At 69.0% G+C, this 112,376-nt stretch carries 103 protein-coding genes, 1 tRNA gene and 5 pseudogenes (1 of these 109 running past the window's edge); 39 read left to right on the forward strand and 70 right to left on the reverse strand.

The window, feature by feature from the left end:
* Positions 1 to 6 precede the first annotated feature (6 nt).
* Positions 7 to 105, forward strand: a pseudogene (locus AB0J95_RS12255) (IS630 family transposase); the annotation flags it as partial.
* A gap of 207 nt (positions 106 to 312) precedes the next feature.
* On the opposite strand, the gene AB0J95_RS12260 reads toward AB0J95_RS12255, so the two are convergent.
* From AB0J95_RS12260 to AB0J95_RS12270, 3 genes are all read right to left on the reverse strand, one after another.
* A complete protein-coding gene (locus tag AB0J95_RS12260) occupies positions 313 to 867 on the reverse strand; it encodes a hypothetical protein (RefSeq protein WP_364757204.1) in 555 nt (184 codons plus the stop codon).
* A gap of 179 nt (positions 868 to 1,046) precedes the next feature.
* Positions 1,047 to 1,850: a hypothetical protein gene (locus tag AB0J95_RS12265; protein ID WP_364756203.1), complete on the reverse strand. Its 804-nt coding sequence runs from the start codon at positions 1,848 to 1,850 to the stop codon at positions 1,047 to 1,049.
* Between the two features lie 132 nt (positions 1,851 to 1,982).
* Positions 1,983 to 2,366 (reverse strand): helix-turn-helix transcriptional regulator, encoded by a 384-nt coding sequence (locus AB0J95_RS12270; protein ID WP_364756206.1) that lies wholly within the window; start codon positions 2,364 to 2,366, stop codon positions 1,983 to 1,985.
* Positions 2,367 to 2,720: 354 nt separating this feature from the next.
* Between AB0J95_RS12270 and AB0J95_RS12275 the strand changes: the two genes are divergently transcribed.
* The 5 genes from AB0J95_RS12275 to AB0J95_RS12295 all read left to right on the forward strand — a co-directional run bounded on the left by AB0J95_RS12275 (position 2,721) and on the right by AB0J95_RS12295 (position 7,963).
* Entirely contained in the window at positions 2,721 to 3,062 is a 342-nt protein-coding gene (locus AB0J95_RS12275; RefSeq protein WP_364756209.1) for a WhiB family transcriptional regulator, read from the forward strand.
* Positions 3,059 to 3,394, forward strand: coding sequence for a hypothetical protein (locus AB0J95_RS12280; RefSeq protein ID WP_364756212.1), 336 nt, complete (start codon positions 3,059 to 3,061; stop codon positions 3,392 to 3,394). The genes AB0J95_RS12275 and AB0J95_RS12280 overlap by 4 nt, the downstream gene beginning before the upstream one ends.
* Positions 3,372 to 3,989, forward strand: coding sequence for a hypothetical protein (locus AB0J95_RS12285; RefSeq protein ID WP_364756214.1), 618 nt, complete (start codon positions 3,372 to 3,374; stop codon positions 3,987 to 3,989). Before AB0J95_RS12280 ends, AB0J95_RS12285 begins: the two co-directional genes overlap by 23 nt.
* A complete protein-coding gene (locus AB0J95_RS12290) occupies positions 3,986 to 6,067 on the forward strand; it encodes a cell division protein FtsK (protein ID WP_364757187.1) in 2,082 nt (693 codons plus the stop codon). The genes AB0J95_RS12285 and AB0J95_RS12290 overlap by 4 nt, the downstream gene beginning before the upstream one ends.
* Positions 6,068 to 6,208: 141 nt before the next feature.
* Positions 6,209 to 7,963 (forward strand): recombinase family protein, encoded by a 1,755-nt coding sequence (locus AB0J95_RS12295; RefSeq protein ID WP_364756217.1) that lies wholly within the window; start codon positions 6,209 to 6,211, stop codon positions 7,961 to 7,963.
* Here the strand turns inward: AB0J95_RS12295 and AB0J95_RS12300 are convergent.
* The 4 genes from AB0J95_RS12300 to AB0J95_RS12315 all read right to left on the reverse strand — a co-directional run bounded on the left by AB0J95_RS12300 (position 7,945) and on the right by AB0J95_RS12315 (position 10,134).
* A tRNA-Leu gene (locus tag AB0J95_RS12300) sits at positions 7,945 to 8,028 on the reverse strand. The genes AB0J95_RS12295 and AB0J95_RS12300 overlap by 19 nt on opposite strands.
* An 86-nt stretch (positions 8,029 to 8,114) precedes the next feature.
* Entirely contained in the window at positions 8,115 to 9,524 is a 1,410-nt protein-coding gene (locus AB0J95_RS12305) for an NAD(P)/FAD-dependent oxidoreductase (RefSeq protein WP_364756219.1), read from the reverse strand.
* Entirely contained in the window at positions 9,524 to 9,694 is a 171-nt protein-coding gene (locus AB0J95_RS12310) for a hypothetical protein (RefSeq protein ID WP_364756220.1), read from the reverse strand. The genes AB0J95_RS12305 and AB0J95_RS12310 overlap by 1 nt, the downstream gene beginning before the upstream one ends.
* A complete protein-coding gene (locus AB0J95_RS12315; RefSeq protein ID WP_364756222.1) occupies positions 9,691 to 10,134 on the reverse strand; it encodes a VOC family protein in 444 nt (147 codons plus the stop codon). The genes AB0J95_RS12310 and AB0J95_RS12315 overlap by 4 nt, the downstream gene beginning before the upstream one ends.
* Before the next feature lie 102 nt (positions 10,135 to 10,236).
* On the opposite strand from AB0J95_RS12315, the gene AB0J95_RS12320 reads away from it, so the two are divergent.
* The gene (locus AB0J95_RS12320) at positions 10,237 to 10,446 is read left to right on the forward strand and encodes a hypothetical protein (RefSeq protein ID WP_364756225.1); all 210 of its coding nucleotides are present in this window, start codon (positions 10,237 to 10,239) and stop codon (positions 10,444 to 10,446) included.
* Between the two features lie 405 nt (positions 10,447 to 10,851).
* On the opposite strand, the gene AB0J95_RS12325 is transcribed toward AB0J95_RS12320, so the two are convergent.
* On the reverse strand, positions 10,852 to 11,244 hold the full coding sequence (locus AB0J95_RS12325) for a hypothetical protein (protein ID WP_364756226.1): 393 nt from the start codon (positions 11,242 to 11,244) through the stop codon (positions 10,852 to 10,854).
* 750 nt (positions 11,245 to 11,994) lie between these two features.
* Between AB0J95_RS12325 and AB0J95_RS12330 the strand changes: the two genes are divergently transcribed.
* Entirely contained in the window at positions 11,995 to 12,291 is a 297-nt protein-coding gene (locus tag AB0J95_RS12330) for a hypothetical protein (protein ID WP_364756228.1), read from the forward strand.
* A gap of 88 nt (positions 12,292 to 12,379) precedes the next feature.
* On the opposite strand, the gene AB0J95_RS12335 is transcribed toward AB0J95_RS12330, so the two are convergent.
* Positions 12,380 to 12,853, reverse strand: coding sequence for a nitroreductase family deazaflavin-dependent oxidoreductase (locus tag AB0J95_RS12335; RefSeq protein ID WP_364756231.1), 474 nt, complete (start codon positions 12,851 to 12,853; stop codon positions 12,380 to 12,382).
* A gap of 670 nt (positions 12,854 to 13,523) precedes the next feature.
* On the opposite strand from AB0J95_RS12335, the gene AB0J95_RS12340 reads away from it, so the two are divergent.
* Positions 13,524 to 13,910: a hypothetical protein gene (locus tag AB0J95_RS12340; RefSeq protein WP_364756234.1), complete on the forward strand. Its 387-nt coding sequence runs from the start codon at positions 13,524 to 13,526 to the stop codon at positions 13,908 to 13,910.
* Positions 13,911 to 14,154: 244 nt separating this feature from the next.
* Here AB0J95_RS12340 and AB0J95_RS12345 read toward each other — a convergent pair whose 3' ends face one another.
* Positions 14,155 to 15,210 carry a glycoside hydrolase family 172 protein gene (locus AB0J95_RS12345; protein WP_364756236.1) on the reverse strand — a complete coding sequence of 352 codons (1,056 nt, stop codon included), beginning with the start codon at positions 15,208 to 15,210 and terminating at the stop codon, positions 14,155 to 14,157.
* 257 nt (positions 15,211 to 15,467) lie between these two features.
* Here AB0J95_RS12345 and AB0J95_RS12350 point away from each other — a divergent pair, with 257 nt between their 5' ends.
* Entirely contained in the window at positions 15,468 to 17,756 is a 2,289-nt protein-coding gene (locus AB0J95_RS12350; RefSeq protein WP_364756238.1) for an Asp23/Gls24 family envelope stress response protein, read from the forward strand.
* Positions 17,757 to 17,849: 93 nt separating this feature from the next.
* On the opposite strand, the gene AB0J95_RS12355 is transcribed toward AB0J95_RS12350, so the two are convergent.
* Complete coding sequence (locus AB0J95_RS12355; RefSeq protein ID WP_364756241.1) at positions 17,850 to 19,037, reverse strand: FAD-dependent monooxygenase; 1,188 nt, start codon at positions 19,035 to 19,037, stop codon at positions 17,850 to 17,852.
* A gap of 95 nt (positions 19,038 to 19,132) precedes the next feature.
* On the opposite strand from AB0J95_RS12355, the gene AB0J95_RS12360 reads away from it, so the two are divergent.
* Positions 19,133 to 20,035 (forward strand): TetR/AcrR family transcriptional regulator C-terminal domain-containing protein, encoded by a 903-nt coding sequence (locus AB0J95_RS12360; protein WP_364756244.1) that lies wholly within the window; start codon positions 19,133 to 19,135, stop codon positions 20,033 to 20,035.
* Here AB0J95_RS12360 and AB0J95_RS12365 read toward each other — a convergent pair.
* Both AB0J95_RS12365 and AB0J95_RS12370 read right to left on the reverse strand, forming a co-directional pair.
* Positions 20,028 to 20,486 carry an alpha/beta hydrolase-fold protein gene (locus tag AB0J95_RS12365; protein WP_364756246.1) on the reverse strand — a complete coding sequence of 153 codons (459 nt, stop codon included), beginning with the start codon at positions 20,484 to 20,486 and terminating at the stop codon, positions 20,028 to 20,030. The two genes, AB0J95_RS12360 and AB0J95_RS12365, sit on opposite strands and share 8 nt — an antisense overlap.
* Positions 20,440 to 23,091: a serine/threonine-protein kinase gene (locus AB0J95_RS12370; RefSeq protein WP_364756249.1), complete on the reverse strand. Its 2,652-nt coding sequence runs from the start codon at positions 23,089 to 23,091 to the stop codon at positions 20,440 to 20,442. The genes AB0J95_RS12365 and AB0J95_RS12370 overlap by 47 nt, the downstream gene beginning before the upstream one ends.
* A gap of 105 nt (positions 23,092 to 23,196) precedes the next feature.
* Between AB0J95_RS12370 and AB0J95_RS12375 the strand changes: the two genes are divergently transcribed.
* The 3 genes from AB0J95_RS12375 (at position 23,197) to AB0J95_RS12385 (ending at position 27,423) form a co-directional block, all read left to right on the forward strand.
* On the forward strand, positions 23,197 to 24,417 hold the full coding sequence (locus tag AB0J95_RS12375; RefSeq protein WP_364756251.1) for an ATP-binding protein: 1,221 nt from the start codon (positions 23,197 to 23,199) through the stop codon (positions 24,415 to 24,417).
* Positions 24,414 to 25,025: a response regulator transcription factor gene (locus tag AB0J95_RS12380; RefSeq protein ID WP_364756254.1), complete on the forward strand. Its 612-nt coding sequence runs from the start codon at positions 24,414 to 24,416 to the stop codon at positions 25,023 to 25,025. The genes AB0J95_RS12375 and AB0J95_RS12380 overlap by 4 nt, the downstream gene beginning before the upstream one ends.
* Positions 25,026 to 25,542: 517 nt before the next feature.
* The gene (locus tag AB0J95_RS12385; RefSeq protein WP_364756257.1) at positions 25,543 to 27,423 is read left to right on the forward strand and encodes a Na+/H+ antiporter; all 1,881 of its coding nucleotides are present in this window, start codon (positions 25,543 to 25,545) and stop codon (positions 27,421 to 27,423) included.
* 49 nt (positions 27,424 to 27,472) lie between these two features.
* On the opposite strand, the gene AB0J95_RS12390 is transcribed toward AB0J95_RS12385, so the two are convergent.
* The 7 genes from AB0J95_RS12390 to rox form a co-directional block, all read right to left on the reverse strand.
* Positions 27,473 to 28,321: a hypothetical protein gene (locus tag AB0J95_RS12390; RefSeq protein WP_364756260.1), complete on the reverse strand. Its 849-nt coding sequence runs from the start codon at positions 28,319 to 28,321 to the stop codon at positions 27,473 to 27,475.
* Positions 28,322 to 28,377: 56 nt separating this feature from the next.
* Positions 28,378 to 28,893 (reverse strand): ribbon-helix-helix protein, CopG family, encoded by a 516-nt coding sequence (locus AB0J95_RS12395; RefSeq protein WP_364756262.1) that lies wholly within the window; start codon positions 28,891 to 28,893, stop codon positions 28,378 to 28,380.
* Positions 28,894 to 29,046: 153 nt separating this feature from the next.
* Entirely contained in the window at positions 29,047 to 29,793 is a 747-nt protein-coding gene (locus AB0J95_RS12400; RefSeq protein WP_364756264.1) for an SDR family oxidoreductase, read from the reverse strand.
* Positions 29,794 to 29,965: 172 nt separating this feature from the next.
* Positions 29,966 to 30,112, reverse strand: coding sequence for a hypothetical protein (locus tag AB0J95_RS12405; RefSeq protein WP_364756267.1), 147 nt, complete (start codon positions 30,110 to 30,112; stop codon positions 29,966 to 29,968).
* Positions 30,113 to 30,221: 109 nt separating this feature from the next.
* Positions 30,222 to 31,145 carry an AEC family transporter gene (locus AB0J95_RS12410; RefSeq protein ID WP_364756270.1) on the reverse strand — a complete coding sequence of 308 codons (924 nt, stop codon included), beginning with the start codon at positions 31,143 to 31,145 and terminating at the stop codon, positions 30,222 to 30,224.
* A gap of 141 nt (positions 31,146 to 31,286) precedes the next feature.
* The gene (locus AB0J95_RS12415; protein ID WP_364756272.1) at positions 31,287 to 32,204 is read right to left on the reverse strand and encodes an IucA/IucC family C-terminal-domain containing protein; all 918 of its coding nucleotides are present in this window, start codon (positions 32,202 to 32,204) and stop codon (positions 31,287 to 31,289) included.
* A 97-nt stretch (positions 32,205 to 32,301) separates the two neighbouring features.
* Positions 32,302 to 33,720 carry a rifampin monooxygenase gene (gene rox / locus AB0J95_RS12420; RefSeq protein ID WP_364756275.1) on the reverse strand — a complete coding sequence of 473 codons (1,419 nt, stop codon included), beginning with the start codon at positions 33,718 to 33,720 and terminating at the stop codon, positions 32,302 to 32,304.
* A gap of 217 nt (positions 33,721 to 33,937) precedes the next feature.
* Between rox and AB0J95_RS12425 the strand changes: the two genes are divergently transcribed.
* Positions 33,938 to 34,114 (forward strand): hypothetical protein, encoded by a 177-nt coding sequence (locus AB0J95_RS12425; protein WP_364756278.1) that lies wholly within the window; start codon positions 33,938 to 33,940, stop codon positions 34,112 to 34,114.
* Positions 34,115 to 34,154: 40 nt separating this feature from the next.
* Here AB0J95_RS12425 and AB0J95_RS12430 read toward each other — a convergent pair whose 3' ends face one another.
* Positions 34,155 to 34,865, reverse strand: a complete 711-nt coding sequence (locus tag AB0J95_RS12430; protein ID WP_364756281.1) for a siderophore-interacting protein — start codon at positions 34,863 to 34,865, stop codon at positions 34,155 to 34,157.
* Positions 34,866 to 34,963: 98 nt separating this feature from the next.
* Between AB0J95_RS12430 and AB0J95_RS12435 the strand changes: the two genes are divergently transcribed.
* Positions 34,964 to 35,350: a MerR family transcriptional regulator gene (locus AB0J95_RS12435; RefSeq protein WP_364756284.1), complete on the forward strand. Its 387-nt coding sequence runs from the start codon at positions 34,964 to 34,966 to the stop codon at positions 35,348 to 35,350.
* An 8-nt stretch (positions 35,351 to 35,358) separates the two neighbouring features.
* Here the strand turns inward: AB0J95_RS12435 and AB0J95_RS12440 are convergent.
* Positions 35,359 to 35,664 (reverse strand): annotated as a pseudogene (locus tag AB0J95_RS12440) (transposase); the annotation flags it as partial.
* A gap of 3 nt (positions 35,665 to 35,667) precedes the next feature.
* Between AB0J95_RS12440 and AB0J95_RS12445 the strand changes: the two are divergent.
* Positions 35,668 to 36,558, forward strand: a complete 891-nt coding sequence (locus AB0J95_RS12445; RefSeq protein ID WP_364756286.1) for a transposase — start codon at positions 35,668 to 35,670, stop codon at positions 36,556 to 36,558.
* Between the two features lie 21 nt (positions 36,559 to 36,579).
* On the opposite strand, the pseudogene AB0J95_RS12450 reads toward AB0J95_RS12445, so the two are convergent.
* The 3 genes and pseudogenes from AB0J95_RS12450 to AB0J95_RS12460 all read right to left on the reverse strand — a co-directional run.
* Positions 36,580 to 36,927: pseudogene (locus AB0J95_RS12450) on the reverse strand (transposase); the annotation flags it as partial.
* Between the two features lie 47 nt (positions 36,928 to 36,974).
* Positions 36,975 to 38,129 carry a hypothetical protein gene (locus tag AB0J95_RS12455; protein ID WP_364756289.1) on the reverse strand — a complete coding sequence of 385 codons (1,155 nt, stop codon included), beginning with the start codon at positions 38,127 to 38,129 and terminating at the stop codon, positions 36,975 to 36,977.
* Positions 38,126 to 38,857, reverse strand: coding sequence for a type 1 glutamine amidotransferase (locus tag AB0J95_RS12460; RefSeq protein ID WP_364756291.1), 732 nt, complete (start codon positions 38,855 to 38,857; stop codon positions 38,126 to 38,128). The genes AB0J95_RS12455 and AB0J95_RS12460 overlap by 4 nt, the downstream gene beginning before the upstream one ends.
* A 386-nt stretch (positions 38,858 to 39,243) precedes the next feature.
* On the opposite strand from AB0J95_RS12460, the pseudogene AB0J95_RS12465 reads away from it, so the two are divergent.
* Positions 39,244 to 39,369: pseudogene (locus tag AB0J95_RS12465) on the forward strand (IS5/IS1182 family transposase); the annotation flags it as partial.
* A 9-nt stretch (positions 39,370 to 39,378) separates the two neighbouring features.
* Here AB0J95_RS12465 and AB0J95_RS12470 read toward each other — a convergent pair.
* Positions 39,379 to 39,948, reverse strand: a complete 570-nt coding sequence (locus AB0J95_RS12470; protein WP_364756294.1) for a GNAT family N-acetyltransferase — start codon at positions 39,946 to 39,948, stop codon at positions 39,379 to 39,381.
* 2 nt (positions 39,949 to 39,950) lie between these two features.
* A complete protein-coding gene (locus AB0J95_RS12475; protein WP_364756296.1) occupies positions 39,951 to 40,616 on the reverse strand; it encodes an alpha/beta hydrolase in 666 nt (221 codons plus the stop codon).
* A gap of 71 nt (positions 40,617 to 40,687) precedes the next feature.
* On the opposite strand from AB0J95_RS12475, the gene AB0J95_RS12480 reads away from it, so the two are divergent.
* Together AB0J95_RS12480 and AB0J95_RS12485 are read left to right on the forward strand one after the other, a co-directional pair.
* On the forward strand, positions 40,688 to 41,647 hold the full coding sequence (locus tag AB0J95_RS12480) for a WYL domain-containing protein (protein WP_364756298.1): 960 nt from the start codon (positions 40,688 to 40,690) through the stop codon (positions 41,645 to 41,647).
* Positions 41,640 to 42,224, forward strand: coding sequence for a class I SAM-dependent methyltransferase (locus AB0J95_RS12485; RefSeq protein WP_364756301.1), 585 nt, complete (start codon positions 41,640 to 41,642; stop codon positions 42,222 to 42,224). Before AB0J95_RS12480 ends, AB0J95_RS12485 begins: the two co-directional genes overlap by 8 nt.
* Here AB0J95_RS12485 and AB0J95_RS12490 read toward each other — a convergent pair whose 3' ends face one another.
* The gene (locus tag AB0J95_RS12490) at positions 42,225 to 42,629 is read right to left on the reverse strand and encodes a PGPGW domain-containing protein (RefSeq protein ID WP_364756303.1); all 405 of its coding nucleotides are present in this window, start codon (positions 42,627 to 42,629) and stop codon (positions 42,225 to 42,227) included.
* 56 nt (positions 42,630 to 42,685) lie between these two features.
* On the opposite strand from AB0J95_RS12490, the gene AB0J95_RS12495 reads away from it, so the two are divergent.
* A complete protein-coding gene (locus tag AB0J95_RS12495; protein ID WP_364756306.1) occupies positions 42,686 to 43,399 on the forward strand; it encodes a nucleotidyltransferase domain-containing protein in 714 nt (237 codons plus the stop codon).
* Positions 43,400 to 43,414: 15 nt separating this feature from the next.
* On the opposite strand, the gene AB0J95_RS12500 is transcribed toward AB0J95_RS12495, so the two are convergent.
* Both AB0J95_RS12500 and AB0J95_RS12505 read right to left on the reverse strand, forming a co-directional pair.
* Positions 43,415 to 44,347 carry a hypothetical protein gene (locus AB0J95_RS12500; RefSeq protein WP_364756308.1) on the reverse strand — a complete coding sequence of 311 codons (933 nt, stop codon included), beginning with the start codon at positions 44,345 to 44,347 and terminating at the stop codon, positions 43,415 to 43,417.
* 1 nt (position 44,348) lies between these two features.
* Positions 44,349 to 44,729 (reverse strand): hypothetical protein, encoded by a 381-nt coding sequence (locus tag AB0J95_RS12505; RefSeq protein WP_364756311.1) that lies wholly within the window; start codon positions 44,727 to 44,729, stop codon positions 44,349 to 44,351.
* Between the two features lie 80 nt (positions 44,730 to 44,809).
* On the opposite strand from AB0J95_RS12505, the gene AB0J95_RS12510 reads away from it, so the two are divergent.
* The gene (locus AB0J95_RS12510) at positions 44,810 to 49,387 is read left to right on the forward strand and encodes a CHAT domain-containing protein (protein WP_364756314.1); all 4,578 of its coding nucleotides are present in this window, start codon (positions 44,810 to 44,812) and stop codon (positions 49,385 to 49,387) included.
* A 3-nt stretch (positions 49,388 to 49,390) separates the two neighbouring features.
* Here the strand turns inward: AB0J95_RS12510 and AB0J95_RS12515 are convergent, their stop codons facing one another.
* The 4 genes from AB0J95_RS12515 to AB0J95_RS12530 are packed head-to-tail and all read right to left on the reverse strand — an operon-like array spanning position 49,391 to position 53,597.
* A complete protein-coding gene (locus AB0J95_RS12515; protein WP_364756317.1) occupies positions 49,391 to 51,289 on the reverse strand; it encodes a CocE/NonD family hydrolase in 1,899 nt (632 codons plus the stop codon).
* Positions 51,289 to 52,107, reverse strand: a complete 819-nt coding sequence (locus AB0J95_RS12520; protein ID WP_364756319.1) for a transporter substrate-binding domain-containing protein — start codon at positions 52,105 to 52,107, stop codon at positions 51,289 to 51,291. The genes AB0J95_RS12515 and AB0J95_RS12520 overlap by 1 nt, the downstream gene beginning before the upstream one ends.
* A 21-nt stretch (positions 52,108 to 52,128) precedes the next feature.
* Positions 52,129 to 52,872 (reverse strand): amino acid ABC transporter ATP-binding protein, encoded by a 744-nt coding sequence (locus AB0J95_RS12525; protein ID WP_364756321.1) that lies wholly within the window; start codon positions 52,870 to 52,872, stop codon positions 52,129 to 52,131.
* Positions 52,872 to 53,597 (reverse strand): amino acid ABC transporter permease, encoded by a 726-nt coding sequence (locus AB0J95_RS12530; protein WP_364756323.1) that lies wholly within the window; start codon positions 53,595 to 53,597, stop codon positions 52,872 to 52,874. Before AB0J95_RS12530 ends, AB0J95_RS12525 begins: the two co-directional genes overlap by 1 nt.
* A gap of 114 nt (positions 53,598 to 53,711) precedes the next feature.
* On the opposite strand from AB0J95_RS12530, the gene AB0J95_RS12535 reads away from it, so the two are divergent.
* Positions 53,712 to 54,788 carry a DUF5937 family protein gene (locus AB0J95_RS12535; RefSeq protein ID WP_364756326.1) on the forward strand — a complete coding sequence of 359 codons (1,077 nt, stop codon included), beginning with the start codon at positions 53,712 to 53,714 and terminating at the stop codon, positions 54,786 to 54,788.
* 1 nt (position 54,789) lies between these two features.
* On the opposite strand, the gene AB0J95_RS12540 is transcribed toward AB0J95_RS12535, so the two are convergent.
* The 4 genes from AB0J95_RS12540 to AB0J95_RS12555 all read right to left on the reverse strand — a co-directional run bounded on the left by AB0J95_RS12540 (position 54,790) and on the right by AB0J95_RS12555 (position 58,767).
* Positions 54,790 to 55,131, reverse strand: a complete 342-nt coding sequence (locus AB0J95_RS12540) for an STAS domain-containing protein (RefSeq protein ID WP_364756329.1) — start codon at positions 55,129 to 55,131, stop codon at positions 54,790 to 54,792.
* Positions 55,131 to 56,168, reverse strand: a complete 1,038-nt coding sequence (locus AB0J95_RS12545) for a cobalamin-dependent protein (RefSeq protein WP_364756331.1) — start codon at positions 56,166 to 56,168, stop codon at positions 55,131 to 55,133. The genes AB0J95_RS12540 and AB0J95_RS12545 overlap by 1 nt, the downstream gene beginning before the upstream one ends.
* On the reverse strand, positions 56,165 to 57,748 hold the full coding sequence (locus tag AB0J95_RS12550; protein ID WP_364756334.1) for a PP2C family protein-serine/threonine phosphatase: 1,584 nt from the start codon (positions 57,746 to 57,748) through the stop codon (positions 56,165 to 56,167). The genes AB0J95_RS12545 and AB0J95_RS12550 overlap by 4 nt, the downstream gene beginning before the upstream one ends.
* 113 nt (positions 57,749 to 57,861) lie before the next feature.
* Positions 57,862 to 58,767 carry an LLM class flavin-dependent oxidoreductase gene (locus AB0J95_RS12555; RefSeq protein WP_364756337.1) on the reverse strand — a complete coding sequence of 302 codons (906 nt, stop codon included), beginning with the start codon at positions 58,765 to 58,767 and terminating at the stop codon, positions 57,862 to 57,864.
* Between the two features lie 115 nt (positions 58,768 to 58,882).
* Between AB0J95_RS12555 and AB0J95_RS12560 the strand changes: the two genes are divergently transcribed.
* The gene (locus AB0J95_RS12560) at positions 58,883 to 59,791 is read left to right on the forward strand and encodes a LysR substrate-binding domain-containing protein (RefSeq protein ID WP_364756340.1); all 909 of its coding nucleotides are present in this window, start codon (positions 58,883 to 58,885) and stop codon (positions 59,789 to 59,791) included.
* A 555-nt stretch (positions 59,792 to 60,346) separates the two neighbouring features.
* On the opposite strand, the gene AB0J95_RS12565 is transcribed toward AB0J95_RS12560, so the two are convergent.
* Both AB0J95_RS12565 and AB0J95_RS12570 read right to left on the reverse strand, forming a co-directional pair.
* Entirely contained in the window at positions 60,347 to 60,649 is a 303-nt protein-coding gene (locus AB0J95_RS12565; RefSeq protein WP_364756342.1) for a luciferase family protein, read from the reverse strand.
* A 10-nt stretch (positions 60,650 to 60,659) separates the two neighbouring features.
* Positions 60,660 to 61,541, reverse strand: a complete 882-nt coding sequence (locus AB0J95_RS12570; RefSeq protein WP_364756345.1) for a LysR family transcriptional regulator — start codon at positions 61,539 to 61,541, stop codon at positions 60,660 to 60,662.
* Positions 61,542 to 61,624: 83 nt separating this feature from the next.
* Here AB0J95_RS12570 and AB0J95_RS12575 point away from each other — a divergent pair, with 83 nt between their 5' ends.
* On the forward strand, positions 61,625 to 62,917 hold the full coding sequence (locus AB0J95_RS12575) for an aspartate aminotransferase family protein (RefSeq protein ID WP_364756348.1): 1,293 nt from the start codon (positions 61,625 to 61,627) through the stop codon (positions 62,915 to 62,917).
* 18 nt (positions 62,918 to 62,935) lie between these two features.
* Here AB0J95_RS12575 and AB0J95_RS12580 read toward each other — a convergent pair whose 3' ends face one another.
* Both AB0J95_RS12580 and AB0J95_RS12585 read right to left on the reverse strand, forming a co-directional pair.
* On the reverse strand, positions 62,936 to 63,130 hold the full coding sequence (locus AB0J95_RS12580) for a DUF3072 domain-containing protein (protein ID WP_364756351.1): 195 nt from the start codon (positions 63,128 to 63,130) through the stop codon (positions 62,936 to 62,938).
* Between the two features lie 168 nt (positions 63,131 to 63,298).
* On the reverse strand, positions 63,299 to 63,781 hold the full coding sequence (locus tag AB0J95_RS12585) for a MarR family transcriptional regulator (protein ID WP_364756354.1): 483 nt from the start codon (positions 63,779 to 63,781) through the stop codon (positions 63,299 to 63,301).
* A gap of 261 nt (positions 63,782 to 64,042) precedes the next feature.
* Between AB0J95_RS12585 and AB0J95_RS12590 the strand changes: the two genes are divergently transcribed.
* The 3 genes from AB0J95_RS12590 to AB0J95_RS12600 are packed head-to-tail and all read left to right on the forward strand — an operon-like array spanning position 64,043 to position 66,079.
* Positions 64,043 to 65,506 carry an oligopeptide:H+ symporter gene (locus tag AB0J95_RS12590; RefSeq protein ID WP_364756357.1) on the forward strand — a complete coding sequence of 488 codons (1,464 nt, stop codon included), beginning with the start codon at positions 64,043 to 64,045 and terminating at the stop codon, positions 65,504 to 65,506.
* Positions 65,507 to 65,531: 25 nt separating this feature from the next.
* Positions 65,532 to 65,672, forward strand: coding sequence for a hypothetical protein (locus AB0J95_RS12595; protein ID WP_364756360.1), 141 nt, complete (start codon positions 65,532 to 65,534; stop codon positions 65,670 to 65,672).
* Positions 65,672 to 66,079: a DUF6292 family protein gene (locus tag AB0J95_RS12600; protein WP_364756363.1), complete on the forward strand. Its 408-nt coding sequence runs from the start codon at positions 65,672 to 65,674 to the stop codon at positions 66,077 to 66,079. The genes AB0J95_RS12595 and AB0J95_RS12600 overlap by 1 nt, the downstream gene beginning before the upstream one ends.
* Here the strand turns inward: AB0J95_RS12600 and AB0J95_RS12605 are convergent.
* Positions 66,076 to 66,999 (reverse strand): RNA ligase family protein, encoded by a 924-nt coding sequence (locus AB0J95_RS12605; protein WP_364756366.1) that lies wholly within the window; start codon positions 66,997 to 66,999, stop codon positions 66,076 to 66,078. The genes AB0J95_RS12600 and AB0J95_RS12605 overlap by 4 nt on opposite strands.
* 100 nt (positions 67,000 to 67,099) lie before the next feature.
* Here AB0J95_RS12605 and AB0J95_RS12610 point away from each other — a divergent pair, with 100 nt between their 5' ends.
* Entirely contained in the window at positions 67,100 to 68,116 is a 1,017-nt protein-coding gene (locus AB0J95_RS12610) for a GGDEF domain-containing protein (protein ID WP_364756369.1), read from the forward strand.
* Between the two features lie 12 nt (positions 68,117 to 68,128).
* Here the strand turns inward: AB0J95_RS12610 and AB0J95_RS12615 are convergent, their stop codons facing one another.
* Entirely contained in the window at positions 68,129 to 69,718 is a 1,590-nt protein-coding gene (locus tag AB0J95_RS12615) for a glycosyl hydrolase family 28-related protein (protein ID WP_364756372.1), read from the reverse strand.
* A gap of 131 nt (positions 69,719 to 69,849) precedes the next feature.
* Here AB0J95_RS12615 and AB0J95_RS12620 point away from each other — a divergent pair, with 131 nt between their 5' ends.
* Both AB0J95_RS12620 and AB0J95_RS12625 read left to right on the forward strand, forming a co-directional pair.
* Positions 69,850 to 70,935: a histidine kinase gene (locus tag AB0J95_RS12620; RefSeq protein ID WP_364756375.1), complete on the forward strand. Its 1,086-nt coding sequence runs from the start codon at positions 69,850 to 69,852 to the stop codon at positions 70,933 to 70,935.
* Positions 70,932 to 71,567, forward strand: coding sequence for a response regulator transcription factor (locus AB0J95_RS12625; RefSeq protein WP_364756378.1), 636 nt, complete (start codon positions 70,932 to 70,934; stop codon positions 71,565 to 71,567). Before AB0J95_RS12620 ends, AB0J95_RS12625 begins: the two co-directional genes overlap by 4 nt.
* Positions 71,568 to 71,570: 3 nt before the next feature.
* On the opposite strand, the gene AB0J95_RS12630 is transcribed toward AB0J95_RS12625, so the two are convergent.
* The 5 genes from AB0J95_RS12630 to AB0J95_RS12650 form a co-directional block, all read right to left on the reverse strand.
* Positions 71,571 to 71,885, reverse strand: a complete 315-nt coding sequence (locus AB0J95_RS12630) for a hypothetical protein (protein ID WP_364756380.1) — start codon at positions 71,883 to 71,885, stop codon at positions 71,571 to 71,573.
* A 37-nt stretch (positions 71,886 to 71,922) separates the two neighbouring features.
* Positions 71,923 to 72,471 carry a hypothetical protein gene (locus AB0J95_RS12635; RefSeq protein WP_364756383.1) on the reverse strand — a complete coding sequence of 183 codons (549 nt, stop codon included), beginning with the start codon at positions 72,469 to 72,471 and terminating at the stop codon, positions 71,923 to 71,925.
* A gap of 8 nt (positions 72,472 to 72,479) precedes the next feature.
* Positions 72,480 to 72,674: a DUF5946 family protein gene (locus AB0J95_RS12640; RefSeq protein WP_364756385.1), complete on the reverse strand. Its 195-nt coding sequence runs from the start codon at positions 72,672 to 72,674 to the stop codon at positions 72,480 to 72,482.
* Between the two features lie 16 nt (positions 72,675 to 72,690).
* Positions 72,691 to 75,018 carry a LuxR C-terminal-related transcriptional regulator gene (locus tag AB0J95_RS12645; protein ID WP_364756388.1) on the reverse strand — a complete coding sequence of 776 codons (2,328 nt, stop codon included), beginning with the start codon at positions 75,016 to 75,018 and terminating at the stop codon, positions 72,691 to 72,693.
* Between the two features lie 109 nt (positions 75,019 to 75,127).
* Positions 75,128 to 75,583 (reverse strand): hypothetical protein, encoded by a 456-nt coding sequence (locus AB0J95_RS12650; protein ID WP_364756390.1) that lies wholly within the window; start codon positions 75,581 to 75,583, stop codon positions 75,128 to 75,130.
* Between the two features lie 137 nt (positions 75,584 to 75,720).
* Between AB0J95_RS12650 and AB0J95_RS12655 the strand changes: the two genes are divergently transcribed.
* Positions 75,721 to 76,695, forward strand: a complete 975-nt coding sequence (locus AB0J95_RS12655; protein ID WP_364756393.1) for a hypothetical protein — start codon at positions 75,721 to 75,723, stop codon at positions 76,693 to 76,695.
* 33 nt (positions 76,696 to 76,728) lie between these two features.
* Here AB0J95_RS12655 and AB0J95_RS12660 read toward each other — a convergent pair whose 3' ends face one another.
* From AB0J95_RS12660 to AB0J95_RS12680, 5 genes are all read right to left on the reverse strand, one after another.
* Entirely contained in the window at positions 76,729 to 77,679 is a 951-nt protein-coding gene (locus AB0J95_RS12660; protein ID WP_364756395.1) for an alpha/beta hydrolase, read from the reverse strand.
* A 5-nt stretch (positions 77,680 to 77,684) separates the two neighbouring features.
* Entirely contained in the window at positions 77,685 to 78,692 is a 1,008-nt protein-coding gene (locus tag AB0J95_RS12665) for a helix-turn-helix domain-containing protein (RefSeq protein ID WP_364756398.1), read from the reverse strand.
* Between the two features lie 80 nt (positions 78,693 to 78,772).
* The gene (locus AB0J95_RS12670; RefSeq protein WP_364756400.1) at positions 78,773 to 79,519 is read right to left on the reverse strand and encodes a GntR family transcriptional regulator; all 747 of its coding nucleotides are present in this window, start codon (positions 79,517 to 79,519) and stop codon (positions 78,773 to 78,775) included.
* On the reverse strand, positions 79,516 to 81,033 hold the full coding sequence (locus AB0J95_RS12675) for a beta-N-acetylhexosaminidase (protein ID WP_364756401.1): 1,518 nt from the start codon (positions 81,031 to 81,033) through the stop codon (positions 79,516 to 79,518). The genes AB0J95_RS12670 and AB0J95_RS12675 overlap by 4 nt, the downstream gene beginning before the upstream one ends.
* Before the next feature lie 127 nt (positions 81,034 to 81,160).
* The gene (locus AB0J95_RS12680; protein WP_364756403.1) at positions 81,161 to 82,294 is read right to left on the reverse strand and encodes a carbohydrate-binding protein; all 1,134 of its coding nucleotides are present in this window, start codon (positions 82,292 to 82,294) and stop codon (positions 81,161 to 81,163) included.
* A gap of 183 nt (positions 82,295 to 82,477) precedes the next feature.
* Between AB0J95_RS12680 and AB0J95_RS12685 the strand changes: the two genes are divergently transcribed.
* Positions 82,478 to 83,806 carry a hypothetical protein gene (locus AB0J95_RS12685; RefSeq protein ID WP_364756405.1) on the forward strand — a complete coding sequence of 443 codons (1,329 nt, stop codon included), beginning with the start codon at positions 82,478 to 82,480 and terminating at the stop codon, positions 83,804 to 83,806.
* 176 nt (positions 83,807 to 83,982) lie between these two features.
* Positions 83,983 to 85,554 carry a S8 family serine peptidase gene (locus AB0J95_RS12690; protein ID WP_364756408.1) on the forward strand — a complete coding sequence of 524 codons (1,572 nt, stop codon included), beginning with the start codon at positions 83,983 to 83,985 and terminating at the stop codon, positions 85,552 to 85,554.
* A gap of 41 nt (positions 85,555 to 85,595) precedes the next feature.
* On the opposite strand, the gene AB0J95_RS12695 is transcribed toward AB0J95_RS12690, so the two are convergent.
* From AB0J95_RS12695 to AB0J95_RS12745, 11 genes and pseudogenes are all read right to left on the reverse strand, one after another.
* Positions 85,596 to 87,206, reverse strand: coding sequence for a helix-turn-helix domain-containing protein (locus AB0J95_RS12695; protein WP_364756410.1), 1,611 nt, complete (start codon positions 87,204 to 87,206; stop codon positions 85,596 to 85,598).
* Positions 87,207 to 87,223: 17 nt separating this feature from the next.
* Positions 87,224 to 88,330 (reverse strand): o-succinylbenzoate synthase, encoded by a 1,107-nt coding sequence (menC, locus tag AB0J95_RS12700; protein ID WP_364756412.1) that lies wholly within the window; start codon positions 88,328 to 88,330, stop codon positions 87,224 to 87,226.
* Entirely contained in the window at positions 88,330 to 89,160 is an 831-nt protein-coding gene (locus AB0J95_RS12705) for a GNAT family N-acetyltransferase (RefSeq protein ID WP_364757188.1), read from the reverse strand. The genes menC and AB0J95_RS12705 overlap by 1 nt, the downstream gene beginning before the upstream one ends.
* A 23-nt stretch (positions 89,161 to 89,183) precedes the next feature.
* Positions 89,184 to 90,290 carry a M20 family metallopeptidase gene (locus tag AB0J95_RS12710; RefSeq protein ID WP_364756415.1) on the reverse strand — a complete coding sequence of 369 codons (1,107 nt, stop codon included), beginning with the start codon at positions 90,288 to 90,290 and terminating at the stop codon, positions 89,184 to 89,186.
* Between the two features lies 1 nt (position 90,291).
* The gene (locus tag AB0J95_RS12715; protein WP_364756417.1) at positions 90,292 to 93,600 is read right to left on the reverse strand and encodes a serine hydrolase; all 3,309 of its coding nucleotides are present in this window, start codon (positions 93,598 to 93,600) and stop codon (positions 90,292 to 90,294) included.
* 37 nt (positions 93,601 to 93,637) lie between these two features.
* Positions 93,638 to 94,351, reverse strand: a pseudogene (locus tag AB0J95_RS12720) (ABC transporter ATP-binding protein); the annotation flags it as partial.
* Positions 94,348 to 96,189 (reverse strand): dipeptide/oligopeptide/nickel ABC transporter permease/ATP-binding protein, encoded by a 1,842-nt coding sequence (locus AB0J95_RS12725; RefSeq protein ID WP_364756420.1) that lies wholly within the window; start codon positions 96,187 to 96,189, stop codon positions 94,348 to 94,350. The pseudogene AB0J95_RS12720 and the gene AB0J95_RS12725, both read right to left, overlap by 4 nt.
* A 3-nt stretch (positions 96,190 to 96,192) precedes the next feature.
* Complete coding sequence (locus AB0J95_RS12730; RefSeq protein WP_364756422.1) at positions 96,193 to 97,170, reverse strand: ABC transporter permease; 978 nt, start codon at positions 97,168 to 97,170, stop codon at positions 96,193 to 96,195.
* Positions 97,167 to 98,756, reverse strand: coding sequence for an ABC transporter substrate-binding protein (locus AB0J95_RS12735; RefSeq protein WP_364756424.1), 1,590 nt, complete (start codon positions 98,754 to 98,756; stop codon positions 97,167 to 97,169). The genes AB0J95_RS12730 and AB0J95_RS12735 overlap by 4 nt, the downstream gene beginning before the upstream one ends.
* A gap of 123 nt (positions 98,757 to 98,879) precedes the next feature.
* Entirely contained in the window at positions 98,880 to 100,052 is a 1,173-nt protein-coding gene (locus AB0J95_RS12740) for an MFS transporter (RefSeq protein WP_364756427.1), read from the reverse strand.
* A 186-nt stretch (positions 100,053 to 100,238) separates the two neighbouring features.
* On the reverse strand, positions 100,239 to 100,706 hold the full coding sequence (locus AB0J95_RS12745) for a hypothetical protein (RefSeq protein WP_364756429.1): 468 nt from the start codon (positions 100,704 to 100,706) through the stop codon (positions 100,239 to 100,241).
* Positions 100,707 to 101,081: 375 nt separating this feature from the next.
* Between AB0J95_RS12745 and AB0J95_RS12750 the strand changes: the two genes are divergently transcribed.
* Both AB0J95_RS12750 and AB0J95_RS12755 read left to right on the forward strand, forming a co-directional pair.
* Positions 101,082 to 102,077, forward strand: a complete 996-nt coding sequence (locus tag AB0J95_RS12750; RefSeq protein WP_364756431.1) for a 1-aminocyclopropane-1-carboxylate deaminase — start codon at positions 101,082 to 101,084, stop codon at positions 102,075 to 102,077.
* A gap of 298 nt (positions 102,078 to 102,375) precedes the next feature.
* Complete coding sequence (locus AB0J95_RS12755; RefSeq protein ID WP_364757190.1) at positions 102,376 to 103,053, forward strand: alpha/beta hydrolase; 678 nt, start codon at positions 102,376 to 102,378, stop codon at positions 103,051 to 103,053.
* Between the two features lie 55 nt (positions 103,054 to 103,108).
* On the opposite strand, the gene AB0J95_RS12760 is transcribed toward AB0J95_RS12755, so the two are convergent.
* A complete protein-coding gene (locus tag AB0J95_RS12760; protein ID WP_364756434.1) occupies positions 103,109 to 105,862 on the reverse strand; it encodes an AbfB domain-containing protein in 2,754 nt (917 codons plus the stop codon).
* A gap of 23 nt (positions 105,863 to 105,885) precedes the next feature.
* Positions 105,886 to 107,655 carry a glycoside hydrolase family 76 protein gene (locus AB0J95_RS12765; RefSeq protein ID WP_364756436.1) on the reverse strand — a complete coding sequence of 590 codons (1,770 nt, stop codon included), beginning with the start codon at positions 107,653 to 107,655 and terminating at the stop codon, positions 105,886 to 105,888.
* Between the two features lie 234 nt (positions 107,656 to 107,889).
* Between AB0J95_RS12765 and AB0J95_RS12770 the strand changes: the two genes are divergently transcribed.
* On the forward strand, positions 107,890 to 108,186 hold the full coding sequence (locus tag AB0J95_RS12770; protein WP_364756439.1) for a hypothetical protein: 297 nt from the start codon (positions 107,890 to 107,892) through the stop codon (positions 108,184 to 108,186).
* Positions 108,187 to 108,219: 33 nt separating this feature from the next.
* Positions 108,220 to 109,014 (forward strand): hypothetical protein, encoded by a 795-nt coding sequence (locus AB0J95_RS12775; protein ID WP_364756442.1) that lies wholly within the window; start codon positions 108,220 to 108,222, stop codon positions 109,012 to 109,014.
* Between the two features lie 4 nt (positions 109,015 to 109,018).
* Here the strand turns inward: AB0J95_RS12775 and AB0J95_RS12780 are convergent, their stop codons facing one another.
* The 3 genes from AB0J95_RS12780 to AB0J95_RS12790 all read right to left on the reverse strand — a co-directional run bounded on the left by AB0J95_RS12780 (position 109,019) and on the right by AB0J95_RS12790 (position 111,719).
* Positions 109,019 to 110,362, reverse strand: a complete 1,344-nt coding sequence (locus AB0J95_RS12780) for a HAMP domain-containing sensor histidine kinase (protein ID WP_364756443.1) — start codon at positions 110,360 to 110,362, stop codon at positions 109,019 to 109,021.
* Entirely contained in the window at positions 110,359 to 111,021 is a 663-nt protein-coding gene (locus tag AB0J95_RS12785; RefSeq protein WP_364756445.1) for a response regulator transcription factor, read from the reverse strand. Before AB0J95_RS12785 ends, AB0J95_RS12780 begins: the two co-directional genes overlap by 4 nt.
* 71 nt (positions 111,022 to 111,092) lie before the next feature.
* Entirely contained in the window at positions 111,093 to 111,719 is a 627-nt protein-coding gene (locus AB0J95_RS12790; protein WP_364756446.1) for a hypothetical protein, read from the reverse strand.
* Between the two features lie 188 nt (positions 111,720 to 111,907).
* Here AB0J95_RS12790 and AB0J95_RS12795 point away from each other — a divergent pair, with 188 nt between their 5' ends.
* Positions 111,908 to 112,376, forward strand: partial view of a class I SAM-dependent methyltransferase gene (locus AB0J95_RS12795; RefSeq protein ID WP_364756448.1) — the 5' portion only. The gene runs 284 nt beyond the window's last position; only the first 469 of its 753 coding nucleotides appear in the window; the start codon lies at positions 111,908 to 111,910; its stop codon lies off the right edge, out of view.

Here is a 112,376-nt window from a genome sequence, read left to right on the forward strand (position 1 = left end):
GGGCGGTTGTATCTGATCTGCGACAACTACGGAGCACACCAGAAGGCGGAGGTCAGAGCCTGGTGCGCTGAGCAGAACATGGAGTTGGTGTTCACACCGTCCAACGCCTCGTGGCTGAACGGGATCGAGTGTGAGTTCACCGCGCTGCGCTACTTCACTCTGGACGGCAGCGACTACCCGTCCCACACCGCCCAAGAGACAGCGATCGCTACATCCGCTGGGTCAACAAGCACGCCACCCCGAAACGACACTTCGCGGCCGACTCCAAGATCCGCAGACCCGATTACCTACCCAACGTTGCTTGATGCGGCACTAGTACGTCTCCCATTCGATCGCTGGCAGGTTCACACGGGGTCCGCCGAGTTCGCGGAGTCGGCGGAGACCCTGGAGCAGCGCGAAGAGTCCTTCGTTGCTCCACGCCACATCTTGTACCAGGTCCGCCAGGTGATCGCTGTCCAGGCTGGAGAACTGGCGGAGTGTCGTGGCCTCCCAGTTCGCCTCGATTCGGCCGCCGTAGCGGGTCCAGAATTCGTCGTCATGAATCACGATGAGGCCGGCGAACTCGAAGTTGCCGCTGACCAGGTTCAAGCCGAAGCCCGTGCACTCCATGCGCAGACGGTCTGGGGCAGCCATGAGCCAACTCATGGGCTCGGATAGGCGGCTTGGGTGCATTGGGTCGGCGCTGCGCTGGTCGCTGACCGTGTTGTCGACATCGTTGCGGCCGAACAGTTCCTCTTCCATCTCCCGGCGGAGGGTGGCGCCGATCTGGGTGTCCGCGCGGTAATCGTTGATCGGCTGGTGGAAGCCCTTCGGGATGACGGCAAGGCGGCGCGCGGCGTTGACTACGTGGCCGGAGCGTTCTTGCACCAGGAGAAGGTAGTCCGCGGGGCCTCGGTATGGGGTCGACTGGTCGGGCGATTGCGGTCAGGGCGAGCGTGCCGCCGGCGCAGAGGCGGTCTGAGACGTTGAGGACGGCGGCGACGTCGGGCAGGTAGCGTGCGCGAAGTGGCAGGGCGAGCTGATCAGCGGCCAACGCGTCGACCAGTTCACCCTCCAACAGGTCCATCGTCAACGCGTAGTGCACGAACCGGGTCACGCCGAACGTGCCGGCCAGGGCCGCCAGGGCTGATGTCGACGTCTCGGAGCTGGTAGAGCGGCATGTCCACCATGCGGATGCCGAGGGCGAGTGTCTCGGCGAGGCGCTGAGAAGCAAGTCCGGCAGCGTGTTCGTCCAGGCGAACCGTCCTGTCTTCGGTGCCTGTGAGTGTGAGACGGTCGTGGGCAGGGAGGAGCGGGCAGGCGAGGTCGACCCATTCGGGGCGCGTGAGGATACTGGTCGCGGCCTTGGCGGTGTCGCCGAAGCGCGCGCTGTACAGGCCGTATGGCGCTGGGCGATCGCGGTAGTACTCGCTGAGGGCATCGGCCACGCGGCGTTGATCGACGCGGCCTCGGCGGCTGCCTCGGTTGTGCAGCCCCTGGACGTCGACCTGGCGCAGGCGGGCGGCTACGTCCTGGCCGCTCGCGCCTGGTGGGCGGTCTGCGTGGTGGTCCAGCCAGTCCAGGGCCGCGGTGATGTTCGGGTCGTCGGTTAGACGAGACTCGGGGCCACTGGATGGGCTCCCTGACATGAGGGCGCCGAAGCGCTCTTTGACGGCCGAGGATGCTTGTTCAAGCGACGTGTCCAGGATTTGTTGGATCTCGGATTTAGGGCGCAGGTCTGGCTTTTGGTGCCACGATGCGACTGTTCGGACGGCGATTCCGAGGTGTTGGGCGAACAGCTCGTTGCTCATCCGTAAGGCGGCTTGGAGTGCGCTCGCGCTGCGGCCCGTCCAGCCGTCGACCAGGCTCATTCGTGCTCCGATGTCGTGTCGTGCGTCGGACTTGCACTGGTTCTGCTCTGGTTGTGCACTGGCCATGCATCGTTTCTCCTCCGCTTTCGCAGTGGAATTAGTGGCATGGAAAACAAAGCGAAGCGCACCGGGTCACTTGTTCTTGCGAACATGGTCAGCCACCGTGGCGAGGTCGGATTTCAGGTCGTCCAACCGGTCGGTGATGTCGTCCAGGCGGCGCTCAAGACTGTCCAAACGGGACCACAGCGTCGTCTCGCCACGGGTGACCGGTTCGTCGACGTCCGGTGGTTTCTTGCCGCGCAGCACCGCTTCGAGGTGTTGCGGGTGCAGACCGAGGGCCGTCGACAGGGACTCCAAGGTGCGGGCGCTGCGGCGGCGTTCAACGACGTGGTGCTGGATTTCGCGGACGATCGCTTGGGAGACGTTCGAGCGCTCGGCCAGTTCGCGTTGGCGCCATCCGAGTTCGTTCACCCGCTCGTTGATGACCTTGGCGACTGCCGCCCAATCTTCCGACACCTATTCCTCCGCGCTCCGCCGTCGGCGCTGAGATTAGCGCCTTGGTGTCATTCCGCGGGGTGACACGTCGTTTCTGGGGTTGTCTTTCGTTCTCTGCGCGCTTGTTAGCGCTGAAATCAACATCATGTTGTTGAAATCATCAGACTGTCACGGTTGGGACTTTTTCGATGCGCACTTCTATGTCTTCTTCGTCGTACTCGGTTCGGGCGGCTGCGTGGATTCTTGGGGTTTCGCCGTCCGTGGTGTCGCGTTCGATCAGGGTTGGGTCGCTTCGGACCAGTGGGCGGCGTGGTCGCCGAGTGGTTCCGGCGGCGGCGCTGGTTCGGCTGTTGGGTGAGCCGGTCGGGGGTCATCGTGACTGACCTCTGGCTGGTGGGTGTGGCTTGGCGGCTCGACCGGCTTCGGTGGGTGCCGCGTGGGGCGCTGGCTCGCCTGGTTCGGCGGGACGGCTTGTGCATGTGGGAATGGGAGTCGGGCGAGCCGGTCTGGCAGAGCGAGAGCCTGACGGATCGGAAGCTCGCGGCTCTGCTGTGCTCTGGGTGCCCGGTGCAGGACGAGTGCTTGGAACTGGAGTTGCGGACGGCCGGGGTGGACACGGTCGGCGTGTGGGGCGCGCTGTGTGAGGCCGACCGGCGGGAGCTTTATCCGCTGTGGTTGCAGCGTGGCGAGCGGGCGGACGGAGGTCCGGCGCTATGACCACGATCAGTTTGACGCCGGTACAGGTCATGGCTGGCGTGGGTGTGCTGTTGGTTCTGCTGCTCGTGTGGCGGTCGGGGTCTCGGCGGGCGCGGGCGGCTGCAGATGCGGCGCGGGCGGGTGCTCGGTTGGTGTCGTTGGCTGGCAGGGTGCTGTTCACGGCCGGGCTTATCGTCGGTGCTCAGTGGGTCGCGATTGCTCAGGGCGTTCATGGGTGGGCACTGCTGGCTGTGCTGGGCGCGCCGGCTCTGTTCGCGTCGTATGCGCTGACTCGGGCGTTGACCGTTACTACCGAGGCGCCTCGTCGGGATGGTCGTCATGACCGGCGCTGAGTCGGTGGAGCACGTGGCGGCTCAGGTAGATCGGTTGTGCTGGACGGGGATTCTGCTTGGGCTCGCGTTCACGATGGCCAATGTTCAAGGGTTCGCGGCCGCCGGTTCTCAGGCGTGGTCGTTGCCTTGGTGTGCGGCTTGGTTGCTTGATCCGATGGTTTCGTTGGTGTTGCTGGCGATTCTGCGGGCGGAGCAGGTGACGGCGCGGCACGGGGTGCGGACCGGTGGGTGGGTGCGGGCGGCGAAGTGGTTCACGCTCGCAGCCACCTACGTCATGAACACCTGGGCAGCGTTCGCGGTCGGTTCGCCTGCTTTGGTGGTGTTGCATTCGGTTCCGCCGTTGATCGTGTTCGTTGCCGCGGAGGCTGTGACGGACTTGCGAGACAAGCTCGGTAAGGCGATTGTGGCCGCCGCACCTGTGCCGGAGGCGGTGGCCGAGCCTGTTCGGCGGACGTCGTTCGCGGAATACCTGGCGGTTGCTCGGGCGGCGCGGAAACGGGATGTGGTGGTGACGCCTGCGTGGGTTCGTGAGGTCACGGGGTGTTCGCGGGGGTTGTCGTCGAAGTTGGCTGCTGCGCTCAAGGCGGAGTCATGAGTAGCCGGGATGTCGTGCCGGCTGAGCCGGTCTATGAGGGCGAATTGGTTGACGATGTGCCCGTGATCGCTGGGGCGTCCGGCGGGCGGTTCACGAACTGGTGGATGCGTTCACGGCGGGTGCCGGAGGCGTTCAGGTCGCGGCAGGCGTCTAAGGATGCGGTTACGTGGCTCGTGCGGGCGCCGTTTCGATTCGTGGGTGCCGTGGGGCGTGGGTTGATCGTGGTGGTGCGGGCTTGGCGTCGGTGGGTGCGAGTTGGCGACTACCGGGAGGCCGCGGAGAACGCGGAGAAGCTGGCGGACAAGTTCGTGGAGATTCGGGCGTTGACGTTATTCCGGTGGAAGGTGAGTGGCGTCGTGCTGGGGGCCGCCGTGGTGGCGGTGTTTCTGGCGGATCTCGTGTACGGGTCTGTGGCGTTGTGGATCGTGGGTGCGGTCGGGTCTGTGGCGTTGGCGGTCACGGGTCGGCGTAAGGATGGCTCGCCGGGGCGGAAGGCCGTTCTTGCTGGGCCGCGGACGTTGACCTGGACGATGGACCCTCAGGTGCTCGTGGACGCTTTTCGGGACGCGAAGCTGATTGGCAAGGACGAGTCCCTACGACTGGTTGAGCGCGCGACGCGGGTGGGTGATGGGTGGTCGGTCACGGTCGACCTGCCCGCGACCCGCAAGGCAGATGACGTGATCAAGCATCGGGATGCGTTGGCCTCTGCGCTGGCGGTTGATGAGGTTCAGCTGATCGTGGAGCGGGTGCGGGGCCGGGGCGGGCATGCCGGGCGAGTGTTCTTGTGGGTTGCTGATGAGGATCCGTATGCGGGGCCGCCGTTGCGCACTCCATTGTTGGATGTCGAGGTCTGGGATGCGTGGCGACCGGTGCCTTTCGGGCGGGATGCCCGGAACCGGCGGGTTGATCTTCCGCTGGTGTGGACGTCCTTATTGGTTGGTGCGATTCCGAGGCAGGGCAAGACGTTCGCCACTCGCCTCGCCACTGCGGGCTTGATCCTAGACCCGTACACGCAGCTGTACGTGTTCGATGGGAAGGGCGGTAAGGACTGGGACGCTGCTGAGCAGGTGGCCTACCGGTTCGTGTGCGGGGATGAACTGGAGCATGTCCAGGCGGTTCGAGATCATCTGGTCGAACTGGTGGCAGAGGTCCAAAGTCGGTACGCGCGGATGGCTACTTTGGACGACGAGACGTGTCCGGAGTCGAAGATCACGCCCGCGATCTCACGGGACGCCAGTCTGGGGATGCCGATCACCGCGGTGATCATCGATGAGGTGCAGGTTTTCCTTGAAAACCCTATGCGGCAGGAGGTTGGCGGCAAGAAGACGACCATCGGTGCGTACATCGCGGACCTGTTGGCGTATCTGGTTCGGAAGGGGCCGGCCGCCGGGATCGTGGTTATCCTTGCTACCCAACGGCCAGACTCGAATACCATCCCTTCTCGGCTTCGGGCCGTGCTGGGGTCGCGGTTCGCGTTGCGGGTGATGGACTGGCGGGATTCCAACATCGTGCTGGGCGAACAGATGAACACGCGTGGGTACGACGCGTCCACGTTGCTGCCGAGTCACAAGGGTGTCGGCATTCTTCGGCCGGACGGTGAGACGGACGCTGGAGCGGACGTGTTGGCCGTGACGGTTCGGACGTACTACATGCCTAACCCTGAGTGGCGCGTGATTTGTGCCCGTGGCAGGGCGTTGCGGGAGGCTGCCGGGACGCTCAGTGGGCATGCGGCTGGCGACGATACGACCCGAGCGATCGATCCGGCGGCGGTGGTCAAGGCCTTGGGCGCTGGAGTGGAGCCGGGATTGCCGGAGCCGTTGGCATCGGTGGTGGACTACCTCGGTGACGGCTTGGACGAACGGGAGTTCGTGCCGACGGCCGAGCTTGCCGAGGCGCTGGAGGTCGAGCCAACCGGGTTCGCGCGGGAGATGGCGGAGTCTGGGTGCAAGCCGGTCCGGCAGTACGTGCCGGACGGGAACGGCGGAACACGGCGCGTGCGTGGCTACATGACGGCGGACATCCGGGCGGCGGTTGCTGATTTCGGCTCGCAAGGTGGTGTCGGACGTGAGCTGGAATGAGTGCGGCATCAGGTGGCGAGGAGGAGATCACGATCCATCTTCCGCCGGGACTTCCTGTCCTAACACCGGAGGTGTGTCGCATACTGCTTGCGATACTGGTCGAGCTGACCACGGTGGAAGTGCTGGACGGGGAGGGTCGTCTTGACTGCTGAAATCAGCCAGGACCCATGGTCGACGTTGGACAAGATCCTTGGTGTGGAGGTGTCCAGCGACGAAGTAGACGCCGGTATCGGGCCGATGGCGAGCTACGGCCGTTGCTCCACCGAGGACAACCAGGACCCGGAGACGTCGCATGGTTGGCAGGTGGGCAACGCTCGGAAGTTCGTTGAGCCGCAGGGCGGCGAGATCGTGGCGGACTTCTTCGACGTGGGTCAGTCGAGGTCGGTGCCGTGGGAGCGTCGGCCGGAGGCCGCCCGGTTGCTGGCGGCGTTGAAGGATCCCCGGCGGGGCTGGAACGCCATCGTGGTTGGTGAGGGGACGCGGTGTTGGTTCGGCAACCAGTTCTCCCTGATCGCGCCTCGGTTCGAGGCGTACGGGGTGGACCTGTGGGTGCCGGAGCTGGGCGGGAAGTTCGATTCTCGCAACCCGTCGCACAAGATGTTGATGAGCGTGCTTGGCGGGATGAGTGAGTCGGAGCGTCAGCACGTCCAAGCCCGTGTGCGGGCCGCGATGGATGCGCAGGTGCTGAACGAGGGACGGCACCAGGGCGGCCGGGCGCCGTATGGCTACGTGGTGGTTGACGGTGGACCGCATCCCAATCCGCGGAAAGCGGCTGAGGGCTACCGGTTGCGGGTGTTGGCCGTCGATGAGGCTTCGGCGGCCGTGGTGCGACGGATCTTCGCGGAGTATCTGGAGGGCGTGGGGGACCGGGCGATTGCGAACGGGCTCAACCGGGATGGCATCCCGTGTCCGTCTGCGCGTCGGCCGGACCAGAACCGGCACCGGCAGGCGGACGGTTGGCAGGGAAGTACTGTCCGGGCCATTTTGGACAACCCGCGGTACACCGGTTACGCCATCTTTGGGCGGTGGACCAAACATGAGACATTGATTGATCCGGAAGACGTGGGAGCTGGTCACACGACCCGGTTTCGTCGGGCTGCGCCGGATCGAATCGTGCGGTCGCGGAAGCCTGCGCACCCGGAGATCGTGTCGGTGGAGACGTTCACGGCTGCGCAGTTGCTTCGCCGGTCGAAGTCCGCCGGGGGCTTGGCGACGGCGCGCAAGGCGGAGCGGGGCGGCCGGTCCACTGCGCGGATGTATCTTCTGCGGGGGCTGGTGCGGTGTGGGAAGTGCCAGCGGAAGATGCAGGGTGCCACGATCCGGAGCGGTGCTTACTACCGGTGCACTGCCCGGACGATGGCGCCGGGATCGGCGGCCCTGGCCGATCACCCGAAGACGGTCAATCTGCGTGAGGACGTCGTGGTGGAGCGGGTGAATGGCTGGCTTGGCGGGTTGTTCCATCCGGACAACGTGGATGAGACGGTGGACGCGGTACTGGGCGCGCAGGAGGCGCCAACTACCAGTCCGCGAGACGCAGCGAAACGGCGGTTGGCGGACGCTGAGGCGCGGCTACGGCGGTACCAGGACGCGATCACCGCTGGTGTCGACCCCGCGGCCTTGGTCGAGGTCATGAACCAGGCGCAGGCCGAACGCGCGTCGGCGAAGGTGGAAGTCGACCGGGCGCCGGTCGGCGGGGAGATCTCCAGAGCCGAGGTCTACGCCATGATCGACTCATTGGGTGATGTAGGCGCGGTGATCAAGGACGCGAAGCCCGCTGGGCTTGCGCGGCTGTATCAGAAGGTAGGCTTGGAGCTGGTCTACACAGCAGAAGACCAGGCCGTTTATGCCACAGCCTGGTCTCGTGTAGATAGTGCGTGTGTCCGAGGGGGGACTTGAACCCCCACGCCCGTTAAGGGCACTAGCACCTCAAGCTAGCGCGTCTGCCATTCCGCCACCCGGACTAGGTGTCTGTTTTGTTGATGCGCATAGCGTAGCGGATGGACGATGATCATCCCAAATCGGGGGGTGGGTTGGGGGTTTGTGCTGGTCAGGTGGGGGTGGGGTGGGTGTGGGTGTCGAGGAGGTGCAGCCAGATCTCGTTGGTTGTGGGGTAGGCGGGGACGGCGTGCCGGAGACGGTGGAGGGGGATCTGGGCGGCGATGGCGATGGTGGCGGCGTGCAGCAGTTCGCTGGTGTCTGGGCCGGTGAAGGTCATTCCGAGCAGGACGGATCGGTGTTTGTCGACGATCATTCGCGCCATTCCCTCGTAGTTGTCGGCGTGGAGGGCGGCGCCGGCGACGTTGCCGAGCTGGTGGTCGACGATATCGATGTCGTAACCCGCTGTGATGGCGGTGGCAGCGGTGTGGCCGACGGAGGCGACTTCGGGGTCGGTGAACGTTACTTGTGGGACGACCTCGTGGTCGGCGGTGGCGACGTGGGTGCCCCAGGGTTCGGCGGAGATGGTGGTGCCGTTGGCGCGTGCGGCGATGACGTCACCAGCGGCTCGGGCTTGATATTTCCCCTGGTGGGTGAGCAACGCGCGGTGGTTGACGTCGCCGACGGCATACAACCAGGTGAAACCGGGCACTAACAGGGTGTCATCGGTGGTCAGCCACTCACCAGGAGTGAGGCCGATGGACTCCAGGCCGATGTCCGTGGTTCGCGGCACCCGGCCGGTGGCGACGAGGACCTCGTCCGCGGTCACAATCGACCCTTCGCCGGTTGTAAGGGCCACGCCGGTGGAGGTGCGTGAGACAGAGGCTGTCTCCGTGTCGAGCAACACGGTGACTCCCCGTTGCTGCAACGACTTCGCGACCATCTCACCCGCGAACGGCTCCGTCCCGGTCAGCAATCCAGTGCGCGAGATCAGCGTCACGCGGCACCCGAAACTCGCATACGCGGTGGCCATCTCGGTCGCGACGACACCACCGCCGATGATGGCCAGGCTGGCGGGAACCACCTTCGCGCTGGTGGCCTCGCGGCTCGTCCACGGCTTGGCCGCGCGCAAACCCGGGATATCCGGGATGAACGCGTCCGAACCAGTCGCCACGGCCACCGCGTGACGTGCGGTGATGACCGTCTCCGCGCCGTCCAAGGCGGTCACCGTGACCTCGCGCGGAGCGGTGATCCGGCCGTGTCCGCGCACCACGCTGATGCCCACGTTGACCGCCCACTGCACCTGTCCGGCGTCGGACCAGTTGCTGGTGAACGAGTCCCGGCGGGCAAGCACCGCCTGCACGTGGAGCTCACCCGTCGGCACCCCGGCGACTTGCTGAGCGGCCCGCAGTGCCTGGCCGGACCGCAGCAACGCCTTCGAGGGCATGCACGCCCAGTACGAACACTCGCCGCCGACGAGCTCATGCTCGACCAGGACGGCGGCCAGGCCAGCCCGCACCGCCCGGTCGGCGACGCTCTCGCCCACCGCCCCGGCACCCAGCACGACGAGGTCGTACTCCATCAGCTCTCCCTGGGAACGATCAGATAGCCGCTCTCGGCCAGCGTGCGGGCCATGTGCTGGGCGTACCACTGCGGCCAGTCCTCGTCGTACACGCCGCCGAGCTCGTCGGCCTCGTACTTCCCGTGCGCCGCGGCGGCCTTCTTCAACGCGTCCAGCAGGATCTCGGTCATCGGCCCGGCGCGCGGGTCTTGATCTCCTGCAGCACCCACCCGTTGCCGTCCGGGTCGCTGAACGAGGCGAACGACCCGTACGAGGCGCGGTCGGGGTGCGGACCGCTGACCCGGCCGACCGTGCCCGCGTGGTGGAAGACACCGCCTGCGTCGTGGAAGACCTCGGACACCTCGGCCCCGTGGGAGCTCAGCTCGGCGCGCGCCTTGTCGATGTCGAACACGATCAGGTGCAACCCCTGGGCCGACCCGGGCGGCGCGGTGGTGATCGCGGTGCCGAAGATGATCGAGCACTCCGACCCCGGCGGCGTCACCTGCACGACCCGCAGCCCGTCCGCCGCGGTGAAGTCGGCGTCCAGCCGGAACCCCAGCCCCACGTAGAAGTCCTTGGCCCGGTCCACATCGGACACCGGGATCACCACAACCTCGAGTTTGAAATCCATGCCCGCAAAGACACCACAGCCCTGCAGACGTTCGATTGACGTCCTGTTGGCGCCCGGCCACCGGCGCACCGCATGCATTGGTGCCAGGCACCAGGTGGTCGTGTGCTGCGCTTCGCGGGCAAGATCGAGGTCGCCGAATCGGTTGCCGCCCGGATGTCTACTGGCATGCGAACGTGGCCGGGTCGCGTTCGGGCTGGGGGCGACGAGCCTGCGGTATTCAACGCGCTCGGCGCGGTGGGCAAACTGGGCGAACGGCATGAACCGGAGAGTCACCTGATCCCGCTCGTGCTTCAGGTCGCCGCGATGAGCTGAAGCTGTACGGAAATGACTATTCGACGCCGGATGGCACGTGCGTGTGGGACTAGATCCACGTTGCGGACCTCGCGGCGGCGCATTTGCTTGCGCTGGAGGCGATCCAGCCTGGCAGCATGAGGTGTTCAACCTGGGCAATGGCTACAACAACAAGCAGGTTGTGAACAGCGTGCGGGAGGTTCCGGTCACACTCGCGCCCCGCTGCGGCGGCGACGCGATCATCACCGTGGCCTCGAGTGAGAAGGCCCGCACCCGGCTGGGTCCCAGCGAACCCGATCTGCTCGAGATCTTCGCGGACGCCTGGAACGTCCGTCCACTGACGAGTGGTGCTCCGGGACGGTACGGCTGCACACACCTATGCCCGGCGTGGTGTCAGACTGATCGAGGTCACCGCGGCGTGAGCCGCTAGTCAGCGCCCGAAGCGGGTACGGGCGTTGAGCATCGTTCGGCGTCGTTGTTGATTTCGGGGGCCTGCCGTTGTTCGGGCAGCCGCCGCAGGCTGTCCAGGACTCGTTGCATCAGCTGGACATCGGGTGGGTGGAAGGTCAGCCCGGTGAGCGGCGACTGCTGTTGGGGCAGCGTGCCGTTGGTGGGCAGGTAGACGGTCGGGGCGGTGAGAGAGCGTTGCTGGGAACGTTCCCGGAAGATCCGGCGGCGGATGCTGTGCACCGACCGGCCGCTGACCGGGATCTTGCCGCGCCGCCGTTTGCCGGACGGTCTACGGATTGCGTACAGCCCACCCAGGGCAACCAGGAACAACACGGCAGGCAGGATGATCTGCCAGTGCCCGGGGCCCATCCATGTCTCCCGCCGTCGACCGGTAGCTGCTCATTTGCACACGAAGGGGTGGGACGATCGGTTCATCGGGATCTCACCTGGTGGGCGGACTTTGGGCCAGGCGCGTGTCCACTGTAGATGGGTGCGGATGTGGGTGTTGTTGGCTCCGCGGGGCTGTCGCGGACAGTCTGGCGAACGACTCCGGCGAGACGTTCGGGCTCGCCCCGCCGCAGGGGCGGATCGAACTGCGTCGCGCCTTGGCCGACCACCTGGCCCGCGCTCGCGGTGTGTACGCCGATCCCGGGCAGATGGTGGTCAGCGCGGCCGTCGCGCATGGTCTAACCGTGCTAGCCGCGATGTTGCGGGCCCGGGGGTGGACACCGTCGCTGTCGAGGCTGTTGGTCTGCCGTTGCACCGGTAGTTGTTCGGCCGCGCGGGCTTGCATATCCCGCCATTGGTCCTGGACCGGTCCGATGCTCGGACCGATCGGGGGCGGTGTTGCTGACTCCGGCGCACCAGTTCCCGACCGGCGTGGCCCTACGCCCGGAACGGCGGGCCGCGGCCGTCGACTGGGCACGGTCGACCGGCGGACTGGGTCATCGAGGACGACTACGACGGCGAGTTCCGCTACGACCGCAAACCCATCGGCGCCCTGCAGGGCCTCGGTCACGATCAGGTCGTGTACCTGGGCACCGCGAGCAAGGCGCTCGCGCCGGGGTTGTGGCTCGGCTGGATGGTGGTGTCCGAGTCGCTGCTCGCCGACGTCCACCGGTGCTCGGCGGGATCAGCGTGATCGGCGGCGTGGAGCAGCTCGTGCTGGCCGAACTGCTGGACGCGGGCGGCTACGACCGGCACGTCCGCACCACGCGCAGCACCTACCGGCGGCGCCGGGACGAACTGGTCGCCATGATCGCCGGATCCGACGGCGTTCGTCTGTCCGGTATCGCGGCCGGACTGCACGCCTTGATCGAACTGCCCAGGCCGCCACCGTGTGCAGCGCCGGCGCGCGACGACTGGCCGTGTTCGGTCTGGACAAGTCCGGCATCCGGCCGTGCCCAAGGACCGTGACGCGCTGATCATCGGCTTCGGCACCCCGTCGCCGAGCGGCTGGCCCCGGCGCCCTCAATGCGTTGTCCCGCCTGCTTTCGGCGGGGTTCTAGCCGACGGGTTCGAGGAGGAACAAGCGGATCTCGCGATGGCTGGCCCGCTCGGCGTACGTATCGTAGGCGGGCCAGTAGGACGCGACCGCGCGCCACATCTCGTCCCGCTCGGAACCGGTCAGCAGCCGGCCCTCGACGCGCAGGCTGCGGCCGCCGATGGCCACCACCGCCTTCGGTTCGGCCAGCAGGTTCGCCGACCACGCCGGGTGCTTCTCGCCCCCCCAGTTGGAGCCGATCACGACGTAACCCTTGTCCTGCTTGACATACAGCAACGGCACCTGGCGTTGCAGGCCACTGGACCGGCCGGTGGTGGTCAGCAGCAGGGTCCGCAGGCCGACCGCGGCGCCCACGCCGAACTTGCCGCGGCTGACCCGCAGCAGCAGCCGGTCCATCGGAGCCAGGGACCGGCCCACCGCCGCGTACGCCTTGGTCGAGCCGATTTTGAAGAAGAAACGCCGGAGTTCAGCCACCACACGGACAGTAGTGCATGCGTCCGCAGGCGCTCGAGCCAGTCGCCACGTGATGTTGTGGGCCACTTCGGACATTCAGCGTCTACTTCGGACTGTCCGGCGAGCGCGGTGGTCCGGGCGACCGTCTGAAAGCGTCGAACAGTGAGAGCGTGATCTGGGTGCGCACGACCAACTTGAGCTTGCTGGTGATCAGGCGCAGCCGCGACATGAGTCACCACCCGATCGAGACCGGCCTCGGCGGAGGCCCGGCTCATCAGGTGTGATCCAGGGGCTTTGCTGTGCACCTGACGAGCCGGGAACCATTGGAAGGGAAGAAGATCTCCCTCTGGAACGATATCCCTTGTGGGGGTGGGAACTGTGGTCCAATTCCGTGCCCTTTTAGTGGGCCACAACGTTGTCTGATGTGGACTTCAGCGCCGTCCTCGCCATCGTGGGGGGAGTGCGCTGGGGTGAGAATGACGAGTTCTGGTCACCCGGAACTGTCACGAGGCGCGCATGTGTTCGGGTCACCGGATGGTTCTGGAACCGTGGCCATGGCATCTCTGGTGCGGCCTGGCCGGTTCGTCTGCTGGCGTGCCTATGAGCTGACTGCGGACCTCGGCTGGAAGACGTCACGTTTCCGGGCGCCGTCCGGTCTTTGCTGCCGAGTTCGACGGAAGGGGTGCCGCAGATGTATGAGGCCAAGGTTACTCCGGTTGGTGACCGGGTGCGGTGGGTGGAACTGCCGGGCACCGAGCCGCCTGGGGACTGTGCGGCGGCCGGTTCCCGGGCATCCGGCAACGCCTGGTCCGCTTGCGGATTCCCCGAACCCTACCTGCGGCCGGGCAATTCCGGTCCGCTGCTGGACGCGCAGCACCTTGTCCACAGTGGAGCCAAGCTGATGATGGTGCCCGGGACCGGCCACACGGTGATGTTCGATGACCCCGAGGCTTTCGCCCAGGCGGTCTTCGAGCCGTGTGAGCAGTCGGCTAGCCGCGTATCTCCGCCCTGGTGGGATGGATTCGTTCATGTCGTTATGGTCGAATGCTGGCTGTTCTTATGTGAGTTTTCATCCTGATCGAACGGAACAGTGGGCCACGTGGATCTGTTGGCGCTAGAGAGAAAGACCATCCTCGTTCGAGTTCTGGTCCAATTGTTTGGTCGCCAATTAACTGCTTGGGAAATGCTGATGGCTTGCGGGGAAATATGCCGTGCAAATGCGGCAGTGGCATTCCGTGCGATCGAGCCGCACGCCAATCAGGTCGTCGAATTCTTTTATGATCCACCACGACGACCTGTCCCTTGTCTGAAGTGGACACTGGTCAGGGACTTACCGCCAGGTCGTCCAGCCCGGGCAGCGGTGGCCTCGTGGCGGTGGGTGTGTCGAGGTAGAAGAAGGCGGTCGAGGCGATGTCGTCGTGGAGGGGCTGGTAGCGGCCGCCGGACTGCCAGCCGAGGGCCTGGATGTCGGCGCGCAGGTCGGTGCGGAACCGGATCGGGTCCTGGACGTGCCAGCGGTACATGCCGAAGCGTTGCTGGCTCTGGTAAAGACCGTCCGGGCGCAGGATCTGGTGCAGGCCGAGGTAGGGCGTGGAGTAAGAGGTGTAGCCGGTGCCGGGCACGTCGAAGTTCCACGCGCCGCCGAAGTAGTCCTCGGTGCCGGTGCCGCAGATCGTGGGGTGCTCGTCGTCGCCGTCGAGGTAGAACTTGACCTCGCCTTCGCCCCACCACCCGGGCCGGTTGACGCCCCAGGCGAGGTAGGCGCCGACGTACTGTCCCGCGCCGGACACCCGGTCGATGATCGGGTGAGTCTGGCGGGCGGGTAGCGGGTTGCTGCGGTGGAACTGGGTATGCAGGTATCCGGTGCCGTTGACGTCGGCGTCGATCTCGTAGCTGATCTGGTAGTAGACGGTGGCTGTCGTGGGCGCGAGGTTCTCCAGCGTGAGCCGCGCTTCGGTGGGGAAGGGCATCGGCCAGTAGGAGTTGAAGCCGCCGTGCGGGTTCACCGCGATCGGCTGTGAGGACAGCTGGGCGAACTCGCACCAGCCCTGGCCGAAGAAGTCGCCGAGCGGTGTCTCGATCGCCGGGTGCTCGCTGCCGTCCCAGTGGGCGCGCAGGATCAGGCTGCGCCAGTTCTGGCGGTGGGTGGTGACCCACATGTGGGTGATCACCGCGGGCCCTTGGATGGCGGCGAGTTCGGCGGTGGTGGCCGCCGGGATGTCTATGCTCGGTGATACCTTCCATCCCACACCGAGTTCCCGCGCGGCGGCCGCGCCGGTGCCCTCGGTGGCGCGTGCGCCGCCGCCTTTGGCTCCGTCGAAGTTCTCCGGGCTGATCGACCGCGACTGTCCGCGGCCGAGGAACGCGACCCTGTCCATGCGACTCCCTTTCTCCACGCCTCGGTACAAGTAGACCCGGACATTCCGGCGGGCGCTCGCGCAATGGTCTCGACCACCCGCCGGTCTTCGGAGCGCTCTCCGGGCGGCCGTCTCGTCTCGGGCTGAACATTGTTGGGACACAGGGAAATCTCGATAGTGGGGGAGGTGATCGCGGTCACGTCCGGGCGTCCTATGATGGCGCCGTCTGGTCCCTGCCTTCCCCGAACTCCTCGCTCTCGAAAGGGGAATCCCCACCCATGCCCGAGATCATCAGCGCCCTCTTCGGCCGCTCCAAGAACACCACCACCCCCACCCCCACGGACGACACCCTCACCGTCGCCACCGACGAAACCCTTGCCACCACCCCAATCGAGCCCGCCCTCACGACCGCCTCCGCCTCGGTTGAGGCCCCGGACGCTCTCGAGGCGGACGACCTCACCCCGGCTGCCATCGACACCGCTGACGATCAAGCTGTCGGCGCCGAACCCGTTGCGGAGGCCGCGATCGAGGCCCCTGCTGTTGGGTCCGGCGAGTACGAGGCCGTCGACGAAGATGCGGCATCCGAGGAAGACGCGGCCGGCGAGGACGGCACTGAAGACGTGGCGGCGGATGCAGAGGCCGCTGAGGAAGACGCCGCCGACGAGGACGCGGCAAGCGACGAAGCGTCTGTTGAGGATGCCGCCGTTGAGGATGCGGTCGAGGAGGATGCCTCAGACGAAGCCTTGGCTGAGGACGGTGCTGTCGAGGACGGCGCTGTAGCTGAAGACTCTGGAGATGAAGAGGCCGCTGAAGAAGGCGCGGCCGACGAGGATGCGGCCGACGGCAGTGCTGCCGATGACGGCGCGGACGAAGACGCCGCCAGTGAAGAAGCGATCGTTGAGGACGCTCCTGCCGAAGACGAGGCCGACGAGGACGCGGCCGATGACGGCGCCGCTCTCGAAGGGGCCGCCGATGTAGAAGCAGCAGGGGATGAAGCGGTTGTTGAAGACGCCGCTGACGAAGACGTCGCTGACGAAGATGCCGTTGGCGAGGATGCGGCGAGCAACGATGCCTCCGACGAAGGTGCGGCGGATGAGGACGCCGCTGAAGGAGATGCGGTAGGCGAAGACGCGGTTGTTGAGGATGCCGCTGACGTAGACGCGGCGGAGGGCGACGCGGCGAGCGAGGATGCGGCTGACGAAGCTGCAGCGGACGAGGTTGCCGCCGACGAGGACGCGGCTGGCGAAGCTGCGGCAGACGAGGTTGCCGCCGATGAAGATGCCGCCGACGAGGATGCGGTAGATGGGGATGCCGCTGGGGAAGAGGCGGCAGGCGAAGAGGCGGTTGCTGAGGTTGCCGCTGAAGACGATGGCGCTGAAGGAGATGCGGCAGGCGAGGAAGCGGTTGTTGAGGATGCCGCCGATGCGGATGCCGCTGGCGACGACACGGTTGTTGCGGACGGCGCCGACGAGGACGCAGCTGCCGAGGATGCGGTAGATGAGGGTGCCGCTGGGGAAGGTGCGGCGGAGGAAGAGGCCGTTGCCGAGGTTGCTGCTGAAGATGGTGCCGCTGGCGAGGATGCGGCAGATGAGGGCGCCGTCGAGGAAGTTGCGGCTGGGCAGGACGCGGCGAGTGAGGAAGCCGTCGATGGCGATGCCGCTGATGATGGTGTGGCTGTCGGCGACGAGGTGGCCGAGGAGGTGGCGCCGGAGGCTGTCGCAGAGGTCGTCGATGTCGATGGTGGGGGTGCGGCGGAGGTTGAGCCTGTGGCGGTTGAAGAGGAGCCGGTGGCTGGCGAAGCTGAGGTGGCGGTAGAGGCTGAGCCGGTTGCGGTGGAAGACGAGCCGGTGGCTGCGGAAGTCGCGCCGGTTGCGGTTGAAGAGGTGGCGGCCGACGCTGCGGAGGTGGAGCCGGTTGTGGAGGTGGAGCCGGTGGCCGCTGAGGTTGAACCTGTCGCGGTCGAGGAGGAGCCGGTGGCCGACGAAGCTGAGGTGGCGGTAGAAGCTGAGCCGGTGGCGGCGGAAGTCGCGCCGGTTGCGGCTGATGAGGTGGCGGCCGACGATGCCGAGGTGGCTGCGGAGGTGGAGCCGGTGGTGGCTGAGGTTGAACCTGCTGCGGTTGAAGAGGAGCCAGTGGCTGGCGAAGCTGAGGTGGCGGCAGAGGCTGAGCCGGTTGTTGAGGCTGAGCCGGAGGTCGAGCCGGAGGTGCAGCCGGTCGCAGAGGTCGAGCCGGTTGTTGAGGCTGAGCCGGTTGCGGTTGAGGGACGGGCTGCGGCTGGCTCTCGTGGGAACATCACGGTGGGCGATGGGGTCGTGGTCAAGGTGGTGACCCTTGTGGCCGGCAAGGTTGAGGGTGTGCACAGTCTGGATGAGGGTGGGGTTTCCGTTGTGGTTGATGGTGGGGTCGCGACTGTGGGGGTGTCGTTGGTTGTTGAGTTTGGGCACGCGATCAAGGCTGTGGCTGAGCGGATCCGGGTGGATGTGATCGAGGCCGTTGAGGGGTTCGTCGGGCTGGATGTCGCGGCGGTGGACGTCCACGTCAGTGACATCCACGTGGCGATCGGCTGACCGAAAGGCTCGGTCCTGGGTGCGAGGAGTGCCCAGGACCGAGCCATGCCCAAGACCGAGTCTCGTCCAGCGCGAGTCCGGTGTGGACTGGGGTCAGTAGTCCTTCAGTGTGATCGCGTCCGCCTTGTGGAAGTGCCTGGCGGTGAGCGCCCGCATCGGCCAGCGGGTCATCACGGTCATCGACAGGTTCCGCAGGTGGATCATCAGCGCGCTGGAGGGCGCGAACCCCTTCATGCCGCCGGGTGGCAGCGCCTGACACTGCTTCACGTACGCCAGCATCGCGTCCTGGTACCGGGCGAAAGCCGCCAAGTGATCATCCGGGGCAGCGGCCAGCTCACCGGCGAGCACGTAAGCGGCGACCAGCGCGACCGCGGTCCCCAGCCCGGCCAGCGGCGACCCGCAGTACCCGGCGTCGCCGAGCAACACCGTCCGCCCCCGATACCACTGTCCCATGTGGACCTGGCTGAGCGAGTCGAAGTAGAAGTCCTCGGCGCCGGGCATGGCGGCCAGGACCTCCGGCACCAGCCACCCCACCCCGGCGAACCTGGCCCGCAAGATCTCCTGCTGGGCAGCGACATCGTGCCGCGAACAGTCCAGCGACGGGGACGTGAAGCTCAACATCGCCTTGGCTGTGCCGCCGTTCTCCGGCCGGATCCCGGCGACCAGCCCGCCCGGCGCGCAGTGCATCAGGAACCAGTGATCCAGACTGCCCGGGTCCGGCACCGTGAAGTACGCCATGTACCCGCCGAGATGCCGCACGAACTCCGTCGACGGCCCGAACGCGAGCCGCCGCACCCCGGAATGCAGCCCATCCGCGCCCACCACGAGGTCGAACCGCCGCGCACCGCCATCGGCGAACGTGACCTTGACACCGTCCCCATCCTCAGCGAGCCCGGTGATCCGCGAGGAGAACAGGTACTCGGTGCCATCGCGCGTTGCCTCGTACAGGATCCGGGTCAGGTTCCCGCGCATGATCTCGATCTCCGCCACCAACCCCTCACCCTCGAACAGCGAAGCAGGCATCCGCGCGGACCACCGGCCCCGACCGTCCACATAGGCGAACCCGCGCTCGTCCACCCGTTCCGCCCGCACCGCGTCGAGCAGGCCCATCCGCGAAACCACCTCGCGCCCGGCGCCGCGCAGATCCACCGCGTGCCCGCCCGGCCGCGGCGCGGGCGCGACCTCCACGACCGTCGGCGCGAACCCGTGCCGCCGCAGCCAGAACGCGAGCGCCGGCCCGCCGATCCCGGCGCCCGAGATCAGTACCGTCCGGTTGACCATTGCCATCCCTCCTCGTCGCGTACGCTGTACTCACCTACGCGAACACGGTATGTGTTCTAGTCAACCGGCTAGGTGTACTAGTACAGGGAGGGTTGATGAGCCAGCCGCCGTACCGGCGCATCGCCGACGAGATCCGCGCCCGCATTGCCGACGGCCGGCTACGGCCCGGCGATCCTGTCCCGTCGGCCCGCGGCATCACCCGCGAATGGGGCGTCGCCCTGGCGACCGCCACGAAAGTGCTCGCCACCCTGAACGCCGAAGGCGTGACCCGATCGCTCCCGGGCCGAGGCACGGTGGTCGCGAGCCCGCCCGCACCACCGCAGAAAGCCAAAAGAACCGAAGGCGACCCGGACCTGACCCGCGACCGGATCGTCACAGCGGCCATCCGGGTCGCCGACGCCGAAGGACTGGCGCAGCTGTCCATGCGGCGCATCGCGACCGAGCTGGGCGCCGCCCCGATGTCGCTCTACCGGCACGTCAGCAGCAAGGACGAGCTGCGGGTGTCCATGATGGACAGTGTGCTCGGCGAGGACCCGCTGCCCGCCCGGCCGCCCACCGGCTGGCGGGCCCAGCTGGAACTGTCCTCCCGCATCCAGTGGCAGCTGTTCCGGCGCCACCCCTGGCTCGCGCTGGCGCTGTCGATCACCCGCCCGCAGGCGATCGTCAACGGGATGCGGCACACCGAATGGGCGCTGCGCGCGCTGGACGGGCTCGGCCTGACCATCCAGCAGATGATGCACATCCACACCATGCTGGTCAGCCATGTACGGGGCCTCGCGCTCAACCTCGAGGCCGAGGCCCAGGCCGAGCAGGACTCGGGGCTGACAACCGAAGAGTGGCTGCAAACCCAGGAGGATGGCTACCGCATCCTGGCCGACACCGGCGAGTTCCCGTTGCTGGACCGGGTGGTGGCCGCCGACATGGAGCTCGACCTGGACTACCAGTTCGAGTTCGGCCTGGAACGCCTGCTCGACGGGCTGGAGCGATACCTCAGGTGATGCGGTCGCCGACGAACGCCAGCATCTCCGGCATGACCCGCCGCCAGTAGGCGTCCTCGTGGGCGCCGGACGTGATGGCCGCGCGAGCGGGGTGAGTGCGGCTGATCAAGGTGCGGGCGGCTTCGAGCGTGGGATCCTCGGTGCCGCACCACACTCCCAACGACGACCCAGTGATCGTGTCGGTGTGCCGCAGGGGCTCGTTGTCCGCCCAGAACTGCTCCGACGAGAAGCGGTTGCCGCGGCGGAGCGTGTCCTCCCAGGAAGGGAACAACGACGGGCTCGCAACGGCGACGGCCTTCAGGGAAGGGCGGCGGCGCCCGAAACACAACGCCCCGAACGCACCCATGGAGATTCCGAGAACCGCGTCCACCTGCCCGAGCTCATTGGTCAGCATGCGTTGTGGATCATCGCCGTTCTTCTCCACCCAGTAGCTGTCCTGACCGCCGTCCACCGAGATCACCGCGAATGGTTTTACCCCCGCGCGCACGGCCGCGGTGAGGAACTGCGGCATGCCGAGATCGACCATCCAGTTGGCATCGCCGCCATAGCCGTGCAACGCCACGCATTTCGGCAGGGTCTCGGCTGTGAAACCGTCCGGAGCCATCGTGATGACCGTGACCGTCGTATTGCGTGCTTTCGAGTCCATCCGGGTGGTGATCATCGGCCCGGCTGGGACATCGGGCACCGTGCCTACCGGCCCGGTCATGCCGAGAAAACGCCGTACCCGTTGCCCACCGGGAAGGACATCGGTGAGCACGCCGACGCCGGCCAGCCCGAGCACGCCTGCCCCTGCGCCGCCGAACAACACCGCTCGCCGCGAAACCGCCACGCCCAGACCGTACCGACTGCGCCACCGGCACCGTCAGCAGGCGCATGTGTGCGGGCGCGGACATCACGATTGGACTGGTCGTCTGCCCAAAAAGGAGCAACCCGTTGGCGGCGGCCAACAGGAGGACGACCAGCGCACTCAGCCTACGGATCCGACAGTGGACGGCGATGTGGAGATGAGTGCTCGGGACAACTGGGCTGATCCCACCATCGTCGTCGTTCATCCAGTCACGCAACCGGGCCCAGGAGGCGAGCAGCGCCGCATGGGCCGGTCTCGCCCCGGTCGGGTCGACGATCACCAGCCGAGCCGCGATCAACTGGTCCATCACACCCCAGTGACCGTCGCTGACCGCGGCGAACTCGTCCGGCCCCAGCCCTACCGCGCTGTTCTTGAACAACCGCAGCAGGATTGTGCGCAACGCCCGCTGCCCGGGTGCGTCGAGGCGCGAGTAGATCTGCTCCGCGGTACGAGCCACCGCGCCGTCGATGCCACCTGCCTGCCGGTATGCGGTGAGCGTGAGAGTGCCGTCCTCGCTGTGGTTCCAGGTTTCCCGGAGGGCGTGTGCAAGCCTCGCCAACGCGTCGGGGCCGTGACCGAGGTCGGTGATCAGCTGCTCCGGCAGACCGGGTTCGATCTCGACGCCTGAGTCGAGCGCTGGCGCCATGATCGCCTGCCGCAGTTCGGCGGTGTCCATGGGCTCAAGCAGCACTGGCGGGTCCAACGCTGACAGAAGGGGGAAAAGAGATGTGCATTGCTCGACGAAGTCAGTGCGTATCGCGATGACCACGAGCACCGGACTCGCGTTCGCCAACGCGGTGACGAACGCGAGCCGGTCGGTCTCGGCCGTGTCGTGGGTGACCAGTTCCTCGAACTGGTCGACCACGATCACCGGCCGGACCTGATCGCCGCCCGCCGCCCGGGCCAGCAGATCGCCGAATCTGGCTGGGGTTTCCCGGATCACCCGCGCCCAGTCGGCAGCGACGATTGTGGTGTGCTCGGCCAGCGCGGTGGCCAGGCGGCCGATCGGATCCGGCCCCGGCGTCAGCACGATTCGCGGCCAGAAGCCCGGCGCACTGCTGATCGCCAGTGCGGGCAGCAGACCAGCGCGCAATACCGAGGATTTCCCGGATCCGGACGCGCCGATGAGAACGACCGGCACACCCGTGTCCATTTGTTCGGTCAACTTTGTCCGCAGTTCGTTGACCACGCGATCACGGCCGTGGAACCAGTCGGCGTCGGCACTGTCGAAACACCGCAATCCCGGATAAGGGCAGGTCGGCGGGTTCTCGTGCGACATTCGCCGGGCGCCGGACGGCAGGATCGCGTGCACCACCTGGTCCCGGAGCTTCACGGGTTCCGTTGGAACGGCGGCGCGCACAGTGTTTCCCGCGTATGCGGCAGAACGCGCGGCGGCCATGAAGTCGCCCGCGGTGGCGAACCGGCGCGCCGGATCCTTGGCCATCCCGCGCAGAACCACCTGGTCCAACGCGGGCGTGATCGCAGGGACGAACATGGAAGGCGCGGGCGGCGGCTGCAGCAGATGCGCGGCGAGCTTCGCGGCCGCATCGGGCGCGGGGTGCGGAAGCCGCCCGGTCAGGCACTCGAACAGCACGCACGCCAACGAGTACTGGTCGGCCCGGCCAGCGACCTGCCCGCGGGACAACCGTTCCGGCGCCAGGTAGTCCCACGACCCGACCAGCTCCTCGGACCGGGTCAGCACGGTCGCCTCCGGCGAGACCGCACTGGCGATACCGAAGTCCGCCAAGTAGGCACGCCCGTCTCGGTCGATGAGTATGTTGGAGGGCTTGACATCCCGGTGCACCAAGCCAGCGGCGTGCGCGGCGTCGAGTGCGTCGGCGACCTGGGTCAGCACGTCGATGGCGCGGTCCTGGCCGAGTTCGCCCGTGGCGAGGGCACGGCGCAGATCGGTCCCGTCCACCAGCGTCATGTCCAGGAACAGCTCACCGTCGATCTCGCCGAAGTCGTTGACCGCGATGACGTTCGGATGCCGCAGGTCCGCGACGATCCGCGCCTCGCGCCGGAACCGGGCCCGGAAGTCCCGGTCGGTGACCGACGCGGGCAGCCGCTTCAACGCGACGAACCGTTGGTGCACCGTGTCGTACGCGCGGTGCACCACTCCCATCCCGCCTTGCCCCAGCAGCACGCCGACCCGGTACGGCCCGAACCCGGGTGCCGCATCGACCAGGCCGACAGCCACTTCTGACACCCCTTCCCCTGTGGTGGACCAATCGTGGCGTGATCCGCCGCGGCCGGTCCATGCCGCACCTGTGCGGCATGGACGTATTCGCGGCCGGGTGCCAGGCTGGATTGGGTGCACACCCCGTTCGAACAAGCCGACGAGTCCGGTGTGGTGGGCCTGCATCGGCAAGTGCGGGGCATTGTCGCCGCGGTTGTCGTGCTGGCCCGGCTGGCGAGCCTGGCCATGGTCGTGCTGAGCGTTGTCGGAGCGGTGCAAGTCCATGCCTACACCGAGGTTCCGCTCGCGATCGCGGTGTACGGGGTGCTGGCTGTCTGGAGCGCGGTGCTGATCACGCTGGTGGTTCGCCGGACCGAGGTCGCGGGGTGGGTGTTGGTGGTGGACGTGGCGGTGACCGTGGTCGTGGTGGTCGCGTTGCCGTGGGCGGTGTCCAATGACGAGTTCGTGGTCCTCGCCAACCCGTATCTGGAGCCGATCATGGTGAGCGTCGCCGTGGCTGTGGCGCTGGTCAGCGGTTCGGCGTGGCAGACCACCGCGGGTTGTATGGCGTTGGCGTTGGCGTTCGTCGTCGGGCAGGCGCCGCTGCTGAACTACGGTGCGGACGTCGTGTCGATGGTGAGCACGGTCGGCTGGGAGGTCGGCATCGGCTTCTGCTGCCTGGTGTTCATCCAACGGCTGCGGCGGGTGGCCCGTCAGGTGGACGTCGCGAACGCCCAGGTGATCGCGGCCAGGGAACGGGTCGCCGCGCAACGGGCGCACACCGAGGAACGCACCAGGCACTTCCACGAGGAGGTGCGCCGCTACCGTGCCCTGCACGACGGACCGCTGCGCATCCTCACCGCGATCGCCGGCCCTGGGCCCGCCGGGCATCCCGATCCCGCGGTGCGCCGACAATGTGCGGTCAGCGTGAACTTGTTACGTGGCGCGGCTCCCGACTCGACCGGCGGTACTCTCACCGACCTTTCGCTGGCCCTCATGGAGGCGGGTGGGGACAGCGCCGCGCTCGGTCTGCGGGTGGAGTACCACTTCGCCAACCTGCCTGAGGATCTGCCCGCCGAGGTGGTGGACGCGTTGTGCCGGGCCAGCGCTGAGGCGTTGAGCAACGTCGCCGTGCACGCCGGTACCACTCGTGCCCGGCTCACGGCGATGGCCGCCGACCAGGTGGTGACCGTGGCGATCGTGGACCAGGGCAAGGGATTCGACCCGGGCACAACCGAGTTCGGGTACGGCATCCGGCACTCGGTCATCGACCGGATGACCGAGGTCGGGGGAGTGGCCACTGTGGACAGTCATCCCGGCGAGGGCACCCGGATCGACATGCGGTGGCCGGCATGATCCACATCGCCGTGATCGACAACGACAAGCTCGTGCCCGCCGGGCTGCGTGCCCTGCTGGCCGGTACCGAGGACATCACCATCGTGCACACGGCCACGAGCGTCGGTGATCATCTGGCCGCCGCCGTCAGCGTGGACGTCGTCCTGCTGGACCTCCAACTCGAGGACGACACCAACCCCGCCGACAACGTCGCCGCGCTGCGCGCCACCGGCGCCGCCGTGCTCGTGATCTCCGTGCACGGCGACCGCCGCCACGTCCGCGCCACCATCCGCGCGGGCGCCGACGGTTACCTCATCAAGGACGACGACGCCGACAAGCTCGCCGACGCCATCCGCGCCGTCCATAGTGGACATCGCGCGTTGACGACCGAGCTGATGACCCTGATCAACGACGACCCGCCCGAGCTGTCCCCACAGGAGCTGCAGGTGCTGTACCTCTACGGCACCGGCAGCACCCTCGCCGCCACCGCCCGCCGCCTCGGCCTCGCCATCCCAACCGTCCGCTCCTACCTCGATCGCATCCGCGCCAAATGGGCCGCCACCGCCGAACCCATCGACGACATCCGCACCCTCGTCCACGAGTACCAACCCCGCCCACCCGGTTGCTGATCTGTGAACTTGGCCCTCGCATGTGTGCGGCGAGATGCGAGCTGTCCGGCAATCGTCGAACGGTCCCGCTGACTCACGGATGGCGTCAAACGGGCTGAAGCTGGACACAGGCTCCATCTCAGGTGAGGAGAGGTCCCGGCTCGGCCACATCGGCGCCAGGCTGGCTGTGCGTCGACGGTCGGTATCGCCATGAGGTCAGCGCGTGGTTGGGAAACGTGGCCTCGCTTGCCGGTGGCAGCGCGGAGTGGGCCGGGGCGAGGTGGTCGACGAGAGCGTGGTTGGGCCGGTTCGCGGTCACCGGACACGCTGGATGGGATCGTGGGCGAATTGGTACGGCCGGCCGCGGTTGAGTGACGGGTTGAGCTTCTACCAGGCGTGGGTGCTGCTGGAAGAACCCGTCGGGCGGTACACGCGTGATCTTCCACGAGGCCGCGTGCGGGCCGTCGGCGTTGCTCCGGACGGCGGGCCGGTCCGAGCTGATACGGACCTGGCCGCGGGCATTAGGCATGATCTACGCGTGGAGATAGCAGCGGCATTGGTGGTCCTCGTCGTCACCGTCCTGATCGTGATGGTGGTGGCGCGGCGGCTGGACTGGTCGGCGCCCTTGTGCCTGGTCGTGGTCGGCGTCGTGGCCTCGTACATCCCTGGGGTCCCGGAGTATGAGCTCGACCCCGAGGTGGTGCTCGTCGGGTTGCTGCCGCCGCTGCTGTATTCGGCGTCGGTGCAGACTTCGCTGATCGCGTTCCGCAAGTTGCGCGGGCCGATCATGCTGCTGTCGGTCGGTCTGGTCGTATTCACGGCGCTCGGCGTAGGTCTCGTGGCGTGGGCCGTGATCCCGGGGTTGCCGTTGGCGGCCGGGATCGCCCTCGGTGCCGTGGTCGCGCCGCCGGACGCGGTCGCTGCGAGTGTGGTCGCGCGGCGGGTGGGGATGCCGCGCAAGCTCGTGCGGCTGCTGGAGGGCGAGAGCCTGTTCAACGATGCGGCCGCGCTGGTCGCGTTGCGCACGGCCATCGCCGCACTTTCCGGGGCGATCAGCCTCTGGCAGGTCGGGCTGGACTTCCTGCAGGCCGCCGTCCTCGGTGTGGTCGCCGGGCTGCTCGTCGGCACGGTCACCTCGTTCGTTCGCACCCGGATCGACGAGCCCGTGTTCGACACGGCGTTGTCGTTCGCGGTGCCGTTCGCGGCCTACCTGCTCGCCGAGATCCCGCACGGGTCGGGCGTCCTCGCGGTCGTGGTGGCCGGGCTGATCCACGGGCACACCGCGCCGCGAGTGCAGTCCGGGTCGGCGCGTCTGGCCAGCCGGCTCAACTGGCAGACCGTGCAGTTCCTGCTGGAGAACATCGTCTTCCTGCTGATCGGCCTGCAGCTGCGGCGGATCATCTCGGAGGTCGCCGAGACCGGGCTGTCGGCCTGGACGCTCGTCGGGATCTGCGCCGCCGTGCTGGGGGCGACGATCCTCACGCGGGTGGTGTGGATGGTCGGCATCGGGATGCTGAAACGCCTCCTGCACCGGCTGCACGTGGACAGGCGCAAGAAGGTGTGGCCGTGGCGGTACTCCGCGGTGATCGCGTGGGCGGGGATGCGCGGAGTGGTCACCCTCGCGGCCGCGTTCATCCTGCCGGAGGACACCCCGCAGCGTGCCGTGCTGGTGCTGGCGGCGTTCGTCGTGGTGGCGGGAACCCTTGTGGTGCAAGGCATGTCGCTGCCTCCGTTGATCCGGCGGCTGCGGCTGCCGCGGCCCGACCCCGCGGAGGACGCGCTGCAGGAAGCGGCCGTGCTCAACGACATGACCCGGGTGGCGTTGGCGAAACTCGAAGAGCTGCAGACCGACCAAGACCCACCGGAGATCGTGCAGCGCCTGCGCCAACGCCTGCAGGACCGCGTCAACTCCGCGTGGGAGCAGCTCGGTCGGCAGAGCACGCTCGCCGAGACACCCTCCGACGCGTACCGGCGGCTGCGTATGTTGTTGCTGGACGCCGAACGCGAGGAGTTCCTGAAGGCGCGCGACAACGGCACGGCTGATGACGACGTGCTGCGGCGGGTCCTTGTGCGGCTCGACATGGAGGAGTCCATGCTCGACCGCGACGACGAGGTCCTGGACACCGAAGCGCGCGAGCTGAACACCCCCGCAGCGACCTCCGGCTCGTGCAAACACCTCAAGCACGAGTGGGCGGACGTCGACCCCAGCGCCACCGACGTGTGCCAGGCCTGCGTCGACGAGGGCTCAACGTGGGTCCATCTCCGCCTGTGCCTCAAGTGCGGCAACGTCGCCTGCTGCGACTCCTCCCCGCGCAAGCACGCCACCGAGCACTTCCACGACACCCGTCACCCAGTCATGCGCAGCTTCGAACCAGGCGAATCCTGGAAATGGTGCTTCGTGGACAACCAACTCGGCTGACACCAGTGGCCGGGAGGGTGCGGCGCTGGAGACTGCGCCGGCGATGATCTCAGGAGCGGCGGATGGTGATGTCGCCGTGGCCGGTGTGTGCCCGCACCTCGACGGTCTCGTCGGACGCGGCCGGGTGGGCGGCCTGGTCCAGGTCGTTGCGCACGCGCCCGAACCCGGTGTTCACGTCCAGCCAGGCGGCCGTGCCCTCGGCGATACCGACCTCCAACGAACCCATCCCGGTGGCGAGCGTGACCGTGCCGCGGACCACCTCGCCGACGCGGATGCTGCCGTGGGCGGTCTTCCCGTCGAGGTTCGCGCCCGCCCGGTCGACCGAGATGTCGCCGTTGGAGGAGCGCACCTGGGCGTCGCCCGTGACGGTGCCGATCTCGATGGTGCCGTTGGAGTCCTTGATCATGGCGGTGCCATCGATCCGGCCGACGCTCACCTTGCCGGAGCCGGTCTGGATCTCGGCGTCGCCCGCGATGTGGTCGACGGTGACGTGACCGGCCGCGGTGTTCAGGTGCAGCGAACCGGTCTGCTCGAACTGGACGTTCCCGGTCGAGGTCTTCAGCCGTGTGCCGCCCAGCCGACCGACCCCGTGGAAGTCGCCCAGTTGCGCGTCGCCCTCGACCTGCGAACCGCTGGGCAGGCCAATGGTCACGTCGACCGACCTCGTCTTGCGGGAGAAGTCGAACGCGCGCACCCGCGGCCCACGGACGTGCAGCACGCCGTTCGCGTAGTCGACGCGAACCTGTTGCGCGGCCTTGACGTCCGACTCGTTGGACTCGTCGGTCGGGCGCACCTCGACGACGGTGCCGGTCCGTTCGCTCGCGTCGATCCGCACGACGCCCGCGACGCCGAGGTCGATGGTGACGGAAATCGGTTCGGGAGTTTCGAAAGTAGGCATGGTTGTCCCCTCAAACTGTGTCGGTGAATCGTCTCCGCAGGTCGGAGACGTGGTGGCTAGCGGACCCAGCCGGTGAGCCGCTGCCGCGTTCGTGCGCCGGTGACGCGCGATTCGGCGCGCTGACTGGTGTCCGCGGTTCGCAGCGCCGCTGAGGCCGCCCGGACCAGCCAGGCGTTGACCGAGCGGCCCTCCTTGGCGGCGGCCTCGTCGATCGCGGCCTTGAGCTGTTCGGGCATCCGGACGTTGATCCGCGCGGCCGGGCCGTCCTCGGCGAAGGCGGGCTCGTTGTCCGCGGGTGGTGCGCTGACCTCGGCCGTGTCCTGGCTGGGCTCCGGCATGGTCACGATGAAGTTCGGGTCGCGGCCGCGTAGTCGCAGCTCCACCGATCCGGGCACCAGGTCCTGGGTGATCTCGTCCGCGGCCGCCGACAGCACTTCCAGCATGGTCATCCGGATCGCCGACTCGAGCGAGCCGGTGAGCCGCTCGACCAGCTCGCGTGCGTCGTCGCCACCGGCTTCGGCCAGCGTCGCGAACTCCCGGCCGAGGTTGCCCACATACGAGGTCAGATCCATGGCATCACTATGGCACACACGTGGCTCCATCGCAAATGGAGTGGCATCACTGTGGCTCAGATTGGCGTCATGATGCGGCGGGGCATAGCGAGAACACCCGTCGGCATCGCGATGTCGACGGGTGTTCTCTGTCGGCCGTCAGTCGTTCGGTGGTCAGTTGCCAACTGACAGCCAGTCTTGCAACGTGGTCTTCGCGAGGGTGGCGCCGGCCACGGGCAGGAAGTTGTCCGGGCCGGGCACCCCGCCGTACAGCGGCGCCTTCGGGTCGGTGACCACCTCGCGGCCGTCGGACCGGGCACTGAGGACAGTGCGGATCCACTCGTCGAGACGGAACACCTCCGGCCCGGCGTACTCGACCGTGGCGTTGAGCGGGGCACCCGCGGCGGTCCGGCCGACGGCGCTGGCCACGTCGTCGGCGGCCATCGGCTGGATGCCACCGGGCGCCAGGTGCACCTTCCCGTCCACAGTGGACGAGTCCGCGATGGCGCCGGCGAACTCGAAGAACTGGGTCGCGCGCACGATCGAGTACGGCAGCCCCGACTGCCGGATCAGCTCCTCCTGCGCCACCTTGGCCCGCATGTACCCGAACTCCGGCAACCGGTCGCAGCTGACCACGGACAACGCGACGAAGTGCCCGATCGAGGCCTCCTTCGCGCCGGCCACGAGGTTGCCGGCCGACGTGCGGAAGAAGTTCATCACGTCGTCGTCGGCGAACGAGGGCGAGTTGGACACGTCGATCACGACGTCCGCGCCGGTCAGCACCTCCTTGAGGCCCTCGCCGGTGAGCGTGTCAACGCCGGTGTTGGGCGAGGCGGGCACGGCGGTGTGGCCGTGCTCGGACAGGCGCGTGACGAGCTTCGAGCCGATCAGCCCCGTCCCGCCGATGACGACGATCTTCATGATCGATTCCTTCCGGTCGCAGCCCTCGGGACGCTCCGGGAGGGCTCATTCACCTTGGACAGCGCAGGCGGCCCGGATGTGACAAACCGCCCGCTGTCACAACCGGCGGCCACCGCCTTGTCTTCGCGGCCGGAAGTTCGTCCCAGGAGGCGAAAGTGACCACCGACCACGCTCATGCCCATTCCCTGCCGAACCCGTACGAGTCCGGGTCGCCGCCGCGGATAGATGTGGTCTCGGCCGTGACCGGTGTGCCGCAGATCCACGAGCACGCCGAGGCCACGACGTTGCTCATCACGTTGCCGCCGGGCAGCCCCGGCACGCCGCCGCACCCGCCACTCGGGCCCGGTCTACGCGTACATGATCAAGGGCGAGATCATCTTCGAGCTGGCGGGCGAGTCGGAACGCGTGATCAAGGCCGGTGAGCCTGCTCACACGGCGGCCCACTGCGCCCACAAGGGCAGCAGCGCCAAGGTCACCACCGAACTCTTGACGACGACCGACGCGGCCATGTCGACGTCGATGTCGTAGCGCTGGGCGAAGATGAACAGGTTCTGCGGCGAAGGCATCGCGGCGATCAGCACGAGGTAGCTGAGCCACTCGCCGGTCACGCCGAACACATACCGGCACACCAGCAACGTCACCAGCGGGAACACCACGCATTTGACCGCGATCAGCGCGATCTCCTCGCGGGTCGTGCCGCGGAATGTCAGCCCCGCACCGCCCAGGTAGAGGCCCAGGGCGAACAAGGCCACCGGGGCCGCGCTGTCGCCGACGAACGCGAGCCCGTCAAGCAGCGGGCCGGGGATCTTGACGGCGAGCAGGTTCAGCACGATCGCGGCGTTGCACGACAAGACCAGCGGCGTGTTCAGCGAAGCCCAGATCGCCCTGGCCAGTTTCCTCGCCGTGCTGCCAGGCCCACCGAACTCCATGATCGCGATCACGACCGTCGACAGCAGACACACCTGCAGCAACAGGATCGGGAAGATCGGCGCCGCGTCACCGAACAGCATGACGAACACCGGGACCGCGAAATAAGCGGTGTTGACCTGGACGGCGGCCATGATTCGCAGCGCCACACGTCGAGCGCCGCCACCAGTCACGAGCCCGACCGCGATCATGCACAGCACGGCACCGGTGGCGTACGCGGAGATCGCGCGGACGTCGAACAACCGGCCAAGGTCACTGAGGTAGATCTTGCCGAACAAATACGCCGGAATGGCGAACAGAAAGGCGAAATCGGTGAACACCCCCGCGGCCGCCGCGGGAATCACCTTGCGCCGCGCGAAGATCGCCCCGGTCCCGAACGCCAGCACCACGGGAACCAGCTTGCCCAGCGCGACCAGCGCGTTCATCCGCCCCTCCCCGGGAAACCCGTCCGGGGCGAACGGTAACCCGCTTATGGACGGTTGCCGAAACCGGACAGGATGCGGTCGGCCTGAGTGCCGGTGAGGCGGGGCGTGCCGCTACTCGCTGGGAAGGAGCACGTTGGCAAGTCATCCATCTGGTCGAGACCGTGCCGATTCCCGTGTGATGGCCAGCCGGCGCACGCCGATCTCCATCGACCGGCGCTCCGCGGGTCCGCCCGGTCCGGTCATTCCGACGCCGCGGCGTTCGCGGACCAGCGCCGCCCGGTCCGGCAACGGCAGCAACGGACAGTTCTGGCACAACCGGCCCTGTCGGTCGCTGTGCAAGTACACCAAGCAACACAGGTGCCGCGTCTGGATCTCCTCGCCGTCGAACGGCACCCACTCCACCAACCCGCGCAACGGGTTCGCGTCGAACCCGGGCAAGGTGTCGGCGTTGAGCAGCGCTTGGCACTCCTGCGCGAACACGTCAGCCCGCTCGGGTGGGAGGTATTCGACGGCCGAGTCCAGCACGATCGCCACCCACTCGGCGGCGTTCGTCCACAAGAGACGCTCCGGCACGCGGACCAGGGCTGTGGCCGCGCGGAACAACTCCCGCAGGTTCCTGGCGTAGAGGTTGGTCCACACGTACTCACGCAACTGCGCCCTGGTCTCGATCGCGGGCTCGTCAACCGGCCTTTCCTTGCAGAACAGGGGTTCCGTGTCGACGGTCACCGCGTACGGCACGTTGTACCGGATCAGGGCGCTCACCCGAGTAGGGGAGAGGTCGATTCCCATTCCCTGGGCCAGCCCCGCCAACGCCACACAGGTCAGCGACGCCACGTATTGCCGCGTCATCCGCGAGACGGCCACCCGCACATCCCGGTCTCGCGGGCCGTCCTGAGCGACCGGCCGCGCCCGCCGGATCGCCGCACTCAGGTATCCAGGCTCGATCAGCTGTACTCCGGAGACCCACTCCTGCGCGGGTTCGGGCCGCGGGAGGTACCTTCCCCGCGGCATCGGGCCGATCTCGTCCACCGACCGCGCCAGACACTCCCGCCACCCCATACCGCCCACACTAGGGACGGCCGCCCGCCTGACCGCCACACCGCGTGGCAGTGCACGAGTGCGGCCGGTGCCCGAGAGCACCGGCCGCACCCGGACGTCAGCTAGCCGCGCCGAACCACCTCTGTAGGTGACCGACGAGGTCTTGCTGGTCGTCACCGGCCCACGCAACGTAACCATCCGGCCGCACCAGCACCGCGGGCACGTCCAGCTCCTCGCTGACGTCGACGACGTGGTCGACCCGGTCGGCCCAGCCCTCGATCGACAGCCTGCCGGTCTGGTCGAGCAGCAGGCCGCGGCCGCCGTACATCAGCTCGTAGAGGCGGCCGTGCTTCAGCTCGACGTCCCGCAGCCGCCGTCCGAGCAGCTCATGGCCCTCGCCGAGGTCGTAGCGCACGCCGAGTGCCGTGACCTTCTCGACCAGGTACCGGGTCACCTCCGGGAAGTCCATCAACTCGGACAGGAGTTTCCGGGCCGCCTGCGGACCCGGTTCGAGCAGCATCAGCTCCATCTGCGCGCGGGTGTTGTCCAGCACGGCGGCGGCCACGGGCTGACGCTCGTTCTGGTAGCTGTCCAGCAGGTCCTCCGGTGCCCAGCCCGCGATGGCGGCGGCGAGTTTCCAGCCGAGGTTGAACGCGTCCTGGATGCCCAGGTTGAGGCCCTGCCCGCCGACCGGTGGGTGGATGTGCGCCGCGTCACCGGCCAGCAGCACCCGGCCTTCCCGGTAGCGCTCGGCCAGCCGGGTGGCGTCGCCGAACCTGGACAGCCACCGCGGCGAGTGCACGCCGAAGTCGGTGCCCGCGGTCGCCACCAGCTGTTGTTTGAACTCCTCGAAGGTCGGCGCCGCGCGGTCCTCGGCCACCGTCGCGGCGGGAACGCCGCCGCGGTACACCCCGTCACCGAGGGGCATGAAACCGAACCGGAGCTGGGTCTTGCGGACCTCGGTCATGATGGCCACCAGCTCGTCGTGCGGCATGGCCACCGACATTTCACCCAATAGTGTGTCGTTCCGGCTGGGTTCGCCCGGGAAGGCGATACCCAGCAGCTTGCGCACGGTACTGCGGCCACCGTCGCAGCCCACCAGGTAGCGCGAGCGAAGCTGCGTACCGTCGGACAGCTCAGCGGTCACCCCGTCGTCGTCCTGGCTCAGCTCGACCAGCTCACACCCGTGCCGGATCTCCGCCCCGGCCTCGGCGGCGTGCTCGGCCAGCAGCCGGTCGGTGATGTTCTGCATCACACCGAGGGCATACGGATGCGTGGTGTCCAGCTCGGGCGCGGGCTTGGTGATCCCCGCGAAGAACCCGTTGAGCGGGTACTTCGGGCCGTGCGGGAGGAACCGGTCCAGCAGGCCACGCTGGTCCAGAATCTCGATGCTGCGCACGTGCAGGCCGGTCGCGCGGACCACCGGCGTCGGCTCCAGGTCCCGCTCCACGACGACCACATCCACGCCATGCAGCCGCAACTCGGCCGCCAGCATCATCCCGGTCGGCCCACCGCCGGCAATGACCACGTCAGCCACGAAATCCCCCAACTGTCGATCCAAAGGCACTACAAGTTCCCCATTTCCCCGAAGACTGGCTTCGGCCGACGAAGTGTGCGGCATACCCGGGGTCTTGCCACAAGCCCCCCAGTGCGCTATAAGTTGAAGAAGAGGGCAGGAAACAGCAGTTTCCTGCCTTTCGCGTACCCCGGCAAATCCGTCGACGTCCAGGCAGGATCGCCGCGAGAATCCGGCCGTGCTTCCTGTTCTGTGGCTGTGCGGGCTGCCCGGGGTCGGCAAGTCGACCATTGGGTTCGGGGTCTACCAACGGATTCTGGAGTTCACGCTGTGCCAGATCGGCACCGTCCAGATCGACGCCGACGGTAAAACCGTTGAGCAGACCGCAGATGCCGTCCTCGGCGTGTGGCGTTGAGCCCTCGGGAGGCCGCGGCGAGTCCTGTCCATGATGGACTTCAGTCCATGCCGCGCTTCCCGGGTGCCCAGAACGGCTTGACGATGGCCGTTTTCCTTGGCCAGCCGCGATCGCGGACGAGGTGGCGGCGGACCGCTTGGCAGGTCCGGGCTTCGCCGGCGATGTAGGCGACACCTGGTTCCGCCGGGAGATCGAGCGCCTCCAGAGCAGTGGTCAGCGGTTCGGCGTCGCGGTACACCCACGTCAGCTCGCGGGGGAGCGGCAGGCGGTCGTCGGGGCCGTTGGCTTCGAGGAGCCCGAAAACGCGGGCCGAGGCAGGCAGCGCCCGGAGCATCGCGCCGAACGCCACGGCGGCGGTCTCGTCGCCGACGAAAAGCTGATATGGCGCGTCGTCGTGGATGACGAGCCGTCCCTCGGGGCGCGTGAACGCGACCTCTTGCCCGACAGTGACATCGCGGGCCCACCGGGCGCCGGGGCCGCCCTCGGGGTGGTCCAGGATGCACAGGTCAAGGCGGCCGTCGCCGGCGTAGTCCCACACCGAGTAGGTGCGCAGGGCGTTGCCGAAGTTCGGGAACAGGTCGCCGACCTGGAGCCGCACGTGCTGTCCGGGGACCCAGGCCAGGCCGCGCACGGACTCGCCGGTGATCCGGATCCGGCGCATCCTCGGCGTGAGGTCGTCGACGGCCTCGACCGTGCCGCGGCACAGGAACCGGTCCAGGAGGCGGCGGACGGGGGTCGCGGGGGTGGTCATCGGGCGGCCGCTCCTGGGGTGTCCAACGGTGGTGCGGCAAGTCTGGCAGGCGGCTGATCTTGGTTGCTCATCGCGCCACCGTGCCCGTTAATGTGCACATGAAGTCAAGCACCATCGGCGAGGTCGCCGACCGGTTCGGCCTGGCCACGCATGTGTTGCGGCACTGGGAAAGCATGGGTCTGCTCAACCCGAGGCGGGACGCGGGCGGGCAGCGCCGCTACGACCGGGCCGACCTCGAGCGCGTGGCGATGGTCCTGATGGGCAAGGAAGCCGGCCTCGGCCTACGCCACCTGCGCGAACTGCTGTCCACCCCCAACCCGATGGACCGCGCCGACCTCCTGCGCGACCACATCACCGTGCTGGAACGCCGGATCGCCCAAGCCCAGGCCGCGAAGGATCTCGTCGAGCACGCCCTGTCCTGCCCCGCACCCTTCGACGAATGCCCCCACGCCCGCGCCCAGATCGCCAAACGCATCCCGGCTTAGAGGGTGTCTCATGTGGTGAGTTTGCGGAGTTTCTTGAAGCAGGTGATGGTGGCGGCGAGGGTGAGGAAGGCGCAGTAGAAGTTGGCGTGGCGTTCGTAACGGATGCATAGTCTGCGGTAGCCGAACAGTCAGGCGATCGTGCGTTCGATGATCCAGCGGTGGCGGCCGAGTTTGTGGCTGGATTCGATGCCCTTGCGGGCAATGCGCACTGTGATGCCCTGGTCGCGGACCCAGCGTCGGAGATCGACGTGGTCGTAGGCCTTGTCGCCGTGCAGCTTGCCGGGTCTGCCGCTGCGGACGCGCACACGCTGGCCGATATGGTGCGCACCGACGCTCACCAACTGCGCCCGGTTGCCGGCGACAGTGCCGAGGCCGAGGCGGTCAAGGTTGTCGCCCGCGCGCACAAGACACTGATCTGGGAACGCACGCGACACACTCAGCGGCTGCGTCACCAGCTGCGGGAGTACTTTCCGGCCGCGCTGCAGGCATTCGAGGACCTGGCGGCCACCGACACTCTGTTGTTGCTGGGCAAGGCCCCGGATCCGGCGTCGGCGGCTCGGCTGACGACCGCACAGATCAGCACGGCCCTCAAGCGCGCTCGCCGACGCAACATCGCGGAGAAAGCCGCCGCGATTCAGGCTGCTTTGCGCGGTGAGCACCTGGGCCAGCCCGCGATCGTCACGGCGGCCTACGCCGCGTCAGTCCGTGCCCAGATCGCCGTCCTGACCGCACTCAACGAACAGGTCAAGATCATGCAGGGGCAGGTGGAGACCCATTTTGGGCGGCACCCGGACGCTGAGATCATCCTGTCCCAGCCAGGATTGGGTATGATCCTCGGCGCCCGGGTGCTCGCCGAGTTCGGCGATGATCCCAAGCGCTACGCCTCGGCCAAGGCCCACAAGAACTATGCCGGCACCAGCCCGATCACCCGCCAGTCTGGCAAGAAGAAGACCGTGCTGGCCCGCTACGTACACCAAGACCGGCTCGTGGATGCCCTGAATTGGCAGGCGTTCGCCGCGCTCAGCGTCTCGCCGGGCGCACGGGCCTACTATGACCAGCTCCGTGCCCGCGGCGCCGGACACGCCGGCGCGCTACGCCAGTTAACCAACCGGCTCGTCGGAATCCTGCACGGCTGTCTGTCCTCCCGGACGATCTACGACGAAGCAACAGCCTGGTCACACCATGCTGCAATCACAGCCGCCGCTTGACTTTCAAGCGCATGGGATGTCTTTTTTGGCCCGCACCGACGCTCCGTCCAAGACTGCTCGCGACCAGTCGATCAAGCCTCGGCTGCCCAGTTCGTCCAGCACCGCGCGGTGCAGCCGGCGCCACAGGCCGGCCTTGGTCCACTCGGTGAACCGCCGATGCGCCGTGGGCACGGTGACACCGAACGACGGCGGCAGCAGCCGCCAGGTACAACCACTGGTAAGTACGAATACGATCGCCATGAACACCGCACGATCATCGACCGGTGTCGTCCCGCCACCCTGCGGACGCTGGACGAAGCCGGGGATCAACGGCTCTGTCAATGTCCACAACTCGTTCGGCACCAACCGCCGTGATAACTCGTCAACCACGACGCATGATCATGACAGACCATGATCAACCCACGTGAGACACGCTCTTAGATGTCGACCACACGCCGATAGGGCGCACGCTGCTCCGCAGTCACCGTGACACGGTCGGTGATCAGCAACCGGCCCCGTCCCGTCGGGCACGCGTTGTACTGGTCCAGCGTGCCGATGGCGATGTCCGCAGTCGCGTAGTCGTCCGGCAGGCGGCCCGTGGCGAACCCGTCCAGGTCGGCGAACACGGTCTGGAACATCTTGACGACGGTGTCCACTTCCTGGTCGGGCATGACTATGTGCACGCCCTCGCCGGGCGTGCCCTTGGTCTTGCTGGGCGCGTACACGCTGGCCACCAGGAGCATCGACAGGTACCGGTCCATGCCGCTCAGCAACGGCAGCATGTCGTATTTGCCGTCGCACGTGGCGAACGCGGCCAGCGCTGGCCGGTCTTCCAGCTCGACGCCGAGTCTGTTCTTGATGATCCCCTTCAGCACGCCGAACAAGTCTGCAATGGTGTTCGGGTCGAAGTCGGTGAAGCGCAGCCGCTGCGTCTCCGGCGTGAAGTGCACGCGGGCCATGCCGCTCGCGGCCCAGCCCTTGGCGATCGGCTCGGTCACATCGCGCAGACCGCGGACCGGTCCGCCGTTCAGCGCGGTGGTGACCACGACTGCGATCGTGGCGTAACTGTCGATCGCCTTCATCGTGCGTTCGCCCAATCCGCCGACCGCCCAGGTGAAGGGGAGGCTGGTGCCCACGGGGGTGAAGGTGACGGTCAGGCGTTTGCCGTCCAGGGTCGCGATGAGTGTCTCCGGCGGCATGACCGACGGTACGAGCGTGGCGGACAGGCCGCTGTTCCAGTACATGTCCAGGGAGGTGATTCGCCAGCCGTTTCCCGTCGTTTCGATCTGGACCGTTTCGCATGACGGGTTGACCACGAAGAACACCGGGGACTGCTCTTCGAGCAGCAACGCGCTGCACCGCCACGACTTGTGCAGGCTGGTCTGGAGCGGGCCGTAGCAGCCTGGCTTCAGGCATTTCCGGTGATGCAGGGCCACTGTCGTCAGCTCGCCCTCGCTGTGGACTGCGAGCGTCGGTTCGCGTCCGCGGAACGGTCCGCCGCAGGTTTGGCAGTCCAGTGGGTGGAGATGGTGCTCCAGCTCGGCGAGCAGGTCACGGCCGAGCATTTTCCTGATCCGCGCGTTGGTTTTCATACCAGGGGCAGGGTCGGGCGGGCCTGGTCGGCCAAGACCAGGTCACCGGCGGCGAGCTTGACGAAGCGGTCCGCGAAGGGCTGCCAGGCTTCGGCGATGTCGGCATGGGCGGCGTCCAGCCTGGTCTCGTCGAGTTCACCCGCGATGTCCGGCACCATTCCAGCCCAGTTCTGGACGATCTCGGTTGTGGTCTCGATGTGGAACTGGAGGCCGTAGCCGCAGCCGTTGATGCGGAACGCCTGGTTCGGGTACTTGTGCGACGACGCCATCAGTTCGGCGCCCGACGGGAGGCGGTCGATCGCGTCGTCGTGGAAGTGCATCACGTTCAACACCATCGGCATCTGCCCGGACAACGGGTCCACCCAGGCGACATCCCGCTTCGCCACCAACGCCGGCCCCACCTCGGGCCCTTCCCCGCCCACCACAACCCGCCCACCAGTCGCCGCCGCAAGCAATTGCCCGCCAAGACACACTCCCAAGGTCGGCATCCGGTGGCCCACCGCACTCGCGAGCAGCTGCCGCACGTCCTTGAGCCACGGGTGCTCGGCGTCGTCCAACGCCCCCATCGCACCGCCCAGGCAGACCACTCCTTGGTAGTCGCCGAGTTCCGGGAGGGGTTCAGCGAAGGGGCGGACTACGTGAAGTTCCGCGCCGGCGGTCGTCAGCCAGTCGCCGAGGTTGGCGGCCGGGTCCGAGTCATCCGGCTGGACCACAAACATGCGGGTCATACGTCCACGTTAGGACCCCGGTCAGGCCCGGCTGCAGTGGGCTGGCGTTTCCAGTACGTGGGGGTACCGGCGGATGGAGAGCATCCTGTCCGGCCCGGACACGGGTGCGTCTTCGTGAATGTGTGGTCTTCGGCTGCGTCTGGGGTTGGCCAGTAGAAGCGGTATTCGGCTGGAGTCTTCGATTGGCCATGGCCAACCGGCGGCGCAAAACCCCTGTGGTCTGCACCTCCTGCCACGGCTACAGCCACAGACAGCCAATCGCACCGCTCACGCAGTAATCACTGGAGAGCCGGATGATCGGGAAACCATCATGTCCGGTTCGACGGGAGGCCGCGCGGAAAAGGACGAGCCCAAGACTGGCACCTCGCTGCGCGGCCGACCCATCCGCGTGGCTGTTCGGCTGTCACCGGCTCAGCATCCGCTATGAACGCTACGCCAACCACTTCTGTGCCTTCCTCACCCTCGCCGCCACACTCACCTGCTACCAGAAACTCCGCAAAGCAACCACATGAGACACGCTCTTAGGCCGTCGGATCGAGCACGCGGCTGACGATCCATGCGTGTTTGCCGACCTGCCGCACGCGCGTGAAACCGAGGTCCTCGAACAACTCCACGGTCCCGGTGAACAAGAACCGGCCCTGCGCCTCGCGGCCGCCGGTCACCTCGGAGATCGCCTCGACGAGACCGCCGCCGGCCTCGGCGATCTGGGTGAGCGCGCCTTCGAGGGCGGCGCGGGCGATGCCCTGGCCGCGGTGTCTGGGGTCGACGTAGAAGCAGGTGATCCGCCAGTCCGGGCGGGGCGGGGCGTCTTTGTCGTACTCGCGGCGGTGTTTGATGCGGGTCAGTTCGTCGGGACTGCCGTATTGGCACCAGCCCTGGGCCGCGCCGTTCTCGTCGAGCACGAGCGCGGCGTGGGCTTGGCCGGTGTGGACCCGTTGCTGTTTCCACTCCCGGCGTTTGGAGCTTCGCTGGTTGCCTTCGGGGTGGAAGCCCATGCACCAGCAGCCGCCGAAGATCCCGTTGTTGCGTTCGACCAGTTCCGCGAACGCGGGCCACGTCGAATCGGTGAGCGCCTCGGTTGTGTACGCCATGGTCAGGCCGCCGCGGCGAGGAACTGGGCGAGTTCGGCCGGTTTGGTGTGCATGGGCCAGTGGCCGGAGTCGATGTCGACGAAGTCCACGTGCCTGGCGCGCGCGAGCTCGGGCACCTCACCCTCGTTGATCCACTCCTTGGCCTGGGCGGGACCGAACTCGGGACACACCACCACGACCGGGACGTCGAACCGGCGCTCGTCGGTCAGCCGCACGACCCCCCTCGCCACGCCTTCGGGAACGGGAATCGCGGCCGCGGCGAAGGCGTCCCGGGTCTCCGAGTCGAGGTCAGCGGAGTCCGGCCCTTCGAAAGCGCCCCACCCGGGGAACGGCATGACACCGTTTCGAATCTCGAAGAAGTCGGCGTAGGGCTTCCCGTCGGACGACGGGAAACCGCCGATGAGCACGGTTTTCGAGACCTTCGATGGGCGGGCGTCCGCGGCCAGCCACGCCAGGGTGCAGGCGGCCGAGTGCCCGACCACCATCGGTCGCCCCGAAGCCGCGTCCACCGCGGCGAGCACGGCCGCGACCTGGTCGTCCAGCGTGGTGGAGGGCCCAGCGGGGAGAGTGACCGGGACGGGACGGTGGCCGAGCGAGCGCAGCGAGGCGGCGACGTCGTCCCACGCGGACCCGTCGAGCCACAGGCCGCCGATGAGCAGGATGTCCATGGCCCACCACGCTAGAGCCAATTCCGGACGGTCCGCTTCCGGAACCTCGAAAGATCTCCTAGCCTGCCCTCGTGCCGAACGAGGTCAGCCCCACCGCACGGGCACTGCGCACCCTGGAGATCCTGCAGGCCAGACCGGGGACAACAGCCGACCAGCTCGCCGAAAAACTCGGCGTCACCGAGCGGGCCGCCCGCCGGTATGTCGGGATCCTCCGGGAGGCCGGCATCCAGGTCGAGTCGGCTCGCGGGCCCCATGGCGGATACCGGCTGCGGCGCGGCACCAGGCTGCCGCCGGTCGTGTTCACCCAGACGGAGGCGTTGAACCTGGTCATGGCCGTGCTCGACGGCCAAGCGGGCGACGAGTCGGTCGGCGCGGCGCTCGGCAAGGTCATCCAGGCGCTGCCCGAGAACGTCGGCCGTCAGGCGGCCGCGCTGCGCGACCACGCCTCGGCCGCGCCCGACCGGAACCTGGCCCGCCCCGAACCGGCCACCACCAGCGCACTCGTCAGCGCCGTCGCGGCCCGGCACCGGGTCGTGATCACCTACCGAAGCCAGGCGGACAACCAGTGGGAGGCCGAGGTCGACCCGTGGGCCGTCGTGACCCGCCACGGCCGCTGGTACCTGCTCTGCCACTCCCACCGCGCCAACGGGATCCGCACCTACCGGATCGACCGGGTCCGCGCGGTCCGGCAGACCACGCACGAGTTCGTCCCGCCCGACGACCTCGACCCGGTCGCGGCGCTGGAGCAGAACCTGGGCAGCGGCTGGGAGTTCCCTACCCGCGTGGTGTTCGACGCGCCGCTGGCCAAGGTCGAACCCTGGATCCGACCGCCGATGGGACGGCTGCGGGCAGCGGAGCAGGGCTGCGTGCTCACCGGGAGCACGAGTAACCCGGCGATGTACGCCCAGGAGTGGTTGACGACCGTGCCGTTCCCGTTCCGGGTCGAAGGCGGGGAGGAACTGCGGGCCGCGGTCGCGGAGGTCGCCGCGCGGTTCGCCGCGGCCCTGGAGGAGGATTCCCGTCGTGGATGAGACTGTGCTGGCAGTGATCGACGAGGTGACCGCGGCCGCGGCGCGGCACGACGCCACGCAGGCCGACCGGCTGGACCGGTGGCGGGTGCTGGAGCCGGAGGCCGGGCGGTTCCTGTGGTTCCTGGTGCGGTCCATCCAGGCCAAGTCCATTGTGGAGATCGGCACATCCCGTGGTGTGTCAACGCTTTTCCTGGCGGACGCGGCACGGGCCGTGGGCGGGCGTGTGCTGAGCTTCGATGTTGACGCCGCCGCTCAGGACGACGCGCGCGAAACCGTGCGAAGAGCTGGCTTGGCCGACTACGTCGAGTTCCGGCTGGGGGACGGCGGCGCCGCGCTGGCCGAGATCGGCACGGGCGAAGTCGATCTGCTGTTCCTGGACGCCGAACGTACCGAGTACCCGTCGTGGTGGCCGCATCCGGTCCGGGTACTGCGCCAGGGCGGCGTTCTCGCGGCCGACAACGCCTTGTCCCACGCCGAGGAGATCGCGCCATTGGGCGAGCTCCTGCACCAGGACCCGGAACTGGTGGTCACCACGATCGCCGTGGGCAAAGGGGAACTCGTCGCGCTCCGGCGGTGATCACCGGTCGGCGGCGACCTTGCGGTAGCTCCAGACCAGCAGCCCCAGCAGGATGATCCCGGACAGGATCAGGCTGGAACCGGTGCTCCAGCCCGGGAACGGCAGCCAGTCGAACAGCCGCAACCCCCACGCGATCCCGGCCGCGATCAGGGCGAGGCCGCACAACACCGCCACGGCGATCCGCCACCACGAGGACACGCTCTCCCGCATGGCTTTCATCGCCCGGTCGCGCACCGGGTCCAGGTAGCGTTCGAGCGCGGGGAACTGGAACGCGAGCATCCACAACCCGGCGAGCACGAGCAGCAAACCCGGCCCGGGCAGCACCAGCAGCGCGATGCCTGCCAACAGCACCACGGCCCCGACCACTGCCAACGTTGCGTGCTTCACTCGATTTCCGGACGCCATAGTCCCAATATCGTGCCTTACCCGCGCCGATCCCGCTGTTCGTGTTGAATGGGGGAGTGACCTCGGTACCTGCCGTCGCGGAGTTCGGCAGGCGGCTGACGGAACTCGGCTGGGTCACCGAGCTGTACGTCGGCGGATCCCTGGCGACCGGCGACTACGTGCCCGGCGTCAGCGATCTCGACCTGGTGGCGCTGACCGACGGTCCGGTTGACACGTCCCGGCAGGCGGCTCTCACGGCGCTGCACCAGGAACTGGACGAGGGCGCCGCCTCCGGCCTCGACCTCGGCTGCGTTTACGTTGAGACAGCGAAACTCGCTGACACCGCGATGAAGCACCCCACGTGGACACACGGAAGGCTTGTGCGGCGCATCCTTTCGGGCATCAGCCGCGCCGAGTTGGTACGCCACGGGTACGCCGTCTTCGGCCGCCCGCCGGAGTCCGTCCTGCCCCCGATGACCGGCGATGACATCCGCGCCGCCGCCCGCGCCGAACTCACCGGCTACTGGACGTGGGCCGCCCGCCGCCCCCACCTGTGGCTCGATCCCACCATCGCCGACCTCGGACTCACCTCCATGGCGCGCGGCCGCCACGCCCTGCGGCACGGCGCCCTGCTCACCAAAACCCAAGCCGTCGGCCAGGCACACGCCCCTGCCTGGCTCATCGACCACCTCCGCGCCCGCCGTCAGGGCCGGAACGTCACCTCACCCCGCTTGCGCACCGCCCTGATCGCGTGGTGGGACGCCGTCCGAACCACCTCACGCGCCCGTTAGGACCGTCCACGGTGGTCACTGGTTTCGTAGCAGGGTGGTCAGCGCCCAACCGGTCTCGCGGGTGAGCGGGCCCTCGTGCGGCAGGCCGAGGTCTTGGGCCAGTCCGGCGCTGCGCATCCGGACGGTGGCGTCGATCAGCAGTGCGTAGGTGTCGGTCGCGGCGCGGCCGCGTCGCCAGGCGGTGAGCATCACGACCACGGCGACCAGCAGGCACGGCCACCAGAACGCCCCGACGACGAGGTACAACAGTCCCCAGCCGGCCAGCGTGGTGGCCCGGTCGAGTGATTCGCGCGCGGCGGTGATCTCGGACCGGGTGGTGTCCGGGGCGGCGAGCCAGAGGTATGGCCACACGACCGCGAGGTCCAGGTCCAGCTCGTCGGCCAGCCTCGTGGAGACGCCGTTGAGCCGGTCGCCCATCCAGGTCGGGCGCTCGGGCGCGCCGGCCGAGATGCGGGACACCGGGCGGTAGGCCGCGGCCAGACTGGGTGTCTCGGCCCGCGTGCCGTCCGTCCACGCGAGAGCACGCGCTGCCGCGACCTCCTCGCGGATCCGTTGGTACTCCTCCATTGCGTGGTCCCACCGCACCCGGCGGCGCCGGGTCAACGCACCGGCGGCCTGCCACAGCGGGGGCGGCCAGTTCTGCCAGTCCACAGCGAGCCAAAGGCGTTGCGCCACTGCGCCCAGAGCCTGGGCGGCCAGCCCGCACGCGGCCGCGGCCAGCAGAAACCCGATCAGCAGAACGATAATCAGGCCGGCCGCGGAGGGCGCGTTCGCCGCGGTCGTCGCCTGGCTGAGCCGGTCGGTCAGGCGACGCGGCTCGAAGGGATGACCGTGGCCCAGCACCACCGCGGTGATCATGGCCGCCAGGTAGAGCGCACCCGGCAGGACCAGAACGCTGAGCCAGCGTTCGGCGAGTTTCTTGCCGAGCTCGGTGAGCAGTCCGCCCATGTCAGCGCAGCCGTTCCCGCGCCATCGGCGTGCCGTCGATCCCGCAGACCGGCGTGCCGCCCGCGCCCGGCCAGCGGTACCGGGTGCATCGCCGGTGCGGGCAGAGGAAGACGACCTCGACCGGCGCCGGCCGGGCCACCCCGGCCGGCCGCAGGGCCGAACGCCCCGGATCGCCGTACACGCCGAGCACGTCACCGTTCGCCTGCAGGATCTTGTGCAGCCGGTCGAGGGGCTCGGTGACGTCCTCACCGGCGCGCACGGCCGCCAGCACCCGTTCGACCGGCGAGGTGTCGCCCAGTTCGGCGAGCAGCTCCTGGATGTCGGCCACGTGCTCGCAGACGTAGCCGACCGCGGCCGCCGTCCGTCCGGCCCCTTCGGTCACCGCCCACCTCCCGATCGGCTGGGGGAACTGTACTTCCTCGCCCGGACGGGCATCTGGTCAAATGGGCCGGGAGGGGTGTCATGGCGATGCGGCAGGAACTGATCGCGGCGGTGTGGGCGCGGCTCGAGGCGCTGGATGCCTGGCGGGAGGAGGATCCATCGGCGCGGGGGCTGGCCCCGGTCCTCACCGAGGAGGCAGTGGCCGAAGCGCGGCAGCTCGCCACGATGGCCGACGACGACCTGCGCGCCAGACACGCCCTTGGCTGGTTCCATCTCTACCGGTACACGGTCCTGCCGGAGGGCGAGGACGAGGACGACCTGGACGAGGCCGTCGAGCAGTTCGCCCCGTGCTTCGTCGCCGACCTCGGCGGGCTGCCGGAGTCCCTGCTGGACGTGATCGCGTGGCGGGCGGCCGATACCGGGCTCGCCATGCTGGGCCAGGCCATGCAGTCGCCGGACCCCGCGGTGTCGGCACAGACTTCGGCGCTGTGGCGGCGAATCGTCGAGGCCACCCCGGACGACCAGCCCGACCTGCCGACCTACCGCAACAACCTGGGCGTCGCCCTGCAGAACCAGTTCAAGCGGACCGGCGCCCTGGACGTGTTGGACGAGGCCATCGAGGCGCTGCGGGCCGCGACCGAACCGGACACGCCCGATCGCGGCATGTTCCTGTCCAATCTGGGCAGTGCCCTGCAGCTGAGCTATGTGCACCGCGGCCGTCTGGAGGACCTGAACGCCGCCGTCGAAGCCAACACAGCGGCCGTGGCGGGGGCGTCCGGTGACGCGGTCCCGGCGATGTACCTCAACAACCTCGCCCTCTCGCTGCAGAACCGGTTCGAGCGGCTGGGCGTCGCGGCCGATCTGGACGAAGCGGTCGCCGCCTTCCGCGCGGCCTTGACCGCGCCACCGGCCCCGGAGGCCGAACCCGCCGCGATCATGTCCAATCTCGGCAGTGCGCTGCGGATCAGGTTCGGCAGCGGCGGTGTGCCGGCCGATGCGGACGAAGCCGTCGCAGTGCTGCGGGAAGCGGTGGCAGACACACCACCCGGTCATCCCAGTCTCTGCATGCGCCTCAGCAACTTTTGCACGGCACTGTATGCGCGGTACGGCGGTACCAAGTCCAGCGCGGACCTGGACGAGGCCATCGACGCGGGCCGGGCCGCGGTCGCGGCGACACCGCCCGGCCATCCCAACACCTGGATGCACCTGAGCAACCTCGGAAACGCGCTGCAGCAACGGTTCCGGGTGACCGCGAACCCAGCGGACCTGGATGCGTCCACCGAACTGTTCGACGCGGTCGTCGCCATTCTCCCGCCCGGCCACCCGAACCTGTCCGGCTGCCTGATCAACCATGCCATGACCCACCGGCTCCGGTTCGACCGCACCGGCGACCCCGCCGATCTCGAGGCCGCGGTAACCGCGTTCCGGTCAGTGGCGCCCTTGCTGCCCGTCGAAGACCCCACCCGACCGGACGTCCTGTCCGCGCTCAGCATCGCATTGGTGCAGCTCTTCGAACGATCGGAGGACCGCGCGACGCTGCTGGAGGCGTTGCGGTGCGGGCAGGAAGCGCTCGAATCGGCTCCGGCGGACCATCCGAACCTCGCCGCCGTGCAGTCCAACCTGGGGTTCACGTATCGCGTGCTGTTCGAGCGGACTGGGGACGCCGACCTGCTGACCGAGGCGATGCGGCTGGGCCGTGCCGCCCTGGACGCCGCTGCGGCCGACGACCCCGAACTCGGCGCCTTCCGGTCCTACCGTGGGCTCACCCTGCTCCGGTGGTCTGAGCACACGGGGGACATCGCGGCGCTCAGCGAGGCGGTCCAGACCATGCGGGACGGGGTCGCGGCGTACGCACCGGGGCATCCGGCGCTGTTGTACCTCCTGCCCAACCTGGAGTTGGCCTTGCTGCGGCTGTACGAGCGGACGGCGGACGCCGAGTTGATCGCCGAGGCGATCCGGGCCGGCCGGACCGCGGCCGCCGCGGTCCCGGTCGGGCACCGGAACCGGCCCACGATCCTGACCAACCTGGGCACCGCGCTTCGCATGCAGTACGGCCAGACCGGAGACTCCGGCGCGTTGGCCGAGGCCGTGCAGACCGGGCGGGCGGCGGTCGACGGTGCGTCCGCCGGTCACCCGGACCGGATAGCGGCCTTGTCCGCCCTCAGCTTCACCCTGGTGACCCGGTACCTGGCCACTGGCGACACCGATGCGTTGGGCGAGGCTGTCGGCCTGGCCCGGGAGGCGGTGGCGAGCGCCTCCGCCGACCATCCCGTCCGCGCCGGGTTCCTGTCCAACCTGGGCAACGCCCTGCGGGTCCTGGCCGAACGGACGGGCGACGGAACACACCTCACCGAGGCGGTCGACGCGCTGCGGGAGGCCACCGCGGCCATCCCGGTCGGCCACCCTGACAGCGCCAGTCACTACACGAATCTGACCACCGTGCTGCGGATGTTGTTCGAGCGCACGGGTGATACCGATGTGCTCGCCGAGGCGCTGCACGCCGGCCGGCAGGCTGTCCTGGCCGCTCCGCCGGGCGATTCCCGGCGACCGGCGTCGCTGTCCTGCCTGGGCGCCGCCCTGCAGACCCAGTTCGACCGGACCGGCGATCCGTCCGTGCTGACCGAGGCGGTGCAGGTGTTGCGGGAGGCGCTGCGGATCGCCCCCGCCGAGTTCATGGAACGGGCCCGCTGCATGGCCAACCTCGGGGTCGCGCTGCGCAAACTGGCCACCTGGGCCAAGAACCCCGACCTACTGGCCGAGGCGGTGCAGGTCTCGCGGGACGCGATCGAGGCTGCGGCAGGCGACGACACCGGCCGGCCGTTGTTCCGCTACAACCTCGCGATCTGCCTGGAGGTGCTGTTCGAGGCGACCGGCGACATCACCGCACTGCATGAGGCGATCAGCGTGGGCCGCGAGTCGGTCCGGTCGATCCCGGCCGACGACGCCGCCCGGGCGATGCCGGAGTCGAATCTCGGCTCCTCCCTGCGGATGCTGTTCGACCGGACCGGCGAGCCCGAGGTGCGAGACGAGGCGAGACAGAGTTTCCTGCGGGCAGCACGCAACACTGGGGGCTCGGTCGTCATCCGCGTGTGGGCCTACCAGCAGTTCTGTGCCATGGCTGGGAAGGACGGCGCGCCCGACCTCGATGCGCTGGCCGCGGCGGACGCCGCGATCGCCCTGCTGCCCCAGCTCGCGCCGCGTGCGCTGGCCCGGTCGGATCGCGAACACCGGCTGGCCACGACGCCGTCCCTGGCTGGATCTCTCGCCGGGGCCGCGCTGGCCGCTGGTCGCGCTGATCGGGCCGTGGAACTGCTGGAACAGGCTCGCGGGGTCCTGGTCGCCGACGTCGTCGACGCGCGCAGCAACGACCTCACCCGGCTGCGTGAGGCGGCTCCGCAGCTGGCTGCGGCGTTCGAGGATCTGCGGGCGCGCCGGGAGGTGCTCGACGGCACGAGTTCTGGACCTGAGCTCGCCCAGGGCCGACGGGCGGCGCAGGCCGAGTGGGACGACCTGATCGCGCGGATCCGGGCCGTCGAGGGCTGCGGCGACTTCCTCACGGCCGCAGGCATCGGCACGCTGACCCAGCATGCCGCCGATGGCCCCGTCGTGTTCGTGACCACCGGCAATGCCTTGGTTCTCACCGGCGACGCGAGTTCTCCGGTGTTGGTCGTGCCGCTGCCCGGGCTGACCGAGGCCGAGGCGGTCGCGCGGACGGAGCTCCTGCTCGAAGCGCTGGACGAGGGCGCCGATCCGGAACTCGGCCTGTCCGCGCGCCGGGCGGCTCAGTCCGACGTTCTGGACGTGTTGGCCTGGCTGTGGGACGTCGTCGCCGAGCCGGTCCTGACGGCGCTGGGACACGTCGCCACGCCCGTGGGGGACTGGTCACGCGTGTGGTGGTGCCCGACCGGCGTCCTGACCAGTCTGCCGTTGCACGCGGCCGGGCATCACCGCGATCTGCTCGACGGAGCCGAGCAGCCGCGTACGGTGCTGGACCGCGTTGTGTCCTCGTATACCGCGACGGCCCGAGCGCTCGGCTACGCACGCTCTCAACCGGCCCGTGCCGCGAACAGCACGCTGATCGTGTCCGCCCCCAACCCGCCCGGCGCGGCTCCGTTGCCCGGCGCCGCCGCGGAGGCCGACACCCTCAGCGCGCTGGTTCCCGGTGCCCACCGCCTGCCCGCCCCGACCCGGCAGGCGGTCCTGGCCGCGTTGCCGCAGTACGCGGTGGCCCATTTCGCCTGCCACGGTCATGTGGACCTCGTCGACCCCGCTGCGAGCCGGTTGGTGCTGGACGACCACGACAGCACGCCGCTGACCCTCGCGGACATCAGCGCGTTGCGTCTCAACGGATCCCTGGCATTTCTCTCCGCCTGTGACACGGCCTCCGCCACACCGTGGCTCGCCGACGAGACGATCCACATCACCAGTGCCTTCCAGCTGGCTGGGTTCCCACAAGTCATCGGGACGCTGTGGTCGGTCAGCGACGAAGCCGCCCACCGGATCGCCACCGACTTCTACACCCGCCTCACCTCCAGCGGAACGATTGTGCCGGAGACGTCCCGCTGTGCGGAGGCCCTGCACCACACCATCCGGACGTTGCGCGCCGCACTACCCGCCACCCCGACCCTCTGGGCCGCGCACACCCACACCGGGATCTGACCCTCAGTCCCGCACCGGAAAACGGCCCTCGGCGCGGCCCTGCCCGGTTCGGGCTGATCGCAGCACCGGCAGGATCAACCACGACCGGCCGTCGACGTGGACCCGGTTGGTCGCCACGACCTTCCTGCGGTCGCCCACTTCCCGGGCGCCGGTGTTGGTGTTGACGTCGAACCGGGGGAAGTTGCTGGAGCTGACATCCAGCCGGATCCGGTGGCCGGCAAGGAAAAGGTTCGCGGTGTCCGGCGCTTCGATGGTGATGTCGTAGATCTCGCCGGGCACCAGTGGCGCCGGATCGGCGAACGAGTCGCGGTAACGGCAGCGCAGGATGCCGTCGGTGAGGTTCATCGCGAACCCCTGCGGATAGTCCACTGTGGGCGGATGAACGTCGATCAGCTTCATGGTGAAGTCGGTGTCGGCAGCGCTCGACGACACGGCGAGCCGCACGGAAACGGGGCCGGCGATCGCGATGTCGTGCTCCAGCGGGGGAGTCTGGAACACGAGCACGTCCGGCCGGCTCTCCAATGGCAGAAAAGGCTGTGCCGCACCGAAGAACCGTGAGTCGGGGCGCTGGTCGAACGCGCCGCCGGACATCACCGGCTCGCCGGAGGTGACCTGGCCGCCGATCGTCGGAACGGGGTCGGCCGGATCGAAGTCGTACTCCAGGCAGGCACCCGGCGTCGCGCTCCGCCCCAGGCTTCCGTTCTCGCCCAACAGGAAGATCTGATCCGCCACGGACTCCGGCGGCCACACCGACGTCGTGTGCCACCGGCCGCCATGATCGAGCCGGCCTTCCGCGGTCCGCCGCCCGGAACCACCGCCCATCAAGAAGAACCGCACCGGAGGCGGCGGTTGCACGCCCCGTTCCGGTGTCAGATGCGCGTCGAACCAACGCAGCCGCATCGACACATAGTCGTCGTCAAGGTTCCCGTCGAGCGGCGCGTTCGGTCCGAAGTCCACATCACCCGCGTGCCGTTCGCTGCGGGCACCATGAGTCCACGGTCCAAGCACAAGGTAGGCCGGGCTGTGCTTCTTGCGGCCCAGTTCGCGGAAGTTCTCGGTGGCAGTGCGGATGTACGGGTCATACCAGCTGGAGATGTGCAGGCTCGGCACATCCGGGAACCGGTCGTAGTACCCGCGTGCGAAGATCCCGGGCTGGCGCCAGTAGTCGTCGAAGACGCCGTGTTCCCATTGCTGCAGAAGGTAGTCCTCGTAGTCCGGAACGAACCGCAACGGCGTGGCCCCGCGTCGCCATGGCATCCGGGTGAACCAGGCCCGCAGGTCCTCCGACTCCAACGTGGCACGCAACACCGGGTCGGCCTGGACCGCGGCGCTGGTCCGGGCGCGGTGGAACGCCCAGGTCACCTGCTTCAGCTCGAACGCCCCGCCCATCCGGGTTCCCGCCTCGTAGGCGCTCGCAAACCCGCCAGAGTCAAGGAACATCGCCGCCAGGTGAGGCGCTCCCAACGACGCCAGCGCGGCCTGGGTGTGCGCGGAATAGGACACGCCCATCGTTGCGACGCGCCCATCACACCAGTCCTGCGCGGCGATCCACTCCACCGTGTCGTACCCGTCCTCGGCCTCGTTGAGGTACTTGGTGAACGTGCCGCCCGAGTCGCCGCGGCCCCGGCAATCCTGCCGCACCACCAGGTATCCGCCCGCGACGAACCGTTCCGCCACAACCTCGGGCGCCGGCGGGTCAGCCGAGCCGAGCACGCCGTCGGACTTACGCGGGAGCCGCCTGCCGTAAGGCGTGCGTTCCAGGATCACCGGTCCGGCAACCGGATCAGGCTCTGCCGCGTACAAGTCCGCCACGAGGATGGTGCCGTCGCGCGCCGGGATGTCCACCACGAGACGCCAGCAACTGCGGCCATCGGGCAAGGCCAGCTGTTCCCAGCTGCCCATCACATGCCGCCCGCGAACTGCGGTGTGAGCTCGGGCCACGCGGCCAGCAGTTGGGGGAGGGGAGCGGTGGTGAAGTACTTGCGGTACAGCCGCGCATAGGTGCCGTCGGCGACCATCGCGCCGATCTGCTTGTCCAGAGCGGAAAGCAGCGCGTCGTGATCCTTCGGCACCGCAATCGAGGTGGGGTGCTCGACCGGAGCCGACGCGGCCCGTCGCATGCCGGGATACTGCTTGAGGAACTGTTCCGCATCCGGGCCGCCGACCACGAACGCGTCCAGGGTGCCGTTCAGCAGCTGGCTGACCGCGGCGTTGGCGTTGGGGAAGCCGATCGGCACCGCACCGGGCATTTTGGCTTTGACAAAGGGTTCCTGGGTTGACCCGGTGACCGCACCGACCTTCCGGCCGCCGAAATCGGTGAGCTGCGAGGCCGTGCTCGCCGCCGTGGTCAGCACCGCGGTGGTGCTCCAGAACAACGGCTTGGTGAAGGCGACGCTCTTCTGGCGTTCCTCGGTGACACCGAGTCCAGCCGCGGCCAGGTCGTACTGGTGACTGGTCAGACCGGCCAGCGAGGCCGTCACTGACGTCGACTTGTAGTCGACCGAAAGGCCGAGTCGTCTGGCGGCCTCGTCGGTGATGTCCACGATGAAACCGACCGGTTTGCCGGTGGGGTCGCCGAAGGCGAACGGCGGCTGGCTGGTCTGCGTGGCGGCGTGGATCTTGCCCGGTTCGATCAGGCCGTAGGGGTTGTCGGCCGCTGACGGGCTACCGCAGCCGGTGAGTACTGACATGGCCAGTGCTAAGCAGACAGTTCGACGCATGGCGGTGTCCTTTCCGGACAGTCAGAGCACGCGGGCGAGGAAGTCCCGCAGCCGCGCGGTTTTCGGGTCGTCGAGGGTGGACCGGGCGGGCCCGGCCTCGGCGATGCGGCCTTCGTCCATGAACACCACGCGGTCGGCGACCTCACGCGCGAACGCGATCTCGTGCGTCACCGCGAGCATGGTCATGCCGGACGCGGCCAGCGTGCGCATCACGTCCAGCACGTCCTTGACCAGCTCCGGGTCCAGCGCCGAGGTGGCCTCGTCGAACAGCATCACCTCGGGCTCCATGGCCAGCGCGCGGGCGATCGCCACCCGCTGCTGCTGCCCGCCGGACAACCGGTCCGGCCGCTGCTGGGCCAGCCCAGCGAGGCCGAACCGCTGCAGCTGGGTCATCGCGGCGGCCTCGGCTTCGCCCTTGCCCAGCCGGCGAACGTGCCGCAGCGCGACAGTGACGTTCTTGACCACGCTCATGTGGGGGAACAGGTTGAAGTGCTGGAACACCATGCCGACCCGGGCCCGGACCGCGTCGACGGCCATGCCGGTGATCTGCGTGCCACCGATCCGGATCTCACCGGAGGTCGGCGGTTCCAGCAGGTTGAGGCACTTGAGCAGGGTCGACTTGCCCGACCCGGACCGCCCGATCACACAGACTGTCTCGCCCGCGGCCACGTCCAGGTCGACCGACCGGAGCACCTCCAAAGGACCGTACTGCTTGTGCAGGCCGCGCACGGACACCGCGGGCGGCGCGGCGACGGTCGTGGTCATCAGACCACCGCCTTAGCCGGAACCGCCGCGGGACGGCCGTCGCGCATCCGTTTGTCCAGCCAGTTCACCGCGTAGGTGAGCGGGATCGTCACCAGCAGGTAGCACAACCCCGCGGCGACCAGTGCTGACGAGTTGTACGTCGCCGCCTGCCGTTCCTGCGCGATGAAGTACAGCTCCCGCTGGCCGAAGCCGAGCCCGAGCAGGTACACCAGGGCACTCTCCTTGACGTCGATGATGAACTGCCCGGCCAGCGCCGGCAGGACGTTGCGGATGCCCTGGGGGACAACGACAACGCGCATAGCGGTGAGATAGGGCATGCCGAGGCTGCGGGCGGCGTGCAACTGTCCTGACGGGACGGCTTGAATGCCGGACCGGAAGATCTCGGCCGAGTAGGCCGCCGAGATCAGCGCGATCGCCAGGACCGCGTAGCCCAGCGGTTCCCGGCCGAACGGGCGCAGACCGGCCGCGGGCAGCCCGACGCCGACCAGGCTGACGGTGACGATCGCGGGCAGGCCGCGGAACACGTCGACATACAGCCGGGCGGGCAGCCGCACCAGCCGGTGCCGTGACAGCAGCAGCATCGCCAGCACCACCCCGCCGACCACGCCGGACACGATCGCCAGCACGGCGATCAGCAGGGTGTTGCGCAGCCCTTCGGTGAGCAGCGCGGGCAGGACGCCGAGGATCTCGTCGGGATCGAAGAACGTGTGCAGGAAGTCATCCATCGGCCTGGCCTCTCGTGTCGGCCCCCTGGCGGTGCCGGAAGGCTAGGTCCGCCCGCGCGCGGTTCCCGGGATAGTTACCGCGACCGCGGTAACTATGGGTCTTAAGCTGGGTGCATGCCCGTCGTCCTGACGCTCACCGGGGTGCGGCCAGCCGACCTCGTCGCCGGGGTGTCGCCGCTGGCGGAGTTGCTCGCCTGCCTGCACTCGATCGCCGAGCCCGAGCACCATTTCGAGGCGCGACCATGGCTGTCCCGGGTGCGCGCGGACCTCCCGGCAGACCTGCAGAGCAGGCTGAACACCTACGCCCCGCTTTGGGCGCGGCGCCGGTGCCGGCTGCTGCTGCCGTTCGCGTTGCCGCTCGGGCAGTCGTTCGACGAGGAGCTGCGGCGGATCGCCGAGCTGCCGCTGGACCTGTTCACCGGGACCGTGGCCGAGGCGATCCACGGCGGCATGGTCGAGATCGGCGACCTGCTGGGGTCGGCGGCCGCGCGGGACTCCTATGTCGCTTCGTGCGAACGGCGGTCCTTCGGCCGCGGTGAGCTGGCCAGGCACCTCGTCTCTGACCCATCGGGGTTCCGCGCGGATCTGCTGGACCTGCTGCGGGCGTGCGCCGGCTCGTTCTTCGCCGAGGAATGGGCCCGGGTCGCGCACCGGCTGGAGACCGAGTGCGCGGCGGTGCGGGCACGGGTCGGCGCGTTGCCGGTCGCCGAGGCTTTGGCTTCACTGAGCCAGAACGCGACCGTCCGAGCGGAACCGCCCACCGTCGTGTTCGACAAACTCCAGCCCCTGCACGCCGATCTCCGTGGCCGCCGTTGCCTGCTCGTGCCGTCCGTGCATGCCCGTCCGCACCTCATCGTCAAGGTCGACCCGGCTTTCCCTGTGGTGGTGCACTTCCCGGCCTCAGGACCATCCACGCAGGACACTCTTGCCCAGGTCCGTGAGCGCCTCGCGATCCTCGCCGACCCGGCCCGGCTGTCGCTGTGCCGTCACCTGGTCAACGAGCCGATCACCACCTCCGACCTGGCCGCCCGCACCGGAATGACGCTGCCCCAGGTGTCCCGCCACCTCACCCGGCTGCGGGACGCCGGCCTGCTGGTGTCCGTCCGCGACGGCCGGATGATCCACCACCGCCTCAACCTCCAGCGCCTGATGCACCTCGGCGTGGACGTCCTGACAACCATCATCCGCTGATCTACTGCGGCGGCTCGGGTGTCTCGGTGAGGTAGGCGTGGGTGCCGGTGAGGGTGAGCATGCGGTCGAGGCGCATCGGGCGGTTGTCGAGGTGGAGGTGGGTGTTGGCTTGCTGGGCGCGGCGTTTGGCCATCAGGAGGATGGACAGGCCGGTCGAGTCGATCGTGGCGATGTCCGCGCAGTCGAGGACGAGGTCGCGGATCTCGGGGACGTCCAGGAGTTGCTGGGCGATGGTCGCGTCGAGGTTCTGGGCGGTCTCGAACGTCAGGTCACCGGCGAGGCGGACCTCGACGGTGTGCGGGTCGCGGAGGCTGACCGTCACGGTGAAGCCGGGTGTCGTCATCACAGAACCCCGTCGAGGTCGTCACTGGCTTCCTTGAGCAGCCGGCTCACCCGGGTGAAGTCCTTGAGCCGCAAGGCAAGCACGTCGAGGGTGGGCAGCAGCACCCGGCCGGGAACGCCACGGGCCGCCAGGATGTCCGCGGTCCACCGGAGGAACCCGGTGAACAGGTCCGCCGAGTCCACATACAAGGCGGTGGCCAGGAAGTCGACGATCTGCGCGATGTCCTCGGCGGTGTGCTCGAGCTGCTGGGGTGTGTACTCCGCCATCGCGGGCAACCGCGCGGTGAGGTCCGCCATGGTCTGTTTGACCAGCGACCGCGCGTTCCGCGCGACCGTCGTGTACTCCTGGTCGGCCAGGTGCGGCAGGTCGTCGATCGGCTGGTGCGCCACGGCCGGACGCAGGCCGTCGGCCAGCAGGTCCGCGGCGCGGCGGGCATCAGGCGCCCACGCGTTCGCGCCCAGCAGACGCGCATACCGGCCATCCGGGCCGAAAGCCGCGCCTCCGGCCAGCACGGGCACACCAGCGGCCTGGCACGCGGTGATGGTCGCGTGCGCGGTCGGCAGGCGCGTGGCGATGGAACTCGACAAAGCCACCGCGTCCGGTCCGGTCAGATGCAGGTGCGCGATCAGGTGCTGCGCCGGCACCTTCGCGCCGAGGAACTCCACCTGCCAGCCCCGCAACCGCAGCACCTCGGCGAGCAGGCGCGCGGGCAGCGCGTGCCATTCGCCGTCGATACAGGCGACCACGACGCGGCCGAGCCGGGATTCCACCCGCGTGACCTGGTGGTGCGCCATCGCGGCGATCACCCGGTCGTTGATGGCGGTCGCCGCGTGCTCCTGCGCGACGCTGATCCGGTTCGCCGCCCATTCCCGCCCGACCTTGGCCTGGACCGGCGCGATCACGTCGAGCAGCGCGTCCTCCGCAGCGAGACCGTCGTTGAGCGCGCCGAACACCACTCCCGCGGCGGCATACTCATCGCCGGAGGAGACCGCCGACCACAACCGGTCGACCAGATCGGTGGCCACGGCTTGGGTCATCGCGCTTCCTGGTGCCGCGGCGCGGTAATGGCCACGACCGCGATGTCGTCGTGGTGGTTGTCCCCGATCCATTGCGTGGCAAGCACCTGCACGCGTTCCACGATCGCTTCGCTAGGAATACCAGCACATTCGGTCAGCGCATCGGCCAGCCGCGCCTCGCCGAAGAAGGCGTCACCCAACGGGCCACCACGCGCCTCGGTCACCCCATCCGTGTACAGCACACAGGACTCGCCCGGCTCCAGATGCACAACTGCCGTGTTGGCATGCACTTCCGGCAGCACACCAACGAGACTGCCTTGAGTCCGTGCCTCCTCAACGCTCCCGTCGTTACGCACGATCAACGGCGGCAGATGGCCCGCGTTGGTCAGCCGCAGCCGGACCCGAGGCTCCTCACGCACGGCCGACACCAACACGAGCGTCGCGAACCTGGTGTGGCGCGAGCTGAGCAAGGCGCTGTTGAGCATGGTCAGGATCCGCTGGTGGTTGCTCGCCAACGGCAGCAACGCATGCAGCGTGTTGCGGATCTTGCCGGTCATCGCCGCGGCCTCGAGTCCCTTGCCGCACACGTCACCCAGCACGAGGAACGACTCGCGGCCGGCCGGGTGCAGGTCGTAGAAGTCGCCGCTGACCCGGTCGGCGGCACCGGACGGCAGGTAGCCACCGGCGAACTCGATCCCACCGGCGTGCTCCAGCCGCGGCGGGACCAGGTCCCGCATCAGGACCTCGGTGATGCTCGCCTGCTCGGCGTAGAGCCGAGCCGTGGCGATCGCGGCACCCGCGCGGGCGGCGAACAACCGGGCGACGACCTCCTCGTCCTCGCTGAACACCGCCCGGTTCGACTTGCGCAGCAACACCAGCGCACCGGCGGGCACGCCCTGACCGGGCAACGGGACGACCGCGACCGACCCGATCGGCCCGAACCCGCCCGGGATCACCCAGGCCGCGACGCTGGCAGGGTCGATCCACCGCGACGGAACCGGCGGGAACCCCTTCAGCGCGACGTCCAGGCCCGGCACTGACGCCGGATCGGCGACCAGCACCTCCCGCACCGGCCGTCCGCCGCGCTCGTGCCACACCATGGTCAGCGTGTTCAGCTTCGGCGGCAGGATGACCACCGCCGCGTCGGCCAGGTACTCGGCCGCGAGCTGGGCGGTGATGTCCATGCACCGGCCGAGGTTCATCGACGACAGCAGCAGAGTCGACGCGTGCACAAGGAAAGCGGTGCGCTCGCGTTCGGCTTCCAGCAACCGCTTGGTCCGCTGGTGGTCGGTGACGTCGAACAGCCACCACGCCACCGCACTGCCCAGAGGCACGGCGAGGGCCTGGAAGTCACGTCCGGCGATGAGGCCGCGCACCGGCTCGCGCACGTTCTGCCGGTTCGCCTGGGCCAGCCAGGAGGGCACCACGTCGTCCAGGGGCAGTCCAGGCCGGCCGATGGTGAACAACGCCGCAGCGGCCTCGTTGAGCTCCAGCACGTCTCCGTTCGAGCCCACGACCAGCACGGGCGACGGCGCCGCTCTCATCACCGAGCCGTACTCGCCGTCGGCCAGCCCCATCGACCGCTCCTCGGATGTGCTCACGTGCCGCCCGCATGCCCCTTTCCGGACATTGATCACTCAACAGTTTTCGACGCTACCTTGTCCTCTGGCCGCTGTGTGAACGAGCCACCGACTACCGGACCAATGCCCCGCAGTCAGCCGAGCACGGTCAAAGCCGGTGCCACGCGGGCGAGTTGGCCGACGCCGGTGGCGAGTTCCGTGCCGATCGGCGACAGCAGCGTGACGTGGTCCGCCCCGGCGGCGAGGTGTGCCCGGACCTTCGCGGCGATCGAGTCGGGTCCTTCGTGGGCGACGAGCGCGTCCACCAGGTGGTCGTTCACCTCGGCGGGATAGCCCAGCTCGACGAGGGTGGTCTGGAAGCTGGCGCGGGCCGCCCAGGTCGTCACCGTCTGCCGCGCGGCGGCCCTGGCCTGGTCGGGGTCGTCGTCGAGCACCACGGACTGAGCTACCACGAGCAGCTTGTCGGGGCCGAGCAGCCGCCTGGCGAGCGCGGTGTGTTCCGGCGGCAGCCCGGCGGGCAGGGCGCCGTCGGCGATCTCCCCGGCGAGCGTGAGCATCTTCGGCCCGTTCGCACCGAGAATCCGCGGATAGGCGGTATCCGGCGCGGGCGGCCAGGTCTCGCTGTCCATGCCGGTGATGTAGTCGCGCATGGTGGCCAGGGGACTGCCGAACTCGCGGCCGACGCTCTGCGCCTGCTGCGGGTAGCCGACCCCGAGGCCGAGGGTGAACCGGCCGGGAAAGGCCTGGGCGAGATAGGCCGCGGCGCCGTGCGCGGTCTGCGGCGACCGCGCCCAGATGTTGGCCACGCAGGTACCGAACGCCATCCGCTCGGTGGCGCCCAGCAGCACGGCCAGCTGCGCGAACACGTCCTTGCCGATGACCTCGTTGGTCCACGCGCTTCGGTAACCGGCGCCTTCGAGGCGGCGGACCGCCGTTCGCTGCTCGTCGGCCGGGGCGGTGCTGGTGAACGAGACCGGCAGGTTCACCCCGACTGGTCCCAGCGTCCGGCGCGCCTCGTCCACCACTGTGCTGGTCGTCATCGTGATCCTCCTGGTCGGGTGCTGGTCCTTCCACGGTGCCGCCGGGACACCGCACCGGGCCAATGAAACTTTCGTATGCCGTATTGCGTTTCCCGTATCACCGCAGGGTCTTGGCGTGGACTACGGTGGAGCCATGCCCGACCTGCCGCAGCCGGTGGACCTCGATCTGCGGCTGGTGCACTGCTTCACCGTGGTCGCCGAACACCGGCATTTCGGCCGCGCCGCCGAAGCCCTGCACGTCACCCAGCCATCCCTCAGCCGCCAGATCCACCGGCTGGAGCAGCAGCTCGGCGCGCGGCTGCTGGATCGGACCCCGCGGGGCAGCAGTCTCACCGAGGCGGGCGAGGTGTTCCTGCCGCAGGCCAAGGCGTTGCTGCGCACCGCCACCCAAGCCATCGCACGCACCCGTGCCGCGGCCGAGCCAAGCCGCCTCTTCGTTGGCTACGCGGGCGGCCTGATCGTCACCCCCGCGGTCCGCGAGATGCGCCACCGCCATCCCGGCGCCGACGTGCGAGCCCTGCACGTGGCGTGGAACGACATCCACGCGGCGCTGCTCGAGCACCGGGTGGACGTGGTGGTCGGCAGGCTGCCGTTCACCACCGATGGCCTGCACATCACGGTTCTCTACGCCGAACCGCGCGTGGTGATCGTTCCGGTGGACCACCGCCTGGCAGGCAAGGAGTACGTCACCCTCGACGACATCGCCGACGAGCCCATGCCCCAGCTACGCGAGTCCGACCCGGCGTGGAGTGCCTACTGGCGCATCGATCCACGCCCCGACGGCCGTCCCGCGCCCGGCGGGCCGATCATCGATGCGATCGAGGACAAGCTGGAAGTCGTTGCGTCGGGCCAAGCTCTGGTCATCGGCGTCGGTGCGATCGGCGCCCTGCGGCCTGACCTCGTCGCGATTCCGCTGGACGGCGTCGACCCTGCGCACGTCGTTCTGGCCACCCGCGCCGACGACCGCAGCCGCCTGGTCGCCGCGTTCCGCAAATACGCCCCGGCCCACCTCACCGCCGGATAGCCTGGCCCGGTGGGGATCTGCGTATTCGCGAGGTCCTGATCGGTCCGGTCGGTGGGCGCTGGAACCCGCGGTACGACTTCGAAAGCATCGTCCTCGCACACCACCCCGCAACACAGGCCGCGCTGTTTCCCGCGGCGTTCGCGGCCGGGCAGCGGGTGCTCGATGCGGGCACCACCACGCCGAACCGCACCGACTACCACCGTGCGATGTTGCGTGTGCTGGGCATCGATGAACCATCGACGGCCCTGTTACAGGAGCTGGAGGGTCCGGCTGCGGGTCCGGCGGTCGAGGTCTTTGCCGATGTGCGGCCCGTCCTGGACCGGCTGCGGGCCTGGAGCGTTGGCATGTCGGTGGTGTCGGACAACTGGGCCGGTCTCGAGCCTGGCGGTGTCTGTTCGTCGATGACGATCCGGAGCTGGTCTTGGCGGCCGTCCGGCTCGGATATCACGGGGTTGCGCTCGTTCGCGAAGGACCGATGGTCTCGCCGGTCCCGGTGATCACAACGCTCCACGAAGTGCTGCCGATCGTGATCGCGTGAGGGGGCTGTGCCCGCGATCAGCGGTTCGCCGCGGCCGCCTGGCGGACCAGATCGGTGACGAACGCGGCATCCTCTGGGCCTGCGACGCGCACGGTCAACCAATCGGATCCACTGCGCAGTTCGACCCGTGGGTCCGCCTTCAGCTCCGCTCGCCGCGCGCTGATCGCGGCCCTCGTCATCCTCAGATCCAGCACGTTCTCGGCTTCGAGATGGGCGATTTCCCTGCCACCGACCCAATAACCGAGATCGTCCTTGTACCGCGACGGGCACTCCACCACGTCGCCGACCGCGAGGATCAACTCCCGCAACCACTCACTCATCGAAGGCACCCTACTTGCGCAGTGCTTCGAGAACGGTGGAGACGGCGGCGCGGGGTGGGGAGCCGCGGCGGACGGCGGCGGTGATGGAGCGGCTGACGGGGGTGGCGAGCTGACGGGTGGCGACGCGGAACCGGGTGTCCACGGCGAGGCTGGGCAGCAGGGCGATCGACAGCCCGGCTTCGATGTGTTGAAGGGTGGTCATGTAGTTGCCGAAGCGGCACACCACACGGGGCTCGAACCCGGCTTGGCGGCACAGCCGGATGGCGAGGGTGGCCATGTAGGAGTGCGGCATGTCGAACGCCCAGGGCTCGTCGGCGAACGCGGCGAGGTCGGCGGGGCCGCGGCCGGCGGTGGGGTGGCCGGGTGGGATGACCAGCACGATGGTGTCGGTGGCCAGGGGCACGATGTCGATGTCCGGGCCCAGGGGGAGCTCGACGAAGTCGGTGGTCGTGATGATCACGTCGACGTCGCCGCCGCGCAGCGCGGGCATGCTCTCGTGCGGTTCGAGGTGTTGCACCTCGACGTCGAGGTGCGGGTACAACCCTGCCAGGCGGGTCACCGCGGGGACCGCCATGGTGTGGATCGCGCTCTGGAACGCCCCAAGCCGCACCAGACCGGCCGGTTCCTCGCCGAACCCCCGCAGCTCCGCCTCGACGGTGTCCATGTGGTCGAGGATCGCCCTCGCCCGGCGCGCCAGGATCACGCCGGTGGGGGTCAGCCGGACCCGGCGGCCGACGCGTTCCAGCAGCTGGGTGTGGGTCTCCGCCTCCAGTACGGCGAGCTGCTGGGACACGCTCGACGCGCTCATGTTGGCGGCCTGCGCGACGGCCCGGACGGTGCCGTGCGTGTCCAGCTGACACAGCAGCCGCAGCCGCCAGGGGTTGAGCGTCATGCGTTCATTGTGCGGCTCTGCCGGACAACGAAGCCGGAATTGTGAGATGGACGCGGCACACGGCCCGGCCTTAGCGTCGTGACATGGGCTTCTGGACCGACGTCGACCGGCACCTGATCCGCTACGCGGGCCCCGGCGCGTTCACCCCCGAGATCATCGCCGGCGCGAACGGCAGCTTTCTGGTCACCGAGGACGGCCGCCGGATCCTCGACTTCACCTCCGGCCAGATGAGCGCGATCCTCGGGCACTCGCACCCGGAGATCGTGGCCACCGTGCAGCGCCAGGTCGCGACGCTGGACCACCTGTTCAGCGGCATGATCAGCCGCCCGGTGGTCGACCTCGCCCGGCGGCTGGCCGGGACCCTGCCCGCGCCGCTGGAGAAGGTGCAGTTGCTGACCACCGGCGCCGAGTCGAACGAGGCCGCCCTGCGGATGGCCAAACTCGTCACCGGCAAGCACGAGATCGTGTCGTTCGCGCGGTCCTGGCACGGCATGACCCAGGCCGCGGCCGGCGCCACCTACAGCGCGGGCCGCAAGGGTTACGGGCCCGCGGCGCCGGGCAACTTCGCCATCCCGGCGCCCAACACCTACCGCCCCGACTTCACCACCGCCGACGGCGACCTCGACTGGCGGCAGCAGCTGGACTTCGCGTTCGACCTGATCGACGCCCAGTCGGTCGGCAGCCTGGCCGCGTGCATCGTCGAGCCGATCCTCAGCTCCGGCGGCGTCCTGGAACCGCCGCTGGGCTACTTCGCCGCGCTGCAGGAGAAATGCCGCGAACGAGGCATGCTGCTGATCCTCGACGAGGCCCAGACCGGGCTCTGCCGGACCGGCACCTGGTACGCCTTCGAACGCGACGGCATCGTCCCGGACATCCTCACCCTGTCCAAGACCCTCGGCGCCGGCCTGCCGCTCGCCGCCGTGATCACCAGCCCGGAGATCGAGCAGGAAGCCCACGACCGCGGCTACCTGTTCTTCACCACCCACGTCTCCGACCCGCTGGTCGCCGCCGTCGGCAACACCGTGCTGGACGTGCTGACGAGGGACCGGCTCGACGAACGTGCCGCGAAACTGGGGGAGTTGCTCCGGCAAGGCCTGGCGTCCATCGGCGAACGGCATCCGGTCGTCGGCGACATCCGCGGCCGCGGCCTGCTCGTCGGCGTCGAACTGACCAGCGACACGGGCGACGCCGACGAGCTCGGCGCGCGGATCACCCGCCGCTGCCTCGAACTCGGCCTGCACATGAACATCGTGCAGCTACCCGGGATGGGCGGGGTGTTCCGGATCGCGCCGCCGCTGACCGCCACCGAGGACGAACTCGCGTTGGGCCTGGAGATCCTCGGCCAGGCGGTCGGCGACGCGGTCCGGGCACAGTAGACGGTCCACTGTGGAGGGCTAACTCGTGCCCCGCCCGGTCTTCTCCTGGAGCTGGTCGATCAGCTGGGAGGCCTCGGCCTTGGTCAGGGCGTCCGGGACCTGGACACCGGCTTCCTGGGCGAGAGTGTGCAGATAGGACTCCTGGGGCCCGGTCATCGGCTCGTCGCCGGTGGTCCAGTCCTCGGGGTCCTTCTCCGGGTTGGGTTGCGTCATGACCTCACTCCGTCAGGCGAACGTGTGTTCGGGTCCTGATTACCCGGCTGACCGACGGCCTAACCGTGGTCATCCGCGGCCGAAAGCGGCGACCCACGCGGTCACCGGACGGGTGGACATCCGCACGGCGCTGAACTGCCCGCGTCGGATGTGTCCCGACGACTTCGCTCAGAGCCACCCCGCTGACACCGGCGCCTCCCCACCCGCCGCCGCGAACGCCGACAACGCCCGCACCAACCCCCGCCGCGAAGTCGGCGACATCTGGCCGACAATCTCCGCGATCTGCGCCCGCCGTCGCTTGGTGACGTTGCCGACCACCGCGCGTCCCTTCCGGCTCAGCCGCACGACAAGCTCACGCCGTGACGCCGGGTTCGGCTCGCGATCGATCAGCCCCGCGATGACCAGCCGGTCCACCATCCGGGTGGCCGTCGACGGGTTGACCCCCAGCGACTCGGCGATCGCGGTCAGCTTGAGCGGGCCCTCGTTGCCCAGCACCACAAGGAGACGGAACTGCGGGATGGTGATGGTGTCGTCGACCGCCGCGATCGACCGCGCCGAGACGGCCACCAGCAGCCGGGACGCCGTGAGCACAGCGTCGGTGACGGCGTCGACATCATCGATCGCCTCGGGAGCAGGCAACGCGGGGGCCATAGCGTAGTTCTACCCCATCCCTCAGACACACAACCGCACCGCCGGTTGCGGTATGTGGACTTTGATGCTAGGCGTCCACAATGGTCTGGGGCGGACATGCGAGGGGATGCCAGCCGGGCGTCCTGGCGACTTCGCCGGTCATGCGCGGAGCAACTATTGCATTGGGCAAATATTGCCCAGCCGCCCGGCTGGGTGGTTACCGGCGGGGGTTGGTGGGTATCCGCGTACGCGTCTGTCATCTGACCAGGGGCGGTGACGAGGATGAGCGTTCCAGCGGCACAGCGTGAACGGGAGCAGAAGGGGTTCTTCGGGCATCCACGTGCGCTGGCGCATCTGTTCGGCGTGGAGATGTGGGAGCGCTTTTCCTTCTACGGCATGCAGGGGATCCTGACGATCTACCTGTACTACTCGGTCGCGGACGGTGGGCTCGCGCTGCCGGAGGCGACCGCGACGAGCATCGTCGGCGCGTATGGCGGGCTCGTGTATCTGTCGACGATTGTGGGCGCGTGGATCGCCGACCGGTTGGCCGGGTCCGAGCGGGTGTTGTTCTACAGCGCGATCCTGATCATGTTCGGTCACGTGTCGCTGGCGTTGCTGCCTGGGTTCGCTGGGGTGGGCGTTGGTCTGGGTGCGGTGGCGTTGGGGAGTGGTGGGTTGAAGGCGAACGCGACCTCGATCGTGGGTTCGCTGTACGCGCCGGACGACGAACGCCGGGACGCCGGTTTCTCGCTGTTCTACCTCGGAGTCAACCTCGGCGCGTTCATCGGCCCGCTGCTCACCGGTCTGGCTCAGGAGGAACTCGGCTTCCACTACGGTTTCGGCCTGGCCGCGATCGGGATGGCGGCCGGTCTGACCCAGTACTCGTTCGGCCGCCGCCATCTGCCGCCCGAGGCGAACGCCGTGCCCAACCCGTTGCCGGCGGGCAAACGGCCACTGGTGGCCGGGATCGTGCTCGTGGTCGTCGCCCTGGTGGTGACTCTGGTGCTGACCGGGGTGGTCTCCGCGGCCAACCTCGCGGACATCACGGTCGTGGTGATCATCGTGGCCGCGGTCGCGTACTTCGTCGTGATCCTCAGTAGCAGGCGGATCACCGCGGTGGAACGCAGGCGGGTGTTCAGCTTCATCCCGATGTTCCTGGCCAGCTTCGTGTTCTTCTCGTTGTTCCAGCAGCAGTTCACCGTGGTGACCATCTACTCCGACCAGCGCCTGGACCGCTCCCTGTTCGGCTGGGAGATGCCGGTCTCCTGGGTGAACTCGATCAACCCGATCTTCGTGATCGTGCTCGCCGGGGTGTTCGCGGCGATCTGGACCAAGCTCGGGCCGCGGCAGCCGTCGACGCCGATCAAGTTCGCGCTCGGCACCATCGTGATGGGCTTGGCGTTCCTGACTTTCCTGCCGATGAGCGGCAGCTCCGGCAACACCACGCCGTTGCTGATGCTGGTGTTGATCCTGCTGCTGTTCACCATCGCGGAGCTGCTGCTCTCGCCGGTCGGCCTGTCACTGTCCACAAAGCTCGCTCCCGAGGCGTTCCGCACCCAGATGGTGGCGCTCAACTTCCTGTCCATCGCACTGGGAACGGCCATGGCCGGCTCGCTGGCGAAGTACTACAACGTGGACAACGAAGCGCCGTACTTCGCCATCGTCGGCGGCACCGCGGTGCTGTTCGGCGTGATCCTCGCGGTGGTCAGCCCGTTCATCCGCAAGCTGATGAGCGGCGTGCACTGACGTAACACGACCGCAAACAACCGGGGTGGCGGTGACGCTGGCACTGACCGGAGCGGCCGGCTTCGGGATCGCCGCGGGCGTGCTGGCCCTGCTGATCGTGGCCTTCGACTCCTGGGTCAACGGCCGCGACACCGTGTCCAGCCGGTACGACGGGCCGGAGTGGTGATGAGGTTCGACGCGGGTCTGCGTTCGTATGTGCACGCGGTGGCGGCGGAGTTGGGCGTGGAGGCGGCGGCCGCGTGGGGTGAGGTCGCGGAACCGTCGACCGCCTACGTGGCCGTGCGTGAGCGCGCCGTCAGCCACCCGGACCGGGACGTCATGGTGCTGTGGGACGAACGCGCCGGCTGGGTCGTCGCCCTCGAGCATGAACCGGGCGAACCACCCGTGGTCCTGGCGCGCATCGAGGACGACCTCGTGCCGGAGCCGCGGCGGGTGGCGCAGGTGGTGCGGGCGGCCCTCGGCGGTGACACCGTTTCCCTGCCGGTGGTGAGAAACGGCGATACCGCCGATCTCCGGGCCCGGATCTCGGCCTGTGCCCGGTCGGAAGCGGTGGTCGGCCTGCCGCGGATCTAGCTCAACATTGTTGCGGTGCTCCGGATCAAGGCTTCGAGCGCGGCTTCGTCCCGTTCGCCAAGCGCGGCCATCGCCGTCGGATACGCCTGCGACAGGTCCACCATGACATCAAGCGTCACCTCATCGAGGAGTTCTTCGAAAACCAGGCCGACTTTCGACCGTGCGCCGGCCAGTCGAGCCGGATTGACCAGGGCTTGGGCGATCCGATGCAGGTCGGCCAGGGGGAGGCGGACGTGTGGGTCCCAGGCGCGGCTCTGGTCGAACCGCTGCTCGTCGAACTCGGCGATCTTCGCCTTGACGATCGGGCGTTGGCCCATGGCGAGCGGGGTGTCGGGGCGCAGGACGATGCCCTCGGCCAGGTTGTCCGGCAACGCGGGCAGACCGAGGACGTCCGGTATGCGGCTGGTGAATCGGACCGGCACGCCGTCCAGCGCCGATTTCGAGCCCTTGGCCAGCAACGGGACGACGTCCAGACCGGCCTCGGCGGCGATGGCGGCGACGTGTTCGTACGGCTGGTAGACGCCGGGGTCGTCGGGGTCCTCGTGAGTGAGCATGTCGAACAGGGCGAAGCGGATGTCCGGGCTGTACCAGATCCCGGTCTGCACCGCGGTGACGCCCGGAACCGGCGTGACGCCGGGGTGCGGATAGTGGCCGCCGTACAGTTCGCCGTAGATCCGCACTGCGGCACATCCGCTGGCCCTGGCGGATTTCGCGGCCAGCTCCAGAGCGCCGCGCAACAGTTGCCAGCCGAAGAACGGTTCGTCGTCCCGCAGCCACGCTTTGCGCTTGCCCACCAGCACATCCCGGCCGTCGTAAGCGATCACGAGCTGGGCGCCGTGGATCTTCTCGGTGGCCACCCACGGACCTCCGGCACCACCCGGATCGGTGACGGGGATCTTGGGGTACGGCACGTGACGCATCGCGGCAGTATGGCCCGTTCAAGATTGGAACGTCACGCGGATAACACTTTCCGTCGCGGCGTGGCTGTCCGCCGAGATCACGGTGGCTAAGCTGTCGAGGATGTTCGGATCCCAGGACAGGCAACCCACCGCCGCGCGTATCGGCGGTCTGTTGCTTGTCATCGGTGGCGGGCTGGCGTTGCTGTTGTGCGCCGCCGTCCCGGGGTTCGTCCACGGGAACACGACGCCGACGGCGTTCGCGGCGGGCGCCGCGGTGGTCATCGGGTTGTTCAGCGTGCTGAACGCGCAGCGGATCCCGCACTGGTTCGTCTGCGCGATCGGCCCGCTGGGCATCGCGCTGATCGCCATGTCGTCGCTGCTCACCAGGACCAGCGCGGACGGCAGCGAGCTGCTCTACCTGTGGCCGGTGCTGTTCACCGCGTACTTCCTGTCGTGGCGCAACGCGTTGTTCAACGTCGTGCTGATCGCGGTGATCTACACGCCGACCGCGATCTGGATCCGTGGCATGAGCGGAATCACCCCATCCGTGTACATGATCGGCACGTCGGTCGTCGCCCTCGCGGTCACCGCAAGCCTGCGCCGGCAAGTGAACCGCGCCGTTTCCCTCGCCGCGCGTGAGGCCCGCACCGACAAACTCACGGATCTACCAAACCGCCGGTCATGGGATGACGGACTGGCTGCCACCGTCGCCCGCCAGATCGAGCGCGGCGCCCCCATGTGCCTGTTGATGATCGACCTCGATCTCTTCAAACAACTCAACGACACCCACGGACACGCGGCGGGCGACACCGCATTGGCCTTCGTGGCCAGCGTCCTGCGCGAACAAACCCGCCAAACCGACCTCCTGGCCCGCATCGGCGGCGAAGAGTTCGCCGTCGCCCTCCCGGACTGCGCCCTCGCCGACGGCGTCCGCCGTGCCGAGAAAATCCGCCAAGCCGTCGAGACCAACTCCACCCGGCTGCCGGCCACGCTCACCGTGAGCATCGGCGTCGCCGCACTCCACGTCGACGCCACTACCACCAGCGAGCTGATGGCCCGCGCCGACGCCGCGCTCTATGCGGCCAAACGGTCGGGCCGCAACGCCGTTCGAGCGGTCTCCCTCGACGCTGCCTCATAGGCCACCGCGGAGTCACAGTTCTTTGTGGACAGTGTGGTCGATGTGGGTGTCTGCGACAGGATGGGTGTGCAGGGTGGTGAAGTCGGTGGTGTCGCGGAGGATGAAGGTGGGAGTGTGCGGGGCTTTGTGGGCTCGGCAGCGGTGGAATGTGGTGTCGGTGACGTCGTCCAGGACGAAGGCGGGGCGTAGGTCCGTTGTGGTGAAACGGACTTCGACGTTGTCCAGCTGGATGTCCTTGGCGTGGCGGATGTAGAAGCCGTACGCGGGCAAGACACCGAACATCGCGGGTTCGGGTGCGGCTTCCGGGCGCTCAGGGACGTCGTAGGGCTCGCGGGCGCCGGCGAGGGCGAAGAACTTGTTGATCAGCTCCGGGGGCTGGCGGGCCGCGTCGGTCAGGGACAGGCCGCCGCGGTAGGTGATCCGGATGTTGTGCAGGCGGATGTCCTCGATCGCGTGGCCGGGGATCCCGGCGATGGTGGAGGCGTAGCGGGGGTCGGCGTTGTGAGCGATGACGTCGCTGATGGTGACCCGTCGCAGGGTGCCTGTCGCCCCGCTTGTTCTGGCGCCCAGGCGCAGGAAGATCGGGGCGCTGGTGATGTCCCGCATGAGGATGTTGGCGATCGTGACGTCTTCGAGCGTGCCGCCGTCGACGGTTTCCAGTGCGATGCCGCGGCAACGGTCGAAGATCACGTTGGTGATGGCGATGTTCTTGAACCCGCCGTGCGACTCCGTGCCGAACTTGACCCGGCCGAACGGGCCGTCACCGTCCCATGTGGATGGATTGTCGCGCTGGAAGATGCCTGCGGCCAGGGTTCCGGTGTCGTAGCCGCTGACCACGCAGTCGGAGATCGTGACGTTCTCGGTGGCGCGCGCGAACCCCAGCGCGTAGGTGCTTTTGAGCGCGATCGCGTCGTCGTTGAACGCGTTGACCGTGGTCTGGGAGATGTGCACGTTGCGGCAACTGTCGATGTTGATGCCGTCCCGGATGGTGTCGATGGTGACGTTGTGGATCGTCAGGGTGTCGACACCGGTCGCCAGGATCGCGATGTGTCCACCTGCGACAGTCGTCACGTCCCGGATCGTGACGCCACGGCAGAGTTTGAGCGCGATCGCCTTGTCACCCGTGCCCGGCGGGCTGGTGGCCTCCATCCGCGGGACCAGTCCGCGGCCGTCGATCCGGCCGGGGCCGAGGATCGAGATGTTCGTCAGGTTCTCGCCCCAGATCAGGCTGGCCCGCCAGTGGCTGTGACCGAAGTCCTGCAGGGTGTTGCCCGCGCCAGGACCTGGCGGGTCGTAACCGCCGGGAGGGGCGGCGAGGAGGGTGGCGCCCTGGTCCAGGTAGAGCGTGATGTTGCTCCTCAGCCGGATGGTGTAGCTGGCGTACGTTCCGGCCGGGAAGTACACGGTGCCACCGGCTGCGGCCGCGTCGATGGCGCGGTTGATCGCGGGGGAGTCGATGGTGGTGCCGTCTCCGCGTGCCCCGTACTTGCGCACGTTGTGAATGTCGCCGGGCGACGCGGATGTGGTGCTTTCGGTGGCGAGGGGCAAGGCGGCCGCTACCGCGCCGAGACGGAGGAGGTGGCGGCGCGTCGATCCGGTCATGGCATGGCCCTTTCGTCGGTGTGGGTTCGATTCCACGCCGAACGGTCCGGGTGGCGGCAGTCCGGGAAGTCATGACCGGACATGACTTTCTTCAGGTCCGGTGAGGCGACCGGCTGCGTACCGTGGAATGGGTGACCCGACGCGACACCAAGTTCGATGCGCTGGCGATGGTCGTGGCCGTCGCGCTGATCGTGGTTTCGGTACTGGGGCCGCCGAAGAACGCGGCCTACAGCGCTGCCGGTATCGCCGTGGAATGTGCCACGCTTGCGCTGCTGCCGTTCCGTCGGCGCGTGCCGCTGCTGGTTGGCTGGCTTGTCGCCGTGACCGCGGTGGCCATGACAGTGGCGGAACTGGTCGCGCCAGGCACGTTGGTGCGGACCGATTTGACGCCGTGGGTGCCGTTGGCGACGACTCCTTTGGCCGCCTACAGCGCTTTCGCGTTCGGCACCCAGCGTTCCGCGTGGGTGCCGGTCGCGCTGCTCGCGATTCTGGCGGGGCGGCCCTGGGAACCGTCCGGCGCGGCGATCACTCAGGCGTTGCTGCTCACGGTGGTTCCCGCGCTGGTGGCGTTGTATGTGTCCGCGCGTCGGCGACTCGTCGCGCAGGCTTTGGCCGACCAACGAGCCCTGCTGGCCGCGGACCTGCACGACACCATCACGCACCGGATCACCGTGATCATCCTGCGGGCCGGTGTCCTGCACATGTCGGCCAGCGATCAGGCAACTCGCGCCGCGGCCGAGGAGCTGCGTGTGACCGGTTGCCAGGCGCTAGAGGAACTCCGGGAGCTGCTGTACGTCCTGCCCGGCGGGGGCACGCCTGCCCGGGAATGGGCGCCCGCGCCCGGACTCGCCCCACTGGTCGCGGAGTCGACCGCCGCGGGTATCAGCACCGAACTGGTCGAGCAGGGTGACCCGGAAGCGATCTCACCGGTGATCCGCCGCACCGCGCACCGGATCGTCCAGGAGGCGCTGACCAACATCCGCAAGCACGCTCCCGGCGCCTCGGCGCACGTTCAGGTCCGGTACGGCGACGATGGCGTGCACCTCACGGTCGACAACACCCGTCCGGGCCGTGCTGCCGATCCCGCGCTGGTAGCCACTGGATCCGGTGTGGGGCTGCACAACTTGCGTCTGCGCGTGGAAATGCTCGGTGGCACGCTGCGCGCCGGCCCGGCCGACAGCGGGTTCCGCGTCGCGGCGACCCTGCCGGTGTCATGATCAGGACCGTCATCGTCGACGACGACCCCATGGTGTGCGCGCACCTGCGCGAGGTGTTCGCGTTCGCCGACGACATCGAGGTGGTCGACGAGGCCTACGACGGCGCGGCCGCGGTCGAGTCCGTGCTCCGGCACCGCCCCGACGTCGTGCTGATGGACCTGCGGATGCCCGGTGTCGACGGCCTCGCTGCGATTCCACGGATCCGGTCGCTGGACCGGCCGCCGGTGGTCGTCGCCCTGACCACGTTCGACACCGACGACCACATTCTGCGGGCGCTGAGCGCCGGAGCGGCCGGGTTCCTGCTGAAGTCCACGCCGCCGAGGGACCTGATCGGGCTGGTCCGGGTCGCCGCCGACGGGCACACCGTGCTGTCGCCATCCGCGTCCCGCCGCCTGGTCGCGGCCGCCACCACCCGCCACACCGCACGCACCACGATGCTCACCCAGCTGACCGCGCGGGAGACCGACATCCTCGCCTGCCTCGGCGCCGGCCTGTCCAATGCCCAGATCGCCGCCCGGCTGCACCTGAGCGAAGGCACGGTGAAGAACTACATCTCCCAGATCCTCGCGAAACTCCAGTGCGCCAACCGCACCCAAGCGGGCCTCCTGGCCCACCAGGCCGGGTTGGTCTAAGTCCTAAGTAGACATACTACCTCGGTCGTTGGAAAGGACGTTCTGGGTCCACTCCAGCGCGGCCGTGCACATCTTCGCCTCCGAACCCCGAGCGTGCGCGACCACCTCGTCGTCCCGCCACACGATCAAGGCGACCAGCTTCGACACCGGGGTCAGGCCGATCACCCACCGGCTCCCACCATGCTCGAAGGCGCGCTCGGCCACGCTCCACCGGCCACCGGTCAGCACCGTGACCTCCCACGCGGGATCCATCGCCAGCTTCGCGACGCTCATCGGTCGCGCATCCCGGCTGTCCACATCGCTCTCCCGCGTGTTCACCTTTCGTTCATTGTATGGACAACACGAAGGCTGCCGCTCACCCGGCGCGGTGGAATGATCGATGCAGGTACGCCGTGGCCAGGGCGTCGATCAGCCAGCCCAGCGCGTACCCGGCGATGACGTACCACGAAGGCGACCGGGTGATCCACATGAAGATGCCCGCCGCCAACGCCCCGGCCAAGGCCAGGGTGGCGACGCCCTGGAAGGCCAGCCTGGTCGGGTGCAACACGTTCCAGCCCGTGGCGGTGAACCATCGACGCCGGGCGACGGCCGACGCCAGTTCCCTGTCCCGCCACGCCTCCCACTGCAACTGCCGGTCCAGCCGCGCGCTCAGCGAATCGCGGACATAACGCCAGATCAGCTTGATGTGGGTGTCGTGCAGGATGTAGCGCTTGCCCAGCATGTACGACATCAGCGGCACGATGAGCAGCAGGCCCACGTTGGCCGCTGCTATCGAAAAGCTGGTGATCGCCCCGGCCGCCGCGATCTGCAGGGCGACGATGTTCCACTGGATCGTCGCGCGACGCTCGGCCTCGCTCCGCAGCGCCGTGTACTCGGCCAGCAGGATCGGGGTCGCGTCGTCCACTGGGCGCCTCACGTGCGGTCTGGCGGGGTCTGTGCGTTCCACGTGCGGATGGTGGGGTGGTGTGGGCACCAGGCTTGCCAGACGTCCGCGGCCCAGGCCCAGGCCAGTTTCGTGTGGTCGGCGGGGAGGACATCGGCGACCGTCATGAGGCCGTCAAACCGAGGCGGCTCGAGCCAGTGGAAGTCGGGGCGGTGGGTGACCATCCGTTTGTGGACATGGTCAGGGTCCGGAGGTCTGGGCGACCCAGGTGGCGATCTGGGTGCGGCGGGCGAAGCCGAGCTTGCGGAGGATCTGGTTGACGTGGCCCTCGGCGGTGCGCGGCGAGATCACGAGTTTCTCGGCGATCGCGCGGTTGGACAGGCCGTCCGCGATCAGGTCGGCGACCTGCTGTTCCCGTTCGGTCAGCGAGGACGGCAGGGTCCTGCCGCCGGCGCTGGGTGCGGTGGCGGGTTTGGCCGGGCCGAGGCTGTAGGCGATGGCCTCGTCGAGGGTGAGGCCGCAGCCGTGGCCGATCGCGGTCTCGAACAGGGGCCCGAGGGCCTCGCGGGTGCGGGCCGCGCAGTCGCCGTGGGGCGCGCCGAAGTAGCGCGAACCGAACATCGGGTAGCCGACCGACGGCCAGATGCGTTGCGCCGCACCGAGCATCGTGGCCGCCCGCTCCCACCGTTCCTGCGCAGCCTCGGCCCACGCCAGCAGCTCGATGGCCAGCACGATGCCCAGCAGGTCGTGGAACTCCTGGCTGATCTGCAGGCAGTCACGGCCCAGCTCGGCCGCCTCGTCGAGATCACCGCGGCTCAGCGCGACCAGCGCCAACGCGTAGATCGCGTACGCGTACGCCCACTGCTCACCGCTCGACCAGCCGATCTCGCGCGCCTCTGCGCAGAGCGCGGCCGCGGAGTCGAGGTCACCGAGGAACACGTTCGCGACCGCCAGCTCGATCCCGGCCAGCATCACGTTGCTGTTCAGCTCACCCAAGCGGCGGTAGGCCGCCCGCGCCTCCTCGAACAACGACTTCGCGTGTGCGATGTCGTCGCCGACCAGGGCGTTGCAGCCGAGCCGGTGGGTGGCGTAGGCCAGCGCGATGTCGTCACGCGCCGAACGGGCATAGGCCCGGCACTCCTCCAGCATCGCGGTCGCCGCCCGCAGATCTCCCTGCAGCGTGGCCACGTAACCGTTGATCCACAACGCTTTCGCCCGGCAAGCGCTCGGTTGCGGAACGCCGGCCAGCGCGCGGTCGAGCCAGTGCCGTCCCTCGCTGAGCACCCCGCAGCCCGCCCAGTAGAACCACAACGTCGAGGCCAGCCGCAGCCCCGCGGTCATCTCCGCCGGTGACTCCAGGCAGAACGTCAGCGCCGACCGGAGGTTCGCGTGCTCCAGCCGCGTCCGCACCGAGATCTCCACCTGCCGCGGCCCGAACCAGTCCTCCTCGCAACTCGAAGCGAAACCGAGGTAGTAGTCCCGGTGCCGGCGGCGGATCTCGGTCTCCGTGCCGAGCGCACGCAGCTGGTCCCGGCCGTACTGCCGCAACGGTTCCAGCAACCTGAACCGCGTCGCGTTCCCGTCCTGCTCACAGATCAGCACCGACTGGTCGACCAGCTCGGCGAGATGGGTCAGGATCCCGTCGGCGTCGATGTCGTCACCGGCGCAGACCTGCCGGGCCGCGGCCAGGTCGAAGCTGCCGGCGAACACCGAGGCCCGGGCCCAGAGGCTGCGCTGGGCCGGTTCGCACAGCTGGTAGCTCCACTCGACCGCCGCCCGTAATGTCTGATGGCGGGGCAGTCCGCCCCGCGTTCGCATCCCCGGCAGCCGGTAGCAGTCGGTCAGCTCGGACAGCAGGTGGTCCAGCGTCAGCACCCGCATCTGCACCGCGGCCAGCTCGATCGCCAACGGGATGCCACCCAGCAGGTGACACACCTCGGCCACCTTCGCCTGCGTCTCGTTGGTCACCGCGAACGCCGGATGCACCGCGGCCGCGCGCTCCTCGAACAACGCCAACGCCGGGTACTGCAGCCACGCCCCGGACGCCATGGGCTGCTGCGGATCGGGTAACGGCAGCGGCGACACCAGCCAGAGGTGCTCGCCGGGCAGGCCAAGCCGCTGCCTGCTCGTGGCGAGCAGCCGCAGCCCGGGCGCGGCGCGCAGCAAGGTCTCGGCCAGCGACGCGGACGCCTCCGCGAGGTGCTCGCAGTTGTCCAGGATGACCAGCGCCTGCCGGTCACGCAGGTACTCGGTGAGCACCTCGGTCTGGCTGCGGCCGGTCTCGTCGTGCACGCCCAGCGACTCGAGCATGGTGTGCGCCACGAGCGCGCCGTTCTGCAGGCCCGCGAGTTCGACCAGCCACACCCCGTCGGCGAACGCGCGGCGCAGCTGGCTGCCGGTGTGCAGGGCCAGCCGGGTCTTGCCGACCCCGCCCGGCCCGGTCAGGGTCACCATCCGCGCCTTGGACAGCAGGCGCTTGACCTCGGCCACGTCGTGCTTGCGCCCGACGAAAGTGGTTGTGTCGGCGGGCAGGTTGCCCAGCCGGAACCCTGCGACGGCGGTAACCACGGGTAAAACCTTGGTGCTGTCGACGCAGCGGGTCAATGTGGGTAGATCGCCATCCCTCGGAGGGAGCAACGGGGATCCGCCAATGTGAGTAAAGATGCTCTCAACCTCGTCACGCATCCGGCATGGGATACACCGACCTGGGCCGGCCGGCGCGGACCGCGGCGAGGCTCGTCCGGCAGGCGTGCAGGACCTCCCGGTTCGCCGCGGAGTCGGGCTCGGTGCCGCACCCGGCGCAGCGCAGGCGGACGAATCCCGGTGACACAACGACGTCGACGGGTGACTCGCAGTCCTCGCACCAGCGATGCCCGGTCTCGGGCAGCACGTGCGCCGGATCGGAGATGCACTCGTGGATCCAGCACCGGTGCAGCGCGCAGGTACTGCGTACGTGCGGGTTGAAACCGTGCCTCTCGGCGGTGTCCTCGGCGGCCAGGATCGCGGCCAGATGCCGGTCGGCCAGATCGCCGTACCGGTCGCGCGCGCCGCCACCGCCACCGCCGCCCATCGGGGCGGGACAGTCCGACGAGATCACCCGGAGGTGAGCCCGTGCAGCAGTTCGTCGCACCATAGGACCCCTTCGACCTGCCCAGGGTCCGCGCGGTGGTACCCCCGTGGCACCCGTACAAACACTCGACTTGATACGTGTACGGGTGGGTACTCTCCTCCCGCGGCCGTTCATCCGTTCCGTCACAAGGGTGGTGGACCATGGTCGATCCCGAGTTCACCGGTTTCCGTCCTGGATCGCTCGACCGGCTCGGCACGAGCGAGATCGAACAGCTGGAACTGCAGACCAGAGCCCTGCGCAAGGTCGACTACCAGTGTGGCGGCGGGATGTGCCGGGACGCGGTGGTCGTCCGGGTGCACTGGGGCCACGAGATGCTCCGCATGCACGCCACGGACCCGGTGCGGCAACGGCTGTTCGTCGCCGTCGCGGACCTGCACAACCTGGCCGGGTGGGTCTGTTTCGACAGTGGACACATGGGTGCGGCGCACCACCACTTCGACGTCGCCCTCGACTTGGCCGACCAGGGCGGCAACGACGACCTCGTCGCCAACATCCACTACCGCCAAGGCCGCGTGAACCTGCACTACGGCGCCCTGGACGAGGCGTTGTCGCACTTCCAGCGCGGGCAACTGGCCGCGGCGCGGTCGGGTTCGCGCCTGGCCGCCAGCATTCTCTACGTGAACCAGGCGTGGGCGTACGCCAAGAAAGGCGACGAGGAGCTCACCCTCAAGCTCCTCGACCGGGCCAAAACCGAGTTCGCCGCCGCCGGAACCGGCCCATCACCCGACTGGGCAAGGTTCTTCACCGAGACGGACCTGGTGGCGACGGCAGGGACGGTACTCACCGAACTGGCGTTGACCGCGAACAGCCGTCACACGCGCGAGGCCATCCCCGCCCTCACCGAGGCGATGCGCGGCTACGGACCGGACATGGCCCGCAGCCGGTCGTTCTGCCTGATCGCCTTGGCCACGTGCCATCTGGTGGCGGGCGAGGCGGACCAGGGGTGCGCCATCGGCAGCCAGGCGGTGAGCGCGGGCGAAACCCTGCGGTCGGTGCGGACCAAGGACCGGCTGCGCCCCCTCAAACAGCAGGCGGACCTACGCGCCGACCATCCCGCGTCCCGCGCGTTGTCCGACTACATCACGACGTTCATCACCAGCCCGACTCACGTCTGAGCGGTGCGGCGGCGTTCGCCGACGAACGGCCGATCAGCGTCCGGTGAGGAACGCGGTCAGCGCGTCGGTCACGGCTTTCGGCTGTTCCTCGGCGAGGAAGTGGCCCGATCCGGCGATCTTCTGCACCCGGACGTCGGTGCCGGAGGCCGGCAGGAGGTAGGCCAGGTAGTCGTAGTTGAACTCCGAGCCCAGGCCGAGCATCGGCGCGGCCACCGGCCCATAACCCTTGCGGTCCTCGATGTCCTGGTAGAAGGCCTGGTACCAGGCGTTACCCGCGCGGATGGCGTCCGGCTGCGAGTAGGCGCGGGCGTAGAGGTCGCGGTCGTAGTCGGTGACACCGGACTTGGTGATCAGCAGGTTGTCCATCAGCCAGTCGACCATCGGGCGGAACCGCCCGGCGAGCACCTGCTCCGGCAGGCCGCGCAGCTGGTTGAACGCGAACCACCACACGTGCACCGGCGGCGCGGGGTTGGGCAGCAGCGGGATCTGGAACAGGCTCTCGTCGGGGTGGGCGACGTCCATCAAGGTCACCGTGCGGGTGGCGTCGGGGTGGTTGGCGGCGAAGCTGAACGCGACCATGGCGCCGATGTCGTGCCCGGCGATGTGCGCCCGCGGGTACCCGAGCGACCGGATCAGCTCGTAGATGTCCCTAGCCATGGTCTTCTTGTCGTAGCCACCCTGCGGCTTGCCCGACCCGCCCATGCCGCGCAGGTCGACCGCGATCACCCGGTACTTCGCGGCCAGCGCCGGCATGATCTTGCGGAACTCCCACCAGGTCTGCGGCCAGCCGGGCAGCAGGACCAGCGGCTCGCCCCGGCCGCCGGTGACGTAGTGCAGCCGCACGCCGTTGACCTGGGCATAGCCGTTGGTGAAGCCGCCGGGCAACGAGCGGGCCAGGTCGGCGGGTTCGGCGTGGGCGGCCTCGCCGGTCGCGGCGAGCGTGGCGGTGGCGATACCCAGGGAGAAAAGGCTGCGTCGATCCATGAACATCATCCTGCTGCTCGCGCGGGCGCGTGCGTGAGTGGTGATCTCGCCAACGAGGGACGGTTTCCGGACGAACCGAACGTCTCCCGGTAGGCGGCCGGCGCCACCCCGAGCAGCCTGCGGAAATGCGGGCGCAGCGCGGCGGCCGAGGAGAACCCACAGTGCCGGGCGATCTCGTCGACCGGCATTTCAGTGGCTTCGAGCAGCTGCTGGGCCCGGATCACCCGCTGGTGGGTCAGCCAGGTGCCGGGCGCGGCGCCGGTGATCTCGCGGAACCGCCGGTCGTAGTTGCGCCTGCTCATGTGCGCCCGCTGAGCCAGCGTGTCGACCGGCAGCGTGTTGTCGAGCTGGGTCAGCGCCCAGGTCATCGTCTCGGCGACCGGGTCGCCATCCTTGAGGTCGGGCATCGGCGACTCGATGTACTGGGCCTGGCCGCCGGGCCGCTGCGGCGCCACGACCATGCCTTTGGCCAGCCGGTTCGCCACCTCCGCGCCGCACATCGTGCGGATCAGGTGCAGACCGAGATCCATCCCGGCCGCACCGCCACCCGCGGTGAGCACGTCACCGTCGTCGACGTAGAGCACCGACTCGTCGACCTTCACCTTGGGATGCAGCCGCGCCAGGTAACCGGCCATCGCCCAGTGCGTCGTCGCCGGGCGGTCGTCCAGCAGACCCGCCGCGGCCAGCACGAACACCCCGCTGCACAACCCCGCCACCCGCGCACCCCTCGCGTGCGCGGCCCGCAACGCCTCCAGCACCGGCTCGGGCGGGTTCTCACCGACCGCCCGCCAGTTCGGCACGATCACCAGGTCCGCACCCCTGATCGCCGCCAGGTCGTAGGGCACCGGGCAGGCCAGCCCGCCGCCCGTCAGCTCGGCGTCGGGCTCACCCCCGACGACCCGCACCTCCAGCCCCGGCAGCTCCCCGTGCTGCACGGCCATGTCGAACACCCCGAAAGCGAACGACAGGATGCTCATCGGCACCCCGTCGAACACCACGACGACAAGCTTCATGACTCCACCCCATCCCCAGACGTACGAGGTGCAGTCTCACACGACGAGCCGGATATGTCCTCTGCGGACTGTGCGGAAGATCAGCCCGAGTCGGCGTCGAAGTGCAGGTGGGAGGTGATCCGGTAGCGGTCGCCGCGGTAGACGGAGCTGGTGAGCTCGACGACGCGGCCGTGGATGTCGCGGGTGAGGCGTTCGATCTGGAGGATCGGGGCGTAGACCGCGACGTCCAGGAGTTCGGCCTGGGCGGGGTTGGTGACGGCGGGTTCGAGGGTCTGGATGGCGTCGGACACGGTGATACCGAAGCGTTCCCGCAGCAGCCGGTAGAAGCTGCCGGTCTCCATGTCCTCCGGCGCGAGACCGGGAACCAGACCGGCCGGGAGCTGGAGGGACTCGATGGCGATCGGCTCGTCGTCGACGTGGCGGACCCGGGTGATGCGCAGGATCGGCGTGCCGGGCTCGAGTTCGAGGCGGGCCGCCCGGGCGGGGCTCGCGGGGGTGGTGGCGAACTCGACGACCTGGCTGGTCCAGTGGCCCTCGGCGGGCGGGACGCCCAGGGTGGTGTTGGTGGCGGTGAGTTCCTGGGTGACCTTGTGCGGGCTGGTGAACGTGCCGCGGCCGCGTTGCCGCACCAGCAGGCCGGAGCGGGTCAGCTCCTCGATCGCGGCCCGCACGGTCGGCCGGGACACGCCCAGCTCGACCGCGAGGTCCCGTTCGGAGGCCAGCCCGGTGCCCGGCCCGGCGTTCTCGATCACGCTCAGCAGGTGCCGGCGGACGCGGTCACGCTTGGCGGTCTGCGGCCGGTCGGGAACCTCCTCGGCCGCGGTCACGGCACCGTGTTCCTGGGCGCGAACCGGACGCGCTGCCGAGGCAGGGCGCCCAGCGCTCGCAGCCGTTGGAGGTGTCCGGGCAGGCGCTGCACGAAGTCAGCATAGCCGCGGGACGTCGGCGACCACGCCGTCTCGGCCAGCGCGCACAACCGCGGGAACGCCAGATGCCGCACGTGGTCCGGCGTCGGCGCGTGCTCGGTCCACAGCTGCGCCTGCGTGCCGAGCACCCCAGCCTGCGTCCCGTCCGGCGACGCGATCGGCAGACCGCCCGCGAGCGGATCGAACCGGTGGACGTCCTGCAACGTGGTGATCAGCTCACGCGGCGGCTGGTCACCGGTGTCGCCTTCGGGGTAATCAAAATACGTCGAGGTGTGTGGGGCCATGATGACCTGGTGGCCGCGGTCCACAGCGAGCGCGCCATGGACCGCGTCCCGCCACGCGGTCAACGTCATCCCCGCGGGCAGCGAACCGGGGGAGTGGCCGGTCTCGTCCCAGCACACCGCCCGCCGCCCGAGCTCCTCCAGCGTCTTGTGCAGTTCGCCGAGGAACCAGCCCCGGAGTTCCGCAGTTGTTCCCAGCCCAAGGGAAGCCGCGCGGGCCTGCGCGACTGGACTGGTTTCCCATTGCACGGTAGGACATTCGTCGCCACCGATGTGCAGATGCTGGGACGGGAACACCGCGGCGGTCTGGCCCAGCACATCCCGGCAGAACTCGAACGCCTTGTCATGCACACCAAGGATGTCCGGGCTGACACCCCACTCCGTCCACACTGGAATCGGAGTGTCCGGCCGGTTGCCCAGTTCGGGGTACGCGGCCAGCGCGGCGCGGACGTGCCCGGGCAGGTCGATCTCCGGCACGATCCGCACCCCGCGGGCGGCGGCGAACTCGACGAGCCCGGTCAGTTCGCGTTGCGTGTAAAAGCCGCCGTGGGGTTCGCCGTTGAACACCGTGCTGCCCGCGGGACCGACCATCGACTCGGTCCGCCACGCGCCCACCTCGGTCAGCCGAGGCCAGCCGTCGATCTCGATCCGCCAGCCCTGGTCGTCGGTGAGGTGCAGGTGCAGCACGTTGTACTTGTGCAGCGCCAACAGATCGACGAACTCGTACAGGAACTCCAGTGGCATGAAGTGGCGGGCCACGTCGAGCAGCACCCCGCGCCAGGGCAGCCGGGGCGTGTCCTGGATCCGAAGGCACGGCAGAACCGCGGAGCCGTCCAGCGGCAGAAGCTGGCGCACGGTCTGGACACCGTGCAGCAGACCGGCTTCCGCGCCCGCGACCAGCCGCAGCTCGTCCGGCGTGATCGTCAGCGAGTAGCCCTCCGGCCCCAGATCGTGCTCGCCGGTCAGCTCGAGCCGGATGCTCGGTCCACTGTGGAACGACGCGGGCCGGTCCAGGTAGTCGATCAGCAGCTTCGCCGCCCGCCCCGCACCGGAATCCGCGGAGATGCGCAACGTCGGGGGCACGGTGAAGTAGCCGCTGCCGGGCGTGAGGCTGGCCGGGTAGGGGATGAGCATCGGCGACCGGGCTCCTTCGCGAAGGTGGCGGGGCGGCCTGGCGGCGCAGGGGCCACCCCGCCGGTCAGTGGGACTTCCGGGCCGGCCTGCGAGCCCGCCCACGAGCTCGCAGGCCGTGATCAAGTGACTAGCAGTGCCCGAGGTCACGCCATTGCGCGGTGGGACCGGGTTCGGAACCCTGGGTCCACCAGTTGGCCTGCCACAGGTGGGCGTTGTGCTTCACCCGCTGGCCTTCCAGGTACACCGTGCCCCAGTCCCATTCCGGCGCGGTCGAGCAGTCCGCGGGCGGGTTGGTGGGCGGGGTCGTCGGCGGGTCGGTGGGCGGGGTGGTGCAGCCGTTCACAGTGTCCACATGGGACGTTCCGGCCGTCCGGTACTGCGCGGCGCGGGCGACGGCGTCGGCGGGCGAGACGACCTGGTTGCCCGCGTAGTAGGTCCAGTCGACCTGTTCGGTGTAGACACTGTTGCCGCCGGAATGCCCTGCGGTGTCGATGAACCACATGTTGTAGTTGATCGACATGGCGGTGCGCGGGTACACCGGGTTGCCCTGCGCGTCGGTGGTGTGGTCCGCCGTCAGGACACCGTCGATGTAGTAGCGCACGTGCTGGCCGGCGACCTGGGTGACCAGGTTGTGCCAGCCGTCCATGCTGCGGTTCTGCGAGGTCGACGTGCGCAGGCCGTCCCAGGCCGGGTTGTTCCAGTAGGTGTACCAACTGGTTTGGTAGTTGGCCTGCGGGCCGCCCCACCCGCCGTTGGGCAGGTACTCGGAGAAGTCGAGCTCGCTGTAGAGCGGGTCTCGGTCGTACCGCAACGGGGAGATGGTGAAGTAGGTTTCGTTGACGTGGTCGCCGTCCGTGCCGCTGGCCGGCGCGTCGGTGAACCGGACCCGGCTGGCGTAGGTGCCTTCCCGGAACCGCAGTTCGTTCTGGAACAGCTCCGCGTGGGTGGTGCCGTTCGCGGTGCCGTCGGTGCTGGCGGACAGCTGTGCGACGCGTTCCCCGTTGACCGTGGGGAACGTGATGTTGCTCGTCAGCCAGCGTGCGCCGGGCACGCCCGGGCTGCCGACATCGTTGCGGGTGGTCCATTTGGCGCTGCTGAACGCCGGATCGGCAGGGGATGTGTAGCGGAAGTCGTCGAACAGCACGCCACAGTCCGAGGCGGCGTTCGCGGTGGAGGCGCCGCCGGTGATGGCGATCGCCGCGGCGGCGACCGTGGCCAGGGCGGTCAGCGCCGCGGCCGTGATCTGAAGTCTGCAGGGCATAGAGGTCTCCTCGGGATCCTGTACCGCGGGAGCTCCGATTGGTCTAGACGAATCAGATGGGTGAACCATCCTCCTGACCATTGGTAAAGTCAAGACCCGCCGATAAATGACCTTTGGTAAGGCGCGCAGGGAGACAGCCGTTCGGGGGTGGTCCGAAGGTCCCGATGAGCGGTGAAATGGGGAATGCGCACACGGCTGGTCGTGCTGGTGGTGGTCCTGTTCTTCGGCGCCGCGCCCTCGTGGGCCGGGACGGTCCCGGACAACCGGCCATTGCCTGGCTACACGGTCAACAACCCGCCATTGCCCCCTGAGGTCATCGACGGCAAGCCGACAAGGGTCCTGCAAGGCATCCACCGGCACGCCGCGTACACCATCGAGGTGCCCGCCAAGTGGAACGGCCGGCTGGCCATGTGGGCGCACGGTTATCGCGGCACGGGCACAGTGCTCACCGTCGACCCGCCGAATTTCGGCCTGCGCAGGCAGATGCTCAACGACGGCTACGCATGGGCCGCGTCCTCCTACTACGCCAACGGGTACGACGTGCGCGCCGGAGTCACGACCACGCACGACCTCGCGCAGCGGTTCGCCCAGCTGGTCGCCCGGCCGAAGCAGGTCCTGATCGCGGGCGTGTCCATGGGCGGCCACATCATCGGGCGCTCGCTGGAGCAGTACCCCGGCTTCTACGACGGTGCCCTGCCGATGTGCGGCGTGCTGGGCGACCAGGAACTGTTCGACTTCTTCACCAGCTACCAGCTGACCGCCCAGACGCTCGCGGGCATCGACGCCTACCCGCTGCCGCCGGACTACCTGACCACGGTCGTCCCACGCATCCAGGACACGCTCGGCCTGACCCATCTGGTGCCCGGCGGCCCGGACACGGTCACCCCGAACGGCGCCCAGTTCCGCGCGGTGGTCACCAACCTCTCCGGCGGACCTCGCCCGGGCGCCACACCGGCTTTCGCGTTCTGGAAGGACTTCCTGTTCAACCTCGGCACCCCGGTGCCCGAGGGAGCCCCGCTCTCGCTCGACCCTGGCCGGGTGGCCACCAACCTCTTCACCCGCTACCAGCCGAACTCACCGGTCGACCTGAACCGGAAGGTGCGCCGGATCGCCCCGCGCGACTGGTTCAGCCGGCTGACCCCCACGCTCACCGAGGTGCCGCGGATCGCAGGCAGGCCAACGGCTCCCGTGCTGTCCCTGCACGGCCTGGGCGATCTGTTCGTGCCGTTCGCCATGGAACAGGAGTACCGGAACGACGTTGCGCGCAACGGTCGCACGAAGTCGTTGGTGCAGCGGGCGATTCGGACGGTGAACCACTGCGAGTTCTCCCCGGTCGAGGCCGGGACGGCGTGGCACGACCTGGTCGGCTGGGTCGACCACGGGACCCGTCCGGCCGGTGATGTGGTCAACGACCCGGCCCAGGTCGCCTCGCCCACCTACGGTTGCCGGTTCACCGACGCCACCGCCTACAACAGTCCCGGCACCCGGAAACTGTTCGCGCCCTGCCCGTGAGGGTATGAGTAACTGTTCAATGGTAACGGTGGGAACCCGGCTGTACCCCTTGTGTAACCGGGCCTTTCGGGTGACTCTGTTGATGTTCGGACAAACACCACTTTCCTCTCCATCGGCACGCGGGCCGCCTTCGAGGGCTGGCGGCTGTGTGCTGCCCTGCATAAGGAGACCCTGCAATGGTTGAGATCCGGGACATCCACCGGCGGCTCGCCGGACTCGGTTTAGCCGCGGCGGCGGCGATCACAGTGGCCATGGGTGCGTCGCCCGCGAGCGCGGCCGAGGGCCAGGTGCTGTACGCCGGTTCGGCGGACGCGATCAATGGCAGCTACATCGTGGTCTTCAAGGACACGGTGTCCGTCCAGAGCATGGACAGCCAGGTGCAGAGCACCACGGCGAAGTACGGTGGGAACGCCACCTACACCTACAAGGCGGCGCTGCGCGGTTACAACGCCACGATGACCGAGGCACAGGCCAAGCGCCTGGCCGCGGACCCGTCGGTGGCCTACGTCCAGCAGAACCGGGCGGTGCACATCCTCACCGACCAGAACAACCCGCCGTCATGGGGTCTTGACCGGGTCGACCAACGGAACCTGCCGCTGGACAGCAAGTACTCCTACACCTCCGACGGCACCGGCGTGACCGCCTACGTGATCGACACCGGCATCCGCACGACGCACTCGACGTTCGGCGGCCGCGCCACGTGGGGCACCAACACCACCGGGGACGGCAACAACACCGACTGCAACGGGCATGGCACCCACGTCGCCGGCACCATCGGCGGTTCGCAGTACGGCCTGGCCAAGAACGTGCGCCTGGTCGCGGTCAAGGTCCTCAACTGTGCCGGTTCCGGCTCGTTCGCCGGTGTGGCCCAAGGCATCGACTACGTGACCGCGCAGCACGCCGCGGGTGCGCCCGCGGTGGCCAACATGAGCCTGGGCGCTCAGGGTTCCGACGCCGCCACCGAGACCGCGGTGCGCAACTCGATCGCCGACGGTGTCGTGTACGGCATCGCGTCCGGCAACTCCAACGGCGCCGACGCGTGCAACTTCACCCCGGCCCGCGTCGCCGAGGCGATCACGGTGAACGCGTCGGACATCAACGACGCGCGCGCCTCGTTCTCCAACATCGGCGCCTGCACCGACATCTTCGCGCCCGGCGTGAACATCACCTCGTCGTGGAACACCAACGACACCGCGACCAACTCCATCAGCGGCACCTCGATGGCCACTCCGCACGTGGTCGGCGCCGCCGCCTTGCTCCTGTCCGCCACGCCCACGCTGACCCCGGCGCAGGTGCAGAGCACGATGAAGGCCAACGCCACCCCCAACAAGATCACCAACCCGGGTACCGGCTCACCGAACCTGTTGCTGTTCACCGGTTCCGGCACCACTCCGCCGCCCGGCCCGTGCCCCGCGGCGACCAACGGGACCGACGTGGCCATCCCCGACCAGGGGACCGGCTCCAGCCCGATCGCGATCTCCGGCTGCACCGGCAACGCCAGCGCGTCCTCGACCGTCGAGGTGCACATCGTGCACACCTACGTCGGTGACCTGGTGGTCGACCTGATCGCGCCGGACGGCTCGGTCTACAACCTGTGGAACCGCGCCGGCGGCAGCGCCGACAACATCGACCAGACCTTCACCGTCAACCTGTCCAGTGAGGCCACCAACGGCACCTGGACCCTCCGTGCGTCCGACAAGGCGGCCATCGACAGCGGCCGCATCGACAGCTGGACGCTCGACCTGTAAACACAAGCGAAGGTGGCCCTTGCTTGCAGGGGCCACCTTCGTCAGTGGCCGGGGAACACGCGGAGCTGGAGCATCGCGGCGAACCGGGCGTCGGGGTCCGCGAGGTCGAGGCCGCCGATCTCGGTCAGCCGCCGCAGCCGGTACCGGAACGTGTTGGGGTGCACGTGAACGGCGGCCGAGGCGGCGATGACGTCGCCGAACGCGTCCAGCCAGGCTCGTAGGGTCTCGACGAGGTTCGTGCTGTGCTTGGCGTCGTACTCGGCCAGCAGCGCGACCGGTCCGGTGAGCTGTCCGCCTTGGGCCGCAACGAGATCACGCAACTCCAGCACGAGCGCGTCGACGTACACGTCAGCCAGCCGGGCGACCCGGCGGTCACCGGCCGTGCCCGCCCGCAGGACCTGGACCGCGCGGTCGGCGTTGGCGCGGGCCGCGGCCAGCCCGGCGACATCCGTGGCGACCGGCCCGACGCCGATGAACGCGGGCACTCGGTTGCCGACCCGGTCGAGGAAGTCGGTGGCCACCCGGATGCCCTGGTCCTCGCCAGCCCGCGACACCGGCAGCAGGCCATAGGCGACATCGCCGACCAGAGCGACCGCGCAGCGCGGGTGGATGGCGCTCAGGTGCATGGCCAGGCCGTCGGTCAGCCGTTGCCGTTCGCTCAGCACGGCAGCGTCCGCAGTATGTCCCGAGTGGACAGTGGCGAGCGCGAGCACGACGACCGGCAGGCCAGTCAAGCCCAAGCGGGACAATGCCTCCCGGGCTCCGGTGCCGCCTTCCAGCGCCGTGGCCAGCAGATCGCCGCGCAACCTGCGCTCAACGTCCGCGCCCGCCCGGATCCGCAGCAGGTGCAAGGCGACCAGCTTGGCGCCCTCACGCAAGGCCTGTGCCCGTTCGGGAGTGAGCCGGCCCGGCACCGCGGCCCAGATCGAACCGAGGAACTCGTCGCCCGCGCGGACCCGGACGGCCACCCGGGGGATCAGGAAGTCGTCGAAGTCGGCGTCCGGCGGGTCGATGTAGACCGGGTCGTCGCTGGTGTACAGCTCACGGAACACGCCCCGGTCGGTCAGCAGCCGGGTGTAGCGCTCGGGCACCTGGCGGCCGAGGATGGTCTCGACCCGGGACGGGTCAGCCTCGTCCTGGCGGCCGGAGAACGCCAGCACGCGCGAGCTGCGGTCCTCAATGGTCAGTGGCGCGTCGATCAGCGCGGCGACCGCGTTGGCCACGGCGAAAAGATCACCGGACGGCAGTCCGCCCAAGGTCTCCGGCTGCGCGTCGCCGATGTCGCCCTCGGCCAGCATCGAGCGCAGCAACGCGGCCAGCTGGGTCCACGAAGCTCCCCTGGCCAGCGCCAACACCGCCACGCCGGACTCATCAGAGGCCGCGGCCAGCTCGGCGGACCGCTGTACGGGCGCGCGCAGCACCAGGGCAGCGGCGCCCGAACGACCCAGCGAACCCAGCAGCTCCACCGGTGAGCTGACCCCGACGCCCAGCACGATGGCGTGCGGGGCCAGGACGGGCTCCTCCAGCGGGTCGTGGATGGCCACGCCGCCGATGTCGCCCGGCCGGGCCGGATCGCCGTGGACCAGGTCGAGCAGGGTGCTGCCCAGGTCGTCGAGGATCCGGCCGAGGCTGGCGTGCGGTCGGGAGGTCATTGCTGCCAGTGTCGTTCCTACCGGGGGAGCCAGTCCACCTTGGACGTCACGGCCGCGAGCTCGGCCGGGATCGGGGTGACCCCGACGCCGGGCCCGGACGGGACCGTGAGGTGGCCGTCGTCGAGCACGAACGGGTCGGTGATGTCCGTGCGGTAGTACCGGTCCGACGCCGAGGTATCACCGGGAAGAGTGAACCCCGGCAACGCTGCGAGAGCGACGTTCGCGGCCCGGCCGATCCCGGTCTCCAGCATCCCGCCCGCCCACACCGGCACGCCGTTGGCCACGCACACGTCGTGGATGCGGCGGGCCTCCAGGTACCCGCCGACCCGGCCCGGCTTGATGTTCACGACCTGGCAGGCGCCCATGCGGATGGCGTCCGCCGCGGCGCGGGCGGAGGTGATCGACTCGTCCAGGCACACCGGGGTTTGGATCACTTGAGCCAGTTCGGCGTGCGCGTACACGTCCTCCTCGTCGAACGGCTGCTCGATCAGCAGCAGCCCGAACGGGTCCAGCCCGGCCAGATGCCGGGCGTCGGCCAGCGTGTACGCGGTGTTGGCGTCGACCTGCAGCAGCACGTCGTCGCCGAACCGCTCCCGCACCGCGCGCACCGGCTCGATGTCCCAGCCGGGTTCGATCTTGAGCTTGATCCGCAGGTAGCCCGCGTCGAGGTAGCCGCCGACCGCGTCGAGCAGCTCACCGATCGAGTCCATGATCCCGACCGACACCCCGCACGGCACCCGGTCGTGCACCGCCCCCAGCTCCCGGGCCATGGACCGGCCCTGTGCCCGCAGTTCGGCGTCCAGCACGGCCGTTTCCAGCGCCGCCTTGGCCATCCGGTGACCCTTGAACCTCGCCAGCGCGGGCGCCACCGCATTGCCGTCCAAAGTGGACACTTGGCCCAGCGTCGGGATGAGGAACCGGGTCAGCACATCGTGGGCCGCGTTGACGTACTCCGAGGAGTACAACGGGTCCGACATCGCGACGCACTCGCCCCACCCCTCGGCCTCGTCGGTGACCACGCGCAGCAGCAGGATCTCGCGCGTGGTCTGCACCCCGAACGACGTCCGGAACGGGGACACCAGCGGCATGGTGATCAGCCGCAGCTCGACGCCCGACAGCTTCATCAACGACCGTCCTTCCTGGTCACCCGGTACCACCCGGACCGGTCGAACCCGGTGATCCGGGCCCCTTCGGTGAGCAGCGTGCCCAGCACCTCCCGTATCGCCAGACGCCATTGCCGCGCGCCGGCCGGGTCGCTTGAGCGCAGCGCCTCGATGTCCCGCGGCGCGGCCACGAGCAGGTCGGGACCGTCCACTGTGCCCAGAACGGGCCGCCCCTCCGGTGACCGGTCCAACGCGATCACGGCAGGCAGATCGGGACCGGCGGCCGGCCCGGACCGCAGATCCCAGCGCACCAGCAGGCGGTCGCTCTCCTCGCCGCGGTTGATCTGGTCGCGCATGCCGCCGTAGAAGTCCGGCAGGTACTCCACCGGCCGCGCGCCGAGCTTGCTGAGGTTGAAGTAGGCGTTGCGGCTGACCAGCGGGTCGAACGTCCACTCGACCGCACTGAGCCCCCGGCTGATCGCCCACGCCCGCTGGTGCAGCTTGAGCGCGTACCCCACACTTCGGCCCATCGCCGAAGCGTGCACCCCGGCGACGTGGCTGTGCAGCCGGACGTCCGGTGGGGAACCGAAGAACGCGACGCAGGCGCCGACCAGCCGGTCCCCGTCGAACGCGCCCGAGACGTAGTTGCCCGCCTTTGTCATCGCCCGCAGCAGCTCGGTGGTCACCGGCGGGTTGGTCGGGTCGGGCTGCCAGATCTCGTTGTACAGGTGGTAAACGGCGTCGAGGTCGGGTAGCTCGGTGAGCTCGCGGACAACGACTCCGGCCGCCAGCGCCGCGGTCTCGGCGAGGTGGGTCGCGTTGTCCTCAATCAGGTCGGTCACGCCAACCATGCTCGTGTCCCGGTCGGCTTTCGTCATGGTCGGCGCCGACGAGATGTGGCCGCCGGGTTCGTCCGGCCCGCCAGCAGCTCCCTGACCAGCGCGGACACCAGCGCTGTGCGGCCGGGCAGCGCCGAGACGATCACGTGCTCGTTGTCGGCGTGAGCTCCGCCACCCACCGCGCCGAGCCCGTCCAGCGTCGGAACCCCGATACCCGCGGTGAAATTGCCGTCCGACGCGCCGCCGACGGACGCGCTCGACAAGGGTTCCGGGCTGAGTTCGGTGGCGAGCGCGAACAGCTCCGCCGAGGCCGCGGCCTCCAGCGGCGGCCGGTTCGGGCCGCCGGTCACCTCCAGCCGTGCGTTGCCGAGGACCGGCGTGAGGGCGTGCATCGCTTTGTCCACCCGTTCCTGTTCGGCCACGGTCCTGGCCCGCACGTCGACCGCGAACTCACCGGCGGCGGGAACGGTGTTCGTCGTCGTTCCCGCCGACATCAAGGTCGGTGTCACGGTCGTGCCCAGCGCAGGGTCGCCGAGTTCATTGACGGCCAGGATCTGGTGCGCCAGCTCGACGGCCGCGTTGATCCCGCGTTCCGGCTCCAGCCCGGCATGGGCGGCCAGGCCGTGCACCCGCACCCGGTAGAGGGACACGCCCTTACGCTCGGTCTTCAGTGCGCCCCCGTCCGCGGACGCCTCGAGCACCAGAGCGCCTGCGCAGCCCTCGGCCTCGGCCTCGATCAGCGCACGGGAGCTGTGTGAGCCGAGTTCCTCGTCGCCGGTGACCAGCAGCGTGACCCCGGTCCGGTCGGGGAGCGCGGCGATGGCGTGGAAGGCCATCACCACCCCGGTCTTCATGTCGAAACACCCAGGTCCACGCAGGATCCCATCGGTCACGTCGAAGGGGTGGGTGGCCAGCGAACCCAGCGGCCAGACGGTGTCGTGGTGGCCGAGCAGGAGCACCCGCGCGGCGCCTTCGCCGAAGCGCCAGCGCAGGTGCGTCCACCCGTCGAGCACGATCCGCTCCGGCGCCACGCCCAAGCGCCGGGTACCGACCCGGGCCACCACGTCCGCGCTCGCCGCGACCGCCGCCAGGTCCGTCGACGGCGACTCACAGGTCACCAGCTCCTCGATGTCCGCCAGCACCTCAGCTCACTTTCGGGGTCGCCCGCACACCGAAGTGCAGGTACTTCTCGCCGGTGGCCAGCTCGTAGAAGGTCACCGGCACCCACATGCCCATGCCCGGTTCCAGGATCACATAGAGGTCGTCGTTCAGCGGCACCATCGGGTACTCGTGGACCGGCTCCGGTATGACCTCGGCCAGCGGACCGGTCACGGTGGTGCGCATGGTCAGCCCGTCGTCGGCACGGAACACCTCGATCCGGGTGCTCGCGCGTTCGTAGGTGCCCACGTGCCGGTCGAGGTCCACGGTCACCGGTTCGGCGGGTGGCTGCAGCATCTCGGGCATCGCCACCCCGGCCAGCTCGGCGAAGATCTCCCGGTAGAGGTCCTCGTACAGGGCGTGCGCGGTGCCGCCGTTGGTCAGCAGCGTGACCGCGAGGCCCTCGGACGGCAGGATCCGCAGGTAGGCGGACTGGCCGATGGTGTTGCCGTCGTGGCCGATCAGCCGGTGGGAGTTCCAGTCGCAGCGGAACCAGCCCAGGCCCCACGAGTCACCGAGCACGTACTTGTCCGGCACGTCCGCCTGCCACGCGGCCATCGCCTCGGTGCTCTTCTCGCTCAGCACGCGGGAGCCGTCGGGTGCGAGGCCGCCGGTCAGGTGCATCCGCACGAACGCGAGCACGTCAGCCGCAGTGGCAGTGATCAACCCGGCAGGCCCCGCCGAGCGCTGCAGCACCCAGACGGGTGCCTTGACCGGGTCGCCGTCGCCCTCCGACACGTGCCCGATCGCCGCCCGGTACAGCAGCGCCTCCTCCGGCAGGGTGACAGTGTGCTCCAGGCCGAGCCGGACGAACAGGCGCTCCTTCATCGCGGCGTCCCAGGTACTGCCGGTCAGCTTCTCGATCACACGGCCGGCCAGCGAGAAGCCGGAGTTGCAGTACGACCAGGTGGCGCCGAGCGGGTGGTTCTGCGCCTCGTCGGCCAGCGAGGCCACGTACTTCTCCAGGCAGTCGTCGCCGCGCCCGGTGTCGGTGAACACGTCGCCGTCGATGCCGCTGGTGTGGGTGAGCAGGTGCCGCATGGTGACCTTGGCCGTGGTGACCGGGTCGGCCAGCTTCAGCTCCGGCAGCACGTCCACGATCGGCGCGTCCAGGTCGATCAGGCCCTCGTCGACCAGCTGCATCACCACGGTCGCGGTCCAGACCTTCGAGATCGAGCCGATCTGGAACAGCGAGTCGGTGGTCGCCGGGACCCCGGTGTCCACGTTCAGCACACCGGTCGCCGCCTCGACGAGCTCATCGTCCCTGCCCAGCCGGAGGATCCCGAGCTGCGCGCCGGGAACCTTGTGCCGCTTGGCCAGCACGTCCAGCCTGCGCTGCCAGTGCGCGGCGTCGATGCGCGGCCGCCGTGGCCCGGCGGCGTCACCGGCGTACTGCTCCAGCCAGTCCACGATCCGGCGGTTGTAGTCGATCCGGTGCGAGGGTTTTCCGTTGAGAATGAACAGGTGTGACGCGTCCGGGTAGAGCACGAGCTTCGTCGGCACGCCGAGTTCGCGCAATGCCGTGTGCCACTGCTGGGCCTGGGTGACCGGGCAGGCTCGATCTTCGGTGCCGTGCAGGATCAGCGTGGGTGTGCGGACCTGGTCCACTTGCGACAGTGGGGACATGCCGTCGTACCGGCGGCCGTTCCAGGGCTGGCCGCCGAGTTCGAGCTCGCTGAGGTAGTGCGCGGCCTCGCAGCTGCCCGCCATGCTCACCAGATCGGCGACCACACCACCGGCCACCGCCGCGGCGAACCTGTTGTCCCGGCTGGTCAGGTAACACGTCATGTAACCGCCGTAGCTGTACCCGGCGACGGCGAGCCTGTCAGGGTCCGCGACTCCTTGTGCGACAAGCTGATCGAGCGGCTCCAGGAAGTCCTTGGCGTCCGCCTCGCCCCAGGATCCCAGCGCTGCGGTGTAGAACCGCTCGCCGTAGCCGTCGCTCGCGCGCGGGTTGAGCAGCAGGACCGCCCAGCCGCGTGCGACGAGTTCCTGGTGGTACAGGTGGACCTCGTCGGCGGCGCCGTTCCAGGCGTTGTGCGGTCCACCGTGGACATCCAGCAACAACGGTTGCGGCGTTTGGGCTTCGGGATCGCGCACCAGCCAGCCCTGCACGACAGTGCCGTCGGAGATGGTGAACTCGCACTCCTCGCGCGCGAACAACTCCACATCACCGAAGCCGTAGCTGGTGCGGACGGTCTCGGTGCCCGACTTGAGGTCCACGGTGACGATCTCGCCCAGGGAGTCGGCCGTTGCCAGCACGATCGCGGCCGTGCCGCCGCCCACCGACACACCGCCGACCACCCGGCCCGCGCCGGTGACGACCGGACTGGGCGTTCCGCCGTCGACCGGCGCCGAGTACAGGTGGGTGCAACCCCGGTCGCGGACGCAGAAGTACACCGTGGCGCCGTCCTCGGACAGCTGGGGCGTGGCACCGGGGTAGGCCGGACCGCCAGGCATCACGTTGCGGTCCAAGGACTCCGCGAGGTTCACCGGGTCCCCGCCAGCCAGCGGGACCCGCCACAACCCGGCATGCCTGCCCGGTCCATCCGGCGAACCGACGACCAGCAACGCCTCACCGTCCGCGGTCCACACCGCCGGACCGGCGATACCCGTTGGCAGACCGACGATCTCCGGATCCGCATGCGGCTTGCTGACATCCAGGACGTGCACCGGGAACTGGAACGTCAGGTCAGCGTCCGGAGCCGTGGCCGCGCTGAAGGCGAGCTTGGTCGAGCCGGGGGACCACGACGGGCCGCCCGCGTGCCAGTCGCCGCTGGTGACCTGGCGGCAGTCACCAGTGGTCAGATCGAGGACGTGCAGGTGTTTGCGGATCGTCCTCAGTAGACCGGCGCCGTCGGCCTGGTAGTCCAGGCGTTCGGTGACGATCGGGGTGGTGGCGCCGGGTGTCTCGTCGGTCGCGGCCGAGAACGCGATCTTCAGCCCATCGGGACTCCACACTGGTTCGCCCGCGCCGAGCGGCAGCGTGGTCAGCTGTTCGGGTTCACCGCCGTCGATCGGCAACAGCCACACCTGCGGCGGCCCGTCCTGGGCCCGGAGGAACGCCACTTTCGTGCCGTCCGGCGACCATGACGGGGCCATGTCGGCGAGCCCTCGGGTGAGCTGGCGCGGTCGGCCCGAGGTGCCGACCAGCCAGATGGCGTGGTTGTCGCGATCGGCTTCGGCGTCGGTGGTGCGCAGGACGTACAGGCACTGGCCGCCGTCCGGGGAGACGGCCGGCTGGCCGGGCACGGTGAAGGTGGTCAGGTCATCGATGCGCTGGTGTCGTGTCACCGTTTTCTCCTAGGTCCAGCTGTCCGGCGGGGTCGGCCGCGGCAGCGAGCAGTTCTCGGGTGTAGGGGTCTTGGGGGTCGGTCAGCACCTGGCCGGCGGGGCCGTGTTCGACGATCCGGCCGCGGTACATGACCGCGATGAAGTCGCTGACATACCGGACGACCGCGAGGTCGTGCGAGATGAACAGCAGCGACAGGCGCATCCGGCGCTGCAGGTCGCGCACCAGGTTGAGCACGGTGCCCTGGATGGACACGTCGAGCGCGGAGGTGATCTCGTCGGCGATGACCACCTCGGGTTCGCCCGCCAGCGCCCGGGCCAGGCCGACGCGTTGGCGTTGCCCGCCGGACAGTTGCGCCGGGTACAGCCGGCCGCAGTCCACCGGCAGGTCGACCAGGTCGAGCACCTCGGCGACCCGGGCCCGGCGGTTGCGCGCCCGGCGGGGGATCGCCTCGGCGACCGACTCGCCGATGCTCATCCTCGGGTCCAAAGCGGACTGTGGGTCCTGGAAGACCATCTGCACATTGTGCGTCCGGGGGTCGATCGGGTGTCCATTGAGGACGATCCGGCCGCTGTCGACCGGAACCAGGCCCACCGCGGCGCGGGCCAATGTGGACTTGCCCGAGCCGGATTCCCCCACGAGGCCAACGATCTTGCCATGCGGAACGGTGAGGCTGACCCCGTCGACGGCGGTCGTGGCGTGCCTGCGGGTACCGAACCGGACGGTGACGTCCTCGAAGGCGAGCTCAGTCATGCCTGTTCACCTACCGGGACCGGGACGTCCGCGTTCCAGCACGCCACCCGGCGGCCGTCGCCATCGCGCAGCGGGGGAGCGGTGTCGATGCAGCGCTTGTCGGCCAAGGGACACCGTGGCGCATAAGCACATCCGGGCGGCGCCTGCGCGGCATCGACCGGACGGCCCGGGATCACGGCGAGCGGTCGGTCGCGGTCGGTCGTCATGTCCGGGACCGCGGCGAGCAATGCGCGCGTGTAGGGGTGACGTGCGGCGGTGTACAGCTCGTCCGCGGGCAGGTCCTCGACGATCCGGCCCGCGTACATCACCAGGACCCGGTCGCAGACCTGCGACACGATCGCGATGTCGTGGCTGATCAACAGCAGCGCGGCTCCGTCGTCCTCGCGGATGCTTGCCAGCAGCCGCAAAACCTGGCGCTGAACGGTGACGTCCAGTGCCGTCGTCGGTTCGTCGGCGATGATCAGCGCGGGCTTGCCCATCAAGCCCATGCCGATCATCGCGCGCTGCCGCATCCCGCCGGAGAACTCGTGCGGGTACTGGCGTGCGCGCCGGTGGGGGTCGGGGATCCGGACCGCACGCAGCCGGTCGACCGCCCGTTGCCACGCTTGCTTACGGGTGCTGCCCTGGTGTTGTTCGGCGACCTCGGCGAGCTGCCGCCCGATGCGCATCGCCGGGTTGAACGAGGTCATCGGGTCCTGGAACACCATCGCCAGCGACGTGCCGAGCAGGTGCCGATGGCGTCGGGCATTGCCGTTGCGCAGGTCGCGGCCCTGGAAGGTCAGCTGCCGGGCCTCGACCCGGCCCGGGTGCTCGATCAGCCGGGCGACGGCCAGCGCGGTCAGCGACTTGCCGGACCCGGACTCGCCGACGATTCCGACCGCCTCGCCTTTGCCCACCGAGAAACTCACGCCACGAACCGGTGTCACGCCAGGGAAACCGACCCGCAGGTCCTCAACGACGAGCACGGCGTCGTCGTTCGTCGCCCCAACGGCAGGAACGGGTTCGGCTCGGCGAACGCGAACCGGCGGGGTGTGCCGCGTGAACCCCTTGGCCAGTGCCTCACCGAACAGGTGGAATGCCAGCCCGGCGATGACGACCGCCGCGCCGGGGCCAAGAGCGGCAGCTGGACGCAGGTAGATCGCTTGCAGCCCTTCGCCGAGCAACCGGCCCCAGTCGTAACTTGGCGGCTGCACACCGAGACCGAGAAAGGACAACCCGGCGAACGCGAGCAACGCACTGCCCGCGGCGATGGCCGCGTTGACCACCAGCGGTTCGGCCACGTTCGGCAGGATGTGCCTGAACAGCAACCGGATCCGCCCGACGCCCGCGACCCGCGCCGCGGCGACATAGTCCAAACCGGACACTTTGGCCACGAGTGTCTGGGTCAGCCGTGCGAACCCCGGTGCCACGGCGAGGCCGATGGCCAGCAACGCGCCGGTCGCGCCGACGCCGAACACCACCGCGAAGAACAACGCCAGCAGCAAACCAGGGAAGGCCACGGCGATGTTCACCACCGCGGTGACGAACCGGCCCGCGCGGCGACCCAGGACCACCGGCGCGGCGCCCAGCAAAAGTCCAATGAGGACACCAAGCCCGGTCGCCAGCAACGCCAGCCAGACCGAGATCCCAGTGGCCACCAGCACTCGCAGGAACACGTCCCGGCCGAGCGCGTCCGTGCCCAGCCAGTGCGCGGCCGACGAACCGTGCATGATCTGCGCCGTGTCGATGGCGTTGGCCCGATCGGTCCAGACCAGCGGCGCGACCACGGCAAGCGCCAGCACGGCCAGCAACAAGGCCGCCGCGGTGGCGCCCAGGGGTGTGCGCAGGATCCGTTTCACGCCTCAGCTCTCCCTGATCGTCGAACGCGGATCCAGCACCGCGAGCAGCACGTCCACCGCCAGGTTGACCACCAGCACGCCCAGGCCGTAGACGAGCACGATGCCCTGCACCACCGGGTAGTCCTTGGCCAGGATCGACTGGACGACCGTGCTGCCCAGACCGGGCCACGCGAACACGTTCTCCGCCAGCACAGTCCCGGCGACCATCGACGACAACAGCAGGCCGCCGATGGTGATCGTCGCGGTGAACGCGTTCGGCAGCGCGTGCCGCACGGTGATCAACCAGTCCGGCAGCCGTTTCGCCCGTGCGGTGCGGACGTGGTCGGCGTCCAGCACGGTGAGCATCTCCACCCGCATGATCCGGGACAGCACAGCGGCCGGGCCGACCGCGAGCGACAGCACCGGCAGGACGTATGAGCCGAAGCCGGCCCGGCCCGCGACCGGCGCCCAGCCCAGCTGCACGCCGAACACGTACACCAGGCCCACTGCCAGCAGGAACTCCGGGATCACCGCCAGGACGGCCGAGGTGGAAGTGAACGCGAGCTCGGCCGGGCGGCGGCGCCCGCCCCGCGTGAGCACCGCCATCCCCGTGCCGAGCGGGACCGCCACCAGACCCGCCAGCACGAACGCGTATCCGGCCAGCTCCAGCGTCGCGGGCAGCCGGTCGCCGATCACCTGCGCCACCGGCAACCCGGACACCATCGAGCTGTGCATGTCCCCGCTGACCAGGTCACGCAGATAGTGCAGGTACTGCAACCACAACGGGTCGTTCAGGCCCAGGGCCGCCCGGCGCGCCTCGACCAGCCGCACCGAAGCCGTCGGCCCGAGGGCCGCGCGGACCGGGTCGCCGGGGATCAGGTGGATCATCAGGAACGCGGCCGTGACCAGTACCCACAACGACACCAGGAGCCGGCCGGCGCGGCGGGCCGCGAACCGTGCCCACGGCCGGTCCCACTGTCGCGTGTGGACGATCGCGGTCATGCGCCGAGCATCCGGATCGTGCTGGGGTCGAGGCTGCCCTGGGAGAGCTCGAATGTGGCGCCCTTGCCGAAGGTCGGCCGGTTGGCGTTGGCGAAGGCCACCACGTCGACGTTCTCGGCGATGGCCTGCTCGGCCTCGGCCCACTTGCCGCAGCCCGCGGTGCCCGCGATCCCGGACGCCTCCTGCACCAGACTGGTGTACTTGCTGTTCTGGATACCGGCGAAGTTGGTGCCGTTCGGCGGGGTCGGCCCGGAGAGGAACGGGACCGCCTCACCGGGAACCGTGACGTTCAACGGGATCAGGCTGACGTCCCACGAGCCCTGCCCGGCGAGGATCACCTGGCTGATGTCGGCCTGTGTCGCGCCTTTCAGCGCCACCTCGACCCCGGCCGGCTGCCAGAACTTCTGCATCAGCTCGGCCGTGGCCTGCATGGTGGTGCCCAGTTCGGTCGTGTAGAACAGGGTGATCGCCAGCCGTTTGCCGTCCTTGACGCGGATGCCGTCCGCTCCTGGCCGCCAGCCCGCCGCGTCGAGCGTGGTCTTCGCGGCCTGGACGTCGAACGCGGGCAGCTTGCCGCTGATCGTGTCCGGGTCGCACGGCGTCATGCCCGGGGCGACCAGGCCTTTGGCGGGCTTGCCGGTTCCGCTGGTCAGCACCTGCGTGAGCTGGTTGAGGTCCAGTGCTTGCGTCAGGCCTTTGCGAACGGCCACGTCGGCGCCCGGCAGGCCCGCCTTCTGGTTGAACCACAGCTCGCCGAGCATCGCCATCACGTCTCGTTGCAGCATCTTCTGCGCCTGCAGGCGTTGCTGGTCCAGGCCGATGATCGAGGCCGCGTTGACCTCGCCGGACATCAGCAGGTTGGTCGCCGTGCTCTCGTTGGCGACGATCCGCAGCGTCACCTTGTCCGGCAGGCCCGCCTGGCCGGGCTTGGCGTCGCCGGGGCCCCAGGCGTAGTCCTTGCGGCGCTCGAAGGTGTAGTGATCACCGGGCACGACCTCGGCCACGGTGAACATGCCGGTGCCGCTCGCGCCCTGCCTGAGCGAGTCGCGGTCCTTCATTCCCTTGTCGCACACGATGTGCAGGCCGCCGACCGCGCGGTCCAGGAACGAGTTCGGCACCGGCGAGGTGACCGTGACCGTCCCGGCGGCCTCATCGGCGGTCGCGGTGGCGCCGGGCGGGACGTAGACGCCGATCCGGCTGGAGGAGTTCTTCGGATCGCCGACGAAGTTGATGTTGGCCGCGACCGTGGCCGCGGTCAGCGGGCTGCCGTCGGAGCACGTGATTCCCTTGCGCAGCCGGTAGGTCACCGTCGTGGTGGTCGACTCCCACTTGTCCGCCAGGCCCGCGACGGTCTTGCCGTCCTTGTCGATGGCCAGCAGCGAGTCGTACAGGAACCGGTCGACCTGCATCGTGACGGACAGCGACGTGAAGTGCGGGTCGAGGTTGCCGGGGTCACCGGGCAGCACCATCGTGAACGTCTTGCCATTGACGAGGTTCTGGCTTCCGGCGGGGTCACCGGTGCCGCCGCAGGCCGAGAGGCTCAGCGCCACCGCACCCGCCGCCGCGATTGTCCGGACCGATCTCATCAGGCCTCCATCGCCGATCCCCCTCGCGAGGAGCCTGCCCGGGCCGGTCCGGGCTGTCTTCGTACGCGCGAACCAGATATCAACCCCGGCCTCGTCGTCCGGCCCGAACAGACCACAGTGGACCTATTTCAGCCGCAGACCCGCGGCGGCCAGCAGCGCGATGACCCACGAGGCCGTCGCCGCCACCGTGAACCCACCATGTGCGCCGAAGGTGTCCACGGCCCACCCGGCCGCCGCCGCGGCACCGGCCGACCCGGCTGCGCTGGCGGAGTTCAGCCAGGCAAAGGCCTGGGTGAGCACCGACCGGTGCACGGCCTTCTCGGCCAGCACCGAGCCGGGAACCAGGATCAGCGGGATCGCCAGCCCGGTCAGCGCGACGCCGGACCCGAGCTGCCACGGCGAATCGGCGACCAACGACGGCAGGCAACCAACCGCCAGCCCGGCCGCAGCCGCCGCCAGCTGCCGCCGCGGAGCCGTGCGCCACCGCCGCAGTCCGTACAGCCACCCCGCCAGCAGACTCGCGCAACTGGATGTCGTGAACAACGCGGCCGCCGTCCCCGCTGCGCCGTGCTCCATCGCGAACGCGGTCACCGAGATCTGCATGGACCCGAAGAACCCGCCCACGGCCAGGTTCACCCCGGCCAGGACCATGAACCCGGGCCGCAGCAGTGATCTGCCCGGGCGCTGTCGCTCCGCGGCACCGGAAGGCGGCGCTGTTCGGCGTTGTGCGGCCAGGCACAGTCCGCCGGACACGACCAGGCCAGCCGCCAGGATCGTGCCCGCCGCCGGATGGCCGCTGGCGCCGAGAAAGCTGACCAGGACCGGGCCGGTCAGGTATGCCAGCTCGTTGGCCAGCGTCTCCAACGCGAATGCGGCGGGCAGCCGCTCCTTCCGCAGCAGCGCCGCCCATCTCGCCGCCGACAACGCGCCGAGCTGCGGGATGGTGCCACCGGCCAACACCCCGCCCACCACCGTCAGCCACTCCGGGACGCCGACCTTGACCAGCGTCAGCAGGGTCGCCACCGCTACGGCGTGGACCAGCACGATCGGCGGCAGCACGCGGGTCTGGCCGAACCGGTCGGCGAGCCGGGCCAGCTGCGGCCCGGCCACCGCCTCAGCGACGGCGAAACCGCCGGTGACGAGCCCGGCCGTGACGTACGAGCCGGTCTGGGCGTGCACCAGCCAGACGATGCTCAGGCTGGTCATCGCGATGCCGACCCGGCCGGCGACCGTGGTCAGGAAGAAGGCGGCGGCTCCGGATGCGCGCAGCAGAGAGCGGTAGGTCGCGGAAGACATGCGTGTCCCGTTCGCTGCCTGGCGGGGCGGGACCAGTCCGGGTCGCCGGTGTCCGGGAACTCACCGACCCGTGGTCATCGCCAGAAACCGTCCATTGGTGGCGTGGAGCGGGGACACGCACTCCACGCCGGCCCATCACCGGCAGAAGTCCGTCGAGGTTGATCTCGCGGCCCCGATGGTAGCCCGTCAGGGACAGGACGACGTGCTCTGGCCCTTGATGTGCGCGATCGCCTCGTCGCCCACCTTGACGTACAGTTCCGACCTGCCGCGCCGGTCGTAGGTCCGCGTGAAGCTGGGCACCCACAGCCGGTTGAAGAACACCTTGTAGCACCAGCCCGCGTCCACCCGGAGGACGTCCCAGTCCTGGTCACGCGGGGTGTGACCGCCGCCGGCGGACAAGAACATGCCCGACTGCGGCACATTGTCGACCGTGCACCCGGGGTAGGTCTCCGTCGAGTCACCCGAGCTGTTCCCGTCCCAGCACCAGTTGCGCATCGCGGTCGCGCCGACCGAGCTGTCGTTGACCGTTGTCGAACAGCCTGCCAGCGAACAGCTCGCGCCCGCGTTGGCGGGAGCGGTGCCGGCCATGAGGCCGCCGATGCTGATCACCGCGAGGGCGGCCGCGCGTAACGCGCGTTGGGTACGCCTTGCCATCACCAGGTCCCTCTCGTCGTTGGAGCGTGGCCTGAGCGGCCACACACCGGGAACTGAACGCGGCACCAGCGACAAGATCAAGATCAACAGTGAACCTGGGACGGTGGGACGCTGAGACGCCTGCCACCTGCGGGAACGGCGGTCGCTGGGACGGCCGGGCCGACGTCTTCCGGGCTGTGACGCGCTGCAGGGCGGGGCGATCGCGCTGACGTGCCGGATGTCCCGTATGGGGCAATATATTGGCTCTGGAGGCTGGTGAGGCCGATTGGGCCGCTTGATCTGCTGATATGGCCGATCTGGCCGCTGGGGCGCTCTGGTCTTGGCGGGGTCCTCGGGGGTACGGTAGCGGTAACTAATATATTGGTTGGAGGCCTGGTGACGCTCGACGACTACTCGCGCTATCCGCTGCTGTTCGGCCCATCCCCGATCCACCGCCTGGACCGGCTCACCGAGCACCTCGGCGGGGCGGCACTGTGGGCCAAGCGCGAGGACTGCAACTCGCCGCTTGCCTTTGGCGGCAACAAGACCCGCAAGCTCGAGTACCTCGTCGCGGACGCGATCGCGACCGGCTGTGACACGCTGGTGTCGATCGGGGGCGTGCAGTCCAACCACACCAGGCAGGTCGCCGCCGCGGCCGCCCGCACCGGGCTGAAATGCGTTGTGGTGCAAGAACACTGGGTGGACTGGACCGACCCCGGCTACGACAAGGTCGGCAACATCCAGCTGAGCCGCCTGATGGGCGCGGACGTGAAGCTCAACCCGGCGGGCTTCAGCATCGGCATCCGCGAGTCCTGGCAGCAGGCGATCGAAGAGGTCCAAGCCGCCGGCGGCACGCCCTACGCGATCCCCGCGGGCGCGTCCGACCACCCGCTCGGCGGGCTGGGTTTCGCCGGCTGGGCCGCTGAGGTCGAGCGTCAGGAGCAGGAGCTGGGTGTCTTCTTCGACACGATCGTGGTCTGTTCGGTGACCGGCAGTACGCAGGCGGGCATGGTCGCGGGGTTCGCGGGCCGGAACCGTCGCGTGATCGGCATCGACGCCTCGGCGAAACCCAAGGAGACCAAGGAAGCGGTGGTGCGCATCGCGCAGAACACCGCGAACCTGATCGGCACCGCCGTGTCGGAGGCCGATGTCGAACTGGACGAGCGCTACCACGCGGGCATCTACGGCATCCCGGACGAGCAGACCCTCGAAGCGATGCGGCTGGCCGCCCGCCTGGAGGCGATGATCACCGACCCGGTCTACGAGGGGAAGTCGATGGCCGGGATGATCGACCTCGTCGCGACCGGCGAGATCGCCAAGACCTCGAACGTCCTGTACGCCCACCTCGGCGGCCAGCCCGCCCTCAACGCGTACAGCGCCCTTATTTTCTAGCGTGGCGCGAAGTCGCCTCGAAGTCGCCGAAGACTCGCGCTCTGACCTGCGAAGGTGTCGTATTTCGGTGGCAGGGGTGCGATCAATCACGTGGATACAACTTGATTGTGCACGATTGAGTTGCCTACTGTCGTTCTGGCCGGAAGGCACCCGACCGAAGGAGACTCAGATGCGTAAGACCCTCGTCCGCACCCTCGCCGTTGGCGCCGCCCTCGTTGCCACCGCCGGACTTTCGCTCACCCCCTCGTCGGCCAGCAGCGCCGCCCCGGAGGAGAGCAAGGGTCCGAAACCGACGGTGCTGCTGGTCCATGGCGCCTTCGCGGACGGCTCCAGCTGGAACGGCGTGATCAGCGACCTGGAACGCCGGGGCTACCCGGTCATCGCGGCGGCGAACCCGCTGCGGGCAGTCGCCGCCGACTCGGCGGCCATCAAGGCGCTGATCGAGAGCGTCAAGGGCCCGGTCGTGCTGGTCGGCCACTCGTACGGCGGCCAGGTGATCAGCAACGCCGCGGTGAACGAGCCGAACGTGAAGGCCCTGGTCTACATCGCCGGGTTCCTGCCCGAGCGGGGCGAGAGCGCGCTGGACCTGTCGACCAAGTTCCCGGGCAGCACCCTCGGCGACACGTTGCAGCAGGTCAAGCTGCCCGACGGCGGCATCGACCTGTACGTGCGGCAGGACCTGTTCCCGAAGCAGTTCGCCGCCGACGTGCCGCTGCCGCAGGCCCGCTTGATGGCGGCGACCCAGCGCCCGGTCACCCAGGCCGCGCTGACCGACCCGTCCGGCGTCCCGGCCTGGCACACGATCAAGAGCTGGTCGCTGATCCCGACCGCGGACAAGAACATCCCGCCGGCCGCGCAGCGGTTCATGGCCGAGCGCGCCCACGCGCACACCGTTGAGATCCCCGGCGCCTCGCACGCCGTGCTGGTCTCGCACCCGAAGGCGGTCGCGAACCTGATCGCCGACGCCGCCCGGTAAGATCGTGAACCGAGTGGTCCGTCCCGCGGGGAAGGCGGGACGGACCACTCGGCTTCTACGGGGTCCAGGCCGCGGCGACGGCCCAGCTGACGTCCTCCGCGTAGGACGCGGGGTTGTCATAGGCGTGCAGGCCGCCGCTGGACGCGACCCACACCTCGGCGTTGTAGTGCCTCATGTTGGTGCCCAGCTCGTTGATCGACTGGAACCGGACGCTGCCCGGCGCCGACCCCGCCTGGGCGCAGAACGTCGCATCCCGGCGGTACAGATCCGAGTTCTCCAGCGGGTTGAGCCGGACCCGGAACGCCGAGTGCCGCAGGTACTGGTTCGGGAAGTTGCGTGCCTCCAGCGAGTAGCAGCTCGAGTCCGCCAGGCCTGGCCGGATGTAGAAGGTCGCGTCGGCCTTCAGCAGGGCCTCGCTGCCGCTGTTCACGACGTCGGTGCGGGCCAGGCTGTCCTGGTGGCGCAGGAACCGGTCGGTGAACCCGGAAGTGGTCACCTGGAACGACCGGGCCGTGTTCACCGGAAGCGTGAACCCGCTGCGCCACCACGGAATCGTCGCCGCCCAAGTGGTGTCCTCGGCGAAGGTGGACGCGGTGTCCCACGGGTTCGGCCCGCCCAACCGGGCCAGGTAGACGACTTCGTTGAAGTGCCGGACGAACGACCCTGGCGTGTCGAAGGATTCCAGCGCGGTGGCGCCGAGACCCGTGCGGGCGCAGAAGGTCGCGTTACCCGCGAACGCCGCCGAGCCGTCGTTCGGGTCCTTGCGGATGGTCGTGCCCGAGTGCCGCAGGTACTCGCCGGGGAAGTTGCGGGACTCGAACGACGAACAGCCCGCGTTCGCCAGACCGGGCCGGGCCCAGAACGTGCTGTCCTGCTTGAGCACATCGGCGCTGCCGCTGTTCACCACGTCGGTGCGGGCGGTGCCGTTCTGGTGCCGCAGATACCGGTCCGTGTAGCCGGGGGTGGTGACCTTCAACGAGATCAGCTCACCGCGGCCGACCTCGGTCCCGGCCGCCTTGGCCAGCACCTCCTGGTTGACCTGGCGCACCCGCGCCTCGGTCATCTTCAGAATGCGCCGGTCGTAGGTGTAGAAGCCGTTGACCTCGTTCTCCACGTCGTACGGTTCGGTGTAGACGGACCCCGACAGGCCGCGGGTCTGCACGAACCGGCCGACCTCCCGGGTGATCTCGACATAGCGGTTGGTCAGCGATGTCTCGTCCGGGAACAGCTCCCCGTAGGCGAAACCGGCACCGGGCTGCCATTCGTGCCCGGTGACCCGCCGCCCGAGGCCGCCGTACTCGCCGAGCACTGCCACCCGCGTAGCGCTCGGAAGCCTTGTGCCGGTGGACATCTGGTAGGCGTGATCGTCGGCGACGTCCCCATTGGACGGTTCCGGGTCCGAGACACAGCAGTTGGAGCCGGAGTTGTGGTCGATCAGCCGGGTGTTGTCGATCGACCGGACCAGGTCGACGATCCGCTGGTTGTCGTACTCGCCCCAGCCCTCGTTGAACGGGACCCACTGCACGATCGACGTGATCCCCTTGAGCTGGTTGACGATCCGGGTCAGCTCGGACTCGTAGTTCACGTGGCTGCGCGCCGGGGTGTCGCCGACCGCGTCCAGCGCGGGCATGTCCTGCCAGACCATCAGACCCAGCCGGTCGGCCCAGTAGAACCAGCGGGCCGGTTCGACCTTGATGTGCTTGCGGACCATGGTGAAGCCCAGGGCTTTCTGCCGTTCCAGGTCGAACCGCAGCGCCTCGTCGGTCGGCGCCGTGTAGATCCCGTCGGGCCAGAAACCCTGGTCGAGGGTGCCGAGCTGGAACACGAACTTGCCGTTGAGCAACGGCCGGAGTACGCCACCGGAGATGCCCTTGGTGATCGACCGCATGCCGAAGTAGCCGGTGACGACGTCACCGCCGTTGGTCATCGTCACGCGCAAGTCGTACAGGAACGGGTCGTCCGGTGACCACAAATGCGGGTTCGGCACCGGGATCCTGATGCTGGCACCGGTGTTCCCGGTCGCGCTGCCGACAACCGTGCCTCCGGCCAGGACTTCGGCGCGTACTTGCTGTCCGGCCGTGCCCTGCACGACGAGGTCGAGTGCGCTCGCCGGGAGGTTCGGGGTGGTGTCGAGACGCGTGATGTTGTTGGCGTTGACCGGTTCCAGCCATACCGTTTGCCAGATACCGGAAGACGCGGTGTACCAGATGCCGCTGGGGTTGCGGCGCTGTTTGCCGATCGGGAACGTGCTGCCGTCGATCGGCGAGGAGGCGCCCACGATGACCTCGTTGGCGCCCGTGCGCAGGGCATTGGTGATGTCGAAGGAGAACGCGTCGTAGCCGCCGGTGTGCGTGCCCACCTGGGTTCCGTTCACCCAGACTCGCGTTTCCCAGGTGACCGCGCCGAAGTTGAGCTTCACCCGGCGCCCGTTCCAAGTGGACGGCACGGTGAACGTGCGGCGGTAGAACATGTTGTCCTCGTGCCGCATGATCCCGGACAGCGCAGACTCGACCGGGTAGGGCACCAGGACGCCTTCGGGCAGCGTGCGGCCGATCGGCGGGGTGTTCAGGTTCGGCGCGCCCTGGAACTCCCAGACACCGTTGAGGTTCTGCCAGTCCGGGCGGACCAGTTGCGGACGCGGGTAGTCGGGCAGGGCGTTGGCCGGGGAGACCTGGCTTGTCCACGGTGTTGACAACGGCGGTGTCTTCGGTGTCCAGGTGGCCGCGACGGCCTCCGGGACGGTGACCAGCGCGGCCGCGAGCAGGGCGCCCGTGACCGCGCCGATCACCTGGCGGCGGGATCTGAACATGCGTTTTCTCCGGGGTTGCAGGGTTATCCGGTGGTGAGCGCGCCGAGGCCGCTGGCCTGGGTGCGCCAGTCGAGCTGGTTCGGTGAGCCGCCGGCCCAGCGCTGGCCGACCCGGTTGAGCGGGTCGCGGTCGGCGGTCCAGACCGAGTCCGCCTGGCGGGTCAGGAACGGCTGGTAGCCCAGTTCGGCGAGGTACCTGACGAAGATTCCCTTGAACTGCTTCTGGTTGTCGTCACAGGAACCGGTGTCGCAGGACTCGGTGAGGATCCCGTTGCGCGCCAGGCCGATTTGCGCCGCGTCGGCCAGTCGCCTCGCGGCGTCGAGATATCGGGTGTCGCCGGTGGCCCGCCAGGTTTCGGTCAGGCCGCCGATCGCCAGGCCCTGGTTGTAGGTCCAGACCGTCTGGCCGTTGTTGCGGCAGTCCTGGGTGAGGCCGTCGTTGACCAGCCCGGCGGAGTTGATGAGGCCGCTGTTGAGGTACCAGTCGGCGGCCGTGCGGGCGCGCTGCAGCCACACGGTGTCACCCGCCGTGCGCTGGTGGACCGACGCGACGAGCCGCAGGTAGAGGCCGCTGGTGATCGCGTTCTTGTAGGTGCGTTCGCGGTTCCACCAGACTCCGCCGCTGCACGTGCTCGGATCCCAGTACTGCTGAACGTAGTTGGCGATGGTGGTCGCCATGCTCAGATAGCGTTGGTCGCGCGTGTAGTCGTAGGCGGCGATCCACGCGAGACCCCACCACGCCGAGTCGTCGATGGCGCGGCTGATGAAGTTGCCCTCGATCGGGTCGGTCGCGCGTTGCCCCGCCGGGAAAACCGCCCGGTTGACATCGAACGTCCGCGCGATAACCCAGTCATACTGCCGATTCCCGGTGCGGGCGGCGTAGTCGATCAGCGTGGTCAGGGTCGCGGCGGAGTTCCACCAACTGCTCGGCCACCACGCCGGGTAGGGATCATAGGAGTACATCAAGGCGTCCGCCGCCGCGTGCGCCCGGCTCTGCACCGGTCTTGCCCACGCCGTGCAGCTGCCTTCGTTGTGACTGGCTTCCCGGCCGCAAGCCCTTACCGCGCCGCCATAATGCCGGCCGCGTGGGTCTCTCGTCGCGAACATCGTTGTCCTGGTTGTGGTCGCGCCCGCCGGGATGGCTGTGCGGCCGAGCGATGAGCCGCCCGGCCAGCTCGCGCCCTGGTCCCAGCTCCGGTCCAGCCAGATCTCGTCGCCTTGGCCGCCCGCTTCGATGCTGCCCCAGGCCATCCCGTTCTGGTCGGTGTGCAGCCGCACGGCGCGCCCGAAGATCGTGGTGCTCGGGACGGGCTCGATCGGGTTGACCGCCTGCGCGGCATCGGTCCGGTCGCACTTCAGGTCGCACACCGCCGGATAGATCCAGTCGGTGCACGCGACCCCACGGGCGTCGCCACACGCACGGATCAGGCCTCTTTTGTGCGCGGCGGGATCCGTGACGTTGTACATCAACGTCCGGGTGCCGGTCCACGTGCCGGGGATGCTTGCCTTACCCAGCAACCCATCCCAGCTCGACCCGCCGTCCCAGCTTCTGTCCAGCCACACGGCGTCCCCGGTCACACCGTTGTCGATACTGCCCCACGCCATCCCGTCCACATCGGACACATGAAGGGTCAGCCGCCGCCCGTTGACCGCCTTGTCGGGCACGGGGAAGATCTCCTGCTTGGCCCGGGACGGATCCAGGGTGTCGCAGGACAGGAAACACACCGTCGTGGCGGCGTGGGCCACCGACGGCGCCATGGTCAGCACCATGGCGATGATCAGCGCCCGGATCACCGCGGGCACCAAGGTCTGCAGTGAACGGCGGCGATAGTGAGAGCGCTCTCACCGGTACGGAACCGCGACAACGTTGTCGACATCTTCGGCCTCCAGGTGCAGGGAGGGATCCTGGTGACCGGCCGATCCTAACGCGCTTACAACGTTGTGCCAACGTTGTAACCACACAAATACTCCAGACGGCCGCTGCGCCGCTGGGCCGTAGACTCTGTGGGCCTTCCCGCCGATCTCGTGATGACCCCGCATCTCCAGACCGAACCGGCCCCGGTGCTCGTGCCGACCGTGGCGGGACCGGACAAGCGCCGGTTGGTCGCGCCGGACGAGCGGCTGTACCGGCTGGGTCGTTGGGGCGGTCACGAGGGCACGCCGTGGATGGGCGCTGTCGCGGGAGATGGTCGTGTCCTGGCCACCAGCGAGAATCCGGCGACCGCCGAGGACATCCATCCGGATCTTCGTGAGCACTACCGAGGGCTGCGCGCGGACGACCCCACCTCCCTGTGGCGGAGCACTGTCACGGACCCTGGTTGTTGACCCACCCATCCTGCGAACAGAGTGGAATTCGCGATGACGGAGTTGTCCGCACTGGACGCGGTTGTGCGCAACGCTGCTCGTGTCCGGCTCGCGGAGGTCCGCACGCCCGCCGAATGCTCGGTGGATCTGGCCCAGCCTGGTGAACGTGACCGGCTGCGGGCGGCCATGGTGGTGGAGTCGTTGCCCGGTGCTGCGTGTGCGTGCGCGGGGGATGTGCGGTTCGAGTTCGTTGATTCGGAGGGGGCGAGTCTCGCGGACGCGGTGCTGCATCACGGGGTGGCGCTTCGCTGGGATGGCTGGCAGGGGCTCGCGGTTCTCCAGGATGGCGGGCTGTTGTTGCGGTGGCTGGACGAGCACAGCCTGCGCGGTCCCTTGCGGCAGGCTGAGGAAGCCGCAACCCAACGCCAGAAAGCAGCTGCGGAGGAGGCGGCTTGGCTCGCGGCAGCACCACCGGCTCTGCGGGAACTCGTCGAATCGATGCTGAGGTCCGAGCTGGGTGTCGATCTTTCGGCGGAGTTCGTGGCCGAGGCACGCGAGCTGCTTTGGCGGGCGGTTCCCGATCCGGTCGACCGGGTGTTGTCGCTGCTGGTGTGGTGCGGGTCGGGGAGCGGCCGGTTGTCGGGGTATCCGTCGCATGAGAAGCTGCCGGATCTGCTCCTGCGGGACGTCCCCATCGCGGAGATCATCGCTGGGCTTCAGGCACCGCACGCCGACGGGCGTCACACCAAAGGCGCTGTCCGGCATCTGCGTGGCTGGAGGACCCGGCGCAAGCAGAAGCGGGACCTGGCGGCGCTTCCCGAGGAGCTCAAAGCCCGGCTGCTGATCTGACCGGTCAGTCCGGGACGACCGGCAGCCTGAACCGCATGCGGAGGCCGCGGTCGAGGGGTTCGGCGGCGACTTGGCCGCCGTGGGTTTCCACGACCTGGCGGACGATCGCCAGGCCCAGGCCGGAGCCGGGCATGGACCGGGCTTGGGTGGACCGGTAGAACCGGTCGAACACGAATGGGAGATCAGCCGGGGGGATGCCGGGGCCCTGGTCGGTGATGGCGAACTCGCCTTCTGCCACGGTGATCGTCACTTCGCCGTTGGGTGGGCTCCATTTCATGGCGTTGTCGACGAGGTTGCCGATCGCGCGTTCGATGGCGTCGGGGTCGACGTGGACGAGGCAGGGGGTGAGGGTGGATGAGAACCGCGGGGCGGTGGGGCGGGTGGTGGCCTTGGCGATGACGGTCTTGGCGACGAGGTCGAGGCGGGTGTCCTCGGTGCGGGCGGTGTCCTCGCCGTAGCGGGCGAGGTCGACGAGGTTGTTGATCAGCGACCGGAGTTCACGCGCCTGGCCGATCGCGTCCTGGACCAGCGCCGGGGCCTCGGGTGCGCCCAGGCCGTCGCCGTCGGCGAGCAGCTCGAGGTTGGTGGTGAGACTGGTCAGCGGGGTGCGCAGTTCGTGGGAGGCGTCGGCGACCAGCTGACGCTGCGCCTGCATGGAGGCGTCCAAAGCCGTTGTCATAGCGGCGAAAGACTGGCCGAGGCGGCCGATCTCGTCCCGTCCGGACAGGCCGATGGGTGCGCGAAGATCGTGGGTTTCGGTGATGTGCTCGACGGTCTCGGTGAGAGCCCGGATGGGACGCAGCACCCGGCGGGCCGCGAGCCGGGCGCTCACCGCGGCCAGCAGACCCCCGCCGAGCGTCAACAAGATCAACAGCGTGGCCAGCGAGGCCAGGATGGCGCTCTGGTCGTCCAGCCTGCGGCCGACCCGCATGAGCGCGCCCCGCGGCTTGCCGTCGAACGGGGCGGTGAACACGCGGTAGTCGGCGCCGTTGTACGTGGCGTCCTGGAAGTATGGCTGCGCCTTGCCGTTGGCGACGTCGGTGTCCAGCTGGGTGACGGTGACGAACTCGTTGTTGGAGCCGGGCCGGACCTCGCCGCTGATGATCTGCACCAGCATGCCGCCCACCTCTACCGGGCTGTCGATCGGGATCTTCTCCCCGGAGTCGGCGAACTTCTGCTTGAGCGCGCGGGCGATGGACTCGCCCTGCCCGACGGTCTGCTTCAGCGAGTCGTCCACCTGGTGGCGCATGATCGACTGCACTGTCGGGTACACCACCACCGACGCCACGGCCAGCGCCAGCAGCACGACGAGGCCACCGGCCAGGCCGACCCGGGTTCGCAAGGTCATGGTTCTTCCCGTAACACGTACCCCAGGCCGCGCACGGTCTGGATCAACCGCGGCTCGCCCAGTTTTCCCCGCAGGTAACTGATGTAGACCCACAACGCGTTCGACGCGGGCCCGAAGTCGTAGCCCCACACCGATTCGAAGATCATCGTGCGGCTCAGCACGCGTTCCGGGTTGCGCAGGAACAACTCCAGCAGCGAGTACTCGGTCCGGGTCAGCTCGATCGGCCGCCCGGCGCGGTGCACGCGGCAGGTCGTGGTATCCATCTCGACATCGGCGAACCCCAGCACCTCCTGGACCGCGCCGCTGCGCCGCAACAGGGCCCGTAGCCGGGCCCGCAGCTCGTCCAGCGCGAACGGCTTGACCAGGTAGTCGTCGGCTCCGGCGTCCAGCCCGGCGACGCGGTCCTCGACCAGGTCACGCGCGGTGAGCATGAGGATCGGCGTCTGGTCGCCGCCCCGGCGCAACCGGCGGCAGATCTCCAGGCCGTTCGGTTCCGGGACCAGTACGTCCAGCACGATCACCTCGGGCCGTGACCGGCCCAGCTCGTCCAGCGCCTGCAGGCCGTCGGCCGCGAGCGACACCTGATACCCGTCCCGCCGCAGCGCGTGCTCGAGTGAGCGGCGGACGGCCTCGTCGTCATCGACCACCAGTACCCGCACGCGCCCAGTATGGAGCACACCGTCCGGTCCGGACCGGCTGTTGGCCGGCCCGGACCTGCTATCGGACAGGATCACTTCCCGGCCGGTGCCTTGTCCTCCGGCTTGCCGCCCTGCTGCTTGGCGTACTCCTCCTTCACCTTGCGCAGCGCGTCGAGCAGCCGCTGCGGGGTGATGCCCAGGCCCTTGGCGATGGCGATGAACGCCGGGTCCTTGGCGAGGTCGTCACCCCGGCCGCCGACCTTGTCCAGGTCCTTGAACACCTGCTGGGCCCGGTCCTGGCTGATCTTCAGCTCGGCGGCCAGGAGCTTGACCACCTCGGCGGGCACGCCGTGGTCGTCCTTGGGCGGCGAGGGTTTCTTGCTGCCGTCACCGGACAGCGCGTCCAGCACCTTCTCCGCCTGGGCGACCGTGATCCCCAGTTCCTTGGCGAACGCGGCGACCGCGGCCGCCTTGTCGGTTCCCTTGCCCAGGGCGCGCTTCAGGTTGTCCAGCGCCGTCCTGAGCTGCTGGACCGACACGTGCAGGCTCGCCGCGATCTTGGCGAACCGCTCGTCCTGCTTGCCGTCGTCCTTCTTCTTCCCGTCGGTCTGCGCCGACGCGGGAGCGGCCGGAGCCGCCGCCGACGCTGCGGCCGCGCCGGTCACCGCCGTCAGGCCGGCCACGATCGCCGCGGCGGCAAGCCTGGTCCGAATCCCCATGTGTGTCCTCACTCGATGCGGGGCACCGGCCAGCCCGGTGCCTGCTGCCAGCACACCAACGGCAACTCAGCGCGACTTTCACCCAACCTTGGAATCACCTAAGGAGATCGACGGCGTTAGGCGCGGACGGTGAGCACCGATAGGGAAATCGATCGTGTGCGGCGGGTGGTCCTGTCAGGATCGGGAGTATGTCGTTCGAGGAACTGGTCGCCGAGGCGAATGCGGTCTCGGTGGACGGGTGGGACTTCTCGTGGCTGGACGGGAGGGCCGTGGAGCAGCGGCCCTCGTGGGGGTATGCCAAGCAGATGGCGGGCAGGGTCGCCACCGCGCAGGCGGCGCTGGACATCCAGACCGGCGGCGGAGAAGTGCTCGCGGAGGCGCCGAAGTTCCCGCCGGTGATGGTGGCCACCGAGTCGTGGCCGCCGAACCTGGCCAAAGCGGCGGCACGGTTGCGGCCCAGGGGTGTGGTGGTGGTCGCGGACCGCGATGACCCGCCGCTTCCGTTCGCGGACAACGCGTTCGACCTCGTGGTGAGTCGTCATCCGGTGGTGCCGTGGTGGGGCGAGATCGCGCGGGTGCTGGCTCCGGGTGGGACGTACTTCTCGCAGCAGGTCGGGCCGGCGAGTGTGTTCGAGTTGGTCGAGTACTTCCTGGGGC

It is taken from the genome of Actinocrispum sp. NPDC049592, from assembly GCF_040675465.1.
Taxonomy (GTDB): Bacteria; Actinomycetota; Actinomycetes; order Mycobacteriales; family Pseudonocardiaceae; genus Kibdelosporangium.

Excerpts from the sequence above, each read along its gene's own strand:
- AB0J95_RS12525 (WP_364756321.1), bottom strand. The coding sequence starts at position 52,872 with ATGACCACGACCGTCGCCGCGCCGCCCGCGGTGTCCGTGCGCGGCCTG.
- AB0J95_RS12705 (WP_364757188.1), bottom strand. The coding sequence starts at position 89,160 with ATGGTTGGCGTGACCGACCTGATTGAGGACAACGCGACCCACCTCGCC.
- AB0J95_RS12680 (WP_364756403.1), bottom strand. The coding sequence starts at position 82,294 with ATGCCCTGCAGACTTCAGATCACGGCCGCGGCGCTGACCGCCCTGGCC.
- AB0J95_RS12410 (WP_364756270.1), bottom strand. The coding sequence starts at position 31,145 with ATGAACGCGCTGGTCGCGCTGGGCAAGCTGGTTCCCGTGGTGCTGGCG.
- AB0J95_RS12280 (WP_364756212.1), top strand. The coding sequence starts at position 3,059 with ATGACCACGATCAGTTTGACGCCGGTACAGGTCATGGCTGGCGTGGGT.
- AB0J95_RS12325 (WP_364756226.1), bottom strand. The coding sequence starts at position 11,244 with ATGGGCCCCGGGCACTGGCAGATCATCCTGCCTGCCGTGTTGTTCCTG.
- AB0J95_RS12685 (WP_364756405.1), top strand. The coding sequence starts at position 82,478 with ATGCGCACACGGCTGGTCGTGCTGGTGGTGGTCCTGTTCTTCGGCGCC.
- AB0J95_RS12695 (WP_364756410.1), bottom strand. The coding sequence starts at position 87,206 with ATGACCTCCCGACCGCACGCCAGCCTCGGCCGGATCCTCGACGACCTG.
- AB0J95_RS12305 (WP_364756219.1), bottom strand. The coding sequence starts at position 9,524 with ATGGAGTACGACCTCGTCGTGCTGGGTGCCGGGGCGGTGGGCGAGAGC.
- AB0J95_RS12625 (WP_364756378.1), top strand. The coding sequence starts at position 70,932 with ATGATCAGGACCGTCATCGTCGACGACGACCCCATGGTGTGCGCGCAC.
- AB0J95_RS12665 (WP_364756398.1), bottom strand. The coding sequence starts at position 78,692 with ATGAAGCTTGTCGTCGTGGTGTTCGACGGGGTGCCGATGAGCATCCTG.
- AB0J95_RS12510 (WP_364756314.1), top strand. The coding sequence starts at position 44,810 with ATGGCGATGCGGCAGGAACTGATCGCGGCGGTGTGGGCGCGGCTCGAG.
- AB0J95_RS12545 (WP_364756331.1), bottom strand. The coding sequence starts at position 56,168 with ATGACCCAAGCCGTGGCCACCGATCTGGTCGACCGGTTGTGGTCGGCG.
- AB0J95_RS12730 (WP_364756422.1), bottom strand. The coding sequence starts at position 97,170 with ATGACCGCGATCGTCCACACGCGACAGTGGGACCGGCCGTGGGCACGG.
- AB0J95_RS12350 (WP_364756238.1), top strand. The coding sequence starts at position 15,468 with ATGCCCGAGATCATCAGCGCCCTCTTCGGCCGCTCCAAGAACACCACC.
- AB0J95_RS12380 (WP_364756254.1), top strand. The coding sequence starts at position 24,414 with ATGATCCACATCGCCGTGATCGACAACGACAAGCTCGTGCCCGCCGGG.
- AB0J95_RS12775 (WP_364756442.1), top strand. The coding sequence starts at position 108,220 with ATGACGGAGTTGTCCGCACTGGACGCGGTTGTGCGCAACGCTGCTCGT.
- AB0J95_RS12435 (WP_364756284.1), top strand. The coding sequence starts at position 34,964 with ATGAAGTCAAGCACCATCGGCGAGGTCGCCGACCGGTTCGGCCTGGCC.
- AB0J95_RS12415 (WP_364756272.1), bottom strand. The coding sequence starts at position 32,204 with ATGGGGTGGCGGGAGTGTCTGGCGCGGTCGGTGGACGAGATCGGCCCG.
- AB0J95_RS12460 (WP_364756291.1), bottom strand. The coding sequence starts at position 38,857 with ATGACCCGCATGTTTGTGGTCCAGCCGGATGACTCGGACCCGGCCGCC.
- AB0J95_RS12535 (WP_364756326.1), top strand. The coding sequence starts at position 53,712 with ATGCCCGTCGTCCTGACGCTCACCGGGGTGCGGCCAGCCGACCTCGTC.
- AB0J95_RS12605 (WP_364756366.1), bottom strand. The coding sequence starts at position 66,999 with ATGCGTCACGTGCCGTACCCCAAGATCCCCGTCACCGATCCGGGTGGT.
- AB0J95_RS12445 (WP_364756286.1), top strand. The coding sequence starts at position 35,668 with ATGGTGCGCACCGACGCTCACCAACTGCGCCCGGTTGCCGGCGACAGT.
- AB0J95_RS12490 (WP_364756303.1), bottom strand. The coding sequence starts at position 42,629 with ATGGCGTCCGGAAATCGAGTGAAGCACGCAACGTTGGCAGTGGTCGGG.
- AB0J95_RS12285 (WP_364756214.1), top strand. The coding sequence starts at position 3,372 with ATGGTCGTCATGACCGGCGCTGAGTCGGTGGAGCACGTGGCGGCTCAG.
- AB0J95_RS12315 (WP_364756222.1), bottom strand. The coding sequence starts at position 10,134 with ATGGATTTCAAACTCGAGGTTGTGGTGATCCCGGTGTCCGATGTGGAC.
- AB0J95_RS12500 (WP_364756308.1), bottom strand. The coding sequence starts at position 44,347 with ATGGGCGGACTGCTCACCGAGCTCGGCAAGAAACTCGCCGAACGCTGG.
- AB0J95_RS12310 (WP_364756220.1), bottom strand. The coding sequence starts at position 9,694 with ATGACCGAGATCCTGCTGGACGCGTTGAAGAAGGCCGCCGCGGCGCAC.
- AB0J95_RS12340 (WP_364756234.1), top strand. The coding sequence starts at position 13,524 with ATGTATGAGGCCAAGGTTACTCCGGTTGGTGACCGGGTGCGGTGGGTG.
- AB0J95_RS12660 (WP_364756395.1), bottom strand. The coding sequence starts at position 77,679 with ATGGATCGACGCAGCCTTTTCTCCCTGGGTATCGCCACCGCCACGCTC.
- AB0J95_RS12745 (WP_364756429.1), bottom strand. The coding sequence starts at position 100,706 with ATGGCAAGGCGTACCCAACGCGCGTTACGCGCGGCCGCCCTCGCGGTG.
- AB0J95_RS12675 (WP_364756401.1), bottom strand. The coding sequence starts at position 81,033 with ATGCTCATCCCCTACCCGGCCAGCCTCACGCCCGGCAGCGGCTACTTC.
- AB0J95_RS12740 (WP_364756427.1), bottom strand. The coding sequence starts at position 100,052 with ATGTCTTCCGCGACCTACCGCTCTCTGCTGCGCGCATCCGGAGCCGCC.
- AB0J95_RS12520 (WP_364756319.1), bottom strand. The coding sequence starts at position 52,107 with ATGCGTCGAACTGTCTGCTTAGCACTGGCCATGTCAGTACTCACCGGC.
- AB0J95_RS12430 (WP_364756281.1), bottom strand. The coding sequence starts at position 34,865 with ATGACCACCCCCGCGACCCCCGTCCGCCGCCTCCTGGACCGGTTCCTG.
- AB0J95_RS12290 (WP_364757187.1), top strand. The coding sequence starts at position 3,986 with ATGAGTAGCCGGGATGTCGTGCCGGCTGAGCCGGTCTATGAGGGCGAA.
- AB0J95_RS12655 (WP_364756393.1), top strand. The coding sequence starts at position 75,721 with ATGGTCGATCCCGAGTTCACCGGTTTCCGTCCTGGATCGCTCGACCGG.
- AB0J95_RS12590 (WP_364756357.1), top strand. The coding sequence starts at position 64,043 with ATGAGCGTTCCAGCGGCACAGCGTGAACGGGAGCAGAAGGGGTTCTTC.
- AB0J95_RS12390 (WP_364756260.1), bottom strand. The coding sequence starts at position 28,321 with ATGCCTACTTTCGAAACTCCCGAACCGATTTCCGTCACCATCGACCTC.
- AB0J95_RS12475 (WP_364756296.1), bottom strand. The coding sequence starts at position 40,616 with ATGGACATCCTGCTCATCGGCGGCCTGTGGCTCGACGGGTCCGCGTGG.
- AB0J95_RS12345 (WP_364756236.1), bottom strand. The coding sequence starts at position 15,210 with ATGGACAGGGTCGCGTTCCTCGGCCGCGGACAGTCGCGGTCGATCAGC.
- AB0J95_RS12360 (WP_364756244.1), top strand. The coding sequence starts at position 19,133 with ATGAGCCAGCCGCCGTACCGGCGCATCGCCGACGAGATCCGCGCCCGC.
- AB0J95_RS12355 (WP_364756241.1), bottom strand. The coding sequence starts at position 19,037 with ATGGTCAACCGGACGGTACTGATCTCGGGCGCCGGGATCGGCGGGCCG.
- AB0J95_RS12455 (WP_364756289.1), bottom strand. The coding sequence starts at position 38,129 with ATGAAAACCAACGCGCGGATCAGGAAAATGCTCGGCCGTGACCTGCTC.
- AB0J95_RS12690 (WP_364756408.1), top strand. The coding sequence starts at position 83,983 with ATGGTTGAGATCCGGGACATCCACCGGCGGCTCGCCGGACTCGGTTTA.
- AB0J95_RS12540 (WP_364756329.1), bottom strand. The coding sequence starts at position 55,131 with ATGACGACACCCGGCTTCACCGTGACGGTCAGCCTCCGCGACCCGCAC.
- AB0J95_RS12585 (WP_364756354.1), bottom strand. The coding sequence starts at position 63,781 with ATGGCCCCCGCGTTGCCTGCTCCCGAGGCGATCGATGATGTCGACGCC.
- AB0J95_RS12575 (WP_364756348.1), top strand. The coding sequence starts at position 61,625 with ATGGGCTTCTGGACCGACGTCGACCGGCACCTGATCCGCTACGCGGGC.
- AB0J95_RS12640 (WP_364756385.1), bottom strand. The coding sequence starts at position 72,674 with ATGGTCACCCACCGCCCCGACTTCCACTGGCTCGAGCCGCCTCGGTTT.
- AB0J95_RS12780 (WP_364756443.1), bottom strand. The coding sequence starts at position 110,362 with ATGACCTTGCGAACCCGGGTCGGCCTGGCCGGTGGCCTCGTCGTGCTG.
- AB0J95_RS12400 (WP_364756264.1), bottom strand. The coding sequence starts at position 29,793 with ATGAAGATCGTCGTCATCGGCGGGACGGGGCTGATCGGCTCGAAGCTC.
- AB0J95_RS12580 (WP_364756351.1), bottom strand. The coding sequence starts at position 63,130 with ATGACGCAACCCAACCCGGAGAAGGACCCCGAGGACTGGACCACCGGC.
- AB0J95_RS12395 (WP_364756262.1), bottom strand. The coding sequence starts at position 28,893 with ATGGATCTGACCTCGTATGTGGGCAACCTCGGCCGGGAGTTCGCGACG.
- AB0J95_RS12265 (WP_364756203.1), bottom strand. The coding sequence starts at position 1,850 with ATGAGCCTGGTCGACGGCTGGACGGGCCGCAGCGCGAGCGCACTCCAA.
- AB0J95_RS12515 (WP_364756317.1), bottom strand. The coding sequence starts at position 51,289 with ATGGGCAGCTGGGAACAGCTGGCCTTGCCCGATGGCCGCAGTTGCTGG.
- AB0J95_RS12610 (WP_364756369.1), top strand. The coding sequence starts at position 67,100 with ATGTTCGGATCCCAGGACAGGCAACCCACCGCCGCGCGTATCGGCGGT.
- AB0J95_RS12650 (WP_364756390.1), bottom strand. The coding sequence starts at position 75,583 with ATGGTGCGACGAACTGCTGCACGGGCTCACCTCCGGGTGATCTCGTCG.
- AB0J95_RS12530 (WP_364756323.1), bottom strand. The coding sequence starts at position 53,597 with ATGGATGACTTCCTGCACACGTTCTTCGATCCCGACGAGATCCTCGGC.
- AB0J95_RS12555 (WP_364756337.1), bottom strand. The coding sequence starts at position 58,767 with ATGACGACCAGCACAGTGGTGGACGAGGCGCGCCGGACGCTGGGACCA.
- AB0J95_RS12615 (WP_364756372.1), bottom strand. The coding sequence starts at position 69,718 with ATGACCGGATCGACGCGCCGCCACCTCCTCCGTCTCGGCGCGGTAGCG.
- menC (WP_364756412.1), bottom strand. The coding sequence starts at position 88,330 with ATGAAGCTGTCGGGCGTCGAGCTGCGGCTGATCACCATGCCGCTGGTG.
- AB0J95_RS12735 (WP_364756424.1), bottom strand. The coding sequence starts at position 98,756 with ATGAGATCGGTCCGGACAATCGCGGCGGCGGGTGCGGTGGCGCTGAGC.
- AB0J95_RS12760 (WP_364756434.1), bottom strand. The coding sequence starts at position 105,862 with ATGTTCAGATCCCGCCGCCAGGTGATCGGCGCGGTCACGGGCGCCCTG.
- AB0J95_RS12790 (WP_364756446.1), bottom strand. The coding sequence starts at position 111,719 with ATGGGGATTCGGACCAGGCTTGCCGCCGCGGCGATCGTGGCCGGCCTG.
- AB0J95_RS12565 (WP_364756342.1), bottom strand. The coding sequence starts at position 60,649 with ATGAGTGAGTGGTTGCGGGAGTTGATCCTCGCGGTCGGCGACGTGGTG.
- AB0J95_RS12570 (WP_364756345.1), bottom strand. The coding sequence starts at position 61,541 with ATGACGCTCAACCCCTGGCGGCTGCGGCTGCTGTGTCAGCTGGACACG.
- AB0J95_RS12470 (WP_364756294.1), bottom strand. The coding sequence starts at position 39,948 with ATGGCGTACACAACCGAGGCGCTCACCGATTCGACGTGGCCCGCGTTC.
- AB0J95_RS12770 (WP_364756439.1), top strand. The coding sequence starts at position 107,890 with ATGACCCCGCATCTCCAGACCGAACCGGCCCCGGTGCTCGTGCCGACC.
- AB0J95_RS12600 (WP_364756363.1), top strand. The coding sequence starts at position 65,672 with ATGAGGTTCGACGCGGGTCTGCGTTCGTATGTGCACGCGGTGGCGGCG.